General features: G+C 68.1%; 83 protein-coding genes and 1 pseudogene. 42 read left to right on the top strand and 42 right to left on the bottom strand.

Going from position 1 to position 94,101, the window contains the following annotated elements:
* Positions 1-132: 132 nt before the first annotated feature.
* Entirely contained in the window at positions 133-1,548 is a 1,416-nt protein-coding gene (locus tag ACWDUN_RS26090) for a DUF222 domain-containing protein (RefSeq protein ID WP_449933250.1), read from the top strand.
* 26 nt (positions 1,549-1,574) lie between these two features.
* Here the strand turns inward: ACWDUN_RS26090 and ACWDUN_RS26085 are convergent, their stop codons facing one another.
* On the bottom strand, positions 1,575-2,045 hold the full coding sequence (locus tag ACWDUN_RS26085) for a carboxymuconolactone decarboxylase family protein (RefSeq protein WP_449933248.1): 471 nt from the start codon (positions 2,043-2,045) through the stop codon (positions 1,575-1,577).
* 49 nt (positions 2,046-2,094) lie between these two features.
* On the opposite strand from ACWDUN_RS26085, the gene pdxR reads away from it, so the two are divergent.
* Positions 2,095-3,501: a MocR-like pyridoxine biosynthesis transcription factor PdxR gene (pdxR, locus tag ACWDUN_RS26080; protein WP_449933246.1), complete on the top strand. Its 1,407-nt coding sequence runs from the start codon at positions 2,095-2,097 to the stop codon at positions 3,499-3,501.
* Here pdxR and ACWDUN_RS26075 read toward each other — a convergent pair.
* Positions 3,491-4,114 carry an HD domain-containing protein gene (locus tag ACWDUN_RS26075; protein ID WP_449933244.1) on the bottom strand — a complete coding sequence of 208 codons (624 nt, stop codon included), beginning with the start codon at positions 4,112-4,114 and terminating at the stop codon, positions 3,491-3,493. The two genes, pdxR and ACWDUN_RS26075, sit on opposite strands and share 11 nt — an antisense overlap.
* A gap of 29 nt (positions 4,115-4,143) precedes the next feature.
* On the opposite strand from ACWDUN_RS26075, the gene ACWDUN_RS26070 reads away from it, so the two are divergent.
* From ACWDUN_RS26070 to ACWDUN_RS26050, 5 genes are read left to right on the top strand one after another with little or no spacing between them, the layout of a single operon-like run.
* Entirely contained in the window at positions 4,144-4,554 is a 411-nt protein-coding gene (locus ACWDUN_RS26070; RefSeq protein ID WP_449933242.1) for a GtrA family protein, read from the top strand.
* Between the two features lie 27 nt (positions 4,555-4,581).
* A complete protein-coding gene (locus ACWDUN_RS26065) occupies positions 4,582-5,991 on the top strand; it encodes an FAD-binding protein (protein WP_449933240.1) in 1,410 nt (469 codons plus the stop codon).
* Positions 5,992-6,008: 17 nt separating this feature from the next.
* A complete protein-coding gene (locus ACWDUN_RS26060) occupies positions 6,009-6,788 on the top strand; it encodes a decaprenylphospho-beta-D-erythro-pentofuranosid-2-ulose 2-reductase (protein WP_449933239.1) in 780 nt (259 codons plus the stop codon).
* A gap of 32 nt (positions 6,789-6,820) precedes the next feature.
* Complete coding sequence (locus ACWDUN_RS26055; protein ID WP_449933237.1) at positions 6,821-8,674, top strand: galactan 5-O-arabinofuranosyltransferase; 1,854 nt, start codon at positions 6,821-6,823, stop codon at positions 8,672-8,674.
* Positions 8,674-11,889: an arabinosyltransferase domain-containing protein gene (locus ACWDUN_RS26050; RefSeq protein ID WP_449933235.1), complete on the top strand. Its 3,216-nt coding sequence runs from the start codon at positions 8,674-8,676 to the stop codon at positions 11,887-11,889. The genes ACWDUN_RS26055 and ACWDUN_RS26050 overlap by 1 nt, the downstream gene beginning before the upstream one ends.
* Positions 11,890-11,905: 16 nt before the next feature.
* Here the strand turns inward: ACWDUN_RS26050 and ACWDUN_RS26045 are convergent, their stop codons facing one another.
* Positions 11,906-12,649, bottom strand: a complete 744-nt coding sequence (locus tag ACWDUN_RS26045; RefSeq protein ID WP_449933233.1) for an SDR family NAD(P)-dependent oxidoreductase — start codon at positions 12,647-12,649, stop codon at positions 11,906-11,908.
* 97 nt (positions 12,650-12,746) lie between these two features.
* On the opposite strand from ACWDUN_RS26045, the gene ACWDUN_RS26040 reads away from it, so the two are divergent.
* Entirely contained in the window at positions 12,747-13,355 is a 609-nt protein-coding gene (locus tag ACWDUN_RS26040; RefSeq protein WP_449933231.1) for a TetR/AcrR family transcriptional regulator, read from the top strand.
* Here the strand turns inward: ACWDUN_RS26040 and ACWDUN_RS26035 are convergent.
* Positions 13,352-14,980 (bottom strand): GMC oxidoreductase, encoded by a 1,629-nt coding sequence (locus ACWDUN_RS26035; protein WP_449933229.1) that lies wholly within the window; start codon positions 14,978-14,980, stop codon positions 13,352-13,354. The genes ACWDUN_RS26040 and ACWDUN_RS26035 overlap by 4 nt on opposite strands.
* A gap of 121 nt (positions 14,981-15,101) precedes the next feature.
* Here ACWDUN_RS26035 and ACWDUN_RS26030 point away from each other — a divergent pair, with 121 nt between their 5' ends.
* The 4 genes from ACWDUN_RS26030 to ACWDUN_RS26015 all read left to right on the top strand — a co-directional run bounded on the left by ACWDUN_RS26030 (position 15,102) and on the right by ACWDUN_RS26015 (position 23,679).
* Positions 15,102-16,235 carry an alkane 1-monooxygenase gene (locus tag ACWDUN_RS26030; protein WP_449933227.1) on the top strand — a complete coding sequence of 378 codons (1,134 nt, stop codon included), beginning with the start codon at positions 15,102-15,104 and terminating at the stop codon, positions 16,233-16,235.
* A 108-nt stretch (positions 16,236-16,343) separates the two neighbouring features.
* A complete protein-coding gene (locus ACWDUN_RS26025) occupies positions 16,344-19,538 on the top strand; it encodes an arabinosyltransferase domain-containing protein (RefSeq protein WP_449933259.1) in 3,195 nt (1,064 codons plus the stop codon).
* Positions 19,539-19,588: 50 nt separating this feature from the next.
* Complete coding sequence (locus ACWDUN_RS26020) at positions 19,589-22,804, top strand: arabinosyltransferase domain-containing protein (protein ID WP_449933225.1); 3,216 nt, start codon at positions 19,589-19,591, stop codon at positions 22,802-22,804.
* On the top strand, positions 22,801-23,679 hold the full coding sequence (locus tag ACWDUN_RS26015) for an MBL fold metallo-hydrolase (RefSeq protein ID WP_449933223.1): 879 nt from the start codon (positions 22,801-22,803) through the stop codon (positions 23,677-23,679). Before ACWDUN_RS26020 ends, ACWDUN_RS26015 begins: the two co-directional genes overlap by 4 nt.
* Here the strand turns inward: ACWDUN_RS26015 and ACWDUN_RS26010 are convergent.
* The 16 genes from ACWDUN_RS26010 to glf form a co-directional block, all read right to left on the bottom strand.
* Entirely contained in the window at positions 23,676-24,107 is a 432-nt protein-coding gene (locus tag ACWDUN_RS26010; RefSeq protein ID WP_449933221.1) for an RDD family protein, read from the bottom strand. The two genes, ACWDUN_RS26015 and ACWDUN_RS26010, sit on opposite strands and share 4 nt — an antisense overlap.
* Positions 24,104-24,508 (bottom strand): hypothetical protein, encoded by a 405-nt coding sequence (locus tag ACWDUN_RS26005; protein WP_449933219.1) that lies wholly within the window; start codon positions 24,506-24,508, stop codon positions 24,104-24,106. Before ACWDUN_RS26005 ends, ACWDUN_RS26010 begins: the two co-directional genes overlap by 4 nt.
* Before the next feature lie 19 nt (positions 24,509-24,527).
* Positions 24,528-25,124 (bottom strand): dihydrofolate reductase family protein, encoded by a 597-nt coding sequence (locus ACWDUN_RS26000; protein ID WP_449933217.1) that lies wholly within the window; start codon positions 25,122-25,124, stop codon positions 24,528-24,530.
* A 120-nt stretch (positions 25,125-25,244) separates the two neighbouring features.
* On the bottom strand, positions 25,245-26,804 hold the full coding sequence (locus ACWDUN_RS25995; RefSeq protein WP_449933257.1) for an acyl-CoA carboxylase subunit beta: 1,560 nt from the start codon (positions 26,802-26,804) through the stop codon (positions 25,245-25,247).
* 11 nt (positions 26,805-26,815) lie between these two features.
* The gene (pks13, locus tag ACWDUN_RS25990) at positions 26,816-32,212 is read right to left on the bottom strand and encodes a polyketide synthase Pks13 (RefSeq protein ID WP_449933215.1); all 5,397 of its coding nucleotides are present in this window, start codon (positions 32,210-32,212) and stop codon (positions 26,816-26,818) included.
* Between the two features lie 60 nt (positions 32,213-32,272).
* Complete coding sequence (fadD32, locus tag ACWDUN_RS25985) at positions 32,273-34,162, bottom strand: long-chain-fatty-acid--AMP ligase FadD32 (RefSeq protein ID WP_449933213.1); 1,890 nt, start codon at positions 34,160-34,162, stop codon at positions 32,273-32,275.
* A 180-nt stretch (positions 34,163-34,342) separates the two neighbouring features.
* Positions 34,343-35,356, bottom strand: a complete 1,014-nt coding sequence (gene culp6, locus ACWDUN_RS25980) for a carboxylesterase Culp6 (RefSeq protein ID WP_449933211.1) — start codon at positions 35,354-35,356, stop codon at positions 34,343-34,345.
* Between the two features lie 34 nt (positions 35,357-35,390).
* Positions 35,391-35,894, bottom strand: a complete 504-nt coding sequence (locus ACWDUN_RS25975; RefSeq protein WP_449933209.1) for a DUF732 domain-containing protein — start codon at positions 35,892-35,894, stop codon at positions 35,391-35,393.
* Between the two features lie 48 nt (positions 35,895-35,942).
* A complete protein-coding gene (locus ACWDUN_RS25970; protein WP_449933207.1) occupies positions 35,943-36,830 on the bottom strand; it encodes an alpha/beta hydrolase-fold protein in 888 nt (295 codons plus the stop codon).
* 96 nt (positions 36,831-36,926) lie between these two features.
* Positions 36,927-37,928: an esterase family protein gene (locus ACWDUN_RS25965; RefSeq protein WP_449933205.1), complete on the bottom strand. Its 1,002-nt coding sequence runs from the start codon at positions 37,926-37,928 to the stop codon at positions 36,927-36,929.
* A 78-nt stretch (positions 37,929-38,006) separates the two neighbouring features.
* Entirely contained in the window at positions 38,007-38,963 is a 957-nt protein-coding gene (locus ACWDUN_RS25960; RefSeq protein WP_449933204.1) for an esterase family protein, read from the bottom strand.
* A 160-nt stretch (positions 38,964-39,123) separates the two neighbouring features.
* Positions 39,124-41,046: a flagellar motor control protein ZomB gene (zomB, locus tag ACWDUN_RS25955; RefSeq protein WP_449933202.1), complete on the bottom strand. Its 1,923-nt coding sequence runs from the start codon at positions 41,044-41,046 to the stop codon at positions 39,124-39,126.
* Between the two features lie 28 nt (positions 41,047-41,074).
* On the bottom strand, positions 41,075-41,995 hold the full coding sequence (locus ACWDUN_RS25950) for a decaprenyl-phosphate phosphoribosyltransferase (protein ID WP_449933200.1): 921 nt from the start codon (positions 41,993-41,995) through the stop codon (positions 41,075-41,077).
* Positions 41,992-42,525: a phosphatase PAP2 family protein gene (locus ACWDUN_RS25945; RefSeq protein WP_449933198.1), complete on the bottom strand. Its 534-nt coding sequence runs from the start codon at positions 42,523-42,525 to the stop codon at positions 41,992-41,994. Before ACWDUN_RS25945 ends, ACWDUN_RS25950 begins: the two co-directional genes overlap by 4 nt.
* A gap of 1 nt (position 42,526) precedes the next feature.
* The gene (locus ACWDUN_RS25940; protein ID WP_449933196.1) at positions 42,527-44,479 is read right to left on the bottom strand and encodes a glycosyltransferase; all 1,953 of its coding nucleotides are present in this window, start codon (positions 44,477-44,479) and stop codon (positions 42,527-42,529) included.
* Positions 44,476-45,699: a UDP-galactopyranose mutase gene (gene glf / locus ACWDUN_RS25935; RefSeq protein WP_449933194.1), complete on the bottom strand. Its 1,224-nt coding sequence runs from the start codon at positions 45,697-45,699 to the stop codon at positions 44,476-44,478. Before glf ends, ACWDUN_RS25940 begins: the two co-directional genes overlap by 4 nt.
* Before the next feature lie 248 nt (positions 45,700-45,947).
* Between glf and ACWDUN_RS25930 the strand changes: the two genes are divergently transcribed.
* Both ACWDUN_RS25930 and ACWDUN_RS25925 read left to right on the top strand, forming a co-directional pair.
* The gene (locus tag ACWDUN_RS25930) at positions 45,948-46,922 is read left to right on the top strand and encodes a hypothetical protein (RefSeq protein ID WP_449933192.1); all 975 of its coding nucleotides are present in this window, start codon (positions 45,948-45,950) and stop codon (positions 46,920-46,922) included.
* 122 nt (positions 46,923-47,044) lie between these two features.
* The gene (locus ACWDUN_RS25925; protein ID WP_449933191.1) at positions 47,045-48,634 is read left to right on the top strand and encodes an N-acetylmuramoyl-L-alanine amidase; all 1,590 of its coding nucleotides are present in this window, start codon (positions 47,045-47,047) and stop codon (positions 48,632-48,634) included.
* On the opposite strand, the gene ACWDUN_RS25920 is transcribed toward ACWDUN_RS25925, so the two are convergent.
* Genes ACWDUN_RS25920 through ACWDUN_RS25910 form a run of 3 tightly spaced genes read right to left on the bottom strand, consistent with a single transcriptional unit; the run spans position 48,629 to position 50,957 of the window.
* The gene (locus tag ACWDUN_RS25920; protein ID WP_449933189.1) at positions 48,629-49,441 is read right to left on the bottom strand and encodes an HAD family hydrolase; all 813 of its coding nucleotides are present in this window, start codon (positions 49,439-49,441) and stop codon (positions 48,629-48,631) included. The two genes, ACWDUN_RS25925 and ACWDUN_RS25920, sit on opposite strands and share 6 nt — an antisense overlap.
* The gene (locus ACWDUN_RS25915; RefSeq protein WP_449933187.1) at positions 49,441-50,178 is read right to left on the bottom strand and encodes a lysophospholipid acyltransferase family protein; all 738 of its coding nucleotides are present in this window, start codon (positions 50,176-50,178) and stop codon (positions 49,441-49,443) included. Before ACWDUN_RS25915 ends, ACWDUN_RS25920 begins: the two co-directional genes overlap by 1 nt.
* Positions 50,179-50,183: 5 nt before the next feature.
* Complete coding sequence (locus ACWDUN_RS25910) at positions 50,184-50,957, bottom strand: lysophospholipid acyltransferase family protein (RefSeq protein ID WP_449933185.1); 774 nt, start codon at positions 50,955-50,957, stop codon at positions 50,184-50,186.
* Positions 50,958-51,055: 98 nt separating this feature from the next.
* On the opposite strand from ACWDUN_RS25910, the gene ACWDUN_RS25905 reads away from it, so the two are divergent.
* Positions 51,056-52,612 carry a Rieske 2Fe-2S domain-containing protein gene (locus ACWDUN_RS25905; RefSeq protein ID WP_449933183.1) on the top strand — a complete coding sequence of 519 codons (1,557 nt, stop codon included), beginning with the start codon at positions 51,056-51,058 and terminating at the stop codon, positions 52,610-52,612.
* A 38-nt stretch (positions 52,613-52,650) separates the two neighbouring features.
* Positions 52,651-52,965, top strand: a complete 315-nt coding sequence (locus tag ACWDUN_RS25900) for a hypothetical protein (protein WP_449933255.1) — start codon at positions 52,651-52,653, stop codon at positions 52,963-52,965.
* Here the strand turns inward: ACWDUN_RS25900 and ACWDUN_RS25895 are convergent.
* Positions 52,950-53,750 carry a DUF5718 family protein gene (locus ACWDUN_RS25895; protein ID WP_449933182.1) on the bottom strand — a complete coding sequence of 267 codons (801 nt, stop codon included), beginning with the start codon at positions 53,748-53,750 and terminating at the stop codon, positions 52,950-52,952. The genes ACWDUN_RS25900 and ACWDUN_RS25895 overlap by 16 nt on opposite strands.
* Positions 53,747-55,000: a serine--tRNA ligase gene (serS, locus tag ACWDUN_RS25890; protein ID WP_449933181.1), complete on the bottom strand. Its 1,254-nt coding sequence runs from the start codon at positions 54,998-55,000 to the stop codon at positions 53,747-53,749. Before serS ends, ACWDUN_RS25895 begins: the two co-directional genes overlap by 4 nt.
* 113 nt (positions 55,001-55,113) lie before the next feature.
* Between serS and ACWDUN_RS25885 the strand changes: the two genes are divergently transcribed.
* The 3 genes from ACWDUN_RS25885 (at position 55,114) to ACWDUN_RS25875 (ending at position 57,221) form a co-directional block, all read left to right on the top strand.
* Complete coding sequence (locus tag ACWDUN_RS25885) at positions 55,114-56,571, top strand: septum formation family protein (RefSeq protein ID WP_449933179.1); 1,458 nt, start codon at positions 55,114-55,116, stop codon at positions 56,569-56,571.
* Positions 56,572-56,576: 5 nt separating this feature from the next.
* The gene (locus ACWDUN_RS25880; protein WP_449933178.1) at positions 56,577-56,927 is read left to right on the top strand and encodes a metallopeptidase family protein; all 351 of its coding nucleotides are present in this window, start codon (positions 56,577-56,579) and stop codon (positions 56,925-56,927) included.
* Positions 56,928-56,990: 63 nt separating this feature from the next.
* Positions 56,991-57,221 (top strand): hypothetical protein, encoded by a 231-nt coding sequence (locus ACWDUN_RS25875; RefSeq protein ID WP_449933177.1) that lies wholly within the window; start codon positions 56,991-56,993, stop codon positions 57,219-57,221.
* Here ACWDUN_RS25875 and ACWDUN_RS25870 read toward each other — a convergent pair.
* Together ACWDUN_RS25870 and pheA are read right to left on the bottom strand one after the other, a co-directional pair.
* On the bottom strand, positions 57,185-57,868 hold the full coding sequence (locus ACWDUN_RS25870) for a histidine phosphatase family protein (protein ID WP_449933176.1): 684 nt from the start codon (positions 57,866-57,868) through the stop codon (positions 57,185-57,187). The two genes, ACWDUN_RS25875 and ACWDUN_RS25870, sit on opposite strands and share 37 nt — an antisense overlap.
* The gene (pheA, locus tag ACWDUN_RS25865; RefSeq protein WP_449933174.1) at positions 57,865-58,785 is read right to left on the bottom strand and encodes a prephenate dehydratase; all 921 of its coding nucleotides are present in this window, start codon (positions 58,783-58,785) and stop codon (positions 57,865-57,867) included. Before pheA ends, ACWDUN_RS25870 begins: the two co-directional genes overlap by 4 nt.
* A 116-nt stretch (positions 58,786-58,901) precedes the next feature.
* On the opposite strand from pheA, the gene ACWDUN_RS25860 reads away from it, so the two are divergent.
* The 4 genes from ACWDUN_RS25860 (at position 58,902) to ACWDUN_RS25845 (ending at position 62,395) form a co-directional block, all read left to right on the top strand.
* The gene (locus ACWDUN_RS25860) at positions 58,902-59,693 is read left to right on the top strand and encodes a DUF2470 domain-containing protein (RefSeq protein WP_449933172.1); all 792 of its coding nucleotides are present in this window, start codon (positions 58,902-58,904) and stop codon (positions 59,691-59,693) included.
* Between the two features lie 19 nt (positions 59,694-59,712).
* The gene (locus ACWDUN_RS25855) at positions 59,713-60,480 is read left to right on the top strand and encodes a CPBP family intramembrane glutamic endopeptidase (RefSeq protein WP_449933170.1); all 768 of its coding nucleotides are present in this window, start codon (positions 59,713-59,715) and stop codon (positions 60,478-60,480) included.
* Between the two features lie 31 nt (positions 60,481-60,511).
* The gene (locus tag ACWDUN_RS25850; protein WP_449933168.1) at positions 60,512-61,729 is read left to right on the top strand and encodes an LCP family protein; all 1,218 of its coding nucleotides are present in this window, start codon (positions 60,512-60,514) and stop codon (positions 61,727-61,729) included.
* Between the two features lie 120 nt (positions 61,730-61,849).
* Positions 61,850-62,395: a ferritin gene (locus ACWDUN_RS25845; protein WP_449933166.1), complete on the top strand. Its 546-nt coding sequence runs from the start codon at positions 61,850-61,852 to the stop codon at positions 62,393-62,395.
* On the opposite strand, the gene ACWDUN_RS25840 is transcribed toward ACWDUN_RS25845, so the two are convergent.
* Genes ACWDUN_RS25840 through ACWDUN_RS25830 form a run of 3 tightly spaced genes read right to left on the bottom strand, consistent with a single transcriptional unit; the run spans position 62,392 to position 64,597 of the window.
* Positions 62,392-63,219, bottom strand: a complete 828-nt coding sequence (locus ACWDUN_RS25840; protein ID WP_449933165.1) for a glycerophosphodiester phosphodiesterase — start codon at positions 63,217-63,219, stop codon at positions 62,392-62,394. The two genes, ACWDUN_RS25845 and ACWDUN_RS25840, sit on opposite strands and share 4 nt — an antisense overlap.
* 4 nt (positions 63,220-63,223) lie before the next feature.
* Positions 63,224-64,264, bottom strand: coding sequence for a DUF4328 domain-containing protein (locus tag ACWDUN_RS25835; protein ID WP_449933163.1), 1,041 nt, complete (start codon positions 64,262-64,264; stop codon positions 63,224-63,226).
* A 9-nt stretch (positions 64,265-64,273) separates the two neighbouring features.
* The gene (locus tag ACWDUN_RS25830) at positions 64,274-64,597 is read right to left on the bottom strand and encodes a rhodanese-like domain-containing protein (protein WP_449933161.1); all 324 of its coding nucleotides are present in this window, start codon (positions 64,595-64,597) and stop codon (positions 64,274-64,276) included.
* 413 nt (positions 64,598-65,010) lie between these two features.
* Here ACWDUN_RS25830 and ACWDUN_RS25825 point away from each other — a divergent pair, with 413 nt between their 5' ends.
* The 5 genes from ACWDUN_RS25825 to ACWDUN_RS25805 all read left to right on the top strand — a co-directional run bounded on the left by ACWDUN_RS25825 (position 65,011) and on the right by ACWDUN_RS25805 (position 68,395).
* Positions 65,011-65,166, top strand: a complete 156-nt coding sequence (locus ACWDUN_RS25825; RefSeq protein ID WP_449933159.1) for a hypothetical protein — start codon at positions 65,011-65,013, stop codon at positions 65,164-65,166.
* Between the two features lie 137 nt (positions 65,167-65,303).
* Positions 65,304-65,927 (top strand): superoxide dismutase, encoded by a 624-nt coding sequence (locus ACWDUN_RS25820; RefSeq protein ID WP_449933158.1) that lies wholly within the window; start codon positions 65,304-65,306, stop codon positions 65,925-65,927.
* A 161-nt stretch (positions 65,928-66,088) separates the two neighbouring features.
* Positions 66,089-66,622, top strand: a complete 534-nt coding sequence (locus ACWDUN_RS25815) for a peptidase (protein ID WP_449933156.1) — start codon at positions 66,089-66,091, stop codon at positions 66,620-66,622.
* Positions 66,623-66,866: 244 nt separating this feature from the next.
* Positions 66,867-67,565, top strand: coding sequence for a TMEM165/GDT1 family protein (locus ACWDUN_RS25810; protein WP_449933155.1), 699 nt, complete (start codon positions 66,867-66,869; stop codon positions 67,563-67,565).
* Positions 67,566-67,996: 431 nt separating this feature from the next.
* Positions 67,997-68,395: a transcriptional regulator gene (locus tag ACWDUN_RS25805; RefSeq protein WP_449933153.1), complete on the top strand. Its 399-nt coding sequence runs from the start codon at positions 67,997-67,999 to the stop codon at positions 68,393-68,395.
* Between the two features lie 72 nt (positions 68,396-68,467).
* Here the strand turns inward: ACWDUN_RS25805 and ACWDUN_RS25800 are convergent, their stop codons facing one another.
* The 3 genes from ACWDUN_RS25800 to ACWDUN_RS25790 all read right to left on the bottom strand — a co-directional run bounded on the left by ACWDUN_RS25800 (position 68,468) and on the right by ACWDUN_RS25790 (position 71,093).
* Positions 68,468-69,616, bottom strand: a complete 1,149-nt coding sequence (locus ACWDUN_RS25800; protein ID WP_449933151.1) for a hypothetical protein — start codon at positions 69,614-69,616, stop codon at positions 68,468-68,470.
* A complete protein-coding gene (locus tag ACWDUN_RS25795) occupies positions 69,613-70,104 on the bottom strand; it encodes a DUF955 domain-containing protein (RefSeq protein ID WP_449933149.1) in 492 nt (163 codons plus the stop codon). Before ACWDUN_RS25795 ends, ACWDUN_RS25800 begins: the two co-directional genes overlap by 4 nt.
* Positions 70,105-70,166: 62 nt before the next feature.
* Complete coding sequence (locus ACWDUN_RS25790; protein WP_449933148.1) at positions 70,167-71,093, bottom strand: hypothetical protein; 927 nt, start codon at positions 71,091-71,093, stop codon at positions 70,167-70,169.
* Positions 71,094-71,349: 256 nt separating this feature from the next.
* On the opposite strand from ACWDUN_RS25790, the gene ACWDUN_RS25785 reads away from it, so the two are divergent.
* From ACWDUN_RS25785 to rraA, 6 genes are all read left to right on the top strand, one after another.
* Positions 71,350-72,018 carry a DUF6474 family protein gene (locus ACWDUN_RS25785; RefSeq protein ID WP_449933146.1) on the top strand — a complete coding sequence of 223 codons (669 nt, stop codon included), beginning with the start codon at positions 71,350-71,352 and terminating at the stop codon, positions 72,016-72,018.
* Positions 72,018-72,542, top strand: a complete 525-nt coding sequence (locus ACWDUN_RS25780; RefSeq protein ID WP_449933144.1) for a copper resistance CopC family protein — start codon at positions 72,018-72,020, stop codon at positions 72,540-72,542. Before ACWDUN_RS25785 ends, ACWDUN_RS25780 begins: the two co-directional genes overlap by 1 nt.
* Positions 72,518-73,459, top strand: a complete 942-nt coding sequence (locus ACWDUN_RS25775; RefSeq protein ID WP_449933143.1) for a CopD family protein — start codon at positions 72,518-72,520, stop codon at positions 73,457-73,459. The genes ACWDUN_RS25780 and ACWDUN_RS25775 overlap by 25 nt, the downstream gene beginning before the upstream one ends.
* 80 nt (positions 73,460-73,539) lie before the next feature.
* Positions 73,540-74,013 carry a hypothetical protein gene (locus tag ACWDUN_RS25770; protein WP_449933141.1) on the top strand — a complete coding sequence of 158 codons (474 nt, stop codon included), beginning with the start codon at positions 73,540-73,542 and terminating at the stop codon, positions 74,011-74,013.
* A gap of 46 nt (positions 74,014-74,059) precedes the next feature.
* Positions 74,060-74,815 (top strand): MerR family transcriptional regulator, encoded by a 756-nt coding sequence (locus ACWDUN_RS25765; RefSeq protein WP_449933139.1) that lies wholly within the window; start codon positions 74,060-74,062, stop codon positions 74,813-74,815.
* Entirely contained in the window at positions 74,812-75,300 is a 489-nt protein-coding gene (gene rraA, locus ACWDUN_RS25760; RefSeq protein WP_449933137.1) for a ribonuclease E activity regulator RraA, read from the top strand. The genes ACWDUN_RS25765 and rraA overlap by 4 nt, the downstream gene beginning before the upstream one ends.
* Before the next feature lie 80 nt (positions 75,301-75,380).
* Here rraA and ACWDUN_RS25755 read toward each other — a convergent pair whose 3' ends face one another.
* Positions 75,381-76,850, bottom strand: coding sequence for a flavin-containing monooxygenase (locus ACWDUN_RS25755; RefSeq protein ID WP_449933135.1), 1,470 nt, complete (start codon positions 76,848-76,850; stop codon positions 75,381-75,383).
* Between the two features lie 77 nt (positions 76,851-76,927).
* Here ACWDUN_RS25755 and ACWDUN_RS25750 point away from each other — a divergent pair, with 77 nt between their 5' ends.
* Genes ACWDUN_RS25750 through ACWDUN_RS25740 form a run of 3 tightly spaced genes read left to right on the top strand, consistent with a single transcriptional unit; the run spans position 76,928 to position 79,137 of the window.
* Positions 76,928-77,560: a TetR/AcrR family transcriptional regulator gene (locus ACWDUN_RS25750; RefSeq protein ID WP_449933133.1), complete on the top strand. Its 633-nt coding sequence runs from the start codon at positions 76,928-76,930 to the stop codon at positions 77,558-77,560.
* 24 nt (positions 77,561-77,584) lie between these two features.
* Complete coding sequence (gene dinB, locus ACWDUN_RS25745) at positions 77,585-78,790, top strand: DNA polymerase IV (RefSeq protein WP_449933130.1); 1,206 nt, start codon at positions 77,585-77,587, stop codon at positions 78,788-78,790.
* Between the two features lie 56 nt (positions 78,791-78,846).
* Entirely contained in the window at positions 78,847-79,137 is a 291-nt protein-coding gene (locus ACWDUN_RS25740) for a YiaA/YiaB family inner membrane protein (RefSeq protein WP_449933128.1), read from the top strand.
* On the opposite strand, the gene ACWDUN_RS25735 is transcribed toward ACWDUN_RS25740, so the two are convergent.
* Entirely contained in the window at positions 79,126-80,136 is a 1,011-nt protein-coding gene (locus ACWDUN_RS25735) for a PHP domain-containing protein (protein WP_449933254.1), read from the bottom strand. The two genes, ACWDUN_RS25740 and ACWDUN_RS25735, sit on opposite strands and share 12 nt — an antisense overlap.
* A gap of 38 nt (positions 80,137-80,174) precedes the next feature.
* Positions 80,175-80,741 carry a TIGR03086 family metal-binding protein gene (locus ACWDUN_RS25730; protein ID WP_449933252.1) on the bottom strand — a complete coding sequence of 189 codons (567 nt, stop codon included), beginning with the start codon at positions 80,739-80,741 and terminating at the stop codon, positions 80,175-80,177.
* A 103-nt stretch (positions 80,742-80,844) separates the two neighbouring features.
* Between ACWDUN_RS25730 and ACWDUN_RS25725 the strand changes: the two genes are divergently transcribed.
* Positions 80,845-81,699 (top strand): LLM class F420-dependent oxidoreductase, encoded by an 855-nt coding sequence (locus tag ACWDUN_RS25725; RefSeq protein ID WP_449933126.1) that lies wholly within the window; start codon positions 80,845-80,847, stop codon positions 81,697-81,699.
* 378 nt (positions 81,700-82,077) lie between these two features.
* Here ACWDUN_RS25725 and ACWDUN_RS25720 read toward each other — a convergent pair whose 3' ends face one another.
* Both ACWDUN_RS25720 and gltB read right to left on the bottom strand, forming a co-directional pair.
* Entirely contained in the window at positions 82,078-83,544 is a 1,467-nt protein-coding gene (locus ACWDUN_RS25720; RefSeq protein WP_449933125.1) for a glutamate synthase subunit beta, read from the bottom strand.
* Entirely contained in the window at positions 83,537-88,120 is a 4,584-nt protein-coding gene (gene gltB / locus ACWDUN_RS25715) for a glutamate synthase large subunit (RefSeq protein ID WP_449933123.1), read from the bottom strand. The genes ACWDUN_RS25720 and gltB overlap by 8 nt, the downstream gene beginning before the upstream one ends.
* Before the next feature lie 473 nt (positions 88,121-88,593).
* Between gltB and ACWDUN_RS25710 the strand changes: the two genes are divergently transcribed.
* On the top strand, positions 88,594-89,406 hold the full coding sequence (locus ACWDUN_RS25710; RefSeq protein WP_449933122.1) for a PaaI family thioesterase: 813 nt from the start codon (positions 88,594-88,596) through the stop codon (positions 89,404-89,406).
* Between the two features lie 6 nt (positions 89,407-89,412).
* On the opposite strand, the gene ACWDUN_RS25705 is transcribed toward ACWDUN_RS25710, so the two are convergent.
* From ACWDUN_RS25705 to ACWDUN_RS25695, 3 genes are all read right to left on the bottom strand, one after another.
* On the bottom strand, positions 89,413-89,955 hold the full coding sequence (locus tag ACWDUN_RS25705; protein WP_449933120.1) for a Dps family protein: 543 nt from the start codon (positions 89,953-89,955) through the stop codon (positions 89,413-89,415).
* A gap of 81 nt (positions 89,956-90,036) precedes the next feature.
* Positions 90,037-90,933, bottom strand: coding sequence for a DNA-3-methyladenine glycosylase family protein (locus ACWDUN_RS25700; protein ID WP_449933118.1), 897 nt, complete (start codon positions 90,931-90,933; stop codon positions 90,037-90,039).
* 9 nt (positions 90,934-90,942) lie between these two features.
* Positions 90,943-91,302, bottom strand: coding sequence for a DUF427 domain-containing protein (locus ACWDUN_RS25695; RefSeq protein ID WP_449933116.1), 360 nt, complete (start codon positions 91,300-91,302; stop codon positions 90,943-90,945).
* 65 nt (positions 91,303-91,367) lie between these two features.
* Between ACWDUN_RS25695 and ACWDUN_RS25690 the strand changes: the two genes are divergently transcribed.
* Positions 91,368-91,826: an SRPBCC family protein gene (locus ACWDUN_RS25690; protein ID WP_449933114.1), complete on the top strand. Its 459-nt coding sequence runs from the start codon at positions 91,368-91,370 to the stop codon at positions 91,824-91,826.
* Here the strand turns inward: ACWDUN_RS25690 and ACWDUN_RS25685 are convergent.
* Positions 91,823-93,238, bottom strand: coding sequence for an NAD(P)/FAD-dependent oxidoreductase (locus tag ACWDUN_RS25685; protein ID WP_449933112.1), 1,416 nt, complete (start codon positions 93,236-93,238; stop codon positions 91,823-91,825). The two genes, ACWDUN_RS25690 and ACWDUN_RS25685, sit on opposite strands and share 4 nt — an antisense overlap.
* A gap of 33 nt (positions 93,239-93,271) precedes the next feature.
* Between ACWDUN_RS25685 and ACWDUN_RS25680 the strand changes: the two genes are divergently transcribed.
* A complete protein-coding gene (locus ACWDUN_RS25680) occupies positions 93,272-93,739 on the top strand; it encodes a DUF4262 domain-containing protein (protein WP_449933111.1) in 468 nt (155 codons plus the stop codon).
* 156 nt (positions 93,740-93,895) lie between these two features.
* Positions 93,896-94,101 (top strand): annotated as a pseudogene (locus ACWDUN_RS25675) (hypothetical protein); the annotation flags it as partial.

The following is a 94,101-nucleotide window of genomic DNA, read 5'->3' as shown; positions in this document are numbered from 1 at the left end:
GGCAACGGACAACCACGCGGCCCACGCCCCAAACCCCGATAACCGTCACCGATGTCCTGATACATCAACTGTCACCGATGTCCTGATACATCACAGATCGAATTGTCACAGCCGGCTGGCATAATCGCACGTATGTTCGATGGTCGGGATGTGGGGTCGCATCTCGATGCTGCGCGGGATCTGTTGGCTGCCGAGCGTCGGGCGGTGGCGGGCAAGATCATCGAGGCCGGGCGGTTCGCCCTGGCGCGGATGGCCGAGTTGGGTCATGCCTATGAGGACATGATCGTCGATGATTGGGAGCTGGCTGCCGCGGAACTGGGTGCCGAGCTGGGGATCAGCCGGGGCCGGGCGTGCACCCTGATCACGCAGGGCCGTGACCTGATCACCCGATTGCCGGAGTTTCGTGAGGTCTTCGCCCAGGGCCTGGTGGATCTGCGGGTGCTGCGGGTCATTTTGCACCGGACGGCGCTGATCACCGATCCGGACATCATGGCCGTCCTGGACGCCCAACTGGCTTCGGCCGCGCCGAGCTGGAACTCGCTGTCGGATGAGCGCATCGCCGAACGCATCGACTGGATGATCCTCGATGTTGATCCCGAAGCGGTGCGCCGGGCGCGCGAAGCCCGCCGCCGTCGTGGGATCACCGTCGAGCCGGTCGGGGACGGCCTGGTCGAGATCCACGGTCACGTGGATGCCGCCAAGGGCGCGATCTTCGATCAGCGGTTGGACGCACTGGCGCGCACCACCTGCCCCGATGATCCGCGCACCCATGCCGAGCGGCGCGCCGACGCCGTCGACGCCCTGGACGCCGCGAGTATCGCGTGCCTGTGCGGGCGGGCGGACTGCCCGGCCGCCGGCAACGAGGTGCCCACCGGCCAGTTCGTGATCCATGTGATCGCCGAGCAGGAGACCGTCGAGGGCGCAACCACCCAGACCGACGAACCAGCTGCGCCGGCCCCGAAGCCACCGCGGCCGGCACTCATTCCCGGCTACGGCCCGATCACCGCCGAACAGCTGCGCGACCTACTCCCGTATGCGGTCATCCGGCCCGTCGCCGACCCGGCCGATCTGAGCGCCGAGTGCGGCTATCAGCCCTCGCGCACGCTGACCGATTTCGTCGGGTGCCGCGATCTGACGTGCCGCTGGACCGGCTGCGACATCCCGGTGGGGCGTTGCGATATCGACCACACGGACCCGTGGCCCTACGGGCCCACCCATCCGTCGAACACCAAGTTGTACTGCCGAATTCACCATCTGCTAAAGACGTTTCACGATTGGCGCGATCAGCAGCATCCCGACGGCACCATCACCCTCACCGCCCCCAACGGGCGGGTGTACACCACCAAACCCGAAGGCACGCTGTTCTTCCCCCAATTCGTGGTTCCCACGGCCCAACTGGGCCCGGTCACCCTTCCGCCACCGAGTCCGCACCGCGACCTGGCCGCCCCCAAACGCATCCGCACCCGCGCGCAGAACCGCGCCTACCGCATCGCCCACGAACGCGCCCGCAACCGCGCCCACTACGAAGCCAACCCCCCGCCCTTTTAGGTGGACGGGGGATCAGCGGCGACGATTCAGCGCCGCGGCGCCGGCATCCGCGTCGCGACGTTGAACCGGTTCCATGCATTGATGGTGACGGCCATCGCGATCACCTGCGCCAGTTCCTTCTCGCTGAACACCTCGGCGGCCTTGGCGTAAACCGCATCCGGCACATGTCCGTCGTGCAGTGAGGTGATCGCCTCGGTCAGCTCCAGCGCCGCGCGTTCCTGCTCGGTGAACAGATCACCGGCCTCCTCCCAGGCGGCGATGAGTGCGAGCCGCTGCTCGGTCTCACCCTGTTCCCGAGCATCCGCGACGTGCATGTCCAGGCAGAACGCGCAGTGGTTGATCTGGCTGGCGCGAATCTTGATGAGCTCGCCGATGGTCGGGTCGATGTCCTTGGCCGCGGCATTGGACAGCTTCATCATCCCGTCGTAGATCTCGGGTGACACCTTGTAGATGTTCATGCGGTCGATGGCGGTGGGGTTCTGCAATGTCTGTGTCATACCGAGAACGCTAGCCCGCAAAAGCCCGCGTACATGGTTCAATCCGTAGGTGACTTCATGGGCCAATTCGGGCTCGCGGGATCTGCACCTGGACCTGCGGGATGCCATCACGCCCGGCTCCCGCGGTGCCCGCGACGCCCTGCTCGAAGCCCTGCGGGACACCATCCGGTCCGGACGCCTGGCACCCGGTTCCATGCTGCCGCCATCGCGCACGCTGGCCGCCGACCTCGGATTGGCCCGCAACACCGTGGCCGAGGCCTACGCCGATCTGGTGGCCGAGGGCTGGCTGGCCTCGCGCCAGGGGGCGGGCACCTGGGTGCTCAACTCCCCCACCAAAGCCCCACCCGCACGACCCCGCGGCGTGGCGGGCACCCCGACGCACAACCTGATGCCCGGCTCCGGGGACGTCTCCCAGTTCCCGCGCGGCGCCTGGCTCACCTCGACCCGCCGCGCCCTGACCGCGGCCCCCACCGAAGCACTGCGCACGGGCGATCCGGCGGGCCGCATCGAACTGCGCGAAGCGCTCACCGAGTACCTCGGCCGGGTCCGCGGGGTACGCACCACGCCCGACGAGATCGTGATCTGCGCCGGCACCCGGCACGGCGTCGAGATCCTGGCCCGGGTGCTCGGCGGCCCGATCGCCGTCGAGGCCTACGGGCTCTTCCTCTTCCGCGAGGCCATCATCGCCCAGGGCGCGGCCACCGTGCCGATCAACGTCGACGACGACGGCGCGGTGATCGACGAACTCGACCGCACCGACGCGACGTCGGTGCTGCTGACCCCGGCACACCATTTCCCGCACGGGGTACCGCTGCATCCGACCCGGCGCACCGCGGTGCTCGACTGGGCGCACCGCACCGGCGGCTATCTGCTGGAGGACGACTACGACGGCGAGTTCCGATACGACCGCCAGCCGATCGGTTCGGTACAGGGCCTCGACCCGGACCGCGTGGTCTACCTCGGTTCGGCCAGCAAGAGCCTGTCGCCGGTGTTGCGGCTGGGCTGGATGGTGCTGCCCGCGCATCTGGTCGACCGGGTGCACGAGGCCCTCGGCGGGGCGCAGTTCTACGTCAACGCGCTGCTGCAGCTCACCATGGCGGATTTCATCACCTCCGGCGCCTACGACAAACACATCCGGAAGATGCGGATGGCCTACCGCCGGCGGCGCGATCTGCTGGTCGAGGCGCTCGCGCCGTTCGACGTCGGCATCCGTGGGCTGTCGGCGGGCCTGCACCTGCAGCTGAGCCTGCCCGCCGGCACCGAGGCCGAGGTGATGCGCCGGGCCGCCGAGGCCGGTATCGGGTTGTCCGGTCTGCGGATTCTGCGTCATCCGGATGCGGGACCCGAACTCGACGAGGCCGACGGCATCGTCATCAGCTTCGGGACCCCGGCCGACCACGCCTTCCCCGCCGCGGTCGACGCGCTGTGCCGGGTGCTGGCCGGCCTCAGGCGTTGAGGGTGCCCAACTCCGATTCGAGGTTGCGTCGCGCCGCCACCTCCCACAGCCGACGACCGTCCGGGGTGCGGTAGAGCGAGGGCGCCGACAACAGCGCGGCGATGATGCGGGCCCGGCCGGCCCGGAAGTCGGCTTCGGAGACGTGGCCGTACTCGGCGCGCACCTTCGCGGTATTGCTGCGGTAGTCATCGGGCGCCAGGGCCAACACCGCCAGGTCGGCATCCGAGAGCACCTGCCCGTTGCGATCGTCCGGTGCCGGGTCGTGCTCGACGGTCATCCGCACCAGCCGCGCCACCTCCCCCACCAGTCCCGCGTCCACCCCCAACGCCGCCAACTCGGACTCGGCCAGCAGCGCGCTGTTCTCCTCGTCATCGGCCGCGCCCGCGTACACCGCATCGTGGTACCAGGCCGCCAGGCGCACCGCGTCCGGATCCTCGGCGTATCCCGCCAGTTCATCGGCGGCATCGAGGACGCCCCGCAGGTGCGCCTGATCGTGATAGCGGCGATGCGGCTCCGACCACCGGCGCAGCAGCGCGGCGCCCACCGCACCCGTATCCGGCGATGTGGTGTGGCGCCCGAGCAGCGCGAGCCACTCCTGGAGCAGATCGGTCACGCCCCCATTGTTGCCCGTAAGCTGCCCGCGTGGCCGAGACCCCGGACAACGCACCCCTGAGCCTGCGGACGCAGGCGACGCGGTTCATCATCACCGGTGGCCTGTCGGCGGTCGTCGACTTCGGCCTCTATGTGCTGCTGCTCGAGGTCGGCCTGCACGTCAACGTGGCCAAGACGCTGAGCTTCATCGCCGGGACCACCACCGCCTACCTGATCAACCGGCGCTGGACCTTCAAGGCCGAACCCAGCAAGGCGCGTTTCATCGCGGTGATGGCGCTCTACGCCCTGACCTACGCCGTTCAGGTCGGCATCAACTACCTGTTCTACCTGCAGTTCGCCGGCGAATCCTGGCAGGTGCCGGTGGCCTTCGTCATCGCCCAGGGCACCGCGACGGTGATCAATTTCGTGGTGCAGCGCACCGTGATATTCCGGCTGCGCTGACCCCGAGCGGTACCCTTTGGCACTGACATGACTACCGAACTCCCCCTCGTTCCGCGCGCCCTGACCGGCTTCGGCCGCACCGCGCCGAGCGTGGCCCACGTGCTGTCGACCCCCGATGTCGACGTCATCGCCGACGCCGTGAAACGCGTCGCCGACGCCGCAGAAAATCCAGGGACCGATTCGTCCCCGTACCGACGCGGCATCGTCGCCCGCGGCCTCGGCCGCTCCTACGGCGACCACGCCTGCAACGGCGGCGGCATCGTCGTCGACATGACGCCGCTGAACCGCATCCACTCCATCTCGGCGGAGACCGCGATCGCCGACGTGGATGGCGGCGTCAGCCTGGACCAGCTGATGAAGGCAGCGCTGCCGTTCGGGCTGTGGGTCCCGGTGCTGCCGGGCACCCGCCAGGTCACCGTCGGCGGGGCCATCGGCTCGGACATCCACGGCAAGAACCACCACAGCGCCGGCAGCTTCGGCAATCACGTGCGCTCCCTGGACCTGCTGATGGCCGACGGTGAGGTGCGCACGCTGAACCCGGATGGTGAGACCGGCGAGCTGTTCTGGGCCACCATCGGCGGAAACGGTCTGACCGGCATCGTGATCCGCGCCCGGATCGCCATGACGCGCACCGAGACCGCCTACTTCATCGCCGACGGGGTGGCCACCGCCGATCTGGACGAGACCATCGCGGTGCACACCGACGGCAGCGAGGACAACTACACCTACTCCAGCGCCTGGTTCGACCTGATCAGCCCGCCGCCGAAACTGGGTCGCGCCGCGGTCAGCCGTGGCAGCCTGGCCAAGCTGGACCAGTTGCCGCCCAAGCTGGCAAAGAACCCGCTGAAATTCGATGCGCCGCAACTGCTGAAGGTGCCCGACATCTTCCCGGTCAGCGCGATGAACAAGCTGTCGTTCACCGCGATAGGCGAGGTGTACTACCGCCTGGGCGGCACCTACAGCGGCAAGATCATGAACCTGTCGCAGTTCTACCACATGCTGGACCTGGTCAGCGGGTGGAACAATGCCTATGGGCCAAAGGGTTTCGCGCAGCATCAGTTCCTGGTGCCACCGGACGCGCTCGACGAGTTCAAGGCCATCATCCGCTGGATCCAGACCAGCGGCCAGTACTCGGCGCTGAACGTGTTCAAGCTGTTCGGACCGGGCAACCGGGCGCCGCTGAGCTTCCCGATGGCCGGCTGGAACGTCGCGATGGACTTCCCCATCAAGGCCGGCGTCAACGAGTTCCTCAACGAACTCGACGACCGCGCAATGGAATTCGGCGGCCGGGTGTACACCGCCAAGGACTCCCGGGTCAGCGCCGAGAAGTTCCACAGGATGTATCCGCGCATCGACGAATGGATCGCCACCCGCCGCAAGGCGGATCCGCACGGCGTGTTCGCCTCCGATATGGCCCGCCGGCTCGAGCTGCTCTAGAAAGGCACTACCCCTACATGATTGACGCGACCGGTAACCCCCAGACGATCCTGCTGCTGGGCGGCACCTCCGAGATCGGCCTGGCGATCGTCGAGCGCTACCTGCGCGACGCGAAGGCCCGGGTGATCCTGGCCGACCTGCCCGATTCGCCGCGCAAGGCGGCCGCCATCGCGCAACTGGAGGCCGCCGGCGCCAAGTCGGTGCAGTACCTGGACTTCGACGCACTCGACACCGCCGGCCACCCCGCGGTGATCGACGCCGCCTGGGCCGACGGCGATGTCGACGTCGCGATCGTCGCGTTCGGCATCCTCGGCGACGCCGAAGAGCTGTGGCAGAACCAGGCCAAGGCCGTGCTGAGCGCCCAGATCAACTACACCGCAGCGGTGTCGGTCGGGGTGCTGATCGGCGAGAAGATGCGCGCCCAGGGCTTCGGTCAGATCATCGCGATGTCCTCGGTGGCCGGTGAGCGGGTGCGCCGCTCGAACTTCGTCTACGGCTCCACCAAGGCCGGTCTGGACGGCTTCTACCTCGGACTGGGCGAGGCGCTGCGCGAGTTCGGCGTTCACGTCCTGGTCATCCGCCCCGGGCAGGTCCGCACCACCACCACGCTGGAGCACTGGAAGGCCACCGGCGCCAAGGAAGCCCCCTTCACCGTCGACAAGGAGGACGTCGCCGAACTGGCGGTCGCCTCGGCGGCCAAGGGTAAGGAGCTGATCTGGGCGCCGGGCCCGGTGAAGTATCTGATGGCCGTCATGCGCCACATCCCGCGGCCGATCTTCCGCAAGCTTCCGCTCTGAATACGGTGGGCAGGAGCGAAGCGACCCGGGCGATGAACAAGACCGCTCTGGCCGTATCCGGCCAGATGCTGGCCGCAGCCGTCACGGCCGCGGCGATCGCCGTCGTCGCACTGCTGGCGATCGCCCGCGTCGAATGGCCGGCGTACAACTCCTCCAACCAGCTGCATGCGCTGACCACCGTCGGCCAATTCGGCTGCCTGGCTGGAGTTTTCGCCTCCGGCATGCTGTGGCGTCGCGGTCGCCGGCTGCTGGCGCGGGCGATGTCGGTGGTGTTTCTGTCCGCGTTCGCGGTGGCGACCCTGGCCATGCCGCTGGGCGCCACCCGGCTGTACCTGTTCGGGATCTCGGTGGACCAGCAGTTCCGCACCGAGTACCTGACCCGGCTGGCCGACACCCCGGCGCTGCACGATATGACCTATATCGGTCTGCCACCGTTCTATCCGGCGGGCTGGTTCTGGATCGGCGGCCGACTGGCCGACCTGACCGGCATGCCGGCCTGGGAGATGTTCAAGCCGTGGGCCATCATCTCCATCACCGCGGCGGTCGCCGTGGCGCTGGTGCTGTGGACGGCCATGGTGCGCTTCGAGATCGCGCTGGCGGTCACCACGGCCACCGCCGCGGTCACCCTGGCCTACACGTCGGCCGAACCGTACGCCGCCGTCATCACCGTGCTGCTGCCGCCGGTCTTCGTACTGGCCTGGTCGGGACTCAGGCGCCAAGCCTGGGGCGCCATCGTCGGCGTCGGGCTGTTCCTCGGGTTGGCCGCGCTGTTCTACACCCTGCTGTTGGGCTACGCCGCCTTCACCATCACCATCATGGCGCTGCTGCTCGCGCTCACGAGGCGCAGCATCGCGCCGCTGATCGGGTTGGCCGTCATCGCCGTCATCTCCGGGGCGCTGGCGTTGCTGACCTGGGCGCCATATCTGCTGGCCGCCGCCACCGGCACACCGGCGGATACCGGCACCGCGCAGCACTACCTGCCCATCGACGGTGCGGAACTGACGTTCCCGATGCTGGACTTCACCCTGCTGGGCTCGCTCTGCATGCTGGGCACCATCTGGCTGGTCGTGCACGCGCGCAGCTCCACCCGCGCCGGGGCTTTGGCCGTCGGCGTGCTGGCCGTCTACGCCTGGTCGCTGCTGTCGATGCTGACCACGCTGGTCGGCACCACACTGCTGTCCTTCCGGCTGCAGCCCACGCTGTCGGTGCTGCTCGCCGCGGCGGGCACCTTCGGTTTCGTCTGGCTGACCCAGGTGGCCGTCGCCCGCTGGCAACACCCGGGCCGGCACGTCGTCGCCGTCGCCGCCACCATCGGCCTGATCGGCGGCCTGACGTTCAGCCAGGACATCCCCGATGTGCTGCGCACCGATATCAACGTCGCCTACACCGACACCGACGGTTACGGCGAGCGCGCCGACCGTCGACCGCCCGGTGCCGAGCAGTACTACCGCGCCCTGGACCAGCGCATCCTGGAGGTCACCGGCCGCCCGCGCCACGAGACCGTGGTGCTGACCGCCGACTACAGCTTCCTGTCGTTCTATCCCTACTACGGATTTCAGGGGCTCACCTCGCACTATGCCAACCCGTTGGCGCAGTTCGAGGCGCGCTCGGCGGCCATCGAGAGCTGGGCGTTGCTGACCACGCCCGATCAGTTCGCCACCGCCCTGGACCAGCTGCCCTGGCCGGCGCCGACGGTCTTCGTGATGCGCCGCGGCGGGCCGGACAGCTACACCTTGCGGTTGGCCGCCGACGTCTACCCCAACCAGCCCAACGTGCGCCGCTACCAGGTGTCACTGGACCCGGCGATCTTCGATGACGAGCGCTGGGACGTGACCACCGAGGGGCCGTTCGTGCTGGCCATCCGGAAACCGCAAGCGGGTGGTTGATGCCCGGACAACTAGCATCTAGCTCCGTGAACGACACGGCGACCAATCACCGCACCGCCAGACTGGTCGCCATCGTCGCCGGACTGCTCGGCACCCTGCTCGCGATCGCCACCCCGATCCTGCCGGTCAACCAGACCACCGCGACCCTGAACTGGCCGCAGAACGGCACGCTGGACAGCGTCGACGCGCCCCTGATCGGCTACGTCGCCACCGACCTGAAAATCACCATCCCGTGCAGCGCGGCGGCCGATCTCACCGGCGGCCGTACCGTCCTGCTGTCCACGGTGCCCAAGCAGGCCCCCAAGGCCGTCGACCGCGGCCTGCTGATCGAGCGGGTGAACAACGAGCTACTGGTCATCGTGCGCAACACCCCGGTGGTCAGCGCACCGCTGGATGAGGTGCTCAGCCCTGCCTGCCAGGAGCTGACCTCCACCGCACATGCCGACAAGGTGACCGGTGAATTCGTCGGCCTGCAGCAGGGCACCGATGATGCGGATCCGGGCGAACCGCTGCGCGGTGAGCGCGGTGGCTACGACTTCCGGCCGCAGATCGTCGGCGTGTTCACCGACCTCGCCGGTCCCGCCCCGCCGGGGCTCGAGTTCTCGGCCACCATCGACACCCGGTACAGCAGCTCCCCGACGCTGCTCAAGACCCTGGTGATGGCCCTCGGCGTACTGATGACGATCGCCTCGCTGGTCGCGCTGCACCGCCTCGACGTGGCCGACGGCATGCGGCACCGCCGCTTCCTGCCGCAGCGCTGGTGGTCGATCACCAAACTCGACGTGCTGGTCTCGGCCCTGCTGGTGTGGTGGCATCTGGTCGGCGCCAACACCGCCGACGACGGTTACATCCTGACCATGGCCCGGGTGTCCGAGCACGCCGGCTACATGGCCAACTACTACCGCTGGTTCGGCACCCCGGAAGCGCCGTTCGGCTGGTACTACGACCTGCTGGCGCTGTGGACGCACGTGTCGACCGCCAGCGTGTGGGTCCGCCTGCCCACCCTGCTGATGGGCCTGGCCTGTTGGTGGATCATCAGCCGCGAGGTCATCCCCCGCCTCGGCGCCGCGGTCAAGAACAGCAGGCCCGCGGCCTGGACCGCGGCCGCGATGTTCCTGGCGTTCTGGCTGCCGCTGAACAACGGTCTGCGCCCGGAACCGATCATCGCCGTGGGCATCCTGCTGACCTGGTGCTCGGTGGAGCGCGGAGTGGCCACCAGCCGCCTGCTGCCGGTCGCCGTCGCCATCATCATCGGTGCGCTGACGCTGTTCTCCGGGCCCACCGGTATCGCCGCCGTCGGCGCCCTACTGGTGGCCATCGGCCCGCTGAAAACCATCGTGGCCGCACATGTCTCCCGGTTTGGCTATCTCGCGCTGCTGGCGCCCATCGCGGCGGCCGGCACCGTGACGATCTTCCTGATCTTCCGCGACCAGACGCTGGTCAGTGAACTGCAGGCCAGCTCGTTCAAGTCCACGGTCGGTCCCAGCCTGGCCTGGTTCGACGAGCACATCCGGTACTCGCGGCTGTTCACCACCAGCCCGGACGGTTCGGTGGCGCGCCGGTTCGCGGTGCTGACACTGCTGCTCGCCCTTGCCGTTTCGATCGCCATGACGTTGCGCAAGGGACGCATCCCGGGGACGGCCATCGGCCCCGCGCAGCGGATGATCGGCATCACCGTCATCTCGTTCCTGTCGCTGATGTTCACCCCCACCAAGTGGACGCACCACTTCGGGGTCTTCGCGGGCCTGGCCGGCTCCATCGGCGCGCTGGCCGCCGTGGCCATCGCCGCCGCGGCCATGCGGTCGAAACGCAACCGCACCATCGTCACCGCGGTGATCCTGTTCATGACGGCGCTGTCGTTCGCCACCGTCAACGGCTGGTGGTACGTCTCGAATTTCGCTGTGCCGTGGTCGAACGAGTTCCCGGAGTTCAGTTTCGGGTTCACCACCATCCTGCTCGGACTCGCGGCCGTCGCCCTGCTGGTCGCCGCCTGGTTGCACTTCTCCGGTCGCCCCGCCCCGGACCGGCCGTGGACGAGGTTCACCGCGGCACCGCTGGCCGTCGTCTCCTGGGCGGTGGTGCTGTTCCAGGTGGTATCGCTGACCATCGCCGTGGTGATCCAGTACCCGGCCTGGACGGTCGGCCGCTCGAACCTGGAAGCGTTGACGGGCAAGGGCTGTGGGCTGGCCACCGATGTGCTGGTCGAACAGGATCCCAACGTCGGCATGCTCACCCCGATCGGCGCGCCGATCGGACAGGCACTGGGCGCGGTGACCGCGGACAACTTCCGCCCCAACGGCATCCCGGCCGATATCGAGGCCGATCCGGTGATGGAGCAGCCCGGCGACAGCAATTTCGCCGACTCCGAGGGCAGCGACGAGACCGGCAGCGAACCGGGCACCGAGGGCGGCACCACCGCCGCGGCCGGGGTGAACGGCTCCCAGGCGCGACTGCCCTACAACCTGGATCCGCGCCGCACACCGGTGCTCGGTAGCTGGCGCTCCGGCGCGCAACAACCGGCCAAGCTGCGCTCGGCGTGGTATGCCCTGCCGCCGCGCGATGAGCGTGGACCGCTGCTGGTGGTGTCCGCCGCAGGCCGCTTCGACGGGGGCGAGGTGGTGGTGCAGTGGGCCACCGACGAGCAGGCCGCGAGCGCAGAGCCCGGCGGCACAGTCGGTTTCGCCGATGTGGGCGCGGTCCCGGCCTGGCGCAATCTGCGGGTCCCGATGTCGTCGATCCCCGACGAGGCGACCCAGGTGCGCCTGGTGGCCACCGATGACGATCTGTCGCCGCAACACTGGATCGCCGTCACCCCGCCCCGTATCCCGGAGCTGAGCACGCTGCAGGACGTCGTGGGCTCCAGCGATCCGGTGATGCTGGACTGGCTGGTGGGCCTGGCCTTCCCGTGTCAGCGCCCGTTCTTCCACAACAACGGCGTCACCGAGGTGCCCAAGTGGCGCATCCTGCCGGATCGCTTTGGCGCGGAAGCCAACTCGCCGGTGATGGACTACCTGGGTGGCGGCCCGCTGGGCATCACCGAACTGCTGCTGCGCGCCACGCCGGTGCCGACCTATCTGAAGGACGACTGGTTCCGCGACTGGGGTTCACTGCAGCAGCTGCGGCAGTTCTACCCGGACGCCAAGCCGGCCGAGCTGGAGCTGGGCACCGCGACCCGCAGCGGGTTGTGGAGCCCGGCGCCGCTGCGGCCGAGCTAGCGGGCGGCCCAGCTGATCAGAACTGACTGGCGCCGCCGTCGACGTAGACCTCCGACCCGGTCATGAACGAACTGGCGTCGGAGGCCAGGAAGGTGATCACCCGGCCGATCTCCTCCGGGCGGGCCCGGCGCTTCATCGGCACCGTGGCCGTGAGGTCGTCGAGGGCCTCGTCGGCGCCGGCGAAAAGACCGGCCAGTCCCGGTGTCTGGGTCAGTCCGGGCGCCACGACGTTGACGCGGATATCGCGCTCGACCAGTTCGGCGGCCCAACTGCGGGCCAGGGATCGAATCGCGGTCTTGGACGCGGCGTAGACGCTCATCCCCGGGGACGCCTTCACGTCACCGGCGGATCCGCACAGGATCACCGAGGCACCCGCGTCGAGCAGCGGCAGCACGGCCTGCACCGTCAAGATGATCCCGCCGACGTTGGTGTTGAACGTCTCGGCGTAGTGCTGCCAGGTGATGTCGCCGAGTCCGGCCACCTCGGCGATACCGGCGTTGGCGAACACGATGTCGAGCCGACGGCCGCTCGCCTCGACGGTCGAGACCACCCGGTCCAGATCGGGCCCCATGGTGACATCGGCGCGGATGGCGGTGGCGTGATCTGCGCCGATGCTGTCGGCGGCGGCGTCGAGTGCGTCCTGGCGCCGGCCCACCAGGAACACATAGGCACCCTCGTGGGCCAGTGCCTGCGCCGCGGCCAGACCGATTCCCGATGTCGCTCCCGTGACCAGTGCTGTTTTCCCTGCCAACGACCCCATCTGATCCTCCAGTTTTGTACCGATCGGTTGCGCGACCGAACCTACCAGTTGTGTACCGATCGGTACAGACGGCGGTGGCGGGTCTAGGATCGCGCCCATGGACGCAAGGCATCGACACCCCGGCGGCCGGCCGCGCGCGTTCGACGAGGACGGCGCCCTGGCCGCGGCCACCGACGTGTTCTGGCGCCTGGGCTACGAGGGTGCGTCGATGGCCGAGCTCACCGGATCGATGGGCATCAACAAACCGAGCCTGTACGCGACGTTCGGCAGCAAGGAGCAGCTGTTCATGCGTGCGCTGCAGCGCTACCGGCGCACCTATTTCGCCGAGTTGGCCACGATCCTGGCGCATCCCAGCGCCTACGGCGTCCTGGAGTCCTACCTGCGCACCACCGCCGCCACCGTGCGGGCCCGCGATGTTCCCGGATGCCTGTCGATCCAGGGCGGGCTGGCCTGCGGCCCGAACAACGCACGCATCCCGCAACTGCTGGCCGACTACCGTCGCGATATCGAAATTGCCGTGGCCGAAGCGCTTTCGCGCACCGAGCTCGCGCCGGGCCGCGATGCCGAGAGCCTGGCCCGCTACGCCGTGACGATCGGGCAGGGCCTTGCGGTGGATGCCGCAGCCGGGGTCGAGCAGGCCCGGCTGGACACCGTGGTCGACGTGGCGCTGGCGGGTCTGGCCAACCTGCTCGGCGAACCGGCTTAGCGCCTGCCCTGCAGGATCGCCTCGATATTGCGCTCGGCCAGTGCGGTGATCGTCATGTACGGATTACAGCCGATATAGCCCGGGATCAGCGAGGCATCGTTGACGTAGAGGTTCTCGTATCCGTTGACGCGACCGAATGCATCGGTCGCCACACCGCGGACACATCCGCCGAGCGGATGAACGGTGTTGGGCGCAAAGGCCTTTCCTTCGAACAGGTCATCGCGGTAGTCCACCCCGTTGGCACCGGTCACCCGGTCGAAGACCAGCCGGGCCCGCTCGATCAGATGGTCGGTGTGACTCTGCGGCCAGTCGATGGAGATGGCATCGGATGCGCGGTCATAGCTGATCACCGCGCGGTCACCGGTGCGCACCATGGCGTAGTAGCCCAGCGCGTTGGTCTCGATGGGCAGCGGCAGGGAGAACATACTGGCGTACACCGGATTGTCCGGATCGGCGCGGCCGTCGAGGTTGATCATGCCCAGCAGCGACTGCTGGGTGCCCACCGGATTCGCCTCGGCAGTGTTGTGCGCGACCATGATGTCACCGTTGTTGCCGTAACCGTTGCCGACCTCGTCGTGCAGATCCGCGAGGTCCCCGTTCTCGCGGGCCCGCAACAACAACTCCAGCGTGCCCAGCACACCGGCGGCCAGATACAGCTGCTCACAACCGATCTCGCCTCGCGACAACTCCTTACCCCAGCGGTCGATCTCACGGGTCGACACCACATACTCGCCGGAGGGCTCGCGCCGGATGCCGGTCACCTCGGTCAGCGACCGCAGCGTCACCTTCCCGGTGGCCAGCGCCGCGGCGATATAGGTCTCATCGACGCTGCCGAACCGGCCGTGGTTGTTGCCGTACTGGCATTCCCAGTCCAGCGCCGACAGCGGCACCTGCCCGGCCGCTTCTTGCATCATGTAGTCGAAGGAGTACGCGCTGCCGTTGTAGTCGACGCCGTAGCCGGCGGCCTCGGCATACTGCCGGCCGACCCGGGCGTACTGGAAGTACGGGGTCTGCTCGAACCAGCCCATATCGCGATAGCTGATCTTCAGCGCAGCCTTGGCGCGCTCGACGTAGGTGCCCAGGAACTCGTTCGGATCGATGTCCGGGAACGCCACCCGGACCTGATCCGGTGTCGGTATCGCGGCGATCGCCGCGTTCACCATCGACCCGCCGCCGACCGCGATACCGCGGAAGACGTCATGCGCGCCGTAGGTGACCTTGTCGCAGATGCCGGCCTGGATGGGCTGGGACCCCGGGTTCTGAGCGGCCACCGCGTTGACCGACACACCGCGGAAGGACGGCACCAGGCTCGGCGGCACATCGCGGAACCACCCCGCCCGGGTGTCGGCGGGCAACATCTTGGAGAAGCGTTTGCCGTCCTCGTCGGGGGTGTCCCACAGCCGTCCGCGCTCCAGGATCAGCGTGTCGACCCCGGCCTCGCCGAGGCGCAGCGCACTGACCCCGCCGCCGTACCCGCTGCCGACGACGATGGCCTGGTGATATGGCCGGTCGGCGGGACGATCCTGCGAACCTGTCGCCTGACAGGCCGCCGCGGCACCGGCGCCGGCCGCCAGGCCGACGGCGGCCCCCAGGAAACGTCGTCGTGTCAGTCGTGTTTGCAGCACAGTCGCGCCAACCTCACAGCAAAATCCTCATTCGTTATGGCTCCGTGTTTGCACAGCTCTGCGAACCAGGTTAAATAGGCGATTGGAACCGGTTCACCCTCCCTACTGGCAAGGATACGAAGTGGTCGACGCACAGACCGGCGGAACGCCCAGGTGGCGGGACGTGAAACGGTATCTGTGGGTGTTGGGCGCCGTCGTTCCCGCGCAGGTCGGACTGGCCTGGCTCCTGGTCCAGCTCACCGGTTGGCAGGTGTTCTGGTGGATCGGCCCGATCATGGCTTTCCTCGTCATTCCCATAGTTGACCAGCTAATTGGCACCGATGACGAATACGTCGCCGACAACGCGCTGGAACAATTGGACAACGACCCCTTCTATCGCTGGGTCAACATTCTCTACCTGCCCAACCAGTACCTGTTCCTCATCTTCGCCTGCTGGCTGTGGGCCGGCGGCGGATGGCTCACCATGTCGGTCGCCGACAAGGCCGGGTTGATGGTCACGGTCGGAATTGTGGGTGGAATCGCGATCAACGCCGCCCATGAATTGGGTCACAGGCGCGCGAAGCTCGAAAAGCGCCTCAGCAAGGTCGCGCTTGCGCAAACTGGATACGGCCATTTCTTCGTCGAGCACAATCGCGGACACCATCTACGGGTGGCCACCCCGGAAGATCCGGCAAGCGCACGATTCGGCGAGAGCGTCTACCAGTTCATCCCGCGTTCGGTCATCGGCGGTCTGCGCTCGGCATGGCAGTTGGAATCCGCGCGACTGGCCCGGGCAGGCAAGTCCCGCTGGTCGCTGTCCAACGACATCCTGAACGCCTGGCTGCTGACGCTGGGATTGTTCGCCGGCCTGATCGTGTGGTTCGGCGTGACCATCACCCCGTGGCTCATCGGCCAGGCGCTCATCGGCATCTGCCTGCTGGAAACCGTCAACTACCTGGAGCACTACGGCCTGCGCCGGCAGCGCACCGCCGACGGGCGCTACGAGCGGGTCGGGCAACGGCACAGCTGGAACAGCAACACGCTGATGGCCAACGTCTTCCTCTATCACCTGCAGCGGCACTCCGACCATCACGCCAATCCGCACAAGCGTTACCAGACCCTGCAGCCCTCGGATCAGGCCCCGCAACTGCCCACCGGCTACGGCAGCATGCTGCTGCTCGCATGGTGTCCGCCGTGGTGGCGGCGGGTGATGGACCCGCGGGTGTCGGCCCACTACGGCGGCGACATCTCGCTGGCCGCCGTGCGCCCCGATTAGCCACCCGGGCGGGTCACGGGACAGGACACCGAGCTTCGTCGCTTACTGTTGAACCTCGTGCCCGGTAGGACTATCCGCTTCGTAGCCATCATCGCGGGCCTCGTCGGCATGGTGCTCTGCGCGCTCGCACCGCTGCTCCCGGTCAAGCAATCGACCGCCACCATCGCGTGGCCGCAGGCCGTCGGCGCCGACGGTTTCGTCGGTGACATCACCGCTCCGCTGGTGTCGGGCGCGCCGCGTGCCCTGGACGTGACGATCCCGTGCCGGACGGTCGGCTCGCTACCCGCCGACGGTGGCCTGGTCTTCTCGACGATCCCGCCCGGCGGTATCGACGCCGGGCGCAACGGCCTGTTCGTCAACGCCAACGCCGACGTCGTGTACGTGGCCTTCCGCGACACGGTGGCCGCCGTCGCCCCGCGCGCCGCGGTCGACTCCGGCGCCTGCACCGAACTGCGCATCTGGGCCGATGTCGGCGCCGTCGGCGCGGACTTCGTCGGGATCCCGGGCGCGACCGGCACGCTCAGCGTCGACAAGCGTCCCCAGGTTGCCGGCGTGTTCACCGAACTGCAGGTGCCCGCCGATGCCGGGCTGAACGCGCGGATCGACATCGACACCCGCTTCATCACCAGCCCGACCGCGCTCAAGCTCGCGGTCATGGTGTTGGGCACCGCCTGCGTGCTGGCCTCGATCATCGCGCTGGCGCTGCTGGACCGCACGGCCGGGCGGCACGCGCCGCGGGGCCGGCGACGGCGCGCCGGCTGGGCGACCTGGCTGACCGATACCGGTGTGGTCGGTTCGCTGCTGATCTGGCACATCGTCGGTCCGCAATCCTCCGACGACGGGTACAACCTGACCATCGCCCGCGTCTCTGCCGACGCCGGCTACATCACCAACTACTACCGCTACTTCGGCGCCACGGAGGCGCCGTTCGACTGGTATCAGAGCGTGCTGGCGCACCTGGCCTCGCTCAGCACCGCCGGTATCTGGATGCGGCTGCCGGCCACCCTGGCCGCGATCGGCACCTGGCTGATCCTCAGTCACTTCGTCCTGCCACGGCTCGGCACCCGGCTGGCGCACAACCGCGTCGCCATGCTCACCGGCGGTGCCGTCTTCCTGGCCGCGTGGTTGCCGTTCAACAACGGGCTGCGTCCCGAGCCGCTGATCGCCTTCGGCGTGGTGCTGGTGTGGATGCTCGTGGAGATCTCGGTGGGCAGGCGCATCCTGTGGCCCACCGCGGCGGCCATCGTGGTCGCGGTGTTCAGCGTCACCTTGGCGCCCCAGGGCCTGATCGCGCTGGCTCCGTTGCTGGTCGGCGCCCGCGCCATCACCCGGGTCATCGCCGAACGCCGCGCGGTGGCGGGCTGGGCCGCCCAGCTGGCGCCGCTGGGCGCGGCGGCCGCCCTGATCTTCGTCGTCGTGTTCCGTGACCAGACGCTGGCCACCGTCGCCGAGTCGGCGCGCATCAAGTACACCGTCGGCCCGACCATCGCCTGGTATCAGGAATTCCTGCGGTACTACTTCCTGACCGTCGAGGACAGCGTCGACGGCTCCATGACCCGCCGCTTCACCGTCCTGATCCTGCTGCTGTGCCTGTTCGGTCTGCTGATGGTGCTGCTGCGCCGCGGCACGGTTCCCGGCGCCATGAACGGTCCGGTGTGGCGGCTGATCGGCACCACCGGCATCGGGCTGCTGTTGCTGACCTTCACGCCCACCAAGTGGGCCGTCCAGTTCGGCGCGTTCGCCGGGCTGGCAGGTGCACTCGGCGCGGTCACCGCGTTCGCGCTGGCCCGCGTCGGCCTGCACAGCCGCCGCAACCTGGCTCTGTACGTCACGGCGCTGCTGTTCGTGCTCGCCTGGGCGACCTCGGGCATCAACGGCTGGTTCTACACCGGCAACTACGGTGTCCCGTGGTTCGACAAGCAACCGGTGATCCTCGGCTTCCCGGTGACGACGATCTTCCTGGTGCTCGCCATCGCCGGCGGCCTGCTGACCGCGTGGTTGCACTTCCGCATCGACTACGCCGGGCACACCGAGGTGGCCGACACCGGGCGCAACCGGGCGTTGGCCTCGACACCGCTGCTGGTGGTCGCGGTGATCATGGTGGTGCTCGAGCTCGGTTCGATGGTCAAGGCCACCGTCGGCCGCTACCCCGTCTACACCACCGGGTCGGCGAACCTGTCGGCGTTGCGGTCCGGGCTCTCGGATTCCAGTTGCGCCATGGCCGATCACGTTCTCGTCGAGGCCGACACCAACGCCGGTATGTTGCAACCGGTTCCGGGACAGCGGTTCGGTGAGTACGGACCGCTTGGCGGTGAGAATCCGGTCGGGTTCACCCCGAACGGGGTCAGCGACACCCTGGAACCCGGCGAGCCGGTCGCCGCCAACCCGGGCACCGTGAACTCCGACGGCCCGGTCGACAAGCCCAATATCGGTGTGGGTTACGCGGCGGGTACCGGCGGTGGCTACGGCCCCGAGGGGGTCAACGGGTCGCGGGTGTTCCTGCCGTTCGGCCTGGACCCCGAGCGGACCCCGGTGATGGGTAGCTTCGACGAGAACACCGTTGCCGCCGAGGCGATCTCGTCGTGGTATCAGCTGCCGCCCCGCACGCCGGACCGGCCGCTGGTGACCGTCGCCGCCGCGGGTGCCATCTGGTATTACGAGGAGGACGGGTCGTTCAACTACGGCCAGTCGCTCAAGCTGCAGTGGGGTGTGCACCGCCCCGACGGGTCGTATGAGGCGCTGGGCGAGGTGCAGCCCATCGACATCTTCCAGCAGAAGGCCTGGCGCAACCTGCGTTTCCCGTTGACGACGGCACCGCCGGAGGCCAATGTGGCGCGCATCGTGGCCGACGACCCCAACCTGTCCGAAGACCAGTGGTTCGCGTTCACCCCGCCGCGGGTGCCGGTGCTGCAGACCGCGCAGGAGTACCTGGGCACGCAGACGCCGGTGCTGATGGACATCGCCACCGCGTCGAACTTCCCGTGTCAGCGGCCGTTCGCCGAGCGCCTGGGCGTGGCCGAACTGCCCGAGTACCGCATCCTGCCGAACTTCAAACAGATGGTGGCCTCGTCCAACCAGTGGCAGTCGGCCGAGGACGGCGGTCCGTTCCTGTTCATCCAGGCGCTGCTGCGGACCTCGACGGTCCCGACCTATCTGCGCGACGACTGGTATCGGGACTGGGGTTCCATCGAGCGCTATATCCGGGTCGTGCCGCGTGAGCAGGCACCCGACGCCGTCATCGAGGAAGGGACGCAGAACGTGTACGGCTGGAGCCGCGGCGGACCGATCAGGGCGCTGCCGTGAGTGAGCGTGCGAACGAACCGACAACGCGGAACGGCAAATCGGACCGAGCCGTGAGTGAGCGTGCGAACGAACCGACAACGCGGAACGGCAAATCGGACCGAGCCGTGAGTGACGTGAAGATCGCGCGTTGGGTCGCCACGATCGCCGGCCTGCTCGGCTTCGTCATGGCGGTCGCGGTGCCACTGCTGCCGGTCGCCCAGACCACCGCGACACTGAACTGGCCGCAGAACGGGCAGCTGAACAATGTGACGGCGCCGCTGATCTCGCAGGCGCCGGTGAGCCTGACCGCGACGGTGCCGTGCTCGGTGATCGCGGACATGCCCGCCGACGGCGGACTGGTGATGGGCACCGCACCGGCCGAGGGACGTGACGCGGCGCTGAACGCCATGCTGGTCACCGTCTCGGAGGACCGGGTCGATGTCATCGTCCGAAATGTCGTGGTGGCCAGCGTCGAACGGGACCGCATCGGCGGCTGCTCGACGATCGACATCACCTCCGACCACGACGGCACCTACGCCGATTTCGTCGGCCTGAGCAAGGATGACGGCACACCGCAGCGCACAGGCTTCCCCGACCCGAACCTGCGGCCGGCCATCGTCGGTGTGTTCACCGACCTGACCGGCGCTGCGCCACAGGGGTTGTCGCTGTCGGCCGAGATCGACACCCGCTTCACCACCCAGCCGACCGCGCTGAAACTGGCGGCCATCGTGCTGGCCATCCTGTCGACGTTCATCGCGCTACTCGCGCTGTGGCGTCTGGACCGCCTCGACGGCCACCGCATGCACCGGCTGATCCCGACGCGCTGGCGGACCTTCACCGCGGTCGACGCGTTCGTCGTCGGCGTGTTCGTGCTCTGGTACATCATCGGCACCAACTCCTCCGATGACGGCTACCAGATGCAGATGGCCCGCACCGCCGAGCATTCCGGCTACATGGCCAACTACTTCCGCTGGTTCGGCGTCCCGGAGGACCCGTTCGGCTGGTACTACAACGTGCTGGCACTGATGTCCCAGGTCAGCACCGCGGGCATCTGGATGCGGCTACCGGACCTGATCTGTTCGCTGATCTGCTGGGTGCTGCTGTCACGCGAGGTGCTGCCGCGCCTGGGCCCCGCCGTGATCGCCAGCCGGCCCGCGCTGTGGGCGGCCGGCCTGGTGCTGCTCGGTGCGTGGATGCCGTTCAACAACGGACTGCGCCCGGAGGGTCAGATCGCCACCGGCGCGCTGATCACCTACGTGCTGATCGAGCGCGCCGTCACCTCGGGCCGGCTCACACCGGCCGCGCTGGCCATCTTCACCGCCGCCTTCACCCTCGGCATCCAGCCCACCGGGCTGATCGCGGTCGCGGCGCTGGTCGCCGGCGGCCGGCCCATCCTGCGGATCATCATGCGCAGGCGCCGCACGGTCGGCACCTGGCCGCTGTTGGCGCCGCTGCTGGCCGCCGGCACGGTGATCCTCGCGGTCGTGTTCGCCGACCAGACCTTCGCAACCGTGCTGGAGGCCACCAGGATCCGCACCGCCATCGGCCCCAGCCAGGAGTGGTACACCGAGAACCTGCGGTACTACTACCTCGTCCTGCCGACGGTCGACGGCGCGATCTCGCGCCGGTTCGCGTTCCTGTTCACCGCCATGTGCATGTTCCCGGCGCTGTTCATGATGTTGCGCCGCAAGCGGATCGCCGGTATCGCCCGCGGGCCGGCCTGGCGGCTGATGGGCACCATCTTCGCGACGATGTTCTTCCTGATGTTCGCCCCCACCAAGTGGATTCACCACTTCGGCCTGTTCGCGGCCGTCGGCGGCGCCATGGCGGCGCTGGCAACGGTGATGGTGTCCAAGACCGTGCTGCGCTCGGCCCGCAACCGGATGGCGTTCCTGTCGCTGGTCTGCTTCGTGGTGGCGTTGTGCTTCGCCTCGGTCAACGGGTGGTGGTACGTCTCCAACTTCGGTGTGCCGTTCAACAATTCGGTGCCCGCGATCGGTGGCGTGACGGTCAGCACGATGTTCTTCGCGCTGTTCGCGGTCACCGCGCTGTGGGCCTTCTGGCTGCACGTATCGGCCAGACCCGAGTCCAAGCTGGTCGATCGACTGACCGCCGCGCCGATCCCGATCGCTGCCGGTTTCATGGTGGTGGTGTTCATCGCCTCCATGGCCATCGGGGTGGTCCGGCAGTACCCGACCTACTCCAACGGCTGGGCCAATATCCGGGCCTTCGCCGGCGGCTGCGGAATGGCCGATGATGTTCTGGTCGAACCGGATTCGAACGACGGTTTCCTGCGGGCGCTACCAGGTGATTATGGACGGCTGGGCCCGCTCGGCGGCACCGACCCCACCGGGTTCACCCCCGACGGGGTGCCTGAGCGGATCATCGCCGAGGCCATCCGGCTGAACAACCCGCAGCCCGGCACCGACTACGACTGGAATCAGCCGGTCCGGTTGTCCCGGCCGGGTATCAACGGCTCGCGGATTCCGCTGCCGTACGGACTGGATCCGGCGCGGGTGCCGGTCGCGGGAACCTATTCGACCGGCTCTCAACAGGAGAGCCGGCTGGCCTCGGCCTGGTACGAGCTGCCCGACGCCGACGACGCCCACCCGCTGGTCGTCATCACCGCCGCGGGCACGATCACCGGGACCAGCGTCGCCGAGGGGTTGACGACCGGACAGACCGTCGAGTTGGAGTACGCGACGGCGGGACCTGACGGCGCTCCGGTGCCGGCCGGGCGGGTCGCCCCCTACGACATCGGCCCCACCCCGTCGTGGCGCAACCTGCGCTACCCGCGGGAGCAGATCCCCGCCGATGCGGTGGCGATCCGGGTGGTCGCCGAGGATCTCTCGCTGGGACAAGGTGATTGGATCGCGGTGACCCCGCCCCGGGTTCCCGAGGTGCGCTCGGTGCAGGAGTACGTGGGCTCCACCCAGCCGGTGCTGATGGACTGGGCGGTCGGGATGGCCTTCCCGTGCCAGCAGCCGATGCTGCACGCCAACGGCGTCACCGAGGTGCCCAAGTTCCGTATCTCGCCGGACTATTACGCCAAGCTGCAGAGCACCGACACCTGGCAGGACGGCATCAACGGCGGCCTGCTGGGTATCACCGATCTGCTGTTGCGGGCCTCGGTGATGTCGACCTATCTGTCCCAGGACTGGGGTCAGGACTGGGGTTCGCTGCGCCGCTTCGACACCATCGTCGAGGCACAGCCCGCCGAGATCGAACTGGGAACGAGCACCCACTCGGGGCTCTACTCCCCCGGCGAGATCCGCATCGGGCCGTGACCACGCGCCTCGGCGCCGCCGCGCTCACCCGGGTGGTGGAGACGTCGTTGCACCCTGGATTCGGGTTGTTCGGCGGCACTCCCGAGCAGGCCTGGGCGCAGCACGCCGACCTGCTGTCACCGACTTTCGTCGATCTGGACGCCGGCACCTGGCGGGTTGCCATCCAGACGTGGGTGCTCGACGTCGACGGGCTGCGCATCCTGATCGACACCGGGGTCGGCAATGGTAAGAGCCGCCCCGCGATTCCGGTGCTCGACCAGCTGGACACCGGGTTCCTGGCGGCGTTGCAGGACGCCGGTGTGCATCCCGACAGCGTGGACGTCGTGGTCAACACCCACCTGCACAGCGATCACGTCGGGTGGAACACCCGGGCCGACGGCGATTCCTGGATCCCGACGTTCCCGAACGCGCGGTATCTGGTGCCGGAGGCCGACTTCCGGTTCTTCGAACCCGACGGACCGGGCTGCGATGCGGGCGCGCGCATCGTGTTCGACGACAGTGTGGCACCGGTGTACGAGGCGGGCCAGATCGAGATGTTCAGCGGCGAGCACCAGGTGAGCGATTCGGTGTGGTTGCGGCCCGCCGCCGGGCACACTCCCGGCTCATCGGTGCTGTGGCTCGACGCCGGCAGGCCCGCCGTGTTCGTCGGCGACCTCACCCACTGCGCCATCCAGATCCCGCGCCCCGACGATGCGTGTGCCTTCGACTGCGACGCCGCACAGGCCACCGCCACCCGCAAGCGGGTGTTCACCGAGGCCGCCAGGCGCCGAGCCACCGTCATCCCGGCGCACTATCCCGGCCGCGGCGGGGCCACCCTGGTGGCCCGCGGAGACAGGTTCGAGGTCGACGACTGGCTGGAGATCGACGCCATCTAGGGTGTGAGGTACACGACCCGACTGCCGAAGACGATGTCCTGCAGCGATCTTCGGCGTCTGTCCACGGCCACCCACAGTAGACCGACGGGGAACAGCACACAGGCGATGGCGCGCAGCGCCGCGACGACGGGCACCATCCGTTCGCCTCGGCGCCCGGTCACCCGCAGCCCCATGAAGGCCGCACCGGCCGTACATCCCGACACCGCCCAGCACCCGGTCAGATAAAGCACCGCGACGGTGAACATCACCGCGGTGGAGAACACCGCGTTGACCGTCGGCAGGCTGAAGGAGGTGGGATTGAACATCAGCCGGGCCAGGATCAGACCGATATAGAGCGCGCCCAGCACCACCGCGACGATGACGATGTCGAGCACCGCGGCCACTCCGCGGCTGACGATGCCCGCCTCGCGCGGCGGCCGGGTGGTCACCGCGGATCCCGGCGCAACAGCCGGTCGACGAAGTCGGACACCATGTCGTCGGCGCGTTCGCCCTGGCTGCGCACATCGGTCATCACCTCGGCGGTCACCGAATCGGTGGAGGTCCTGATGATGGCGGGCAGGTCGATCCCGTCGACGACCTCGTCGGCCAGCGCGATCAGATCCAGCCGGTCACGCGCCACCGCGTTCAGGTCGAGCTGGTCGAGGATGGTGTCGATACCGGCGGCCAGTACCCGTTCGCCGCGAGCCGTCAGATCCAGGCGGCCGCGGCGCAACCAGCCCCCGACGGCGGGCAACCGTTCGGCGGCGCGGTAGACCACCGCCACCCCGTCGCACGCCGTGGCGACGGCACCGAGGGCGACGGTGACCGCGGGATGCACGGCTTCGGACACCGTTGCATCGTAGAGCCTGCTAGAGGTGTTGTTTGGCGTCCTCGTAGGAGCCTGTCGGCGCGGCGTCGTCCTTGGTGTAGACGCTGTGCACCACCCCGGTCCGAAATGCCGTGGAGCTCAGCAGTTTCAGCGGTAGCGCGTCGCCGTCGCGGAAGAGCCGGGCGCCGGTTCCGACCACGACCGGGTGGATGAGCAGGTGCAGTTCGTCGAGCAGGCCGGCCGCGAGCAGCTCGCGCACCACCGACACCGATCCGGCGATACCGATATCGCCACCCGGCTGTGCCTTCAATGCCGTGACGCCCTCGATCAAATCGCCCGACAGCTGTTCGGAATTGCGCCAGTCGAAGCTGAGCCGCTGCCGGGACACCACGATCTTGCGGGTATCACCGAGTTTCTTGGCGAACTCGGCATCCTCGCCGCCGTCGGCCTCCCGCTGCGGCCACGCCCCGGCGAAGCTGTCGTACGTGGCGCGGCCCAGCAGGATGGTCTGCGCCGAGCCCAGTTGGGCGTCGACGGCCGCGCCCATCTCGTCGTTGAAGTAGGGGAAGTGCCATCGGTCGGGCGCCTCGATCACGCCGTCGACGGAGATGAACAGGCCCGCGGTGATTCGTGTCATGCCGGATCTGACCCCCACGCGTGTGGAAACTCATCGCGCACGGCGGTTCCGCTCCACGAGCGACCGCGCACTGTCCACGGGTGACGGCGTGTCGCGTGCACACACGGTCGCTCGCGGTGATTACAGCGGGGTCAAGCCGTGCTTGCGCAGCACCTTCTTCACCGGCTGCTTGTCACGCAGCAGTCGCAGCGACTTGCGCAGCAGCAACCGGGTCTCGTGCGGCTCGATGACGCCGTCGATGTAGCCGCGCTCGGCGGCGATCCACGGCGTGGCGAGGTTCAGGTTGTAGCCCTCGATGAAATCGGCGCGGATCTTCTGCACCTCGGGCGCAGTCGGATCCGGGAACCGCTTCACCAGCAGCTGGGCCGCGCCCTCGGCGCCGATCACCGCGATGCGCGCGGTCGGCCAGGCGAAGTTGAGGTCCGCGGACAGCTGCTTGGAACCCATCACCGCGTACCCGCCGCCGTAGGCCTTGCGCACGATGATGGTCACCTTGGGCACATCGGCCTCGACGATGGCGTTGAAGAACCGGCCACCGCGCTTGATGATGCCGCGCTCTTCCTCGGCGACGCCGGGCATGGCACCCGGGGTGTCGACGACGAAAACCAAGGGCAAGTTGAATGAGTCGCAGAACCGGATGAAACCGGCCGCCTTGTCGGATGCCTCGTTGCCGACCGCACCGGACATGTGCATCGGCTGGTTGGCGATCACACCGACCGGACGTCCGTCGACCCGCGCGAACGCGGTGATCATCGACGGGCTGCGCTGATCGGCGATCTCGAAGATGTCACCGTCGTCGAAGATCCGCAGCAGGATCTCGTGCATGTCGTAACCCATGTTGTCCGAGTCCGGCACGATGGTGTCCAGTTCCAGGTCGTGCGGGGTGATCTCGGGTTCCAGGCCCGGGTTGACGACCGGCGCATCGTCGAAGTGGTTGGCGGGCAGGAAGCTCAGGTAGTCGCGCACATACTGGTAGGCCGCGGCCTCGGACTCGACCACCTTGTGGATGTTGCCGCGCTCGGCCTGCACATCGGCGCCACCGAGCTCGTCGAAGGTGACATCCTCACCGGTGACGTCCTTGATGACATCGGGTCCGGTGATGAACATGTAGCCCTGATCGCGCACCGCGACAACGAGATCGGTCTGGATCGGCGAGTACACCGCACCGCCGGCGCACTTACCGAAGATCAGCGAGATCTCGGGCACCAGGCCCCGCAGCATCTCGTGGCGACGGCCCAGTTCGGCGTACCAGGCCAGCGAGGTGGCGGTGTCCTGGATACGCGCGCCCGCCGAGTCGTTGATACCGATGATCGGGCAGCCGACCATGGCGACCCACTCCATCAGCTTGGCGACCTTGCGGCCGAACATCTCACCGACCGAACCCTGGAACACCGTCTGGTCGTGGCTGAACACCCCGACCGGGCGGCCGTCGATGGTGCCGTGACCGGTCACCACGCCGTCACCGTAGAATGCGTTCGGGTCACCCGGGGTCTTGGCCAGCGCCCCGATCTCCAGGAAGCTGCCCGGATCCAGCAGCGCGTGGATGCGGGCGCGGGCGCTCGGGATGCCCTTCTTGTCGCGCCGGGCCTTGGCCTTCTCATCGCCGGGATCCTTGGCCAGTTCCAGCTTCTCGCGGAGTTCGGCCAACTTCTCTGCGGTGGTGGCCGTCTTGGGCTGCACGGGGGTGTCGGTCACTGGTTGTCCTTCTTCGCTTCGATGCGGTTGAGGGCTTCGCTCAGGTGAGCGCCGACCTTGGCGATGATCGGCTCGTCGATGGCCTGGATGTGCTCACCGCCGATGTGCACAACCTCCAGATCCGAAACCGCCTCTCCCCAGCCACCGTCGGGCTGGCGGGTGGCGTACGCGGGCTCGAACACGATGGCGTCATCGTGATACCGGTCGGCCATGTAGAGCGTGACGTGCCCGTCGTAGGGCTGCAGCTCGATGGTGTCCAGGGCGCGGTTGTCCAGATACGAGGTGCGCTGATGCTCGATGATGCCGCCCGGGATCTGTACCCCGCTCTCGGCGACGATGTCGAGCACGTACTTCACCTGACCCTCGTCATCGAGCTTCTCCAGCTCCTCATAGGGGATCTCGGGTATCTCGACGTTGAAGGTGCGCTCGGCGAACCGGGCGTAGCGGTCCCAACGGGCCCGCATCCCCTCCTGGGACTGATCGATCGGCACACCCGGGCGCACGCAGTCGATCAGACCGACGAAGCGCACATCGGCGCCGGACCGCTTGAGCCCGATGGCACAGGCGTAGGCCAACGCACCGCCGAGCGACCATCCGGCCAGCACGAACGGGCCCTTGTGGATCTCGAGCAGCTTGGGCACATACTCGGCGGCCCGCTCCTCGATGGAGCCCTCGACCCGCTCGATGCCGTACACCGGGGTATCGGCAGGCAGTCGTTTGATCAGCGGCTCGTAGACCACCGTCGACCCACCGGCCGGATGGAACACGAAGAGCGGCACCGCGTTCGAGCCCTCGGTCGGCGGACGCAGGGTCCGGACGAACCCGTCGACCAGGCCGTCCTCCAGCTGATCGCGAACGTGGGTGGCCAACTCCTCGATGGTCTTGGCCGAACTCACCTGATCGACGCTGATCGGGCCCTCGGCCCGCTCGGACAGCCGGGTCGCCAGCTTGACCGCGGTCGCCTCGTCCACGGCGGGCAACTCGTTGAAGATGCCGCCGGGTGATTTCCCGGTGACGATCGCCCACGTCGCGAAGGTGACCCGCTCGGCGGCATCACGCGGGGGCACATCGGCGCCGAGCGCCTCGGTGACTGCCTCTTGGGTGAGCACCTTGGCGGCGGCCGCAGCGGCGGTCGCCTTGGCCGGAACGGCCGAATCAGCAACAGCCGGGTCTGCCTTGGCCGGTCCGCTCGGATCGGTTGGCGGCGGCGGGATCTCGATACCCACCTCGGCCAGCGATTCGGTGGTCTCGTCGGTCTTGTCCGCGGCGATCGGGTGGCCGGCCTCGGCCAGCTTGGCCTCCAGCTCGGCAACGGTGGTCGCCCCGCCCATCAGCTCGGCCTGCGCGGCCGCGATCTCCTCGGCGCTCTGTCCCTTCTGCGCCTCGGCCAGCTCGCCCACCTCGTCGCGGTGCTCGATGGCGTACTGGATCAGCTTCTCCACCGCGTACAGGTTGGCGTCGCGCACCGCGGTCAGCTGGATCGGCGGCAGGTCGAAGTCGTATTCGACCCGGTTCTTGATCCGCACGGCCATCAGCGAATCCAGACCCAGCTCGATCAGCGGCACCTCCCAGGGCAGGTCCTCGGGCTCATAGCCCATGGCGCTGCCGACGATGGTGCCCAGTCGCTGGGCCACGGTCTCACCGGACTCCGGGTTCCACTTGGCGAAGTCCGAGCCGAGATTGGCTCCGGCGGTGAGGTTGTCGGCCTCGAACGCCGGGCTGTTGTCGGGCTCCTCGACGGGTACCGTTGCGGCGGCGGCGATCTCGGCCACGGTGCCCGCGCCGACGGCGGTCGGCAGCGCGGTCTGCTGGCCATTGCGGGTGACGATGGCGTCGTAGACCAGCGTGAACGATTCGTCGATACGCGCGTGCACCTGCACCGAGGCGCCACCGGGATGGCGCGTCAGCGTGGTCACCAACCGCGCGTTCTCCGCCGGGACGGCGCGCTGCTCGGCGGCCGTCAGCGCGGCATCCGGCAACACCTGTGCGGCAGCGGCCTTCACCAGCGCCGCCAGGTCGGCGGCGCCGCTGGGCGCGTACTCCCAGACGTGACGTCCGTCCGGCGTGGCGACGTGGGTGCCGGGCGCGACGACCGAGCTGTCACCGGTGAATCGGGCGTCCAGCCAGTGCTGCTTGCGCTTGAACCGGGTCAGCGGGACATCGGCGAAGTCCAGTGCGCCGGCCAGCCCGCGGTTGCGGCGCGGGAACAGCGAGCGCGGGTCCAGATCGTGGCCGTGCACGTACAGGTGCGCCATGGCCGTGGTCATCGAATCGACCTCGTCCTGCTTGCGGGCCAGGGTCGCGATCAACTGGGCGTCGTGCAGCCCGGCGGCGGCCGTGGTCAGCCCGACCTGCATGAGCGCCACCGGGTTCGGGGCCAGCTCCAGGAACGTGGTGTGCCCGTTGTCGACGGCGTTGCGGATGCCGTGGGTGAAGTAGACGCTGTGCCGCAGTCCCTTCTTCCAGTAGTCCACATCGTGGATCGGCTCGGCACCGGAGCGGATGAACTGGCCCTCGTGCACGGTGGAGAAGTAGCCGGTCTGCAGCGGCAGCGCCTCGATGCCCTGGATCTCGGCGGAGAGCTCGCCGAGCAGCGGGTCCATCTGCTGAGTGTGGCTGGCGCCCTTGGTCTGCAGCTTGCGGGCGAACTTGCCCTCGGACTCGGCGCGCGCGACGATCGCGTCGATCTGCTCCGGCGGACCACCGATCACGGTCTGGGTCGGGGCGGCGTAGACGCACACCTCCAGTCCGGGGAAGTCGGAGAACACCGTCTTGATCTCCTCGGCCGAGTACTCGACCAGGGCCATCAATCGGATGTACTCACCGAAGAGCATCGCCTCGCCCTCACCCATCAGGTGCGCACGCGAGCAGATGGTCCGGGTCGCATCGGCCAGCGACAGGCCGCCGGAGAAGTAGGCGGCCGCGGCCTCACCGAGTGACTGGCCCACCACCGCACCAGGTTTCGCACCGTGGTGGCGCAGGAGTTCGCCGAGGCCGATCTGCAGTGCGAAGATCACCGTCTGGACGACCTCGATGGGGTACTCGCAGGTCTCATTGGTGTAGTCGATGGCGTCGTCGAGGATCAGCTCGACGACCGAGTAGCCGCGCTCATCCTGGATGAGGGCGTCCACCTTGTTGATCCACTCGGCGAACACCTCATCGCGCAGGTAGAGATCCTTGCCCATCTTGCGGTGCTGGGCACCGAAGCCGGCGAACACCCAGACCGGCCCGTTGGTGACCGGACCGTCGGCGGCCAGCACCAGGGGGCTCTGCTTGCCCTCGGCCAGCGCCCGCAGACCCTTGACGGCCTCGTCATGGTCATGGGCCAGCACCACGGCACGGGAGCGGCCGTGGTTGCGCCGCGACAGTGACCGGCCGATCGACTCCAGCGAGGAGGCCCGGCCGGCCTCGCTGTCGATCCAGTCGGCGAGCTCGGCGGCGGTGGTGCGCTTGCGTGACGTCAGGAATCCCGAGACGAACAGCGGCACAATCGGTTTGGCCGGTTCGGCCGCTTCCAGCGCGGCCCGGCCCTCTTCGATGAGGCGCTGGGCCTGCTCGGTCAGGCCCGGCAGTTCGTAGCTGCCCTCGTCATAGGCCGGGTACTCGGGCTCATCCTCGACGAACTCGCCGTACTCGTCCATCCGGCGGCCCGACGGCTCCACGGCCTCGGGCTCGGCGGACTTCTCTTCTGCGACAGGGGCTTCCGGCTCGACCAGATCCGCGGCGAGCACCTCGCGCAGCACCAGGTGGGCGTTGGCGCCGCCGAAGCCGAAGCCGGACACGCCGGTGATGGCGTGTCCGCTGTAGCGCGGCCAGTCGGTGACGGCGTCGTTGACCCGCAGGTGTTCCTTGTCGAAGTCGATGTAGGGGTTGGGACCGGTGTAGTTGATCGACGGCGGCAGCTTGTCGTGCTGCAGCGACAGCGCCATCTTGGCCAGGCTGGCCGCGCCCGCGGCCGACTCCAAGTGGCCCACATTGGATTTCACCGCACCCAGCAGGGCGGGCTTGTCATCGGCACGGCCCCGGCCGACAACCCGGCCCAGCGCGTCGGCCTCGATCGGGTCACCGAGGATGGTGCCGGTGCCGTGCGCCTCGATGTAGTCGACGTCGCGGGGGTTGATACCGGCGTCCTTGTAGGCCTTGCGCAGCACGGCTTCCTGGGCGTCCGGATTGGGCGCCAGCATGCCGTTGGAGCGGCCGTCGTGGTTGACCGCGCTGCCGGCGATCACGGCGATGATCTCGTCACCGTCGCGGCGGGCATCGGAGACGCGCTTGAGCACCAGCATGCCGCCGCCCTCGGAGCGGGCGTAACCGTTGGCATCCGAGGAGAACGACTTGCAGCGGCCGTCCGGGGCCAGCACGCCGCCGACCTCATCGAAGCCGATGGTGACCAGCGGGGTGACCATGGCGTTCACGCCACCGACGATGGCGACGTCGATTTCACCGGTGCGCAGGGCGCGCACACCCTGGTGCGCGGCGACCAGCGAGGACGAGCAGGCGGTGTCGATGGACTCCGACGGCCCGCGGAAGTCGTAGAAGTAGGACACCCGGTTGGCGATGATGGAGCTGGTGGTGCCGGTGATCGCATAGGGATGCGCGGTAGTCGGGTCGGCGACCGCCAGGAACATGTAGTCGTTGTTCGAACTGCCCACGTACACACCGACATCGCCGCCGCGCAGGCTCGACGCCGGGATACGGGCGTGCTCGAGTGCCTCCCAGGTCAGCTCGAGCGCCATCCGCTGCTGGGGGTCGATGTTGTCGGCCTCCATCTTCGACAGCGCGAAGAACTCGGAGTCGAAACCCTTGATATCGGACAGGTAGCCGCCACGGGTGTGCGCCTTGGCGACCCGCTCGGCGATGCGCGGCTCACCGAGGAATTCCGACCAACGGCCCTCGGGCAGGTCCGAACTCGCGTCGCGGCCCTCCAGCAGCGCGGCCCACATCTGCTCGGCGCTGTTCATCTCGCCGGGGAAGCGGGTGGCGATGCCGACGATCGCGATGTCCTCGACGCCGGGCTCGCGGGTCCAGTCCTCGTCGGTGTCGATGACGGGTTCGGGCTCGCCCTCGATGATGACGGTGGCCAGCGCCTCGATGGTCGGGTTGCGGAACACCACGGTCGCGGTCAGCGTGACGCCGGTGAGGTCCTCGATGTCACTGGCCATCGCGACGGCGTCGCGGGAGGACAGACCGAGTTCCACCACCGGCGCCGACTCGTTGATCGAGTCGGCGGGCTGCCCGGTGGCATTGGCCACCCAGTTGCGCAGCCATTCGCGCATCTCGGGGACGGTCATGTCACCGCGCGCGGGGGCAACGGCGTCCGAGGCCGACCCGGACACTGCGGGCAGTCCGGCGTCGGCCTCCGGCTGGCGTGAATTATCTTGTGCTTCAGTCATCTTCACTGTTCACTTTCGCCGCCGTGCGGCCTCGTTCATGCGGCCGGAAACCTGTCGGTTTCAGTCGGTCTCGTCGGGGAAGTCGTTGGCGATCTTGCCGCTGCGCAGGCTGCCGTCCAGGTAGCCGGATCGGCAGGCGCGCCGGCCGATCTTGCCGCTGGAGGTGCGCGGGATGGCACCGGCCGGGGTCAGCAGCACGTCGCGCACGGTGACACCGTGGCGCACCGCGATGGCGGCGCGGATGTCGTCGACGATCGGGCCCAGTTCCAGCTTGTGCGAACCCGGCGCCCGCTCGGCCACGATGACCAGCTGCTCGGAGGTGTCCTCGGGGTCGAACTTCAGCCCGGCGTGGGCGTCGTCGAAGACCTCGGCGGGCAGCTGATTGGCCGGTACCGAGAAGGCCGCGGCGAACCCGGTGCGCACGGCCTTGGAGGCCTCCTGCGCGGAGTACTCCAGGTCCTGCGGGTAGTGGTTGCGCCCGTCGATGATCACCAGATCCTTGACGCGGCCGGTGATGTAGAGGTCACCGTCGTAGAACGCGCCGTAGTCACCGGTGCGCACCCAGGTGGCGTCGTCCTCGGCGCCCTCGGCATGCGAGGGGGTGGTGCGCGACTTGAGCAGGTTCTGGAACGTCTCGACGGTGGCGTCGGGCTTGCCCCAGTAGCCGGTGCCCATGTTCGGGCCGCTGATCCAGATTTCGCCGATCTGACCGTCGGGCAGCTCGCTCGCCGATTCGGCGTCGACGATGACGGCCCATTCGGACACACCCACCTTGCCGGCCGACGCCTGCGCGACTGCCTTCGCCGAATCGGCGTCCACCTCGACGATGGTGCCGGTGTTCAGGGCATCGCGGTCGACGTGGATGATCTTCGGCTCTTCCGACGACGGGGTGGTCGACACGAACAGCGTCGCCTCGGCCAGACCGTAGGACGGCTTGATGGCCTTGGCCGGGAATCCGTAGGGTCCGAACGCCTCATTGAAGCGGCGCACCGTGGCCGCCGAGATCGGCTCGCTGCCGTTGAGCACGGCCTTGACGTTGGACAGATCCAGCGGCGGTTCGCCGTCCTTGGGCAGACCGCGCGCCGCGGCGTGGTCGAAGGCGAAGTTGGGCGCCACGGAGATCACTCCGCCGGTGTCATCGGGCTTGCGGGCCATCTCCCGGATCCAGCGTCCCGGGCGGCGCACGAACGCAGCCGGGGTCATGAAGGTGAAGTTGTGCCCGATCATCGGTGACAACAGCGCGGTGATCAGTCCCATGTCGTGGAAGAACGGCAGCCAGGACAGTCCGCGGTCGCCCTCCTCGGCCTCCAGCGCCTCGATGATCTGGACGATGTTGGTGGCCAGGTTCAGGTGGGTGATCTGCACACCGGTCGGGATACGGGTGGACCCCGAGGTGTACTGCAGGTAGGCCACGGTGTCCTTGGTGACCTCGACGGGCTCCCAGGTGGCGGCGACCTCCTCGGGCACGGCGTCGACGGCGATGACACGCGGGCGCTTGTTGGCCGGGCGGGTGCGGAAGAACTTACGCACGCCCTCGGCGGCCTCGGTGGTGGTCAGGATGGCCGACGGCTCGCAGTCGTCCAGGACGGCGTGCAGACGGCCGACGTGCCCGGGCTCGGACGGGTCGAACAGCGGCACCGCGATGCGGCCGGCGTAGATGGCGCCGTAGATGGAGACCAGGTAGTTCAGGTTCTGCGGGCTCAGGATCGCCACCCGGTCACCCTCGGCGGTGACCTGTTGCAGGCGGGCGGCCACCGCTCGATTGCGGGCGCTGAACTGGGCCCAGGTCAGCTCGCGCTCGACGCCGTCACGCTCGGTCGAGTAATCCAGGAAGCGGTAGGCCAGCTTGTCACCGCGTACCTTGGCCCAGCGCTCGACGTGTGCAACGATGCTGCCGTTGTCAGGGAACTTGATCTGTCCGTTCTTGATGAACGGGTTGTGGAACGGCATCAAATACTCCTGTCACAGCACACTTCTTGTGGTCGCCCCCGAGCCTCGGGAATCCTACCGGCGCGGCAGTTCGGGCCCGCGCGCGCCAACGCGCCACTCTTAGTTTTCTCTTAATGTTAGATGTTCGATTCGCGCAGGCCAAATCTGGTTACCGGCGAGTCGCTTGCGGAGTGAGCGTCCTCACCCATGCTTGGGCTGCGGGGCGTTCTGCAACAGTTCGCGAGCCCAGTTCAGCGTCCACTGCGTCGAGGTCTGGCCGTTCATCTGCCAGAACTGCGGGGTGTTGTACAGCGCGTGCACCGGACCGCGGGTACTGCCCAGCAGCGACTCGATGGTCGAGGGCAGATTCCCGATGGAGAACGCCGACTCCGGCGCGGCACAGATCAGGTCGCCGGCGGCGCAGATCTGGAAGGTGCGGTTGTCCAGGGCACCGAAGCCGCCGTCGCGCGGACCGGTCATGGCCAGGCCCATCGCCGACAGCATCGGCACCTCGTGCAGCGTGATCTCGGCACCCTGCCCGGGCGGGTTGGCCGGCAGGCTCTGCCCGACACCGTCCTGGCGGCGCCCGTCGGCGATCAGCGCGACGCCCAGCACTAGATCCTGGTCGACGGGGCCGCGGCCGTTGCCGATATCGCTGGCGATGTCACCGGCGATCACCGCGCCCTGCGAGAACCCGACCAACACGTAACTGGTCAGCGGGCAACGGTTGTTCATATCGGTCAGCGCCCGCACGGTCGCCTCCTTGCCCTCGGCGCGGCTGTCGTTGTACGACATCTGGCCGTCGGCGGAGAACGGATTGTGGAACTGCGCGGTGTAGGGGACGGTGTAGATCTCGACGCGGTCGGTGCCGAACTCGGCACGCAACGGGTTGGTCACGTTGAGCAGCAGCGCAATCGGGAACTGCGCCGGGTTGAAGGGGTCGAGCTGCCGGGAGGACTCCCAGGTTCCCGGCACCGAGACCAGCTGCACATCAGGGCAGCTGGCGTCCTGGAACTCCGGGCGCGGCTTGCTGGTCGGCGGCACCGCAGTCGGCACATCGGTCGGCTGTCCGGGCGGCGTCGCGATCGGCGGGGTGTCGGGCTGGCGCAGCCACACGACGACACCGGCGACCAGCACCGCCACCAGGATGGCGACCGCCACGGCGGCGACCAGTGCCAGGATGCGGTGCCGTTTGCGTCGGCTGTTGTTGGCCATGCGTCAGTTACTCCAGGGTGATTCGTGCGCTGCGTCAGCAGAGCCGTTCGGTTGCGATGCGAATGTAGTCAGCGGTGGCCGTGTCGACGTCACCGACCTCCGGGGCCACCGAGCTGACGTGGGCGTCGCTGAGATCGTTGCGCACCAGCGGCACCACGAAATCCCACACCGCCTGTTCGGACTGTTTGGCCGCGCGCGCCTGACAGATATAGGCGCCGATGCTCAAGGCCATCAGATCCTCGGACGGGCGTACACCGGCGGCGACGAGGGCGTCCAGATAGGACTGCTGGCGCGGTGTGACAGTCAGATGCGCGTCGTGTCCACCGGCTCGGCTGGCGCCCATCATGCCCTCGGCGCGTACCACCGAGGTCTCCGCGGGCGGCATCCCGATCGAGTGCAGAGTGCTGTCCCCGATGGAACAGCCGCAGGACATCGCCGCGACCGCGGCCAGCACCGCCGGCGTCAGGGTGACCAACGACGGCGACACGGTCGGCCACTTTGCCAGACCCGCGTTGAACCGTCGGTTGCGCTGCACCATTCCACGGTACCGGCTGTGCAGCGGGCGCCCGGGAACGTGATCAAACCGTCAGCGGATGGCCGCCACCAGGTCACCCGACATCGCACCGAGCTGCGGCGCCCAACTGCCCCAGTCGTGCTGACCGCCGGTCGGGAAGTCGAAGTGCCCGTTGCGGCCGCCCAGCGAACGGTAGTGCGAGTAGAACGTGCGGTTGCTGCCCTGGGCCTGGGCGCAGTCGTTGATCATCGCGGCGGGATCGCTGCACGTGAGGGTCTGCGGACTGAAGACCCACAACCGGGTGTTGTTGTCGACCAACAACTGGGCGTGCACGTCGGGGTCGTGCCACTTCCACCGGCCGAACTGCACCGGGCCCCACATGTTGTGGGTGTCGACACCGCCGAACTGCGCCATCCCGGCGGTGATGGCGCCGTTCTCGAAGGTGCGCGACGGGGTCAGGAAACCCGACAGGGAGCCGGCATAGCGGAACCGGTCGGGGTGGAAGGTGGCCAGCATCATCGCGCCGGTGCCGCCCTGGGCGGCGCCGACGACACCGTGTCCGCTCGGCGCCAGCCCCTTGTTTGCCGCCAACCAGTTCGGCAGTTCGGTGGCCAGGAACGTCTCCCACTGCTTGGAGCCGTCCTGCTCCCAGTTGGTGTACAGGCTCCACGCGCCACCTGCCGGTGCCGCCACCGAGATCCCCTTACCGGCCAAGGTGTTCATCGCGTTGCCGGCCGTCACCCAGTTGCTGACATCGGGGGCGGCGTTGAACGCGTCGAGCAGGAAAACCGCATGCGGTCCGCCGGCCTGGAAGGCAACCGGGATGTCGCGGCCCATCGCCGCCGACGGGACCATCAGGTACTCGACACCGTCGGCCTCGGCGGTGTTGTCCACCGCCGCCGACGCCGTCCACAGGCCCAGTGCCATCAGCACCGCGTACGCCATGGCCTGCAACCTCATGACCCACCTCGTTCCGCTCACGTGTTGTCCCCGCCACCCGCGTTGTAGTGAATCACATCACCACCGCGGCAGTCGGCACAACGACGGACGGCAGACCTACTGTCCGGCGGGGGTGGCGCCCAGGACCCGCTGGATGTCGGGCTTCATGGCCTGCAACTGCGCACCCCAGTAGCCCCAGCTGTGGGTGCCGTTCTCCGGGAAGTTGAAGACGCCGTTGGTGCCGCCGTTGGCGATATAGGTGTCGCGGAACGTCTTGTTGGTGCGCAGGGTGAAGCTCTCCAGGAACTTCGCGTTGAACAGGTTGCCGCTGCTGGCGCCGGCGTCGAGTTCGGACGGCTTGCCGTTACCGCAGAAGATCCAGATGCGGGTGTTGTTGGCGATCAGCTTGTCGATGTTGACGTACGGGTCGTTGCGCTTCCAGGCCGGATCGCTCGACGGACCCCACATGTCCTCGGATTTGAACCCGCCCGCATCACCCATGGACAGACCGACCAGCATCGGCCACCACCCCTCGGACAGGTTCAAAAAGCCCGACAGCGAAGCGGCGTAGGGAAACTGCTGTGGATGATAGATGGCCAGCGTCAGCGCCGCCGATCCCGCCATCGACAGTCCGACGGCGGCACTGCCGGTCGGCTTCACGGCCTTGTTGGCCTGCAGCCAGGCCGGTAGTTCCTGGGTGAGGAAGGTCTCCCACTTGTAGGTGTAGGTACCGCTCTTGCCCTTGGCCGGCTTGTACCAGTCGGAGTAGAAGCTCGACTGCCCGCCGACCGGCATGATCACCGACAGACCGGAACCGTCGTACCACTCGAAGGCGGCGGTGTTGATATCCCACCCGTTGAAGTCGTCCTGGGCGCGCAGACCGTCGAGCAGGTAGACCGCCGGCGAGTTCTCACCGCCGCTCTGGAACTGGATCCGGATGTCGCGACCCATCCCGGCCGACGGCACGTCGAGATATTCGACCGGCAGACCGGGGCGTGAGAAGGCTCCCGCGATCGGGGACTGGCCGATGGCGCCCACCAGGCCGGGCAGCACCGCGGCCGCCGCGGCCGCGACGGCCAGTCGACGGGTCGCACCGCGCATCTTCTCAGCGAAAGTCATGTGTTGTCAGATCCCATCTGTTGCGCCACCGGACTCGAAGGCCCGTGTAGTCAACCACAACTGACGCCGAAGCCCCGCTCAGCGCAGCAGCGTCGCGGTCAGATCCGGCTTCAGAGCCTGTAATTGGGCTCCCCAGTAGCCCCACGAATGGTTGCCCGCGGCCGGGAAGTCGAACGTCGCGTTGTTGCCACCGGCACCGACGTAGCTTTCCTGGAACTTCTTGTTGCTACCGATCGCCAAACCCTCGAGACTGTCGGCGTTGAACTGCTGGGCGGGGTCGGCATTCACGTCCAGCGGCGTGGAACCCCCTGGCGCACAGTAGATCCACAGCCGGGTGCCGGCGGCGGCGAGTCGGCCGACCTGCTCCACCGGATCATTGCGCTTCCACGCCGGATCCCACGGCGGACCCCACATGTTGTCCACGTTGTAGCCCCCGGCGTCGAGCATCGCGACCCGGATGGCCTGCTTCATAAAGGCGGTAGACGGGTTGAGGAAGCCGGAAAGCGAAGCGGCATAGCGGAATTGGTCGGGATGGTAGGCGGCCAGGATGAGTGCCGCACCGCCGGACATCGACAGGCCCACCACGCCGTTGCCGGTGGGTGATACCTGTTTGTTCGCTGCCAGCCACTGGGGCAGTTCGCTGGTGAGGAACGTCTCCCACTTGTAGGTGTAGGCCTGGTTGTTGAACGACGACGGCGAGTACCAGTCGGTGTAGAAACTCGATTGCCCACCCACCGGCATCACCACCGAAATCCCGGAATCGTGGAACCACTCGAAGGCCGCGGTGTTGATGTCCCAGCCGTTGTAGTCGTCCTGGGCCCGCAGCCCGTCGAGCAGGTACACGGCCTTCTGGTTCGGGTTGTCCCCACCGGTCTGGAATTGCACCCGGATGTTGCGGTTCATGGCGGTGGAGAAGACGTCGAGGTACTCCACGGGCAGTCCCGCACGGGAGAAGGCCGCGGCCGAGGGCGCCGGGCCGATGGCGACGGCCGTCAGCGCGAGCATCGCGGCGAGCGCGGCGCGAAGCAGGGTCATGGTCCTACGCATGCTGTGTTTGTCCGTCCATCTCACTGGTGACGCGGCTGACCGCCGAGTCACCAGGCGATAGCGCGTTGCGGGCGTTGCGGGCCACGCTCATCTATCGGCCCAACATAACCGCGTCGTTACTGCGCCCGCAAAACCTGTGTTAGCCCGATCACGGTCCGGTGGCCGGCAGACCCGTGTACTCGGGCGTCGTGGGCGGCGGAATCTCCAGCCCGCACCGGCGCAACTCGTACAGGGGCACCCGGTCAATGCGGTAGCTGCCGAATTCCATCGCGTTGACGAGGTTGGACAGGAATCGCCGCGGTCCCATCGGGGCGCGCACCGCGTTGAGCATCGCCTCGGTCTCGGGGCATGTCAGCGCGACCTCGGCCTGGGCGATCCAGTCCTCGTCGAGATAGGGCGGGATGTAGGGACGCTCCTTGAGGAACGGCCCCTCGGCCACCGCCCAGTCCGGAAAGAGGTTCTTGTCGTGCCCGATCCGGGCGTCCTCCAGGCGCTCGGTGTGCGCCGCCAGCGGGTTGGTCAGTCCGATCTGGTCGATCACCCGCACATCCAGGCCGACATTCATGCTCGACATGCCCATATTGGTGAAAAAGACTGTCTGCGGGCCTGTTTCGCCCGGTAAACGAGGCTGGTCCGGCGGTGGCGGGATGGCCGGCACCACATCCCAGACGTCATAGTTACCCGAGGGCAGCAGCAGCGCGCCGTCCGGGTGGTCGCGCAGCGCCACCAGCATGGCCCGCATGCGCGGGTAGTCCAGATAGTCCGCCGCGGTCAGCGGGTGCGCGTGTCCGGTCGCCTGGGCGTAGAACCGCCGCTCGTCGACGATCCCGGAGTAGGTGACACGGGTGGCATCGGCGCCCATACCGGGCGAATTCGCCGCCCACAGCGCCCATCCCGCGATCGCCACCCACAGCAGGGCGGCCGAGCCGGTGAGCAGATGGGCCGTGCGCGTGGCCATTCCGGCACGCTGAGGCACCGCGATCGGGATGACGGCAACGGGTGCCAGCATCAAGAACAGGGCCGTCAGCAGCACCCGGCCGTGCATGAAGTCGCCGCCCTGGCGGACCCAGTAGACGGCCTGGATGAGACCGCTGGCGACGATGAAGACGACTGCGGCGGCGGGGTTCTGGACCAACCGGGCGATCCGGCCGCCGGCCGGCTGCTCGGCCTGGTTGTCGGGTGCCGACGAGGACCGGCCGCGCATCAGCACGACCGCCAGCACGACCAGCAGCACCATCGGCACCCACAACAGATAGGGCGCGTCGAGGTTCTCCAGATACAGCAGACCCTGGGACCACTTGGCACCGGAGGCGTCCTTGGCGATCGCGGTCTGCGGCACCAGCAACCCGTAATAACCCATCCGGAAGATCTGGTAGGCCACCGGCAGCGCGCCGCCGACGGCGACGATCAACAGCCGGCACCGCCAGGTCGGTGCCGCCAGCACCATCAGCACCAGCGCGCCACCGCCCACGAGTGCCAGCTCCGGACGGACCAGAACACTGAGCCCGGCCACGAAGGCCAGCCCGGTGATCAGCACCGGACCGGCGGCGCGGCGGGCCTGCGACCAGCGCACCAGCAACCACCAGAGCAGACCGACATAGGCCAGCACCAAACCGTTTTCCAGGCCGGAGGTGGCGAAGTCGCGAGCCGGCGGGACGGCGATGTAGACCAGCACACCGGCCGGCAGCAGCAGTGCCCGCCGACCGGCCAGTGTCGGTGCATAGAGGCGGGCGGTGCCCAGCATCACCAGCACCACACCGGCCACGCTGAGTCCCAGCGCCAGCGCCAACGCGACGTACTCCAGGCGCACCGGACCGGCGATCCAGCTGCTCGCGGTGATCAGATAGGTCCACAGCGTGGAGGTGTTGGACTCCACCCGCTCACCGGCGTTGAAGACCGGGCCGTTGCCCGCCAACAGGTTCCGCACGGTGCGCAGCACGATGAGGCCGTCATCGGCCATCCACCGGCGCTGCCAGGCGCCCCAGCCGAAGAGTCCGGCGGCCACCACCACCGAGATCCACAGGCTGATCCGGGCCGACAGGCCGTATCGCACCGCGGGCCATCGGTTCACCCGTTCGGCGGTGGCGGCGCCGAGCCGGTCAACTGAAGTAGGCAGCCGCACCGACGGTACCGATCAGGGCCAGGGCGAGCACTTGCAGTACCCGGTCACCCAGCGCGATCTCCTCGGGCTCGCCGGCGTGCCCGCCGTCGATGTCGACCGCGTACCGCAGGATGGCGATGGTGAACGGGATGATGGAGACGGCCCACCACGACGCCGAGCCGCCGTCTCGTTCGAAGGCGAACAGCGCGTAGCACAGCACCACCGCGGTGGCGGCCAACGTCCAGACGAACCGCAGATAGCCGCTGGTGTAACTCTCCAGCGATTTGCGGATCTTGGCTCCGGTTCGTTCGGCGAGCTGCAGTTCGGCGTAGCGCTTACCGGCGGCCATGAACAACGACCCGAACGCCATCACCAGCAGGAACCATTGCGACAGTTGGATTCCCGCGGCGACACCACCGGCGATGGCCCGGATCAGGAAGCCCGAGGACACGATGCAGATGTCGATGACCGCCTGGTGCTTGAGACCGAAGCAGTAGGCGAGCTGGATGGCGATGTAGACGCCGATGACCACGGCCAGATTCGGCGACACCAGCCACGAGATGACCAGCGCGGCGACACCGAGCACCACGGCCAGCGTGTAGGCCAGCGCCTCGGGCACCACACCGGCGGCGATGGGCCGGAAGCGCTTGGTGGGGTGCGCGCGGTCGGCCTCCACATCGCGCGCGTCGTTGACCAGGTAGACCGACGAGGCGGCGAGGCTGAACACCACGAAGGCCAACAGCACGTTGACCAGCACTTCGCGGTAGTCGTCGACGACGAAGCGGTCATCACCGAGTGCGGCCACCGGCGCGGCGAAGACCAGGACGTTCTTCACCCACTGGCGCGGGCGCAGCGCCTTGATGATTCCCGAGGCCAGGTTCTTGGGCGGACCGGCGGTCGGGTGAGGTTCTTCGCTCACTGTGCTGATTCCTTTCGCGCCGCGCCCTCGGCGACGGCACCGACGGCCTTGGCGACTGCCGCCCCGACCGCCACACCGGTCAACACGTCGGTCGGATAGTGCACGCCGAGCACCAGGCGCGACAACGCCATCGGCGGAATCAGCACCCACGGCAACGGGAGTCCGGTGGCACGCCCGAGCAGGATCGCCGCGGCGGTGGTGGATGTCGCGTGCGCCGACGGGAAGCTCAGCTTGCTGGGGGTGCCGACGTTGACCGCGATCGCCGGGTGGTGCGGACGCTTGCGCTTGACCACCCGCTTGATCACGACGGCGGCCGCATGCGCGGCGAACGCGCCGGCACCGGCGGTCAGCCAGATCTGGCGGCGCCGCGGTTGCAGCGCGGCGCCGAGCACCGAGACACCGACCCACCCGGCACTGTGCTCACCGAAATGCGAGAGTGCGCGCGCACCCGCCAACACACCCGGGCGGCCGGCCAGCGTGGCCTGCACCGCGACCAGAGCCGCCTCCTCGGGCGCCAGATCCTCTGCCACGTCAGGCCTGTTCCAGCGCAGACTGTCCGGCGCCGGACGGCAGCAGAACCGACTCCCACCGCGTGGTGCTGGTCAGTTCGGGCAGCGCGGCGCGGTATACCTTGCGCATCCCGTTGAACTTACGGAACAACATGACCTGACGTTTCAGCGACTCGCGCAGCAGTTCGAACATTTTCTCGCGGTCACGCTGGCGGAACACCACCCCGCGGCCGTCGGCGGTGGTCACGGTGACACCGTCGACCTTGCACAGCGAGAACCAGCGGGCGTCCTGGGTGGCCACGTTGATCTGCGGACGCACGTGGTGCTCGGGATCGTGGGCCGAGAGCTGGTGGGCCACACCGCGAGTCAGCCGCACACCGATCGACACCGGATTGGTGGGGATCTTGACCTTGCGCCGCCAGCGCTTGTCCGAGGGGGCGGGCAGCACCGTCGCGCTCTCCAGCACCACGGCGTCGGGGAACTGGCTGCGCATCTTGCGCACATCCGGCAGCGCCGATTCCAGGATGGAGAAGATGTGATCGGGTCCGGCCAGGAAATCGTCCATCGCCTTGTTCTGGATGGCCACGGTCGAATACTCCAGGCACAGAAGATGCTTCATGGTCGCCTTGAAATGGCTGGCGATCAGTCCGCCGATCTTGCCGTCCCAGTGCAGGGCGGCGACGACCAACCGGTTGCGCAGGTGGAAATAGGCCTGCCAGTCGATGGCGTCGTCCTTGTCGCTCCAGGCCATGTGCCAGATCGCCGCGCCGGGCAGGGTGACCGTCGGGTAGCCGTGCTCGCCGGCGCGCAACCCGTACTCGGCGTCGTCCCACTTGATGAACAGCGGCAGCGGCTGACCGAGCTCCTGGGCGACCCGGCGCGGGATCATGCACATCCACCAGCCGTTGTAGTCGACGTCGATGCGACGGTGCAGCAGTCGGCTGCGCTCGTGCTCCTCGTCGTTGAGCGGGTACTTGGCGAAGTTGTGGTCGTACTCGGTGTTGACGGCGCCGGTCCACATGAAGTTCTCGGAATCGACCATCTCGCCCATCACGTGCAGGTGACTGGGCTCCTGCAGGTTGAGCATCTGCCCGCCGACCAGGGTCGGGACCTTGGCGAACCGGTTGAACGCCAGTGCCCGCAGGATCGAGTCCGGTTCGACGCGGATGTCGTCGTCCATGAACAGGATCTGTTCGCAGTCGGTGTTCTTCAACGCCTCGTACATGACCCGGCTGTAACCGCCGGACCCGCCGAGGTTGGGTTGGTAGTGCACCGAGAGCCGGTCGCCGAGTGCGGCCGCCGCGGCCTCGAAGCCGGGGTGGTCCTTGGCCTGGCTGGTGCCCTGGTCGGACACGATGACCTTACTGATCACCTTGTCCACCAACGGGTCCGAGGTCAGCGCGGACAGCGCGCTGACACAGTCGGCCGGACGGTTGAAGGTCGGGATGCCGATGGCCACATCGGCGCGGCCGGGCGCCTGCTGCGGGGCGTACCAGCCCGCGCTGTGCACGGTCACCTTGGTGTCGGTGGTGATGTCGAACCAGATCCAGCCGCCATCCTCGAACGGGGCCAGGTCCACCTCGAACTCGGTGACCGCCGGGGTGTCGTCGACGCTGGTGGCCTCGGTGCCGCCGACGGTGATCCGCGCACCGGTGGCCTTCGATCGGTAGACGTCGATGCGGGCATTGCCGGTCAGTTCCACCCGCAGCACCACCGACTCCAGCGTCGACCAGCGCCGCCAGTAGCTGGCCGGGAAGGCGTTGAAATAGGTGGCGAACGACACCTCGGACTCGGCACCGATCTCCAGCGTGGTGCGACTCGGCGCGTGCGCGCGCCGGGCGTTGGTCTCGGACTCCTCGATGTAGAGCTTGCGCACATCGAGCGGTTCGCCCGGTCGCGGCAGGATGATCCGCGACAGCAGGCTCACCGCCCGCGACTCGGTGGAGTCGAGTGCTCCGGATGGGATGTCGCTCATGATCTACCTTCGTCGTCGGCGTTCAGCTCCACCCCGTCGCGCAGGTGCGGCGCCAGAACGTTGTCGTACATGTTGAGGGCACTGGCGATGGCCATGTGCATGTCGAGGTACTGGTAGGTGCCCAGACGGCCACCGAAGAGCACCTTGGCCGACGCGGTCTCGGCCTTGGCGCGGTCGCGGTATCCCGCCAGCAGCGCCCGATCGGCATCGGTGTTGATCGGGTAGTACGGCTCGTCGTCGTCATCGGCGAAACGGGAGTACTCCCGCATGATCACCGTCTTGTCGGTCGGGTAGTCCCGCTCGGGGTGGAAGTGCCGGAACTCGTGGATGCGGGTGTAGGGCACATCGGCGTCGTTGTAGTTCATCACCGGCGTGCCCTGGAAGTCACCGGTCGGCAGCACCTCGGTCTCGAAGTCCAGCGTGCGCCAGCCGAGCCGGCCGTCGACATAGTCGAAGTAGCGGTCCAGTGGGCCGGTGTAGACCACGGGAGCCTGCGGACTCTGCGCGCGCACCTGCTCGCGCACGTCGAACCAGTCGGTGTCCAGCCTGACCTCGATGCGGTCGTCGGCCGCCATGTTCTTCAGCCATGCGGTGTAACCGTCTTTCGGCAGACCCTCGTAGGTGTCGTTGAAATAGCGGTTGTCGAAGGTGTAGCGCACCGGCAGGCGGTTGATGGTCGACGCCGGCAGTTCCTTCGGGTCGGTCTGCCACTGCTTGGCGGTATAGGCCTTGACGAAGGCCTCATACAGCGGGCGCCCGATCAGCGAGATGGCCTTCTCTTCGAGGTTCTGCGCATCGGCGGTCTCGATCTCGGCGGCCTGCTCCTTGATCAGCGCGCGCGCCTCGTCCGGGCTGAAGTACCGGCCGAAGAATTGGCTGACCAGGCCCAGTCCCATCGGGAACTGGTAGGCCTGACCCTTGTGCAGGGCGAACACCCGGTGCTGGTAACCGGTGAAGTCGGTGAACTGCCGCACGTAATCCCAGACCCTCTTGTTGGAGGTGTGGAACAGGTGCGCGCCGTAGCGGTGGACCTCGATACCGGTCGCGGGGTCCGGCTCGGAGTAGGCGTTACCTCCTATATGCGACCGTCGTTCGACGACGAGCACCCGCTTGTCGAGTTGGGTGGCCGCCCGCTCGGCGATCGTCAAGCCGAAGAATCCGGATCCGACGATGATGAGGTCAAAGCGGTCGGTGGGCTGGCCAGCAGATTGATCGGTCATCGGCAGCAAGGGTATCCGACCGGGCCCCGACGACCCGAAACGTGTGACGTGCCCGGTCGAACCGGCAGGTCGCAATTCGCTCACGATTCCGCATCGTCACTCTAGACACAGAAGTCACAGCAGTACCATCAAACACGTTGGCAGAGCGTCGGTTACCCGGGCACGAGAACCGCCGTCGCCGACGCACCGCACCACGTATCACCTGCAGAACACCCGAAACACGTAGTCCATGTATTGAGGAGACTTCCGTGCCGAACCGACGTCGACGCAAGCTCTCGACAGCCATGAGCGCAGTCGCCGCCCTGGCCGTCGCAAGTCCAGTCGCCATTGCCGCCGTATCCGAGATGTCCGAGGCCCAGGAACCGCAACAGCGCGAGTTCGTCCATGCCGCGATGATCACCGATCTGCCGATGGAACTGTTCTCGGCGCTGTCGCAGGGCCTGTCGCAGTTCGGCGTCAACATGCCGCCGATGCCCACCAGCCTGCTCACCCCCTCGCCGGCCGCGAGTCCCACGCTGGTCTCCCCGGGTCTGGCCTCCCCCGGCCTGACCTCGCCGGGGCTGACCTCGCCGGGCCTGACCGCACCCGGGCTGACCGCCCCCGGTCTGACGACACCGGGATTGACCACACCCGAGCTGACCACGCCCGGTCTGACCACACCCGGCCTTACCACACCGGAGCTGACGACCCCCGGGCTCACCGCACCTGGGTTGTCCACGCCCGAGCTGAGCACGCCGGGTCTGAGCATCCCGCCGGTCGGCGCGGCCGGTCCGTCACTGTCGCCGGGCGCCCTGTCGCCGGCCTCGCTGACCGATCCCGGTCTGACCAGCCCGGTGGGCCTGACCGATCCGGCCCTCGGCGGGATCGGGCTGCCCGGTGAGATCCCGATCGCACAGCCCATCGGGCTGGACCCGATGGCGGGCACCTACCCGATCCTGGGCGCCGACCCGTCACTGGCCGCGCCGGTCGCCTCCCCCGGCAGCGGCGGACTGCTCGGCACCATCAACAGTGCCGCCGAGCAGCTCGGCGCGGGCCAGGCCATCGACCTGCTCAAGGGCATGGTGATGCCGGCGATCATGTCCGCGGTCAAGAGCGCGGCCCCGGCCGCCGCTCCGGCCGCACCGGCCGCCGCGGCCGCCACCGGCGCCGCCGAGGCGGCGGTGGGTGCCGCCGAAGCCGCGACGGGGGCCGCCACCGCGGCGGCCACGGCAGCGGGCGCCTAGCCCACCCAGTCCTGTCACCTGACGGCACCGCAGAAGCCAGCGTCGGCTCTGCGGTGCCGTTGCGTGTGGCAACGGGCGTGTCGTAACACTGGTAACAGTAAGCACATACGTAACATCGGCTCGTGCCGCGTCGTCGATCAGCGCCCTCTCTACTGCTGTCCGCAGTGTTGGGTACGGTCGCGATCCTGCCCTGGGCGATCGGCGGCCTTCCCGAGGAGAATCCGTCCGCCGAGACGGCCATCAGCCAGCAACCGCTGAGCGATCTGGGCACCGGTGAGACGATCCGCGAGATCCATCAGGACACGCCGTTCTCCCTGGTGGCCCTGACCGCTGACGATCTCGACGGCACCACCGCCCGGGTCCGGGCCAAACGCGCCGACGGGAGCTGGGGCCCCTGGTACGTCGCCGAGGCGCTCGACGGCGTCGGCCCGGAGCGCCCGGACACCCACGGCACCGAACCCGTCTTCGTCGGCCGCACCAACACCGTGCAGATCGCCGTCTCGCGGGCCGCCCCCGCACCGGAGGCCACCGAACCGGGGCCCGGACTTGGCTACATCCCGGTCAATGTCGAGCAGCCGCTGCCGGCGAACGTCAACGCCGTGCTCATCAGCCCGCCGCAGGCACCGGTCGACATCCAGGTGCCCCCGCCCACCGCGGTCACCGTGCCCGGGCAGGCCCCGCAGATCATCACCCGCGCGCAGTGGGGCGCCAACGAGTCGCTGCGCTGCGGTGATCCCATCTATGACCGCAGTGTCCGCGCCGGCGTCGTGCACCACACCGCGGGCAGCAACGACTACACGCCGCAGGATTCGGCGGCCATCGTCCGCTCGATCTACGAGTACCACGCCCGCACCCTGGGCTGGTGCGATATGGCCTACAACGCGCTCGTCGACCGCTACGGCCAGGTGTTCGAGGGTCGCGCCGGCGGGATGAACCGCGCCGTGCAGGGCGCGCACACCGGCGGATTCAACTCCGACACCTGGGGTGTGGCGATGATCGGCGACTTCAATGCCGAGCCGCCGACCCCGATCCAGTTGCGCACCACCGGCCGACTGTTGGGCTGGCGGCTGGGCCTGGACCGGGTCGACCCGCGCGGCACCGTCACCCTGACCTCGGCCGGCGGCAGCTTCACGCTGTTCCCGCGCGGCGCGGCGCCGCGGCTGCCCAACATCTTCACCCACCGCGACGTCGGCAACACCGACTGCCCGGGGGACGCCGCCTACGCCCAGATGGATCTGCTGCGCGATATCGCCGCCCGGTTCAATCAGCCTCCCGGACAACAGGATCTGGTCGACTCGTTGCGCGGTGGCGCGATATTCGCAAAATGGCAGACCGAGGGCGGCGAGAAGGGCCCACTGGGCATGCCGACCTCACCGGAGTCACCGGGTCACGGCAGCGCCCGCTATGTCACCTTCGATCACGGCGCCATGTACTGGTCCCCGGAGTCGGGCGCACAACCGGTCACCGGCGCCATCTACGAGGCTTGGGGCACACTGGGTTTCGAGCGCGGTGCGCTGGGACTGCCGACCAGCGCCGAAATCGGCGAACCGCTGTGGATCAAACAGAACTTCCAGCACGGCACGCTGAACTTCGATCGTGAACACGGCACCGTCACCCGCGTGATCGACGGTGTGCCGCATGAGGTTCCGCCGGCCGAGCAGCATCCGGTCCAGCTCGAGCGGTTCACCCCGATCAGCGCCGGGAAGCTATAACCACCAGCGTTCCAGCACCCGTGCCAACCCGTCCTCGGTGTTGGGTGCGGTGACCTCGTCGGCGGCCGCCATCGCCTCGGGATGGGCGTTGCCCATCGCCACCCCGAGCCCGGCCCACTGCAGCATCGGGATGTCATTGGGCATATCGCCGAATGCGACGATATCGGCGGCGTCCACACCGAGCGGACCCGCGACCTCGGCGACACCGGTGGCCTTGCTCAGACCGCGCGGCAGCACCTCGATCAGACCGTTGTTGGTGGAATAGGTCAGGTCACCTTCGATGCCGACATGTGGGGCCAGTGCCGCGGCCATATCGCCGGACAACGCTCCCGGCTTGCGGATCAGCAGCTTGACCGCGGGCGCGCTCAGCAGATCCTCCAGGGACACCTCGGTGTTGTCCGGATTCAGCCAGGCGTGTTCGTAGCCGGGGGAACTGACGAACTGCGGCGTCGCCGCGTCGTGGGCGCTGCGGCCCACCCGCTCGACCGCCAGACCGGCCCCCGGAATGACACGGGCCGCCGTCTCGGCCAACTTGGTCAACTCCTCGACCGACAGCGTGCGGGCCGACACGATGCGGTCGGTCGCCGGGTCATAGATCACCGAACCGTTGGCACACACCGACATCGGTGCGAACCCGAGCTGTTCGACGACCGGGGGCACCCACCGCGGCGGGCGCCCGGTGGCCAGGATGAAGGTGGCGCCGGCATCGACGGCGGCGCGTACCGCAGCAGCGGTACGCGGGGTCACCCGCTCGTGTTGGTCGAGCAGGGTGCCGTCGACGTCGGTGGCGATCAGGGTGGGCAGCATCAGGAGCGCCCCGCCCGCCGCCGGGCCATCTCGGCCTCGTCGAGCATGTCGGCCTCCTCTGGCGTCGGCGCGCTTCCGCCGAGGCGCCGCGGCACCCAGTATGCCCCGGCGGGGTGCGGATAGTCGTCCTGGGTGCGGTGCAGCAGTGTGGTCATCGCCGTCCTCAGCTCGGTCATCGTCTGCTCGGTGTCCGGGCCGGCGGCCAGCGGCGAACCGATCGACACCGTGACGGGAATGTTGTTGCGGCGCAGGTTCCTCGGGTGATCCTTGGTCCACATCCGGTGCACGCCCCAGACGATCAGCGGGATGATCGGGACCTGCGCCTCCCATGCCATCCGGGCCGCGCCGGACTTGAAGGCTTTGAGCTCGAAGCTGCGACTGATCGTCGCCTCCGGATATACCCCCACCAGTTCGCCCGCACGCAGACTCTGCACCGCGACCGGATAGGACTCGGCACCGGATTGGCGGTTCACCGGAATGGTGCCGGCGTGCGTGATGAGGAAGTTGACGAACCGCACCTCCTTCATCTCCGCCTTGATCATGAAGCGCATGCGCCTGCCGCGTTCGGTCGCCGCCAGCGCCGCGGGCAGGAAGTCGACATAACCGGTGTGGTTGATGGCCACCACGGCACCGCCGGTGGACGGGATGTGCTCCAGACCGAGGAAGGTGAGCCTGGTCCCGGTGGCGCGCACCGCTGTCCTACCGGCGATCTCGAGGGATCGGAAGACCGGTTCCATGCCGTCTACTCCGGCACCTCACCCGAGCGCTGGGCGGCACGCCGGGCCGCCTTCTCGGCGGCCTCCTCCATGTCCATCCGGTCGGCCTCGGCCAATGTCGGCGCGCCACCGCCGAGCCGGTGCGGCACCCAGAATTCGCCCGCGGGATGCGGCCCGTAGTCCTCCTGCACCCGCTCCAGCAGATGCTGCATCCGGTGACGCAACAGCTCGGTGAGCTCGACCGGCGGCAGCGTGGGATAGATCGGTTCGCCGACGGCGACCGAGATCGGCACCTTGGGCCTGCGCATGTTCTTCGGATGTCCCTTGGTCCAGATCCGCTGGGCGCCCCAGATGATGTGCGGGACGATAGGCACATCGGCGTCGATGGCCATCCGGGCCGCGCCCGACTTGAACCCCTTGATCTCGAAGCTGCGGCTGATGGTCGCCTCGGGGTAGACCCCGACCAGCTCACCGGCCTTCAGCGCGGCGCAGGCCGCGGCGAACGAGTCGGCACCGCTGGCGCGGTCCACCTCGATATGGCGCAGCTTGCGCATGATGGGGCCGCCGATCCGGTGGTCGAAAACCTCTTTCTTCGCCATGAAGCGGACCTTGCGGCCGCGGCCCTGCCGGTAGGCGGGCAGTCCGGCGAAGGTGAAATCGAAATAGCTGGTGTGGTTGACCGCGATCACCGCCCCGCCGGTGACCGGCAGGTTCTCCACCCCGGTCACGGTGAACCTCAGGCCCTGCAACCGCCACAGCAGGCGGGCGGCTTGGATGACAGTCCCGTATACCGGCTCCACACGGGTAAGCGTAGTAGTTCGGTGCCCGACCGAGCAGAACAGCACCGCGACGGTCGCTAGACTCATATTCGGGCCACCGACCATCAGAGAGGCTATTCGTGCAGGTCACAAGCGTTGGACACGCCGGTTTCCGGATCGATACGGAAGCCGGCAGCATCCTGTGCGACCCCTGGGTCAACCCCGCGTACTTCGCGTCCTGGTTCCCGTTCCCGGACAACTCCGCACTCGACTGGGACGCCTTGGGCGACTGTGACTATCTGTACGTCAGCCACCTGCACAAGGATCATTTCGATCCGGAGCTGCTGGCCGCGCACGTCAACAAGGACGCGACCGTGCTGCTGCCGGACTATCCGGTGCCCGATCTGCGCCGCGAATTGGAGGCGCTGGGCTTTCACACCTTCGTCGAGACCACCGACTCGGTCAAGCACCGGGTCAGCGGCCCCAAGGGCGACCTGGACGTGATGATCATCGCGTTGCGTGCCCCCGCCGACGGGCCGATCGGCGATTCGGGGCTGGTGGTGTCCGACGGCACCACCACCGCGTTCAACATGAACGACGCCCGCCCCATCGATCTGGACGTGCTGGTCGCCCAGTTCGGCCATATCGACGTGCACATGCTGCAGTACTCCGGTGCCATCTGGTACCCGATGGTCTACGACATGCCTGCCCGCGCCAAGGAGGCCTTCGGCACCCAGAAGCGCCAGCGCCAGATGGACCGCTGCCGGCAGTACATCGCGCAGGTGGGCGCCACCTGGGTGGTTCCTTCGGCCGGTCCGCCCTGCTTCCTGGATCCCGAGTTGCGCGATCTCAACGACGATCACGGCGACCCGGCCAACATCTTCCCCGACCAGATGGTCTTCCTGGACCAGATGCGCCGCCACGGCCACGACGGCGGCCTGCTGATGGTGCCTGGCTCGACGGCGGATTTCACCGGGCGGGAACTCAACTCGTTGACGCACCCGATCGAGGATCCCGAGGCGGTGTTCACCACCGGCAAGGCCGCCTATATCGAGGCCTACGCCCAACGCCAGGCTCCGGTGCTGGCCGCGGCGAAGGCGTCCTGGGCGCCGGCCGACGGCGAGTCGCTGCTGGAGCCGTTGCGCACGCTGTTCGAGCCGATGATGCTGGCCTCCGACCAGATCTGCGACGGTATCGGCTATCCGGTCGAACTGCGCCTGCCGGGCCCGCGCAGCGTGCAGACGGTGGTGCTGGACTTCCCGAAACGGGCGGTGCGCGAAGCCGTCCCGGACGAGAAGTTCCGCTACGGCTTCGAGATCCCGGCCCAGTTGGTGCGCACCGTGGTGCGCGACAACGAACCGGACTGGGTGAACACCATCTTCCTGTCCACCCGGTTCAAGGCATGGCGGGTCGGCGGTTACAACGAGTACCTGTACACGTTCTTCAAGTGCCTGACCGATGAGCGGATCGCCTACGCCGACGGTTGGTTCGCCGAGGCGCACGATGACAGCGCCTCGACCACACTGGCCGGCTGGGAGATCCAGCGTCGCTGCCCGCACCTGAAGGCGGATCTGTCGAAATTCGGTGTGGTCGAGGGTTCGACGCTGACCTGCAATCTGCACGGGTGGCAGTGGAATCTGGACACCGGGCGCTGCCTGACCGCCAAGGGCCATCAGTTGCGGACCACGCGATTGTGAACGCGCCGCAGTCGGTGTCGCCGGTCTACGACGACGGGATGATCCAGCTGGATCGTCAGGCGATCACGCTGCGCCGCTACCACTTTCCGTCCGGGACCGCGAAGGTGATCCCGCTGCGCGCGGTCCGCGCCTACCGCGCGGAGTCACTGGGGCTGATCACCGAGCGTTTCCGCATCTGGGGCAGCTTCGATCCCCGGCGATGGATGCCGCTGGACGTCTGGCGCCCCATCAAGTCCACGCTGGTGATCCTGGACGTGCCGGGCACCCAGCCGGCGCCGGCCTTCACACCGTTGCGCCCGACCGAGTTCGTGACCGTCCTCGAGGAGTTGCTGAACGCTCAGCGCACCAGCTGACGCAGTTCGGAGGCGGCATCGGAGGCGGTGTCGTACACCCGCACCACGGCCTCGTCCCCGGCGTTGAGATAGGTCGACTCGCCGAGCGGGGTGTAGCGGGTGGCGCCGATGCCGATCAGCACGTGCTCGGGATGCCCGGCGGCCACCATCAGCGCACCGACATCCTCCAACGGGGTGTCCGCAGAACCCTTCTGGTTGGCCAGCCGTTCGGTGATCCAGTCCAGCAGCACCTCGCCGTAGTACGAGTAGCCCAGCAGCGGGCTGTCGACGCCGTACTCGTGCTGCTGACCGTCGGCGCTGTGCAGGTGGCACATCAGCCGCAGTGTCGCGGTGGGGCCGTCGGGGGTCAGGTCGCTGATGTCGAAGAACTGGCGCGCAACGCCTTTGGAGGCCGCACCCCAGTTCTTCTTGTCACTGATCTTGCGGGCGTTCGGCCGCCGGATCGAGCAGTCGTTGAACGCGCCGAGCGCGAACGGTTCCAGCGAGGCCACGGTGTCGCCGTTCCAGCGCACCCGGCAGGCCAATCCCACCTCGGGTTCGATCTGCAGGTTCAGCGGTTCGTCACTGGCGGGCAGCGTGATGCTGTCCTGGGACAGCGGGAACTCGCCGAGGAATCCGTCGACGCCGGGGGCGTACCACGGGAAGATCCCCTTGGGTGCGCTCCCCTGGCTTTCCACGTTGACGAAATCGACTGCCTCCCCTGCCTGTTCGAGGTGCCCGGCGAAGTTACCCGCCACGCCGAAGCCGAACCAGGAGCGCAGTTCGTCGATGTCGATGTCGATCACGGTGTCAGAACCTCCGTACCTACGTAGGGCACCAGCGCCGAGGGCACCCGCACGCTGCCGTCGGAGCGCTGGTGGTTCTCCAGGATGGCCACCAGCCAGCGGGTCGTGGCCAGGGTGCCGTTGAGGGTCGCGGCGATCTGCGGTTTGCCGTTCTCGTCGCGGTAGCGGGTGGACAACCGACGGGCCTGGAACGTCGAACAATTCGACGTCGAGGTCAGCTCGCGATAGGTGCCCTGGGTGGGAACCCATGCCTCGCAGTCGAATTTGCGCGCGGCCGACGAGCCGAGGTCACCCGCGGCGACATCGATCACGCGGTAGGGCACCTCGATGGCGGCCAGCATCTCGCGCTGCCAGCCCAGCAACCGCTGATGTTCGGCCTCGGCATCCTCGGGCTTGCAGTAGACGAAGGCCTCGACCTTGTCGAACTGGTGCACCCGGATGATGCCGCGGGTGTCCTTGCCATAGCTGCCGGCCTCCCGGCGGAAACAGGAGGACCAACCGGCGTAGCGCTTCGGACCGTCGGACAGGTCCAGGATCTCGTCGCGGTGGTATCCGGCCAACGGCACCTCGGAGGTGCCGACGAGATAGAGATCGTCGTCGTCGAGGTGATAGATCTCGTCGGCGTGCGCGCCCAGGAAGCCGGTGCCCGACATCACCTCGGGCCGCACCAGCACCGGCGGGATCATCAGGGTGAAGCCGTTGTCGGTGGCCAACCGGACCGCGAGTTGCAGCAGTCCCAGCTGTAGCAGCGCGCCCCGACCGGTCAGGAAGTAGAACCGCGAACCCGACACCTTCGCGCCGCGTTCCATGTCGATCAGGCCGAGTGCCTCGCCCAGATCCAGGTGATCGCGCGGGTTGTCGATCACCGGCGGTGTACCGACGGTGTCCAGCAGCGCGAAATCGTCCTCGCCCCCGGCGGGCACCCCGTCGACGATGACGTTGGACACCGCCATATGGGCCGCGGCGAAGGCGGCCTCGGCCTCGGCCTGCGCGGTCTCGGCGGCCTTGACCTCCTCGGCGATCTCCTTGGCCCGGGCCAGCAGGGCCGGGCGGTCCTGCGCGGAGGCCTTGCCGACGGACTTGCTGGCGGCCTTCTGCTCGGCGCGCAGGTTGTCGGCGGTGGAGATCGCGGTGCGGCGGGTGGCGTCGGCGGCCAGCAGCGCGTCCACCAGGCCGGGATCCTCACCGCGGGCGCGTTGCGAGGCGCGGACCCGATCGGGCTCGTCACGGAGCAGCTTGAGGTCGATCACGGCGGTAACCCTACTTGCGCCGCGCCGTGCGCGACCGCGCGGGCCACAACCACATAACATTACAAGTGCATCACTTGTCACACATCGTGACACGCCTGTCACAATGGGAGGCGATGTTGGACGAACCCAAGGACGAAACCTCCGCCACGGAACCGTTTCTGTACGAGGCACAGGCCTCGCAACAGGCGGTCCCCCGCTGGCGTCGAGCGCTGTCCATGGGCAACCCACTGAGCGCCACCCGCCGGGCCCTGCTGCTGACCGCCCTCGGCGGTCTGATGATCGCCGGCGTCATCACGGTGTTGCCCGACAGCGCCGTCGGCGGTCGTCTCGCCGGCTTGAACTCCGGTGTCGGCGCGCTGGGCCTGCGCACCAACAGCACCTTCGACAACGCCAAGGCCGGCGACTGCCTGAACTGGCCCGAGCGCACCCCGGACGCGGCCCAGGTCGTCGACTGCACCACCGAGCATCGCTTCGAGGTCGCCGAGTCGGTCGACATGCGGACCTTCCCGGGCACCGAGTACGGTCCGGACGCCGCGCCGCCGTCGCCGGCCCGCATCCAGCAGATCAGTCAGGAGCAGTGCCAGAGCGCGGTGCAGCGCTATCTGGGTGACCGCTTCGACCCGAACGGACGGTTCACCGTCAGCCTGCTGTGGTCCGGGGAGAAGGCCTGGCGCCAGGCCGGTGAGCGACGCATGCTGTGCGGTCTGCAACTGCCGGGCGCCAACAATCAGCAGCAGGCCTTCCAGGGCAAGGTCGCCGATATCGACCAGTCCAAGGTGTGGCCGGCGGGCACCTGCCTGGGCATCGACCCGGCCACCAATCAGCCGACCGACATCCCGGTCGACTGTGCCGGCCCGCACTCCCTGGAGGTGACCGGGTCGGTCAACCTGGCCGAGAAGTTCCCGCAGGGGCTGCCGCCCGAGGCCGAGCAGGACACCTTCGTCAAGGACAACTGCGCGCGCGTCACCGAGGCCTACCTGGCGCCGTTGGAACTGCGCACCACCACGCTGACGCTGGTCTACAGCACCATCGCACTGCCGAGCTGGTCGGCGGGCAGCCACCAGGTCTCCTGCAGCATCGGCGCCACGCTGGGCAACGGCGGTTGGTCCACGCTGCTCAACAGCGCCAAGGGCCCGCTGATGATCAACGGCCGCCCGCCGGTCCCGCCGCCGGACATCCCCGACGAGCGGTTGTCCATCCCGGCGATCCCGATGCCGCCGGTGGACACCAGCTCGCAGATCACCTACGACCAGTCCGACAGCGGAAGCTACGACAGCGGATCCGGCAGCAGCAGCAGCAGCAGCAGCCAGGGGTCCGGATCCAACGAGCATCTGCCGGGACAGTCCAGCCAGAACGAGGAGCAGCCCGCGGACGCCCCGGCGACACCCACCGGGGGCAACACGTTCCTCAACGGTCCGCCGCCGCCACCGCCGCCCGGCGCCCCGCCGCCACCGGCCGGGCCACCGATGGAGGGCGTACCGCCGGCTCCGGCACCGCCGCCTGCGCCCGCACCACCGCCGCCGGCCGGACCACCACCGGCCGGGCCGCCTCCCGGCCCGCCGATTCCCTGACCGGCGTGCCGGTGCGGATGAGCGCGAAGCGGTTCGACGAACTGGTCTCCGATGCGCTCGACCTGATTCCTGCCCAGCTGGCCGCCGCGGCGGACAACGTGGTGTTCCTGGTGGCCGCGCGTCATCCCGAGGAGCCCGATCTACTCGGTCTCTACGAGGGCATCGCGCTGACCGAGCGGGACTCGACCTATGCGGGCGCGCTGCCCGATGCGATCACCATCTATCGCGATGCGCTGCTGCAGATGTGCGAGTCCGAGGAGGAGGTGGTCGAAGAGGTCGCCATCACCGTGGTGCACGAGCTCGCCCACCATTTCGGCATCGACGACGAGCGTCTGCACGAGTTGGGCTGGGGCTGACCGAACGCGTTGGCCCCGCGTGGGAACCACGGCCTGTCGGTGGCCGATGGAACAATGGCTGACATGAGCGGGATCTGCCGAGAATGCCGGGACTCCGGGGCGGACGCCGAGCTCGAGCACTGCCACGGCACCGTGATCGTGCACATCGGGCAGCGGCCGGAATGCACCGAACCGGACTGCCGCACCCCGGAAGCGGCGCACACCTACACCATCGACTGCTTCGCCGTGGGGTGTGAATGCGCCGAGCAGTGGGGCGCTCAGCCCATGGGGCCGGCCTCGGCCTCGGTGGTCTGAGGCTCGGGCTGCACGGCCACCGTGAACGGCGGGGTCGCCTCTCCCCACTGCACGCAACTCCACCGTCCGTCGGTGATCGGGCTGAGCACCACGCTTTCGGTGTTGTTCAGATGATTCTCCAGCGCGAAGGCGCTCTCCACGCCCGCCAGTACCGCCGACACCAGCCGGATGGCGGCACCGTGGCTGACCACCAGGATGTCATCGGTCCAGCGCCGGTCGTCGAGATGGCGCAACCGTAGCTCGGTGAGTATCGGAACCATCCGGTCGAGCACCTGCCTGCCCGTCTCACCGCCGGGCACCGGCACGTCGAGCTCACCGAGATGCCAACGGCGGTAGACCTTTTCGAATGTGTCGATGGCCTCTTCGTCGTTGCGGTTCTCCAGCTCGCCGACCTGGACCTCGTGGATGCCCTCGAATTCTTGGGTCGGCAGGTCCAGCCCGGCCGCGATGCCCGCGGCCGTCTCGCGTGCCCGGGTGGCCACCGAGTGCGCCACCAGACCCACCGGGTGCGACCAGTTCGCGGCGAACGTGCGCGCCTGCTCGTGCCCGAGTTCGGTGAGCGCCGCGCCCGGCGGACGGGTGTCGAGCCGGCGCTCGACGTTCCCATGGGACTGTCCGTGCCGTACCAGCACCAGCCGCCCGGTCATGACGGACCTCCCGTTCGCAGCATCTGTAACCAGTGACCCGCCTCGTCGTCCTCGGGTGGTGACGCACCGACCACGGCGCCGGTCGGCCACGAGCCGAGGAACCGCACCTCGGCGCAGCGTCGGTGCAACGCCTTCAGGGCGTCGGCGACGGCCTCGTCGTCGAGGTGCCCGACCCAATCCAGGAAGAACTTGTAGGCGCCCAGTTCGGTTCGGGTGGGCCGTGATTCGATCCTGGTCAGATCGATATCGCGCACCGACAGTTCGGTCATGGCCGCCACCAGGGTGCCCGGGACATTGTCGAGCCGCAGCACCACCGAGGTGCGGTCGGCGCCGGTGCGCGCCGGCGGCGGACCCGGGGCACCGACCAGCACGAACCGGGTCCGCGCATTGATCTCGTCGACGACGCCGGCCGCCAGTTCGGCCAGTCCGTACCGCTGCGCCGCCAGCGCCGTGCTGACACCCGCGTCGGCGGCACCGTCGGCGACATCCTTGGCCGCGGCGGCATTCGAGGTGGCGGGCACGATCCGCGCGTCGGGCAGGTGCGCGGCCAGCCAGCGCCGCACCTGGGCCAGCGCCACCGGGAAGGCCGCGACGGTCGCGATGTCCGCGGCGCCGACGCCGGGCCGGGTGACGATGCTGAAGGCGACGTCGAGCGTGTGTTCGGCGTAGATCTGTAACGACGAGCCCGCGGCCAGACCGTCGAGGGTGGGCAGCACCGAACCCTCGATCGAGTTCTCGATGGGCACGCACGCGAAATCGGCTGCACCGCTGCGGACTGCCTCCAGCGCGGCGCCGGGACTGTCCTGGGGCTGTGGGATGACGTCGGATCCGGCCGGGATGACCCCGGCGGCCACCATCTGCAGCAATGCCGCCTCGGTGAACGTTCCCTCGGGGCCGAGGTAGGCGATGCGTGGCACGCCTTTCACAGTATCGGTCGCCGGAGCACTCGGCCGTGAACGCGAGGGAACACCTTGCGCGCCCCGCGGTCGTGTAGTTAAGTAAGGCTTACCTCACTTGAGCGGAAAGGCAACAGATGACAGCGACGGCACCGACGACGGCCGAGCGGATTCGTAGCGCTTGCGCGCGGGCCGGTGGCGCGATGCTGGCCGTGGAGGGCCTCGATCCCACCGCCACACCGGTCCATCATCTGCTCGACGACGGCTCCTTCGCCATCACGATTCCCGCCGACGGGTTACTGACCGGCATGGTCATCTCGGCCGGGTCGGCCGGCGTCCAGGCCGTGCTGGAAATGACCGACTACGCGCCCCTGCCGCTGCGGGAGCCCGTCCGTTCACTGGTCTGGATCCAGGGCCGGATGGTGCTGGTGCCCGAGGGCGAGGTTGCCGGCATGCTGGACCTGATCGCCACCGACAACCCCAATCCGGCTCTGCTGCAGGTGAATACCGGCGCCGACGATGCTTCGCGCGGGGACACCCCGTACGCACTGGCTCGGCTGGAGATCGAATCGGTGGTCGTCGCCGACTCCACCGGCGCCGAGTCCGTGGGCCTGGGGGCGCTGCTGGCCGCCGCGCCCGACCCGTTCTGCGGCCTGGAGTCGTGCTGGTTGCGCCATCTGGAGTCGGCCCACCGCGAGGTCGTCGACCGGCTGGCCAACCGGCTGCCCCAGGCCCTGCGCAGCGGCCGGGTCCGCCCGCTCGGCCTGGATCGCTACGGCGTGCAGTTGCGTGTCGAGGACGAGACCGGCGATCACGATGTCCGGTTGCCGTTCGCCAAGCCGGTCGATGACGTCAACGGGCTCAGCCAGGCCATCCGCGTACTGATGGGGTGCCCGTTCCTCAACGGCCTGCGGGCGCGGCGCATCTGATCCGTCTAGCCTGGCTGCGGTGACCGGGCCCTTCCTGCCGAACGAGCCGCTGCCACCGCGCACCATCCGACTCGAGATCGCGGTCGTCTTGGCCGTCACCTTCGGGCTGAGCGCCTACGTCGCGTCACTGCGCCTCATCGAGGCGGTGCTGCTGGGCCTCGGTGGCCAGACCGTGGCCCTCAACGAACGACGCTCACCGTTCGACCTCATCGATCTCGGGCTCAACGTCGCCTCGTTCGCCCAACTCGTGGGCTGGGGTGCGCTGGGTCTCTATCTGTTGTGGCGCAGCGGTTGTGGACCCGCCTCGATAGGTCTGGGCCGGTTCCGCGTGCATCCCGACCTGACCGGCGGGCTGGCGCTGGCCGCACTCATCGGCCTGCCCGGGCTGGCGTTCTACATCGGCGCCCGGTTGCTCGGCCTCAGCGCCGCGGTCGAACCGGCCGAGATCAACGACACCTGGTGGCGGATCCCACTACTGCTGGCGATCGCCTTCGCCAACGGCTGGGCCGAAGAGATCATCGTCGTAGCCTTCCTGATCACCCGGCTGCGCCAGCTGCGGATCAGCGTGGGGATGGCGCTGCTGCTCTCGGCACTGCTGCGCGGCGCCTACCACCTGTATCAGGGCTACAGCGCCGGCCTGGGCAACATCATCATGGGATTGGTCTTCGGGTACGTGTGGCTGCGCACCGGACGGCTGTGGCCGCTGATCGTCGCCCACGGACTGATCGACGCGGTCGCCTTCGTCGGATACTCCCTGGCCGCCGACGAACTGGATTGGTTGAGCTGAGTTCGCCGCTGCGCGCAGTACATTCGCAGGTGTGAACCAGGATCGTCCCGGACGCGAGCCGTCGCAGGAGATCCGGCGCCCACCGGGCCACCGGCCGCCGCCGGTCTGGCCACCCAATCCGGCGACCCCGCCCCGCCAGGCCCCACCACCCCGGCAGCCACCACCACCCCGTCCGGCCCCACCGCTCCGACAGCCACCACCACCCCGACAACCACCCCCGCCGCACCGAGCACGCACCGCCCGGCCGGCGCCGCCACCGGCCAGACGCCCGCCGCGCAAACCCCGCCGCCGGGTCCGGCGCTGGGGCGCGACGCTGCTGGCCATCCTGGTGTTGCTCGTCAGCGCGGCGGTCGGCGGCGGTCTGTGGCTGGATACGACACTGCAGCGCATCCCGGCGCTGGCCGACTATCCCGATCGCCCGCCGGCCGGACGGGGCACCACCTGGCTGCTGGTCGGCTCAGACAGCAGGCAGGACCTCTCACCCGAACAGCAGAACGCCCTGGCCACCGGCGGCGACGTCGGCAACGGGCGCACCGACACGCTGCTGCTGGCCCATATCGGCGGCTTGTTCTCGGGTACACCGCCGACGCTGGTCTCGCTGCCCCGGGATTCCTATGTGTCCATCCCCGGATACGGCCAGGACAAGATCAACGCCGCCTATGCCCTGGGTGGGGCGCCGCTGCTGGCGCAGACCGTGGAGCAGGCCACCGGCATCCGGCTGGATCACTACGCGGAGGTCGGATTCGGCGGTTTCGCCCAACTGGTCGACGCCGTGGGTGGAGTGACCATGTGCCCGGCCGCACCGATCAACGATCCGCTGGCCGGGATCGATCTGCCCGCCGGCTGTCAGGAACTCGACGGGCGCAACGCGTTGGGCTTCGTGCGGTCCCGCGCCACCGCCCGCGCCGATCTGGACCGGATGGTCAATCAGCGCGAGTTCATGTCGGCCCTGCTACACCGGGCCGTCAGTCCCGGCGTATTGCTCAATCCCTTGCGCTGGTATCCCATGGGCAAGGCCGCGGCCGGCGCCGTCAGCGTCGACGAGGGCGGACACATCTGGGATCTGGCCCGGCTGGGTTGGGCGCTGCAGGACAATCCCACGACCACCACCGTGCCGATCGCCGAATACACCTCCAGCGACGTCGGATCCATCGTGGTGTGGGACGACGACGCGGCCGCACGGCTGTTCTCGGCGCTGGCCGCCGACACCGCGGTGCCGCCCGACGTGCTGGACACCGACCAACCCTGAGCTGCATTCAGCAAACTTTCACAGCCTGTTGTAACTGCGGTCACAGTGCTTAGGAATGGCTAAGCTGAATAAGGTTGACCTTGCATGACACGCCGCCTGACCTGCCCTATCGTGGTGGCCATGAGCGACGCAACGACCCTCGACACCAAGTTCAACACCCTGCTGCGCGAGCAAATCCGTAGCGAGTTCACCGCGTCGCAGCAGTACGTCGCCATCGCCGTCTACTTCGACGGCGCCGACCTGCCGCGACTGGCCGCACACTTCTACGCCCAGGCCGTCGAGGAGCGCAATCACGCGATGATGCTGGTGCAGTACCTGCTCGACCGTGACCTCGATGTCGAGATCCCCGGTGTCGACGGCGTGCTCAACAGTTTCGACACCCCGGCGCAGGCGTTGCGTCTGGCGCTGGAGCAGGAACGCACCGTCACCGAGCAGATCTCCCGGCTGGCCGGTGTGGCCCGCGACGAGGGCGACTACCTCGGCGAGCAGTTCATGCAGTGGTTCCTCAAGGAGCAGGTCGAGGAGGTCGCCACCATGACCACCCTGGTGCGGATCGCCGAGCGGGCCGGAGCCAACCTGTTCCACCTCGAGGACTTCGTGGCCCGCGAGCTCGGTGGCGCCGCCGCCGATCCCACCGCTCCGAAGGCCGCCGGCGGCAACCTCTAGTCCAGGCCGGCTCCGGTCAGCCCGTTCTCCAGCCAGTCCTTGGTGCGGCCGGGATGGTTGGTGGCCACCCACGCCACCTCCAGATCCCGGCAGTACCGGACATCCTCGTAATGGTCGACGGTCCAGCAGTACAGCGCGCGGCCCTGAGCCGCCGCCCGGTCCACCAGCTCGGGATGTTCGCGCAGGGTCGCGATCGAGGGACCGACCGCGGTGGCGCCCACGGTCGTGGCCGCGCTGCCCCCGAGCAGACGTGAGGTCTCCCCGAGCAGCACCGTGGGCAGCATCGGTGCCGCGCGGCGGATCCGCCACACCGCCGCCGCCGAGAACGACATGACCACCGCGCGGGCCAGATCCGCCGAGGCCGGCGCGGCGATGCCGTAGCGGTGCAGCAGCGCGAGCACCTTGCTCTCGACCAGGGCGCCGTAGCGCACCGGATGCTTGGTCTCGATGAAGATCTTCACCGGCCGTTTGGTGTCCAGCACCAGGGTCAGCAGCGTGTCCAGCGTCAGCAGCCCGGTGTCACCGCCGGTTCCGCCGTCGCGCCAGCCGGCATGCCAGGACCCGAAATCCAGCTCGCGCAGCTGCGCCAGCGTCATCTCCGATACCAGCCCGGTGCCGTCGGAAGTGCGGTCGACGCGGCGATCGTGCACGCAGACCAGATGACCGTCGCGGGTCAGCCGGACATCGCACTCCACGCCGTCAGCGCCCTCCTGCAGAGCCAGTTCGTAGGCGGCGATGGTGTGCTCGGGCCGGTCCGCGGACGCACCGCGGTGCGCCACCACGAACGGGTGGCCGTTGTTGGTCGCGGCATCCTCCCCGGTCATATGGCTATGCTGCCGGGTTCCGGTCTTCTGCCTCAACCGGGGGAGCCGAATCCGCAGCTCGCTCGGCCGGCTGCGATCCGCCGGCGGTGACCATCACCCATCGATGAGCCGGGCGGTCGACCGGGGTGCGCTCGAAGCCCTGGTACACCTGCCAGACCAGCACCAGGGTGGCCAGCGCCATCAGATACGCGATCGTGGTGATCACCGTGTTGTCGGCGATGCGCTGGGCATCGGTGTAGAAGACGGTCAGGATAGTCGTCACGATGGACGCCGTCGACAACAGGTAGCTGAAGAACCAGGCGATCCACCAGCTGACGATGGGCAGCCCGGAGCGCTTCTCGACGCGGGCCAGCTCCACCACGTACACCGGCGCGAGCACCAGGTTGACCGGCGGGATCATGCACCCGACCCACAACCGGCGCCGGGCGCGCGGGTCCGGCGAGCCGGCGTGCGCGAACGCCGCGGCGCGGCGTGCGATCAACCAGTTCGTCAGGACCAGGGCGCTGGCCAGCACACCGAAGAACGCCAGGGCGCTGGCGGCCACCGGCAGCCAGGTGGCGATACCCGCCACGATCGGGTTGAGCAGGGTCCCGCGGTTGTAGAGCATCAGCGCGTACCGCAACACATGCAACACCGCGGCCACGCCCAGCACGATCATGGTGGCGATCACGGTGCGCCGCACCGTGGCCTGCGACGGCGCGCGGCGGTCGGTGCCGGCCTCGGCCGTACCGGGATCGGCGAACTCCTCGTGCAGGCCCCAGCGCGGGATGGTGGCATAACGCGGGGTCGGGCCCAGCGGACCGCGCCGGCGGCGCGCCGGCGGTGGAGATCCCGGCCGTACCGCGATCCAGCGATAGCCCGACGGCAGCTTGCCGGCCGCCGGCCGGGCATTCCACGGTCCGCCCGGACCCGGCACCGACGAGGCGGCGGCCTGCGGAGCCGCAGCGTCGGGGGCCATCAGCGTGCCGCGACACCGGGGGCACCACACCCGCTGGCGGTCGCGCACGTTCCACCGCGTGCCGCACTGGGCACAGACCTGGATCACCGGACCAGCCTACGACCCGGCACGCACCGGACGGCCCGCCTGAACCCAGGACAGCATGCCGCCCGCGACGTTGACGGGTTCGAAGCCGTTGTGGGCCAGATACTGCGCCACCCGCTGCGACCGTCCCCCGGCGTGGCAGATCACATAGAGCGTCGCGTCCCGGTCGATCTCGTCGATGCGCGTCGGCACATCCCCCATCGGGATGTGCTGAGCACCGGCGATGTGGCCGTCGCGCCACTCGTCATCCTCGCGCACATCGAGCAGCACGGTGTGCTCCCCGAACTCCAGCGGCAGTTCACCGACCTCGATCTGCGGCACAACGTCGTCAGACATACCGACCATGCTGGCACGGCCCACCGCGGCGCGCACCGATTCCCCCGGCAGCAATGTCCTTGCTATCCACAGTTTCCACAGGTTCATCCACAGGCTGGGAGCGGATCGGCTGTGCAGGACCCCGGCTCTAGCTGTGAATCCGGAGTGAGCCTGTGGATGAATACGGTCTGGACACTCCGGCCGATCAACAACCTCGCCGGGCGCCGAGCAAAAATCTCGCCCAGCTAAGTTTCTCGAGTGGCATTTTTGCCGTTTTCGAATCTCTCAGATTCGATCGACGCAAGCCCGATCGCAGGCCGGCGGCAGCCGATTTTCCGTGACGAGCAAACAAGGTCTATGATCGGCGTCACAGAAAGTCCGTGTGACAGATCTCACTGGGGGGACGTCGCGATCGTGCAGGTCAGGAGCGTTTGATGGCAGCACACCCGATTGGGCAAGGGCCGGCGGTGCCGCCGTCGGACTGGCATTCGTCGCATCATTACACCAACAACCAGGTGGTGGCGCTCATCCGCGCGACCGTGATCGCGCTCGTACTGCTGGGCGTACTCGCCGCCATCGTCCTGTTCTGACCGGGTCTCGGGTCGTCGGGTCTGGGTAGTCGCTCCTTGCGGTGTGCGCGGGGATGGAGCAAGGTTGAGCTCGAGCTTGTTGTCGAGATATGCGACGCCGAACTCCACCGCGATTCACATGACTAGGAAGGACGAAAGTGGCTGAATACACGCTGCCAGAACTCGATTACGACTATGGCGCGCTGGAGCCCCACATTTCCGGCCAGATCAACGAACTGCACCACAGCAAGCACCACGCGACCTACGTCAAGGGCGTCAACGACGCGCTGGCCAAGTTGGAGGAGGCGCGCGCCAACGACGACCAGTCCGCGATCTTCCTCAACGAGAAGAATCTCGCCTTCCACCTCGGCGGCCACGTCAACCACAGCATCTGGTGGAAGAACCTGTCGCCCAACGGTGGCGACAAGCCCGAGGGCGAGCTCGCCGCGGCCATCGACGACCAGTTCGGCAGCTTCGACAAGTTCCGCGCCCAGTTCACCGCCGCCGCCAACGGCCTGCAGGGCTCCGGCTGGGCCGTCCTGGGCTACGACAGCCTGGGCCAGCGCCTGCTGACCTTCCAGCTGTATGACCAGCAGGCCAATGTCCCGCTGGGCATCATCCCGCTGCTGCAGGTGGACATGTGGGAGCACGCCTTCTACCTGCAGTACAAGAACGTCAAGGCCGACTACGTGAAGGCGTTCTGGAACGTGGTCAACTGGGCCGACGTCCAGGACCGCTACGCCAAGGCGACCGCCAACACCGGTGGCTTGATCTTCGGCTAGAGCCTGAGCTCGGCGAAGCCCCGCGTGCGTCGGCACGCGGGGCTTTCTGCATTGCGCTGGCACTCGTGTCCTCTTGCGTGCTAATGCGTCACTGCCGCATCCTGAGTCACAGCGACCCACAGCAGTGTCGGATCACAGACGTACGACTGTCGGGAGGCCAGATGGACACCGGTTCCGGTAGAGCGGTGGAGATCGCCCCGTTCCATTCGCGGGGCATCCTCAAGGGTTTCATCGTGTCGGGTCGCTGGCCGGATTCCACCAAGGAGTGGGCACAACTGCTCATGGTGGCGGTGCGGGTGGCTTCACTTCCGGGATTACTCTCCACCACAACGATTTTCGGTGTCCGCGAGGAGCTTCCCGACCAGCCCGAGCCCGGGACCGTCGGACTGGTTCTCGCCGAGGGGCCGGTCGTCGGGGAATCCGCCGTTCCGCCAGGGTTTTTCGCCGACCACCAACCGCCGGCGCTGCTGATGCTGCATCCACCGTCCGAAACCACGCCGTCACTACCGGAATGCGCCGGGGCGGCGTCGGGATGCGTACTGCTGCCGGGCATCCCACACCTGGGTTTGGAGCATCGCGCCGCCTGGGTCGAGGCGGAGGCCGACGGCACCATCACCTCGATGGTCAGCCGGGTCGGGGTCGACCCCATCAGTCATCCGGACACTGCCATTCTTGCGATGTTGCTTGCCGCATAGACCTTTTCGCGGCACCGATGGGCCAAAGTACGGGCACCCGAACTCGGACGTAGAACTGGCGCACCGGGATATCCCCGGTTATCGTCGAATCATCAGCGAAGGGGAGTAGCCCCCAATCGTCGTGTCGACACACTGGCGCAAGCCCGGCCGGCGAACCGCAACCCGCGGTGGGCGAGACCTTCGACCGAATGCCCGGTGACTGCGTCGCGCACGCAGACCGCCGGCGACGTGTCGAAAGGTCGCCATGCTCAGTGCCGCACTCATCAGCCTCGGAGTCGTGTTCATCGCCGAACTCGGCGACAAGTCACAGCTGATCACCATGACCTACGCATTGCGCCACCGGTGGTGGGTGGTGCTGTCCGGGGTCGGCATCGCCGCGTTCCTGGTGCACGGCCTGTCGGTCACCATCGGCCACTTCCTCGGCCTCACCCTGCCCGAGCGCCCCATCGCCTTCGCCGCCGCGGTGGCCTTCCTGCTGTTCGCCGTCTGGACGTGGCGCGAAGGCCGCACGGGCGACGACGACGAAGAGGTCAAGGTCGCCGAGCCCCGCTTCATCCTGTTCGCCGTCGTGTCCTCCTTCGTGCTGGCCGAATTGGGCGACAAGACCATGCTGGCGACTGTCGCGCTGGCCAGCGACCATCACTGGGCCGGCGTCTGGCTCGGCGCCACCGCGGGCATGGTGCTGGCCGACGGCGCGGCCATCGCCGCGGGCGTGCTGCTGCACCGCCGACTGCCCGAGCAGTTCCTACACGCCATGGCCAGCGTGCTGTTTGCCGTGTTCGGGCTGTGGCTGCTGTTCGACGCCGCGCTGCAGATGCGGACCGTGGCGCTGATCGTCACGGCCTCCGTCGCGCTCGCGGCCATCGCGTTCGGGCTGTACCGGCTGCGCCTCTCCCGCCGGACCGCGGCGGCCCGACGCCCCGCGCAGCAAAACCAGCCGTGACGATGCGGCCGGGAACCGGCCGCGTCACCCGCCTCGTGCTGGGCGAACGCCAGCAATTATGTTGCAGAGCGAAGGGCAAGCGATGTCTACCCGCGCGTGACTTCGCCCGCGCGACCAGCAGATCCTGCTCGGATCTTTGCTGCGTGACGCCTGTGCACAGCCGATCAGCTATGAGGTCAACTTGACAACATGTCAAGATCGGTAGGTCCGGGCAAAACAGCGCGTCCGTTATTTTCTACTTCGCCAGCTCACACCGTCGGGTCCGGTTTGTGAGGTTGACATGCAGCTACACCCCCTCGCGCGCCACCCCAAGTGAAGGTAGTGTTAGTTTTCAGTGGTTTGCACTTGGTTGTGGCGACAACTCTCGCTACGATGATCAGCAAATACGACGCTCGCGCAGATCGCTCGTAAGCTAAGTGGAGGAAAGTTAGATGAGCAAGACGTTCGCCGCCCGACTGAACCGCCTCTTCGACACGGTTTACCCTCCGGGGCGGGGCCCGCATACGTCGGCTGAGGTAATCGGCGCCCTCAAGGCCGAGGGTGTCACCATGTCGGCTCCCTACCTCTCCCAGCTGCGCTCCGGCAACCGTACGAACCCGTCGACCACCACCATGACGGCGCTCGCCAACTTCTTCCGGATCAAGCCCGCGTACTTCACCGATGACGAGTATTACGAGAAGCTCGACAAGGAACTGACCTGGCTGGCCAACATGCGCGACGAGGGTGTGCGCCGCATCGCCGCCCGCACCGTCGGCCTGTCGCCGGAGTCCCAGCAGGATCTGGTGCAGAAGGTCGACGAGCTCCGTCGCCGGGAGAACCTCGACAGCTAGGTCCCTCCACTGGGTCGTCTGCAGAAACGGTGCCGCAGCGCGTGAGCGCGCGGCACCGTTTTGCGTGGACGGTCAGGTGTTGTGGACGAGGCCGCGGTACTGCTCGGCGATCGCCAGGATCCACTCGCGGTCGGAGAACGTCGTCGGCTGGCGCAGCCAGTTCAACCCCGGGAACGATTCGTGCGCGTCCGACGTCGGCTCGTCGCGGCCGTCGTAGATCCAGGTGGCGATGCCGCGGGCCTGTTCATCGGCCGGTACTGGCGGTGAGTCCAGATCCGCGATATCGGAAATGTTCAACGACTGATCGGGTTCTCGCGTGCCGGCGCCGGCATCCACGGCTCGACGACGCAGCCCCTCGGCCGCGATGGCCTCCAGATACAGCGAGTCGGAGATCAGCGACATCTGTTCGGCGACCCGGAACAACAGCGGTCCACGGGGCCGCACCCCGATACCGACGTCGGGATGGCGTTCGTTGAGTTCGGCCAGCAGCGGCGCGATCACGCGCATCTCCCGACGTGCGCCGAACCAGTCCTCGACGCTCGGCAGCAACGACCCGCCCGCCACCACCGCCATCGCGCACCCCAACAACGTCGCCGCCGCACCGACCCCGAGGACGTCGGTGTTACCCACCGCTCTGAGCAGGAAGAACGCGCTGGCGAGCACCATCAGCACCATGCCGATGCTGAAGACGAACAGCGCCCGGCCGCGACGGGTGCGGTTGGAGTGCCGCACCCCGGCCCAGGCCACCAGGGTGAGCGCCAGCAGCACATAGAGCATCGGCAGCAGCCAGGCCGACGAGCCGCCGGGAGCCAGGTGCCGACGCAGATACTCCTCCGGTGCCATCTCGGTCTCCTGCGGCCGGCGGAAGAAGTCCACCAGGGTCGCGACGGCGATACCGGCGGCGAAGACGTACTGCGCGATCGCGATACGCCGGATCGCCGTCGGTTTGCGGTCCGAGGCGACCGTCGTGATCATCACGCAACTGCCCGCGGCGCAGGCGATCAACGCGACCTGACTCAGCGCGACCGAGATGTTCGGCCAGCGCAACGCGGTGTCGATGAGCAGCGTCAGCGGCTGCCAGTTGAGGGCGGCGACGATACCGAGACTCCCCAGCGCGAGGATCATCGCGGTGCTCACCAGAGATTGTTTGTTGACCAGCGCCCAGCCGATACGCAGGCCGGTCGCCAGGCCGAGAAGACCGGCGATCACCCAGACGGTCAACCAAACGCCTCCCCGAGCCGCACCTGCACGATCGACGAACGATCCGAGGGCAACCGGCCGAGACGGTAGATGAGCAGGGCCGCGAAATCCTCGGCCTCCTGCTCGGCCTCCTCGCCCGCCGGGCCCATGCAGCCGGTCCGCTGGTTGAGCATGTACCCGATCAGATCCGACCCCGCGAGCTCGGTGACCTCGCGGGCCGCCTCGACGACCGGTGTGCCCGCGTGACCGAGCACCAGGTGGCCGAGCTCATGGGCCAGGGTGCGGTCCCAGGCCGGCAGGCCCTTCTGGATCAGGAAGACATCATGGTCGCCGTATTGCCGCCACTGCCCGCACACGCCGGGCGGAAGATCGGCCATCTTGATCTGGATCGGACGTCCCTGATCCTCGGCGACCGCCTCGACCAGCCGCGGCAGGGTGACCTCACCCCGTCGTGGGGCGAGGTCCAGTACGGAACTCACGGCGCGGGTGACGCGACGACTGGCGGGCATACTGTCCCCTTTCCGACCCTTCCACTATGGCGCTGACGTTCGCTGCACACGAGGCAAACCGGTCAACTCACGAACCGTCCGGACATACCCGATCGGACGGCCAGACCTGCGCGGGTCTGCCGGTAACCGATCAGTCCGCCGGCGCCGGTGAGCAGCATGATGCCCGTTGCTCCGGGCACCGCGATGGCGGCGACCTCGGACATCGTGGCGGTGCGCAGATGTTCGCCATAACCGGCCCGGAACGAGGTCGGCACGGCGTCTGCGGCGGGCGGGGCCGTCGGCTTCTCGGCAGGCGGCGTGCCCCGGGTTATCGCAGGCGTGCGCACGGCGGCCGGTGCCCGTGGTGCGGCGGCGACGCCGGACGTCCCGGCACCGAGACCGGTGACCGGCGCGGGCGCGAACACCGGCGCAGGCAGTGCCGGTAACACCGGCACGGCGGGAGGCTGCGGGGGAACGAGAATTGCGGGAATCTCGGGGGTTTCCGGGATCGCCGCACTCGGTACGCCGAGTCCCGGTCCGATGCCGGACCGTCCCGCCGCGGGGGCCATTCCGTCGTACCCGCCACCGGTGCCCGACGACGGGATCGGCGAGTCCGGCGGGCTCGGCCACCACCACCCGCACTCCTCGTCCTCGTCGTCCTCTTTGCCGTCCTCTTCGCCTTCTCCGCCGTCGACCTCGGCATCCGGTGCGTCTTCGCCCGGATCGGGCTCCGGCGCCTCGGCAGCCCCGTCATCGATGGCGTCGGGAAGTTTGCTGTCGTCGATTTCGGCGGGCTCCTCGACGGGCGCTTCCGGTACCTGCGTCGCGACATCGCGGTCCGATGGTGCGGTGGCCTCGCGCGGGCGGACGGACCCGCCCTGGGCGCCGGGCCGCGCCGGCTTTTTCACGGTCGGGCCTGCGCCTGTCCCGTCGGAACGGTCGCTACCGTTGTCCGGCGCGGCGAGTGCGACGGCACCACAGGCACCGCCGACCAGAAGGCCCGATGACATGAGGCAGGCTGCTGCGGCGACCCGCATGCGCGCACCCACGTCGTCCCCACCCCTTCACGGCGTCATCCTGCTGATCTCCACCCTTGTCGAGAATTGTCGCACACCGGCGTCGGATCGTTTGCTGTAGCCGATAATCGGCCTTGGGCCAAGGGCACCGACAGTGGTATCGGGTGTGGAGCGATAGGGTTGGCCGCAACGGTGGCATGAGCCATGCCGTCCGCCATCACATCGACGAAATGACCGGGAGGCACCGCCGATGGCCTTGTTCACGCGACGCAAGAGCCGGGCGGTCCGGCGCGCCGAGGCCCGGGCGATCAGGACCGCCGCATCGAAGAAGGCGAAGCTGGAGGCCAAGCTCGCCGCCAAGAACGATGTGCGCCGCGCCAAGGCGGACCGCAAGGCGGCGGCCCGTGCACTGCAGGCGCAGCTGCGGGCCCAGCACGACAGCGACCGCACGGCGCTGAAGGTGGCCGAGATGCAGCTCAGGGCCGCCAGAGAGGGCAAGGTGCTGTCCCCGCTGCGGATCCGCCGCGTCCTGACCGTCTCCCGACTGCTGGTTCCGGTGCTGGTGCCGCTGGCCTACCGCGGGGCGGTGGCCGCGCGCGGACTGCTCGACCAGCGCCGGGCCGATCAGCTCGGCGTGCCGTTGAGCCAGGTGGGCCAGTTCTCCGGGCACGGCGCCGTGCTGTCCGCGCGGATATCCGGCGCCGAGCAGGCGGTGCGGCGGGTGGCCGAGAAGAAGCCGAAGGATGCCGAGACGCGGTCGTTCGTCACCGCCGTCGAGGACCGGTTGACCGATCTGGCAGCGGCCGTCACCGCCGCCGAGAACATGCCGTCGGCCCGGCGCCGCGCGGCGCACGCGGCCATCGGGGATCAGCTCGACGGTATCGACGCCGACATCCTGGCGCGGCTCGGTCTGCCCTGATGCGGTTCTCTACGTTCCTGGCCGCGGTGCTGGCCGCGCTGCTGGCGGTGCTGGGCACCAGCGGTGCCGGTGCGGTCTTCGCGCACGCCACCCTGCTGTCCTCCGATCCGGCACCGGGCGCCGCCCTCGCCGAGGCACCGGCCACGGTGAGTGCGACGTTCAGCGAGGATCTACAGACCGTTTTCGCGGCGATGACGGTGGTGGGCCCCGACGGCAATCTCTGGTCGACCGGTGAGGCGCGCGTGCGCGGACCGGTCGCCGAGGTGGATCTGCGCCCGCTCGGTCCGGCGGGTACCTATACGGCCAATTATCGGGTGACATCGGCCGATGGCCACGTCATCAGCGGTTCGTGGTCCTTCGAACTCACCGTCGCCCGCACCGGCACGCCGGGACCGCCGGTCGATGGACCCCCACCCGCGGCGGCACCGGACACCGACACCGGGTTGCCGGTGTGGCCGTTCGTCGTCGGCGCGGTCGTGCTGATCGGCGCCGGAGTGTGGTGGAGCCGACGCCGGCGCACGTGATCCACGCCCGGCGTATCGCGCTGGGCGTGCTGGTCGTGGTGGTCGGCGTCGCGCTCGCCTGGGCGCTGGCCCGACCGCAACTCTCCCTGCCGATCACGCTGACCCGGGTGACCGCCGACGCGGCCGCGGTGGTGGTGCTGGGTCTGGCGGTACTACCTCAGCTCGATATCGCGCGGTATCGCGCGGAACTGACCGAACGCAGTTCATCGGCGCTGGCGGTGGCGGCGTGGGTGTGGCTGACCGCCGAGCTGGTCCGGTTGATCACCGCCGCGGCGGCCACGGCCGACGTCCGGGTTCTCGATCTGGGTGCGCGCACAACGGTGCAGTACGCCCTTGCCACCGTCGCGGGTCGTGCCGACCTGATCTGTCTGGTGGCCGCGCTGATCGTCGGCGCGGCCGCCGTCACGGTCCGCGGTGCTGCGGTGTCGTGGGTGATCGCCGGTGTCGCGGCGCTGGGAACCGCGGCCCGCACGCTGGCGGGTCATCTGTCCGACAGTGCGCTGGGCGGTATCGCGGTGACCTTGCACGCCCTGGCGGCGGCGCTGTGGTGCGGTGCGCTGGCCGCCCTGGTGCTGACCGTCGCGCACCGCGGTCAGTGGTCGCGCGTGCTGCCGCGGTTCTCGGTGCTGTCGCTGTGGTGTGTGGTGGTGTTGCTGGTGGGCGGGACGGTCAGCGCCGCGGTGACGGTCGGGTCCCCCGCCGCGCTGCTGGGCACCGGCTACGGGCGGCTGCTGCTGGCCAAGGTGGTCGTCACGATCGCGTTGATCGCGCTGGCCTGGCAGAACCGGTCGCACTGGCTGCCCTCGGCCCGGGCCCACCGGGTGACCGCGCAGGTATCGGCGCGCCGCTCCGATACCGAACTGGCGCTGATGGTGGTGGCGCTGACGCTGGCCGCGGCCCTGGCGGTGTCCGGTTAGCCCGGATCGACTCCTGGCATGATGGGTCATTGGCGCAACGACTCGTGACGACGCGGAACAGCATCGCAAAGGAGCAGATCATGGCCGACGAGCAGGACCTTCCCGAGCAGAAGGCCCCGGCCGAGCCCCCACCGCCGGCGCCGCCGGTGAAGAAGGCCCCGGCGGCCAAGAAGGCCGCGCCCGCGAAGGCCACCCCGGTGAAGAAGGCGGCGCCCGCCAAGAAGGCGGCAGCCAAGAAGGCCGCTCCCGCGAAGAAGGCCCCGGCCAAGAAGGCCGCTCCGGCGAAGGAGACCCCGCCGCCGAGCGCCGCTGCGCCGATCACCGCAGAGCCGACCGCCACCGATCAGGCCGAGCCGACCGCCATCGCCAAGGAAGCCGCCAAAGAGGTTGCGGCTCAGGCAAAGTCCACCATCGCCGAGGCGGTGCCGTCGCCCGCCGCGATACCGGCCGTCGGACCGGATCAGTCCCGGCTGCCGCTGGCCGCGGCGCTCGCGGTCGGACTGCTCGCCGTCGTGGTGGTGCTGCTGACGCGTCGGGGATCGACGCCGGACTGATTTCGGCCTTGACCCTGACGCGACGTCAGGCGCGATAGTCGACTCCATGGACGAGAGGACTGTCGGCAGCGTCGCCGCCCTGACCGGGGTGTCGGTACGCACCCTGCACCACTATGACCACATCGGTCTGGTGGCGCCCAGCGTGCGCACGCCGGCGGGTTACCGCGGTTACACCGATGCCGATGTCGAACGCCTGCACATGGTGTTGGTGTACCGCGCGGCCGGGCTTGCCCTCGAGGAGATCCGCGTCCTGCTCGACGACCCCGAGGTCGACGAGCTGACCAGGTTGCAGCGTCAGCACGCCCTGCTGCTCGAGCGTGCCGAGGGGCTGCAGCGCACCATCAAGGCAGTGGAGGAACTCATGGACGCACACCGCAGCGGCATCCAGCTGTCCGCGGAGGAACAGGTGGAGATCTTCGGGACCACCGCTTTCGGCGAGGAGTACGCCGTCGAGGCGCAGCGGCGCTGGGGTGAGACCGAGCAGTGGAAGCAGTCGCAGCAGCGCGCGGCGAAGTTGACCAAACAGGATTGGATCGACCTCAAGGCCGAGGGCGACGCCTTGCTCCAGGACCTGGCCGCGGCCAAACGTGCCGGTGTCCAACCCGGCTCCGCGCAGGCCGACGCACTTGCCGCACGCCACCGCGCATCGATCGAACGGTTCTACACCTGCGGTGGCGAGATGCACCGCAACCTGGTCGAGATGTATGTGGCCGATGCGCGGTTCACGGCGTACTACGACGATGTCGAACCCGGGTTGGCCCAATTCGTGCACGATGTCGTGATCGCTAGTCTCATGGAATGACCGTCCAACCCCGCGCGACCGCCGATCTGGTCGACGAGATCTACCCCGATGTCCGCAGCTGTGATCTGCAGTTGCGCAATTACGGTGCCCGCGAGGCCTTTGCCGGCCCGATCACCACGGTGCGCTGCTTCCAGGACAACGCGCTGCTGAAGTCCATCCTGTCGACACCGGGCGACGGCGGCGTGCTGGTCGTCGACGGCAGCGGATCCCTGCACACGGCGCTGGTCGGCGACATCATCGCCGGACTGGCCGCCGAGAACGGTTGGGCCGGTGTCATCGTGCACGGCGCCGTGCGCGATGCGGCCGCGCTGCGCACCATCGACGTCGGCATCAAGGCGTTGGGCACCAATCCGCGCAAGGGCACCAAAACCGGTGCCGGACAACGTGATGTGCCGGTCAATTTCGGTGGTGTGACGTTCGTGCCCGGGGAGATCGCCTACAGCGACGAGGACGGGATCGTGGTCGTCGCCGGAGGCGACGCATAGGCCCCGTGGCTTCCTAGCGCGAGCAGACGCAAACTGCCCCGAAACCGTGCGGTTTCGGGGCAGTTTGTGTCTTTTCGCGGTCAGGCCGTGACGGCCGCCCGGTGCTTGCTGAACAGCAGCGACTCCTCGTCGACCTTGCCGTACCGGATGGTGCGCAGGTCGATGAAGTAGTTCTGCTTGAGCCGCCAGGGCGCCTCCGAACCCGACTTGGGCAGGCTGTCCATGGCACGCCGGAAGTAGCCCGGGGTGAAGTCCATGAACGGCTCTTCCTTGACCGCGGCACCGGGGTGCTGCGGTTCGACGCGGTCGAATCCGTTGTCGTCCATGTAGTTCAGCACCCGGCAGATGAACTCCGAGACCAGGTCGGCCTTGAGCGTCCAGGATGCGTTGGTGTAGCCGAAGGTGATCGCCATGTTCGGCACGCCCGAGAGCATGAGCCCCTTGTAGGTCATCGACTTGGTCAGGGCGATCGGCTCCCCGTTGCGCAGCGCCTCGGCGCCGCCGAACAGCTGCATGTTCAAACCGGTTGCGGTGATGATGATGTCGGCATCCAGGTGGTCACCCGATGTCAGTGCGATACCCGTCTCGTCGAACCGGTCGATGGTGTCGGTGACGACATCGGCTTTCCCGGAGCGGATCGACTTGAACAGATCACCGTTGGGCGCCAGACAGACTCGCTCATCCCACGGGTTGTAGCGGGGGCTGAAATGCTTGTCGTAGTCGAAGTCCTTGGGCAGCCGCCGGGTGGCCATCTGGCGCAGGGCCCGCTTGAACACCGCCGGGAAGCGGCGGGCGACCTGATACTGGCCGGTGGCGTAACCGATGGCCTTCCAACGGTTCACGAAATGCGCGAGGTGCTTGGGCAGGTACTTGTTGGCCTTGGCGGCGACCGCATCCTCCAGGGGCAGCGCGCCGATGTAGGTGGGCGAACGCTGCAGCATGGTCACGTGGCCCGCGCCGCCGTCGACGAGCGACGGGATCAGCGTGACGGCGGTGGCACCGGACCCGATGACGACGATCTTCTTGCCGGCGTAGTCCAGGTCCTCGGGCCAGTGCTGCGGGTGGACGATCTGACCCGTGAAGTCCTCGGCCCCCGCGAAGATCGGGCTGTAGCCCTCGTCGTAGTTGTAGTAGCCGCTGCAGACCGACAGGAAGGACGCGGTGATCTGCTTTTCCTCACCGCCGGTCTCGACCGTCAGCGTCCACTTGTTGTCGGCATCGGACCAGTCCGCGGCGGTGACCTTGTGGCCGGTGCGGATGTGCTTGTCGATGCCGTTCTCGACGGCGGCCTCGTTGATGTAGTTCCAGATCGAGGCGCCGTCGGCGATCGACCGCGACGAGGTCCACGGCTTGAACCGGAAGCCCAGGGTGAACATGTCGGAGTCCGACCGGATGCCGGGGTACTTGAACAGGTCCCAGGTGCCACCGATGTTCTCCCGGCGCTCCAGGATCACGTAGCTCTTGGACGGGCAGCGGTCCTGCAGATGCCACGCGGTGCTGATACCGGAGATGCCGGCACCGACGATCACGACGTCGAAGTGTTCGTTCATGGGACCGACGGTATCAACATGGTGTTGAGCCCGTCAACGGTGTGTTGAGAAAGTCGACACGGTGTTAAGCTGGGGCCGTGACCACCGCCAGCCCCAGTCGCGGCCGCCGTGCCGCACGACCCTCCGGGGACGAGCGGCAGCAGGCGATCCTGGACACCGCTTCCCGGCTGATCCAGCAGCGATCCTTCGCCGACATCTCCGTCGACGACCTGGCCAAGGGCGCGGGCATCTCCCGACCGACCTTCTACTTCTATTTCGCCTCCAAGGAGGCGGTGCTGCTGTCGCTGATGGATCCGCTGATCAAGCGCGCGGACACCGGCTTCGACAACGCCATGGACTCCATGCCCGCCGAACCGCACGAGGCGATCCGGCGCGGTATCGAGATCTTCTTCAGTTCGTTCGGCTCGCATCCGGCCACCGCGCGGGCCGGCGCCGAGGCGGTCAGCAGTAGCCCCGAGTTCCGCGAGATCTGGGCCGGTCTGATGCAGAAGTGGATCGGGCTGACCGCGGCGTTGATCAACGCCGAGCGGCAGCGCGGCGCGGCACCGGAGACGCTGCCCGCGCTGGACCTGGCCACCTCGCTGAACCTGATGAACGAGAAGATGATGATGGCCACGCTCGCCGATGATCGGCCGTCGGTGGAGCACGGCCGGGTCGTCGACACCCTCACCCACATCTGGCTGACCAGCATCTACGGCACCGCGCCCTGATCTGTCGGACCCGGATGCGAACATATGTTCGTGTCCGGTGCGGCCCATATCCTGCACGCCGATCTCGACTCGTTCTACGCCTCGGTCGAGCAGCGTGACGATCCCGCGCTGCGCGGACGGCCGGTCATCGTCGGCGGCGGCGTCGTGCTGGCCGCCAGTTATGAGGCCAAGGCCTACGGCGTGCGTACCGCGATGGGTGGGCATCAGGCCCGACGGCTGTGCCCACACGTCGTCGTGGTGCCGCCGCGGATGCGCGCCTACTCCGAGGCCAGCCGCGCGGTATTCGAGGTCTTCCGCGACACCACCCCACTGGTCGAACCGCTGTCGGTGGACGAGGCGTTCCTCGATGTCGGTGGTCTCGGCCGGGTGTCCGGAACCCCCGTGCAGATCGGCGCCCGGCTGCGCGAGCGCATCCGGGTGGACGTCGGCCTGCCCATCACGGTCGGCATCGCACGCACCAAGTTCCTGGCCAAGGTCGCCAGCCAGGAGGCCAAACCCGACGGCCTGCTGCTGGTGCCACCGGACCGGGAGCTGGCGTTCCTGCATCCGCTGCCGGTGCGCCGGCTCTGGGGCGTCGGCGCAAAGACCGCCGAGAAGCTGCGCACGCACGGCATCCACACCGTGGCCGATGTCGCCGAACTGAGCGAGACCTCGCTGGGCGCGATGGTCGGGGCCGGGATGGGCCGCCAGCTGTTCGCGCTGGCCCACAACATCGATCGCCGCCGCGTCGTCACCGGGACGCGCCGGCGCTCGGTCGGCGCGCAGCGCGCGCTGGGGAGAGCGGGCAGCGGCATGTCCGACGCCGAGATCGACGCCGTGGTGGTCAATCTCGTCGACCGGATCACCGGGCGCATGCGCGCGGCCGGACGCACCGGTCGCACCGTCGTGCTGCGCCTGCGGTTCGACGATTTCGCGCGCGTGACGCGCTCGCACACCATGCCGCGCGCCACCGCCGCGACCGACCCGGTGCTCGCCGCGGCCCGCGACCTGGTGACCGGCGCCGCGCCACTGATCGCCGAGCGTGGCCTGACGCTGATCGGTTTCGCGGTATCCAATATCGATCGCGACGGGGCGGCCCAGCTGGAGTTGCCGTTCACCGGCCCGTCGGATCCGCTGGCGCTGGATGCGGCGGTCGACGAGGTACGGCAGCGATTCGGAAAGGGCTCGGTGACCCGCGGTGTGCTGCTGGGCCGGGACCCGGGATTGGAGATGCCCATGCTGCCCGACTGAGGAGATTGAGTAGTTCCACCCATCCGCTCGGCCCCGGATCCCGGCAGGCTGCTGTCATGAACACCTTCACCGACACGGCCAAGGTCACCGCCGCCTTCGCGCTGCAGGCCACGATCGCCTTCGGCGTCAGCTTCATCGGGGTCCTGGCCGGCATCACCTGTCTGCCGCTCGACATCTGGCAACGCCTGTTCCTGGGGATGTCCGTGCTGTTCCTGGTCACCAGCGCGTTCACCCTCGCCAAGGTGATCCGCGATCAGCAGGAATCGGCCAGCGTGCACGCCCGCATCGACGAGGCGCGGATGGAACGGCTCATCGCCGAACACAATCCGTTCAGCTCAACGAGCTGATGCCCACTCCAGCAGCCGATCCGCCGACCAGCTGTTGACGATGCGTTCCAGTGGCACCTCGGCGTCCAGTGCGCGCTGGGCGCCGTAGCCGAGGAAGTCGAGCTGCCCCGGCGCGTGCGCGTCGGTGTCGATGGAGAAGTCACACCCCATCTCTCGTGCCAACTCCAGCAGCCTGGTGGGTGGATCGCGGCGTTCGGGACGCGAATTGATCTCCACCGCAACGCCGTTGTCCCGGCAGGCGGCAAACACCTTTTCGGCGTCGAACGTCGACTCGGGCCGGATCCCGCGGTTGCCCGCCACCAATCGGCCGGTGCAGTGGCCCAGGATGTTCGCCTGTCCCCCACTGACTGCGCGGACCATCCGCCGCGTCATCGACGGGGCATCCATCTTCAGTTTCGAGTGCACGCTGGCGACCACGATGTCGAGGCGCTCGAGCAGTTCGGGCTCCTGGTCCAAGGTGCCGTCGTCGAGGATGTCCACCTCGATCCCGGTGAGGATGCGCAACGTGGGCGAGAACTGTTCGCGCAGTTCGTCGATGACGTCGAGTTGCTGACGTAGCCGTTCCGGGGACAGGCCGTTGGCCACCGTCAGGCGGGGGGAATGATCGGTCAGCGCGCAGTATTCGTGCCCGAGTTCGGCTGCGCATGCCATCATCTCGGCAATCGGCGCGGATCCGTCCGACCAGTTCGAATGCAGGTGCAGGTCACCCTTGAGGGCGGCACGGACCTCGCCGCCGCCGAGGTCGGCGGCGGTCTCGCGCAACTCGACCAGGGTGTCGGGTTCGCGGCCCGCCCAGGCCTGGGCGATCACCTTCGCGGTCTTGGGACCGATACCCGGCAGCGTCTGCCAGCTGTTGGTTTTGCCGATCTTCTCGCGATGCTCCGGCGTCATCGCCTCGACCACGTCGGCGGCGTTGCGATATGCCATCACCCGCCGGGAATCCTCGCGGGCGCGGTCCTTGTAGTACGCGATCCGGCGCAGCGCGGCCACCGGGTCCATGCGGTCCATGGTTCAAGTGTGCCCGTGCCGCCGCCCGGTCACACACCGTCCCATGTGGGGTCTCGGCCGCTCAACGCCAGCGCCCGCACGAAGTCGCCGGCGTCGTCGACGACCGGCACCGGTGCACCGAAGAGCCCCTCCACCGGGCCATCGGCAGTGAAGGCGGTCAGGTGCTCCAGCAATATCGACGCGGTGTGGTCATCGACGGCGTAGGTCTGCCCGGTGGCGACCGCAACATCCCAGCCGTGCACCACCACCTCGGTCAGGGCCACCAGCCCGCACACCTCACCCGGCAGGTCGACCGCCCCCACCCGTGTCATCCCCTGCCACGCCTGCGGCGCCCGCCACGCCTCGGCCAGTGCGGAGAGCCGGGCCGGATAGTCGTCGCGCCACCCATCCTCGAGGCGGTATCCGCCCGCACCGGGTGGACGGTCGGTCAACTCGCCCAGGTTCTTGGCCGCCGCGGCGCCGAAGGCCGAGGCCAGTTCGCCCAGATGCGCCACCAACTCGCACACGGACAGTTCCGCACATGGCGTCGGACTGTCCAACTGATCGTCGCGGACGCCCCCGAGTACCGCGGCGGTGCGTGCGCTCACCGTTGTCATATCGATCACGGACATACCGACCGGCGCCGCGCACGGATCTCATCGCACCCGATCGCGCGTCGTATGCCGGAATTCGTGGACCGCCGATGGTCGTTGACCAAGTGTGGACTTCGCCTTCAAAACCTCCCCGCAGAACACCACCTGGTCGGACATGCTGGCCATCTGGAAGACGGCCGACGATATCGACGTCTACCGATCCGGCTGGACATTCGACCACTTCTATCCGATCTTCTCCGACTCCACCGGGCCCTGCCTGGAGGGTTGGACGACGCTGACCGCGCTGGCGCAGGCGACCGAGCGACTACGTGTCGGGGTGCTCGTGACCGGCATCCACTACCGGCACCCGGCGGTGCTGGCCAATATGGCCTCGGCGCTGGACATCATCTCCGGCGGCCGCCTCGAACTCGGCATCGGTGCAGGCTGGAACGAGGAGGAGTCCGGTGCCTACGGCATCGAACTGGGCAGCATCAAGGAGCGGTTCGACCGTTTCGAGGAGGCCTGCGAGGTACTCAAGGGTCTGCTCAGTGAGGAAACGACGACCTTCGACGGCACGTATTACCAGCTCAAAGACGCGCGCAACGAACCGAAGGGTCCGCAGCAGCCGCATCCGCCGTTCTGTATCGGCGGCAACGGCGAGAAGCGCACGCTGAAGATCACCGCCAAGTACGCCGATCACTGGAATTTCGTGGGCGGCACGCCGGAGGAGTTCGCCCGCAAGCGCGACGTGCTGGCCGCGCACTGCGCCGACATCGGCCGCGACCCGAAGGACATCACCCTGTCGGCACATGTGCGCCTGGGCGAGGACCGTGATTACGCCAAGGTGGTCGATGAGGCCGCCGCGCTGGGCGCCGAGGGCCTGGATCTGGCGATCATCTACCTGCCGCCGCCGTATGACCCTGCCGTGTTGGAGCCGCTGGCCCAGGCCATCCGAGACTCGGGGTTGCAGACCGCTTCTTAAGACTGACGGTCACGAAATTATTACGATTCGGCAAACGTGCTCTGATCCGGTCCGCCGAGCTTCGGCAGGCCGGGTCAGTAGCCGTATCTGAGTAACTCGGCGGGGGTGATCAGGCGTTCGTGCTTAGCTGGGAACTCACGGCTACGACGCGGATGACGGAGCCATGACCAGGCGATTCGACTCATCAGTGACCGTGAATTGGGTGTCATGTACACGGTGGGAACTCCTGCGGTCGGCGAATAGCTGCACCGTGGGGTCACTTTACCGCACAACCCCTGCACAGCCATTAGACACCTGTGACGCGGCTAACACCAACCGGCACGCCGATTAAAAATCGGATGTTTCTGGTGTGACTTCTGTTGCTGAAGTGAAAACGCTTCAGCGCTGCGGGGCGGCCGTCGGTTCGATCGGCCGGGGCAGCGCGGACTCGCCCATCAGATAACGATCCACGCCGGCGGCGGCCGCCCGGCCCTCGGCGATCGCCCACACGATCAGCGACTGTCCGCGCCCCATGTCACCGGCCACGAACACGCCCGGAACGGTGGTCTGGAAGTCCTTGTCGCGCGCGACGTTGCCGCGATCGGTCAGTTCGACACCCAGCTCATCGAGCAGACCCGCGCGCTCGGGGCCGACGAAACCCATCGCGAGGAAGACGATGTCGGCCTCGAGTTCGAAGTCCGAACCCTCGACCTTCTCGAACTTGCCCGCCTTCATCTGCACCTCGTGCACCTTCAGCGAGGACACCCGGCCGTCGGTACCGCAGAACTGTTCGGTGTTCACCGAGAACACCCGCTCGCCACCCTCTTCGTGCGCCGAGGCCACCCGGTACATGAGCGGGTAGGTCGGCCATGGCGTCGACTCCGCGCGGGTCTCCGGCGGACGCGGCATGATCTCGAACTGGTGCACGCTCGCCGCACCCTGGCGGTGCGCGGTGCCCAGGCAGTCCGCACCGGTGTCACCGCCACCGATGATGACGACCTTCTTGCCCTTCGCCGTGATCGGTGGCTCGCCGTCGGGTCCGGCGACGTCATCGCCCTGCTGCAGCCGGTTGGCCCACGGCAGGTACTCCATCGCCTGGTGGATACCGTCGAGCTCACGGCCCGGGATCGGCAGATCACGCCAGGCCGTCGCGCCGCCGGCGAGCACGACGGCGTCGTACTCCTCGTCGAGCTGCGCGACGGTGATGTCCACGCCCACATTCACACCGGTACGGAACTGCGTGCCCTCGGCCTCCATCTGTTCCAGCCGCCGGTCGATGTGGCGCTTTTCCATCTTGAACTCGGGGATGCCGTAGCGCAGCAGGCCGCCGATGCGGTCGGCCCGCTCGAACACCGTCACGCTGTGGCCGGCGCGGGTCAGCTGCTGGGCCGCGGCCAGGCCGGCCGGACCGGAACCGACGACCGCAACCTTCTTCATGGTGCGCACCGTCGGGATCATCGGCGTGACCCAGCCCTGGTCGAAGGCGTTGTCGATGAGCTCGACCTCGACCTGCTTGATGGTGACCGGATCCTGGTTGATGCCCAGCACGCACGACGCCTCGCACGGCGCCGGGCACAGCCGACCGGTGAACTCCGGGAAGTTGTTGGTGGCGTGCAGCCGTTCGATACCGTCGCGCCAACGGTCCCGGTAGACCAGGTCGTTCCACTCCGGGATCAGATTGCCCAGCGGACAGCCGTTGTGGCAGAACGGGATACCGCAGTCCATGCAGCGCGACGCCTGCACCTGCAAGGACTCGTGCTCGAACTCCTCGTAGACCTCTTTCCAGTCCTGCAGACGCAGGTCCACCGGCCGCCGGGCCGGGGTCTGACGGACGGTGTGCTTGAGGAAACCGCTCGGATCAGCCACGGGCCGCCGCCATGATCGCCTCGTTCACGTCCGCGCCGGCCGTCTCGGCCTCCGAGATCGCGGTCAGCACCCGCTTGTAGTCGCGCGGCATCACCTTCACGAAGTGCTTGGCCTCGCCGTCCCAATCGGCCAGGATCCGCCGTCCCACTGCGGAATCCGTCGCATCGACATGCGCCACGATCATCTCCTGCAACCATCCGAGGTCATCGGCTTCCAGGTCGTCCAGGTCGACCATCTCACCGTTGACATTGCCCACCAGCGCGCCGCTGGGGTCGTAGACGAACGCCACACCGCCCGACATACCGGCGGCGAAGTTGCGCCCGGTCTGGCCCAAGATGACCACCCGGCCGCCGGTCATGTACTCGCAGCCGTGGTCGCCCACGCCCTCGACCACCGCGTGCGCACCCGAGTTGCGCACCGCGAACCGCTCGCCGACCTGGCCGCGCAGGAATGCCTGACCGCTGGTGGCACCGAACAGGATCACGTTGCCGGCGATGATGTTGTCCTCGGCGACGTAGTCGGTCGGGGCGTTGTCCGGCGGTCGCACCACGATGCGTCCACCCGAGAGTCCCTTGCCGACATAGTCGTTGGCATCCCCGTACACGCGCAGCGTGATCCCGCGCGGCACGAAGGCACCGAAGCTGTTGCCCGCCGAGCCCTCGAAGGTGATGTCGATGGTGCCGTCCGGAAGGCCCTGCCCGCCATAGGCCTTGGTCACCTCGTGGCCGAGCATCGTTCCCACGGTCCGGTTCACGTTGGCGATCTTCGTGCTGAAGCGCACCTGCGTCCCGGCGTCCAGGGCCTCGCGGCACTGGGTGATGAGTTGCTGATCCAGCGCCTTGTCCAGGCCGTGGTCCTGCCGCGAGCTGCAGTACAGGTCCTGGTTCATGAACGCCGACTCGGGCTCGTGCAGCACCGGTGCCAGGTCCAGCTTGTGGGCCTTCCAGTGCTCGGCGGCCCGGGTGGTGTCCAGGGCGCCGACCTGGCCGACCATCTCGTTGACGGTGCGGAATCCCAGCTGCGCCATCAGTTCGCGGACCTCTTCGGCGATGAACATGAAGAAGTTCTCGACGAACTCGGGCTTGCCGTTGAAGCGCTGGCGCAGCACCGGGTTCTGGGTGGCCACGCCGACCGGGCAGGTGTCGAGGTGACAGACCCGCATCATGATGCAGCCCGACACCACCAGCGGTGCGGTGGCGAATCCGTATTCCTCGGCGCCCAGCAGCGCGGCGACCACCACGTCGCGACCGGTCTTGAGCTGGCCGTCCACCTGGACCACGATGCGATCGCGAAGTCCATTGAGCAGCAAGGTCTGCTGCGTCTCGGCCAGGCCGAGCTCCCACGGCGCGCCCGCATGCTTCTGCGAGGTCAGCGGTGTGGCGCCGGTACCGCCGTCGTGCCCGGAGATCAGCACGACATCGGCGTGTGCCTTGGAGACGCCGGCGGCCACGGTGCCGACGCCGTTCTCCGACACCAGCTTGACGTGGATGCGCGCCGACGGGTTGGCGTTCTTGAGATCGTGGATCAGCTGGGCCAGATCCTCGATCGAGTAGATGTCGTGGTGCGGCGGCGGTGAGATCAGGCCGACTCCGGGGGTCGAATGCCGCACCTCGGCCACCCACGGGTAGACCTTGTGACCCGGCAGCTGACCGCCCTCACCGGGCTTGGCGCCCTGGGCCATCTTGATCTGGATGTCCGTGCAGTTGGACAGGTAGTGACTGGTCACACCGAAGCGACCCGAGGCCACCTGCTTGATGGCGCTGCGCCGCCAGTCGCCGTTCTCGTCCACGTCGAACCGGTCGACGCTCTCCCCGCCCTCACCGGAGTTGGACCGTCCGCCCAGCCGGTTCATCGCGATGGCCAGGGTCTCGTGCGCCTCGGCCGAGATCGAGCCGTAGCTCATCGCACCGGTCGAGAAGCGCTTGACGATCTCGCTGGCCGGCTCGACCTCGTCGATCGGAACTGGCTGCCGCACACCGTCCTTGAACTTGAGCAGGCCACGCAGCGAGGCCATCCGTTCACTCTGGTCGTCGACCAGCTTGGTGTACTCCTTGAAGACCTCGTACTGCCCGGTGCGGGTCGAGTGCTGCAGCTTGAACACGGTGTCGGGGTTGAACAGGTGGTATTCGCCCTCGCGACGCCACTGGTATTCACCGCCCACCTCGAGTTCCCGGTGGGCCCACTCGTCGGGCCGGTCCAGATAGGCCAGCTGATGCCGGGCCGCGACGTCGGCGGCGATATCGTCGAGGTCGATACCGCCTGTCGGGCAATGCAATCCGGAGAAGTACTCGTCGAGCAACCGCTGGTTGATGCCGATCGCCTGGAACAGCTGCGCGCCGGTGTAGGAGGCCAGCGTGGAGATGCCCATCTTGGACATCACCTTCAGCACACCCTTGCCCGCGGCCTTGACGTAATTCGCCTTGGCCGCATCGCTGCTCATCCCGGTGATGACACCGCGGTCGATCATGTCGTCGATCGACTCGAAGGCCATGTAGGGGTTGATCGCGGCGGCGCCGAAACCGCACAGCATCGCCATGTGGTGCACCTCGCGGGCGTCACCGGATTCGACGACGAGGCCGATCTGCGTGCGGGTGCGCTCCCGCACCAGGTGGTGGTGCACGGCGGCGGTCGACAGCAGCGACGGGATCGGGGCCAGCCATTCGGTGGACTCCCGGTCGCTGAGCACGATGATGCGGGCACCGTTGCGGATGGCCTGGCTGACCTTGGTGCGCACATCCTCCAGCGCGCGACGCAGACCGGCACCACCGTCGGCGACCGGGTACAGGCAGCTGACGACGGCGGCCCGCATGCCGTGCTTGCGGCCGCGGATCTCGTGGTCGGGGTCGACGTCGACGAGCTTGGACAGGTCGGCGTTGCGCAGGATCGGCTGCGGGAGCACGATCTGGCGGCAGGAGTGCTCGTCGGGGTTGAGCAGATCACCCTCGGGGCCGATGACTCCCTGCAGGCTGGTCACCACCTCTTCCCGGATGGCATCCAGCGGCGGATTGGTGACCTGGGCGAACAGTTGCTGGAAGTAGTCGTAGAGCAACCGGGGCCGCTGCGAGAGCACGGCGATCGGGGTGTCGGTGCCCATCGAGCCCAACGCCTCGGCGCCGGTGCGCGCCATCGGCGCCACCAACAGGTTCAGTTCCTCGTAGGTGTAGCCGAATGCCTGCTGGCGCAACACGACTCGGTGGTGCGGCATCTTGACGTACTTGCCCGGCGGCAGTTCGTCGACGTGGAACAGGCCGGCGTCCAACCACTCCTGGTAGGGGTGCTCGGCGGCGAGCTGGGCCTTGATCTCCTCGTCGGCGACGATGCGGCCCTGCGCGGTGTCCACCAGGAACATGCGGCCGGGCTGCAGGCGGATCTTCTGCACGACGGTCGACGGGTCGAGGTCCAGCACGCCGGCCTCCGACGCCATCACGACCAGTCCGTCGGCGGTGACCCAGATGCGCGACGGGCGCAGACCATTGCGGTCGAGCACCGCGCCGATGACCGTGCCGTCGGTGAAGCAGACCGAGGCCGGGCCGTCCCAGGGCTCCATCAGCGAGCCGTGGTACTGGTAGAACGCCCGCCGGGCGGGGTCCATCTCGGCGTTGCGCTCCCAGGCCTCCGGGATCATCATCAGCACCGCGTGGGCGATGCTGCGTCCGCCCAGGTGCAGCAACTCCAGGACCTCGTCGAACCGCGCGGTGTCCGAGGCGCCGGGGGTACACACCGGGAAGATCTTGTTCAGGTCGTTGTGATAGCCGAAGACATCGGTGTGGATGAGCGCCTCACGGGCCTTCATCCAGTTCTCGTTGCCGGTGACGGTGTTGATCTCGCCGTTGTGCGCCACCCGCCGGAACGGATGCGCCAGCGGCCAGGACGGGAACGTGTTGGTCGAGAACCGCGAGTGCACGATGCCCAGCGCGCTGGTCAGCCGTTCGTCCTGCAGGTCCAGGTAGAAGGCGCGCAGCTGGGGCGTGGTCAGCATGCCCTTGTAGACGAAGGTCTGACCCGAAAGGCTTGGGAAGTAGACGGTTTCGCGTCCGGGACCGTCCTGGCCGGGACCCTTGGTGCCCAGCTCGTGCTCGGCCCGCTTACGGATCACGTACGCGCGGCGCTCCAGTTCCATGCCCGAGGCGCCGGCGATGAACATCTGGCGCAGGGTCGGCATGGCGTCACGGGCCAGCGCGCCCAGCGAGGAGTCGTCGTGGGGCACATCGCGCCAGCCGAGCAGCTGCAGACCCTCGGCCTCGACGATCTTCTGGACCGCCTCGCAGGCCAGGTTGGCGTCGCGGCTGGATTGCGGCAGGAACGCGATACCGGTGGCGTAGCTGCCCTCTTCGGGCAATTCGAAATCGACGACCGCACGCAGGAAGGCATCCGGCACCTGCAGCAGGATGCCCGCACCGTCACCGGTGTTGGGTTCGGCTCCCGCGGCGCCGCGGTGCTCGAGATTCAGCAGCGCGGTGATCGCCTTGTCGACGATGTCGCGGCTGCGGCGACCGTGCATGTCGGCGACCATCGCCACGCCGCAAGAGTCGTGCTCGTATGCGGGGTTGTAGAGCCCGCTGGGCACTGTTGCCATCGGCAATCCACCTGACCCTTACTGTTGTGCCTGCGCGAAGCGTCGTTCACCGGGCTGGCGATCGCGGCGCCCTCGTGCAGCACTGAACGACGGCGTCTACCCACTCGCCACAAGTGGACAAAACGATATGACAAAGACCGCAAGGCATGCCAACTTAGCCAGACCTAACTAGACTGTTTCGGCACTTCGGTCGGATACCACTTCGACGCCTCGATTTTCGTGCCGATCCGTCTGCGAGGCAACATATTTCGCACGGATTCGAAGGATCGGGCCCACACGGCCGACGATGCCGACTTTTGAGACGCTGGTCACATCACTTTGCCATCAATCCAAGTACAACCGCTTCAACTGGTCGTTTGACGGCTTGGCAAATTTGCTGAAAGGTTGGCCAGATTCTTAGGAAATGCCCTTTTGCCTCGTTGGATACCCCCTGGCCGTATACGCCGCGCCGCATCACCGCAAGCTGGAGCGTGATGTCCTACCCGCAGACCACCCCGCCCGGCCGATTCGGCATCGTCAACGTCGAGGACGGCCCCACCCGCTACGCGGCCACCATGCCGGTCACCGGCATGAACAACCCGCTGACCGGCGCACCGAGCCTCGCGCCGCTGGCCATCCTCGTCGACCACATCGCCGGGTTCGCCAACCACGCGCGCCGCCCGGACGGGCACTGGACGGTGTCGAGCGAACTGGCCATGGAGTTCTGTCCGGGCGCCCACGAGATCGTCACCGCCGATCCGACGGTCCCGGTGCTGGCGTCCAGCCGCGCCATCGGAGCGGCCGGCGCCACCTCGCTGTCGGTGTGCGATCTGACCCACGGCGGTCGCGAGATCGGGCTGGCCACGGTGCGGACCTTCTACATCACCGCGGCGGTGCACGTGCCGGGTGCCTTCGAACAGCCCACCGAGCCGGTCGAAACGCTGCCCACCGATCTCGGCGAGCTGATGGCCGTCGAGATCGCCGAGGCCGGTGGCAGCGGCGCGGTGCTGCGACAGCTGGCACATCCGAGCGTCAACAACACCCTCGGCGCCGTGCACGGCGGTGTCGCCGCGGCAGGTCTGGAGCTCGTCGCCTCGGCGGCGCTCAATGCCGGGCGTCCCGATCAGCCGTTGCACACCGCGTCGCTGCGCATCAACTACCTGCGCCGGCTGATCGGCGGTGGCCAATCTCATTACACAGCAACGCCGCTGCACGTAGGACGTAGCAGCGGCGTTGCCGAGGCACAGGGAATAGGTGATGACGGCCGCGTCGCGCTCACCGCGCGGCTGACCGCCTACCGGGGCTGAGCCGGATCAGGCGCGAGCTTCGCTTGCCGCGCCCTTCTCGGTGGATTTGCCCTCGTGCACCAGTTGTCCGCCGGCGCTCTCCAGGTGCGCGCGGACGAACCACTGGAATTTCTCGAGTTCGCCGGCGTGCCCGATCAGCATGTCCTGGGACACCAGATCGAGCTCGTCGAGCCGTTCGATGCTCTTGCGGGTGTCCTCGATGACCCCGGTGTAGACCAGGTCGACGGCGGCCAGGTGGGCCTGCACATTGTCGCGACCGACCGAGTAGTCGTCCCAGGTGCGGTCCTTCAGGATGGCTCCCGGGGTGCCCTTGGGCGAACCGCCCAGTGCCGCGATCCGCTCGGCCACCTCGTCGGCGTAATCGCGGACGAGGAGTACCTGCGGATCGATCATCTCGTGCACACCGATGAAGTTCGGGCCGACGACGTTCCAGTGCACATGCTTGAGCGTCAGGTGCAGGTCATTGTAGGTGCTGAGCTGCTTCTGCAGCAGCTCGGCCACCTCGGTGCCCTGCTTATCCGTCATCCCCGGGATGGTGAACGCAGTCATGGTGTCTCCTTTGCGTCGGCTTCATAGGCTTGTTGTAGCTCGCCGCATCGCATACCCAGCCAGGCCCTCCGGTAATCACTCCTACAGGGCGCGCAGGTTCGGGATGGCCTGCCGCGGTGCCCGCCGCGGGTTGACGGCCAGCCCGCTGGCATACAGCAATCGCACAGCGCGATGCCGATGCGGCCGCAGGGGTTCGAGCAGTTCGACCATCGCGGCGTCGTCGATCGGTACCCCGAGCAGGCTCATGCCGACCGTCCGGGCGAGATGGAAGTCACCGACCGACAGTGTGTCGGCGTCACCGAAGGCACGCTGCACGGTCTCGGCCGCGGTCCATTCCCCCACTCCCGGAAGCGATTTCAAGCCCTGCACGGCGCGCTCCGGGGTCAACCGCTCCAGTGCGTCGGCGCGTTGGGCGCAGCCCACGACGGTGCGGGCGCGGCCGGGGTCGACATTGGCCAGATGGAACTCCCAGGACGGGATGCGGCGCCACACCTCGGCACTGGGCGGCACCCGCATCCCGGCGGGCGCCGGACCCGGTGCCGGCTGCCCGAACTTGGTCGTCAAGATCCGCCAGGCCCGGAAGGCGTCCTTTCCGTAGACACGTTGTTCGATGACCGCCGGCACCAGCGCCTCCAGCACCCGGCCCGTGCGGCCCAACCGCAGGTGCGGTACTCGTCGATGGGCCTCGGCGATGGTGGGTTCGACCGGGTCGAAGCCCGAGGCGGTGTCATCGTGGCCCAGTAGTGCAGGCAGGTCGTCGAGGAATTCGGCCGCCCCCGCTCCCCACGCCTCGCATTCGACGGTGTCCGGCGATGTCTTGGCGATCCGGGCGGTCACCGGGCCGCTGCGCAGCAATGAGGTGCGCCAGATGTCGGTGCCGATCGCGCGGTAGCAGGGGTCGCCGGTGCCACGGCGCAGCGGGGCCAGTGTCAACCCGGGACTGACCGGCCCACTGAAGCTCAGCGTGGTGGACGGCACCCCACCAATCTAGGCCAGTTCGATACGTGCCTTGTCGGGGTAGAAGGCGACGCGGCCGACGATCTGCGCGACGGCGGGATAGGGGTGTTCATAGGTCCAGATGACGTCGTGCACATCGTGGACGTGGTAGTACGTCGCGTCACCCTTGTAGGGGCAATAGGTGGTGGTGGCGCTGCACGCCAACGCGGTCGGGTCGACATCGGCCAGTGGGATGTACTGGACCGGTGGATAACTGGCCTCCTGAAGGGTCAGCGCGTCATCGGTCTGGGCGATCTGGACTCCCCCGACGCTGACGGTGACCCGCCGCCCGGTGGGCGTGATCGTGATGGGGTGCTCGGCGCTCGGCTGCCGGGGCCGTCGGTCCGTCATGACGTTGTCAACGCAGCCAGGGGCAAGGTGATTCCCGTCACGGTCGATCTGTCTACGATCGATCCATGACCGCTCCGGTACACGCATCCGTCACCATCGCCGCCGAACCATTGGCGGTGTACGCCCTGATCACCGACCTACCGACCTTGGGATCGCTGGCCGAGGAAGCGCACGCGATGTCGTGGACCAAGGGATCCGCGGCGGCACCGGGTGCGGTGTTCAAGGGCGAGAACCGCAGCGGGTCGAAGTCCTGGACCACCACGTGCACCGTCACCGCCGCAGACCCCGGCAGCACATTCGCCTTCGATGTGAAGTCCGCGATCTTCCCGGTCGCACACTGGAGGTACGACATCGTTGCCACCGAAGGCGGTTGCACCGTCACCGAGTCGACGTGGGATCGTCGGGCCGGGTGGTTCAAGAAGATCGCCGGTCTGGCCACCGGCGTCAGCGACCGCGACGCCGCCAATGCCGAGCACATTCGGCTGACCCTGCAGCGGCTCAAGGAGCGCGCCGAGTCCGTCTAGTGCGGCTTGCGCGTGATCAGGTCGGCGACGCGCGCGATCGGAGAGGTCTTGGCGGTGGCGCGGCGGGCCTCCTGCCGGTCGGCGAGCTTGTAGGCGATGTAGAGACCGCGCACCCCCAGCCAGCGCAGCGGTTCGGGCTCCCAGTTGCGTGACTGGTGGCCGACCCACGGCAGGCCGGTGCGCTCGGTCTCCCGCCCGAGCACCAGGTCGGCCAGTGTCTGTCCGGCGAGGTTCGTGGCCGTCACCCCGTGGCCGACATAGCCACCGGCCCAGCCCAGCCCGGTCGCGCGGTCCAGCGCCACACCGGCTTCCCAGTCCCGGGGCACCGCCAGCACGCCGCACCAACCGTGCGCGATCGGCACGCTGCGCACCTGAGGAAGCAGCGAATGCAGCACCTCGGTGAGCTGCCGGATGGTACCGGCGGGAACCCGGCCGTCGGTGTCGGTGCGCGACCCGAAGCGGTAGGGCACACTGCGACCGCCGATGGCGATCCGGTCGTCGACGGTGCGCTGGGCGTAGAAGAAGCCGTGCGCGGTATCGCCGACTGTTTCTCTTGCCTGCCAGCCGATTTCGTCCCACAGCGCCGCCGGTATCGGATCGGTGGCGATCATCGAACTGTTCATCGGCAACCATCGCCGGTGCAGCCCGCGCAGCACGGGGGTGAACCCTTCGGTGGCCCGCAGCACGATGGGTGCGCGCACGGTACCGGTGACGGTGACGGCACGGCCCTGCGCGATCTCGATCACGGGCGAACGTTCATAGATCGTCACGCCGAGGCGCTCGACGGTATCGGCCAGACCCCGCGCCAGAGCCGCCGGTTGGATGCGCGCGCAGTGCTCCGTGTGATACGCCGACACCACGCCGTCGAACCGAATGCGTTCTGCGGCTTCGATTTTTGTCAACACGGTGACATCGTTCTGCCAGCGACGTTCTTCCTTGACGGTGGCCGCCAGCCGTGCGGCCTGAGCCGGGTTGCGGGCGATCTCCAGCGTGCCGCCCTTGACGGCGCCGGCGTCGATCCCTTCGGTGTCGGCGACTGCGATGACCTCGTCGACGGCGGCGTTCAGCGCCTGCTGCCAGGCCAGGACCTTGTCGCGACCGTGGGTTTTCGCCATCCGCCGACGGTCACCGGGGACCAGTCCGGACAACCAGCCGCCGTTGCGGCCGGATGCGCCGAAGCCGGCAAAACGGGCCTCCAGCACGGTGATACGCAGCGAGGGGTCGGCCTTCTTCAGGTAATACGCGGTCCACAGCCCGGTATAGCCGGCGCCGACGATGCAGACATCGGCATCGCGGTCACCCGGTAGCCGCGGGCGCGGCGTCGGCAGAGTGTCGAACCAGTGTGAGACCTGACCGTTGAGCGTGGGCACCTGCCGATTCTGCCAGGCGAGGTTGTCGGTGCTGCGGCGCATGGTGAAGACAACTCATCACGGAAGGGGCACAACATGTGCTGGCAATGCGATCATCCCGAGGCCACTCGACAGGACTATCTGGACGTCCTGCGACACATCGCGGTCAAGAACGGCTGGGCGGTGCAGTACGTCGAGGACCAGCCACCGTTCGCGTACACCATCGGCTTGAGCGATGCGGGGCTGCCGGAGCTTCTCGTCACGGGGCTGCCGCCCGAGCGCTCCATGCTGCTGCTGAATGCGGCGGCGCACTATATGACGCACAAGGTGGAACCGTTGCCCGGTGACACCATCACGTTTCCCGACGACTCGCTTGCCGAGTTCGTCGAGATGACCGCACCGGATGTCCACATGGGTTGGGCGGTGGCCTATCACGGTGGTCCGGTCCGCGGCCTGCAGATCGCCTGGCGCGACGATCGCGGCCACTCACCCTGGTGTCCGGACTTCAACCGCGGCGGTCCGCGTCAGCCGGTGCTCGGCATTCGGGGGCCGGTCGAGGGTTGATTCCGCAGGGAGATCAACTGCCGTCGGGGCGGCCGCCGTTGATCTCCCTGCCCACCTGGGCAGCGACATTCGAGCGACGCGAATTTCTCTGGCCCCGTTGGTATCTCGTTTCACATTCCGGCCTGGTTTGTCGGTGGTCGTACGTATGTTCGGGTCATGAAGTCGGATGTGGTGCAGTCCCGGGACGCGGTAGCCGCCGCGGTCTGTGATCGTGCCGCGTCGGTGAAGGCGTTGTTGGATGCTGATTTCTCGGTGTTCGACACCGCTGAGTTGTTGGCGTTGCAGTCCGAACGCGAGGAACGCGCCCGCCAGGATGAGGCGGTCGATCACCGAATCCTGGCGGCGTTGATGGCGCGGGCGAG

This window comes from Mycobacterium sp. NPDC003323 (genome assembly GCF_053589535.1).
This window is presented reverse-complemented; position numbering and strand designations above follow the sequence as displayed.

Excerpts from the sequence above, each read along its gene's own strand:
- ACWDUN_RS26090 (WP_449933250.1), top strand. The coding sequence starts at position 133 with ATGTTCGATGGTCGGGATGTGGGGTCGCATCTCGATGCTGCGCGGGAT.
- ACWDUN_RS26085 (WP_449933248.1), bottom strand. The coding sequence starts at position 2,045 with ATGACACAGACATTGCAGAACCCCACCGCCATCGACCGCATGAACATC.
- ACWDUN_RS26065 (WP_449933240.1), top strand. The coding sequence starts at position 4,582 with ATGACTACCGAACTCCCCCTCGTTCCGCGCGCCCTGACCGGCTTCGGC.
- ACWDUN_RS26060 (WP_449933239.1), top strand. The coding sequence starts at position 6,009 with ATGATTGACGCGACCGGTAACCCCCAGACGATCCTGCTGCTGGGCGGC.
- ACWDUN_RS26055 (WP_449933237.1), top strand. The coding sequence starts at position 6,821 with ATGAACAAGACCGCTCTGGCCGTATCCGGCCAGATGCTGGCCGCAGCC.
- ACWDUN_RS26050 (WP_449933235.1), top strand. The coding sequence starts at position 8,674 with ATGCCCGGACAACTAGCATCTAGCTCCGTGAACGACACGGCGACCAAT.
- ACWDUN_RS26045 (WP_449933233.1), bottom strand. The coding sequence starts at position 12,649 with ATGGGGTCGTTGGCAGGGAAAACAGCACTGGTCACGGGAGCGACATCG.
- ACWDUN_RS26040 (WP_449933231.1), top strand. The coding sequence starts at position 12,747 with ATGGACGCAAGGCATCGACACCCCGGCGGCCGGCCGCGCGCGTTCGAC.
- ACWDUN_RS26025 (WP_449933259.1), top strand. The coding sequence starts at position 16,344 with ATGGTGCTCTGCGCGCTCGCACCGCTGCTCCCGGTCAAGCAATCGACC.
- ACWDUN_RS26000 (WP_449933217.1), bottom strand. The coding sequence starts at position 25,124 with ATGACACGAATCACCGCGGGCCTGTTCATCTCCGTCGACGGCGTGATC.
- pks13 (WP_449933215.1), bottom strand. The coding sequence starts at position 32,212 with ATGACTGAAGCACAAGATAATTCACGCCAGCCGGAGGCCGACGCCGGA.
- fadD32 (WP_449933213.1), bottom strand. The coding sequence starts at position 34,162 with ATGCCGTTCCACAACCCGTTCATCAAGAACGGACAGATCAAGTTCCCT.
- culp6 (WP_449933211.1), bottom strand. The coding sequence starts at position 35,356 with ATGGCCAACAACAGCCGACGCAAACGGCACCGCATCCTGGCACTGGTC.
- ACWDUN_RS25975 (WP_449933209.1), bottom strand. The coding sequence starts at position 35,894 with ATGGTGCAGCGCAACCGACGGTTCAACGCGGGTCTGGCAAAGTGGCCG.
- ACWDUN_RS25970 (WP_449933207.1), bottom strand. The coding sequence starts at position 36,830 with ATGAGGTTGCAGGCCATGGCGTACGCGGTGCTGATGGCACTGGGCCTG.
- ACWDUN_RS25965 (WP_449933205.1), bottom strand. The coding sequence starts at position 37,928 with ATGACTTTCGCTGAGAAGATGCGCGGTGCGACCCGTCGACTGGCCGTC.
- ACWDUN_RS25960 (WP_449933204.1), bottom strand. The coding sequence starts at position 38,963 with ATGACCCTGCTTCGCGCCGCGCTCGCCGCGATGCTCGCGCTGACGGCC.
- ACWDUN_RS25940 (WP_449933196.1), bottom strand. The coding sequence starts at position 44,479 with ATGAGCGACATCCCATCCGGAGCACTCGACTCCACCGAGTCGCGGGCG.
- glf (WP_449933194.1), bottom strand. The coding sequence starts at position 45,699 with ATGACCGATCAATCTGCTGGCCAGCCCACCGACCGCTTTGACCTCATC.
- ACWDUN_RS25920 (WP_449933189.1), bottom strand. The coding sequence starts at position 49,441 with ATGCTGCCCACCCTGATCGCCACCGACGTCGACGGCACCCTGCTCGAC.
- ACWDUN_RS25915 (WP_449933187.1), bottom strand. The coding sequence starts at position 50,178 with ATGGAACCGGTCTTCCGATCCCTCGAGATCGCCGGTAGGACAGCGGTG.
- ACWDUN_RS25900 (WP_449933255.1), top strand. The coding sequence starts at position 52,651 with ATGATCCAGCTGGATCGTCAGGCGATCACGCTGCGCCGCTACCACTTT.
- ACWDUN_RS25885 (WP_449933179.1), top strand. The coding sequence starts at position 55,114 with ATGTTGGACGAACCCAAGGACGAAACCTCCGCCACGGAACCGTTTCTG.
- ACWDUN_RS25875 (WP_449933177.1), top strand. The coding sequence starts at position 56,991 with ATGAGCGGGATCTGCCGAGAATGCCGGGACTCCGGGGCGGACGCCGAG.
- ACWDUN_RS25870 (WP_449933176.1), bottom strand. The coding sequence starts at position 57,868 with ATGACCGGGCGGCTGGTGCTGGTACGGCACGGACAGTCCCATGGGAAC.
- ACWDUN_RS25860 (WP_449933172.1), top strand. The coding sequence starts at position 58,902 with ATGACAGCGACGGCACCGACGACGGCCGAGCGGATTCGTAGCGCTTGC.
- ACWDUN_RS25845 (WP_449933166.1), top strand. The coding sequence starts at position 61,850 with ATGAGCGACGCAACGACCCTCGACACCAAGTTCAACACCCTGCTGCGC.
- ACWDUN_RS25840 (WP_449933165.1), bottom strand. The coding sequence starts at position 63,219 with ATGACCGGGGAGGATGCCGCGACCAACAACGGCCACCCGTTCGTGGTG.
- ACWDUN_RS25830 (WP_449933161.1), bottom strand. The coding sequence starts at position 64,597 with ATGTCTGACGACGTTGTGCCGCAGATCGAGGTCGGTGAACTGCCGCTG.
- ACWDUN_RS25825 (WP_449933159.1), top strand. The coding sequence starts at position 65,011 with ATGGCAGCACACCCGATTGGGCAAGGGCCGGCGGTGCCGCCGTCGGAC.
- ACWDUN_RS25815 (WP_449933156.1), top strand. The coding sequence starts at position 66,089 with ATGGACACCGGTTCCGGTAGAGCGGTGGAGATCGCCCCGTTCCATTCG.
- ACWDUN_RS25810 (WP_449933155.1), top strand. The coding sequence starts at position 66,867 with ATGCTCAGTGCCGCACTCATCAGCCTCGGAGTCGTGTTCATCGCCGAA.
- ACWDUN_RS25805 (WP_449933153.1), top strand. The coding sequence starts at position 67,997 with ATGAGCAAGACGTTCGCCGCCCGACTGAACCGCCTCTTCGACACGGTT.
- ACWDUN_RS25795 (WP_449933149.1), bottom strand. The coding sequence starts at position 70,104 with ATGCCCGCCAGTCGTCGCGTCACCCGCGCCGTGAGTTCCGTACTGGAC.
- ACWDUN_RS25790 (WP_449933148.1), bottom strand. The coding sequence starts at position 71,093 with ATGTCATCGGGCCTTCTGGTCGGCGGTGCCTGTGGTGCCGTCGCACTC.
- ACWDUN_RS25785 (WP_449933146.1), top strand. The coding sequence starts at position 71,350 with ATGGCCTTGTTCACGCGACGCAAGAGCCGGGCGGTCCGGCGCGCCGAG.
- ACWDUN_RS25780 (WP_449933144.1), top strand. The coding sequence starts at position 72,018 with ATGCGGTTCTCTACGTTCCTGGCCGCGGTGCTGGCCGCGCTGCTGGCG.
- ACWDUN_RS25770 (WP_449933141.1), top strand. The coding sequence starts at position 73,540 with ATGGCCGACGAGCAGGACCTTCCCGAGCAGAAGGCCCCGGCCGAGCCC.
- ACWDUN_RS25765 (WP_449933139.1), top strand. The coding sequence starts at position 74,060 with ATGGACGAGAGGACTGTCGGCAGCGTCGCCGCCCTGACCGGGGTGTCG.
- rraA (WP_449933137.1), top strand. The coding sequence starts at position 74,812 with ATGACCGTCCAACCCCGCGCGACCGCCGATCTGGTCGACGAGATCTAC.
- ACWDUN_RS25755 (WP_449933135.1), bottom strand. The coding sequence starts at position 76,850 with ATGAACGAACACTTCGACGTCGTGATCGTCGGTGCCGGCATCTCCGGT.
- dinB (WP_449933130.1), top strand. The coding sequence starts at position 77,585 with ATGTTCGTGTCCGGTGCGGCCCATATCCTGCACGCCGATCTCGACTCG.
- ACWDUN_RS25740 (WP_449933128.1), top strand. The coding sequence starts at position 78,847 with ATGAACACCTTCACCGACACGGCCAAGGTCACCGCCGCCTTCGCGCTG.
- ACWDUN_RS25735 (WP_449933254.1), bottom strand. The coding sequence starts at position 80,136 with ATGGACCCGGTGGCCGCGCTGCGCCGGATCGCGTACTACAAGGACCGC.
- ACWDUN_RS25730 (WP_449933252.1), bottom strand. The coding sequence starts at position 80,741 with ATGACAACGGTGAGCGCACGCACCGCCGCGGTACTCGGGGGCGTCCGC.
- gltB (WP_449933123.1), bottom strand. The coding sequence starts at position 88,120 with ATGGCAACAGTGCCCAGCGGGCTCTACAACCCCGCATACGAGCACGAC.
- ACWDUN_RS25710 (WP_449933122.1), top strand. The coding sequence starts at position 88,594 with ATGTCCTACCCGCAGACCACCCCGCCCGGCCGATTCGGCATCGTCAAC.
- ACWDUN_RS25705 (WP_449933120.1), bottom strand. The coding sequence starts at position 89,955 with ATGACTGCGTTCACCATCCCGGGGATGACGGATAAGCAGGGCACCGAG.
- ACWDUN_RS25695 (WP_449933116.1), bottom strand. The coding sequence starts at position 91,302 with ATGACGGACCGACGGCCCCGGCAGCCGAGCGCCGAGCACCCCATCACG.
- ACWDUN_RS25690 (WP_449933114.1), top strand. The coding sequence starts at position 91,368 with ATGACCGCTCCGGTACACGCATCCGTCACCATCGCCGCCGAACCATTG.
- ACWDUN_RS25685 (WP_449933112.1), bottom strand. The coding sequence starts at position 93,238 with ATGCGCCGCAGCACCGACAACCTCGCCTGGCAGAATCGGCAGGTGCCC.
- ACWDUN_RS25680 (WP_449933111.1), top strand. The coding sequence starts at position 93,272 with ATGTGCTGGCAATGCGATCATCCCGAGGCCACTCGACAGGACTATCTG.